Annotated in this window: 96 protein-coding genes, 3 pseudogenes and 2 riboswitches; of the genes and pseudogenes, 54 read left to right on the top strand and 45 right to left on the bottom strand. The window is 56.6% G+C overall.

What is annotated here, in order from left to right; translation table 11 throughout:
- The 3 genes from ACQ4N7_RS16450 to ACQ4N7_RS16440 form a co-directional block, all read left to right on the top strand.
- Nucleotides 1-779, top strand: a 779-nt coding sequence (locus ACQ4N7_RS16450) for a hypothetical protein (protein WP_430712587.1), incomplete at its 5' end; no start/stop codon positions are given.
- A 109-nt stretch (nucleotides 780-888) separates the two neighbouring features.
- Complete coding sequence (gene glgX / locus ACQ4N7_RS16445; RefSeq protein WP_430712586.1) at nucleotides 889-2,958, top strand: glycogen debranching protein GlgX; 2,070 nt, start codon at nucleotides 889-891, stop codon at nucleotides 2,956-2,958.
- 44 nt (nucleotides 2,959-3,002) lie between these two features.
- Nucleotides 3,003-3,257, top strand: coding sequence for a hypothetical protein (locus tag ACQ4N7_RS16440; RefSeq protein ID WP_430712585.1), 255 nt, complete (start codon nucleotides 3,003-3,005; stop codon nucleotides 3,255-3,257).
- Here the strand turns inward: ACQ4N7_RS16440 and ACQ4N7_RS16435 are convergent.
- The 8 genes from ACQ4N7_RS16435 to gltB all read right to left on the bottom strand — a co-directional run bounded on the left by ACQ4N7_RS16435 (nucleotide 3,254) and on the right by gltB (nucleotide 12,614).
- Nucleotides 3,254-3,499, bottom strand: coding sequence for a DUF4926 domain-containing protein (locus ACQ4N7_RS16435; RefSeq protein ID WP_430712591.1), 246 nt, complete (start codon nucleotides 3,497-3,499; stop codon nucleotides 3,254-3,256). The two genes, ACQ4N7_RS16440 and ACQ4N7_RS16435, sit on opposite strands and share 4 nt — an antisense overlap.
- Before the next feature lie 186 nt (nucleotides 3,500-3,685).
- Nucleotides 3,686-4,741: a hypothetical protein gene (locus ACQ4N7_RS16430; RefSeq protein ID WP_430712584.1), complete on the bottom strand. Its 1,056-nt coding sequence runs from the start codon at nucleotides 4,739-4,741 to the stop codon at nucleotides 3,686-3,688.
- Nucleotides 4,742-4,763: 22 nt separating this feature from the next.
- Nucleotides 4,764-5,315, bottom strand: a complete 552-nt coding sequence (locus ACQ4N7_RS16425) for a J domain-containing protein (protein ID WP_430712583.1) — start codon at nucleotides 5,313-5,315, stop codon at nucleotides 4,764-4,766.
- A 240-nt stretch (nucleotides 5,316-5,555) separates the two neighbouring features.
- Complete coding sequence (locus ACQ4N7_RS16420) at nucleotides 5,556-5,768, bottom strand: DUF2283 domain-containing protein (RefSeq protein ID WP_430712582.1); 213 nt, start codon at nucleotides 5,766-5,768, stop codon at nucleotides 5,556-5,558.
- 22 nt (nucleotides 5,769-5,790) lie between these two features.
- A complete protein-coding gene (locus tag ACQ4N7_RS16415; protein WP_430712581.1) occupies nucleotides 5,791-6,084 on the bottom strand; it encodes a BrnA antitoxin family protein in 294 nt (97 codons plus the stop codon).
- On the bottom strand, nucleotides 6,038-6,325 hold the full coding sequence (locus ACQ4N7_RS16410; protein WP_430712580.1) for a BrnT family toxin: 288 nt from the start codon (nucleotides 6,323-6,325) through the stop codon (nucleotides 6,038-6,040). The genes ACQ4N7_RS16415 and ACQ4N7_RS16410 overlap by 47 nt, the downstream gene beginning before the upstream one ends.
- A 3-nt stretch (nucleotides 6,326-6,328) precedes the next feature.
- On the bottom strand, nucleotides 6,329-7,813 hold the full coding sequence (locus tag ACQ4N7_RS16405) for a glutamate synthase subunit beta (protein ID WP_430712579.1): 1,485 nt from the start codon (nucleotides 7,811-7,813) through the stop codon (nucleotides 6,329-6,331).
- Nucleotides 7,814-8,021: 208 nt separating this feature from the next.
- Nucleotides 8,022-12,614, bottom strand: coding sequence for a glutamate synthase large subunit (gltB, locus tag ACQ4N7_RS16400; RefSeq protein WP_430712578.1), 4,593 nt, complete (start codon nucleotides 12,612-12,614; stop codon nucleotides 8,022-8,024).
- Nucleotides 12,615-13,181: 567 nt separating this feature from the next.
- On the opposite strand from gltB, the gene ACQ4N7_RS16395 reads away from it, so the two are divergent.
- Complete coding sequence (locus tag ACQ4N7_RS16395; protein ID WP_430712577.1) at nucleotides 13,182-13,439, top strand: DUF4160 domain-containing protein; 258 nt, start codon at nucleotides 13,182-13,184, stop codon at nucleotides 13,437-13,439.
- Nucleotides 13,390-13,656, top strand: coding sequence for a DUF2442 domain-containing protein (locus ACQ4N7_RS16390; protein ID WP_430712576.1), 267 nt, complete (start codon nucleotides 13,390-13,392; stop codon nucleotides 13,654-13,656). Before ACQ4N7_RS16395 ends, ACQ4N7_RS16390 begins: the two co-directional genes overlap by 50 nt.
- 116 nt (nucleotides 13,657-13,772) lie before the next feature.
- Here the strand turns inward: ACQ4N7_RS16390 and ACQ4N7_RS16385 are convergent, their stop codons facing one another.
- A complete protein-coding gene (locus tag ACQ4N7_RS16385; protein WP_430712575.1) occupies nucleotides 13,773-18,002 on the bottom strand; it encodes a DEAD/DEAH box helicase in 4,230 nt (1,409 codons plus the stop codon).
- 364 nt (nucleotides 18,003-18,366) lie between these two features.
- On the opposite strand from ACQ4N7_RS16385, the gene ACQ4N7_RS16380 reads away from it, so the two are divergent.
- Both ACQ4N7_RS16380 and ACQ4N7_RS16375 read left to right on the top strand, forming a co-directional pair.
- Nucleotides 18,367-18,654 carry an Asr1405/Asl0597 family protein gene (locus tag ACQ4N7_RS16380; RefSeq protein ID WP_430712574.1) on the top strand — a complete coding sequence of 96 codons (288 nt, stop codon included), beginning with the start codon at nucleotides 18,367-18,369 and terminating at the stop codon, nucleotides 18,652-18,654.
- Entirely contained in the window at nucleotides 18,651-19,235 is a 585-nt protein-coding gene (locus ACQ4N7_RS16375; RefSeq protein WP_430712573.1) for a (2Fe-2S) ferredoxin domain-containing protein, read from the top strand. The genes ACQ4N7_RS16380 and ACQ4N7_RS16375 overlap by 4 nt, the downstream gene beginning before the upstream one ends.
- Nucleotides 19,236-19,419: 184 nt before the next feature.
- Here the strand turns inward: ACQ4N7_RS16375 and ACQ4N7_RS16370 are convergent, their stop codons facing one another.
- Nucleotides 19,420-19,956 (bottom strand): Dps family protein, encoded by a 537-nt coding sequence (locus tag ACQ4N7_RS16370; RefSeq protein ID WP_430712572.1) that lies wholly within the window; start codon nucleotides 19,954-19,956, stop codon nucleotides 19,420-19,422.
- Between the two features lie 363 nt (nucleotides 19,957-20,319).
- Here ACQ4N7_RS16370 and ACQ4N7_RS16365 point away from each other — a divergent pair, with 363 nt between their 5' ends.
- Nucleotides 20,320-20,793 carry a Fur family transcriptional regulator gene (locus tag ACQ4N7_RS16365; RefSeq protein ID WP_430712571.1) on the top strand — a complete coding sequence of 158 codons (474 nt, stop codon included), beginning with the start codon at nucleotides 20,320-20,322 and terminating at the stop codon, nucleotides 20,791-20,793.
- Here the strand turns inward: ACQ4N7_RS16365 and ACQ4N7_RS16360 are convergent.
- Complete coding sequence (locus tag ACQ4N7_RS16360; protein WP_430712570.1) at nucleotides 20,779-21,435, bottom strand: DNA-3-methyladenine glycosylase family protein; 657 nt, start codon at nucleotides 21,433-21,435, stop codon at nucleotides 20,779-20,781. The two genes, ACQ4N7_RS16365 and ACQ4N7_RS16360, sit on opposite strands and share 15 nt — an antisense overlap.
- 36 nt (nucleotides 21,436-21,471) lie before the next feature.
- Nucleotides 21,472-22,362, bottom strand: a complete 891-nt coding sequence (locus ACQ4N7_RS16355; protein WP_430712569.1) for an AEC family transporter — start codon at nucleotides 22,360-22,362, stop codon at nucleotides 21,472-21,474.
- 128 nt (nucleotides 22,363-22,490) lie between these two features.
- On the opposite strand from ACQ4N7_RS16355, the gene ACQ4N7_RS16350 reads away from it, so the two are divergent.
- Entirely contained in the window at nucleotides 22,491-23,270 is a 780-nt protein-coding gene (locus ACQ4N7_RS16350; protein WP_430712568.1) for a DUF4058 family protein, read from the top strand.
- Nucleotides 23,271-23,295: 25 nt separating this feature from the next.
- Here ACQ4N7_RS16350 and ACQ4N7_RS16345 read toward each other — a convergent pair whose 3' ends face one another.
- The 4 genes and pseudogenes from ACQ4N7_RS16345 to thiC form a co-directional block, all read right to left on the bottom strand.
- Nucleotides 23,296-24,774 carry a CoA-acylating methylmalonate-semialdehyde dehydrogenase gene (locus ACQ4N7_RS16345; RefSeq protein ID WP_430712567.1) on the bottom strand — a complete coding sequence of 493 codons (1,479 nt, stop codon included), beginning with the start codon at nucleotides 24,772-24,774 and terminating at the stop codon, nucleotides 23,296-23,298.
- A gap of 250 nt (nucleotides 24,775-25,024) precedes the next feature.
- Nucleotides 25,025-25,484: pseudogene (locus tag ACQ4N7_RS16340) on the bottom strand (DUF29 domain-containing protein).
- A 21-nt stretch (nucleotides 25,485-25,505) separates the two neighbouring features.
- Nucleotides 25,506-26,135 carry a Uma2 family endonuclease gene (locus ACQ4N7_RS16335; protein WP_430712566.1) on the bottom strand — a complete coding sequence of 210 codons (630 nt, stop codon included), beginning with the start codon at nucleotides 26,133-26,135 and terminating at the stop codon, nucleotides 25,506-25,508.
- 123 nt (nucleotides 26,136-26,258) lie between these two features.
- Complete coding sequence (thiC, locus tag ACQ4N7_RS16330; protein WP_430712565.1) at nucleotides 26,259-27,629, bottom strand: phosphomethylpyrimidine synthase; 1,371 nt, start codon at nucleotides 27,627-27,629, stop codon at nucleotides 26,259-26,261.
- 176 nt (nucleotides 27,630-27,805) lie between these two features.
- A riboswitch (TPP riboswitch) is annotated at nucleotides 27,806-27,901 on the bottom strand.
- 589 nt (nucleotides 27,902-28,490) lie between these two features.
- Between thiC and ACQ4N7_RS16325 the strand changes: the two genes are divergently transcribed.
- Entirely contained in the window at nucleotides 28,491-28,982 is a 492-nt protein-coding gene (locus ACQ4N7_RS16325) for a DUF4383 domain-containing protein (RefSeq protein ID WP_430712564.1), read from the top strand.
- Between the two features lie 197 nt (nucleotides 28,983-29,179).
- Complete coding sequence (locus ACQ4N7_RS16320; protein WP_430712563.1) at nucleotides 29,180-29,716, top strand: hypothetical protein; 537 nt, start codon at nucleotides 29,180-29,182, stop codon at nucleotides 29,714-29,716.
- 44 nt (nucleotides 29,717-29,760) lie between these two features.
- On the opposite strand, the gene ACQ4N7_RS16315 is transcribed toward ACQ4N7_RS16320, so the two are convergent.
- From ACQ4N7_RS16315 to ACQ4N7_RS16295, 5 genes are all read right to left on the bottom strand, one after another.
- Nucleotides 29,761-30,084 (bottom strand): GNAT family N-acetyltransferase, encoded by a 324-nt coding sequence (locus ACQ4N7_RS16315; RefSeq protein ID WP_430712562.1) that lies wholly within the window; start codon nucleotides 30,082-30,084, stop codon nucleotides 29,761-29,763.
- A 227-nt stretch (nucleotides 30,085-30,311) separates the two neighbouring features.
- Nucleotides 30,312-31,811 carry a sodium:solute symporter family transporter gene (locus ACQ4N7_RS16310; RefSeq protein ID WP_430712561.1) on the bottom strand — a complete coding sequence of 500 codons (1,500 nt, stop codon included), beginning with the start codon at nucleotides 31,809-31,811 and terminating at the stop codon, nucleotides 30,312-30,314.
- A gap of 122 nt (nucleotides 31,812-31,933) precedes the next feature.
- Nucleotides 31,934-32,030: riboswitch (TPP riboswitch) on the bottom strand.
- Between the two features lie 36 nt (nucleotides 32,031-32,066).
- Complete coding sequence (locus ACQ4N7_RS16305; protein WP_430712560.1) at nucleotides 32,067-32,330, bottom strand: type II toxin-antitoxin system RelE family toxin; 264 nt, start codon at nucleotides 32,328-32,330, stop codon at nucleotides 32,067-32,069.
- Nucleotides 32,327-32,563, bottom strand: coding sequence for a hypothetical protein (locus tag ACQ4N7_RS16300; RefSeq protein ID WP_430712559.1), 237 nt, complete (start codon nucleotides 32,561-32,563; stop codon nucleotides 32,327-32,329). Before ACQ4N7_RS16300 ends, ACQ4N7_RS16305 begins: the two co-directional genes overlap by 4 nt.
- Before the next feature lie 61 nt (nucleotides 32,564-32,624).
- The gene (locus tag ACQ4N7_RS16295) at nucleotides 32,625-33,224 is read right to left on the bottom strand and encodes a toll/interleukin-1 receptor domain-containing protein (RefSeq protein WP_430712558.1); all 600 of its coding nucleotides are present in this window, start codon (nucleotides 33,222-33,224) and stop codon (nucleotides 32,625-32,627) included.
- Nucleotides 33,225-33,323: 99 nt separating this feature from the next.
- Between ACQ4N7_RS16295 and ACQ4N7_RS16290 the strand changes: the two genes are divergently transcribed.
- Together ACQ4N7_RS16290 and ACQ4N7_RS16285 are read left to right on the top strand one after the other, a co-directional pair.
- Complete coding sequence (locus ACQ4N7_RS16290; protein ID WP_430712557.1) at nucleotides 33,324-33,620, top strand: hypothetical protein; 297 nt, start codon at nucleotides 33,324-33,326, stop codon at nucleotides 33,618-33,620.
- A gap of 189 nt (nucleotides 33,621-33,809) precedes the next feature.
- A complete protein-coding gene (locus ACQ4N7_RS16285) occupies nucleotides 33,810-34,799 on the top strand; it encodes a glutathione S-transferase family protein (protein ID WP_430712556.1) in 990 nt (329 codons plus the stop codon).
- Nucleotides 34,800-34,932: 133 nt separating this feature from the next.
- Here ACQ4N7_RS16285 and ACQ4N7_RS16280 read toward each other — a convergent pair whose 3' ends face one another.
- The gene (locus ACQ4N7_RS16280) at nucleotides 34,933-36,495 is read right to left on the bottom strand and encodes an endo-1,4-beta-xylanase (RefSeq protein WP_430712555.1); all 1,563 of its coding nucleotides are present in this window, start codon (nucleotides 36,493-36,495) and stop codon (nucleotides 34,933-34,935) included.
- Nucleotides 36,496-36,629: 134 nt separating this feature from the next.
- Here ACQ4N7_RS16280 and ACQ4N7_RS16275 point away from each other — a divergent pair, with 134 nt between their 5' ends.
- A complete protein-coding gene (locus ACQ4N7_RS16275) occupies nucleotides 36,630-37,220 on the top strand; it encodes a hypothetical protein (RefSeq protein WP_430712554.1) in 591 nt (196 codons plus the stop codon).
- 46 nt (nucleotides 37,221-37,266) lie between these two features.
- Here the strand turns inward: ACQ4N7_RS16275 and ACQ4N7_RS16270 are convergent, their stop codons facing one another.
- Complete coding sequence (locus tag ACQ4N7_RS16270; protein WP_430712553.1) at nucleotides 37,267-38,631, bottom strand: GH1 family beta-glucosidase; 1,365 nt, start codon at nucleotides 38,629-38,631, stop codon at nucleotides 37,267-37,269.
- A 470-nt stretch (nucleotides 38,632-39,101) separates the two neighbouring features.
- Between ACQ4N7_RS16270 and ACQ4N7_RS16265 the strand changes: the two genes are divergently transcribed.
- The 5 genes from ACQ4N7_RS16265 (at nucleotide 39,102) to ACQ4N7_RS16245 (ending at nucleotide 44,905) form a co-directional block, all read left to right on the top strand.
- Nucleotides 39,102-40,550, top strand: a complete 1,449-nt coding sequence (locus ACQ4N7_RS16265) for an acyltransferase family protein (RefSeq protein ID WP_430712552.1) — start codon at nucleotides 39,102-39,104, stop codon at nucleotides 40,548-40,550.
- A gap of 19 nt (nucleotides 40,551-40,569) precedes the next feature.
- A complete protein-coding gene (locus ACQ4N7_RS16260; RefSeq protein ID WP_430712551.1) occupies nucleotides 40,570-42,018 on the top strand; it encodes a glycosyltransferase in 1,449 nt (482 codons plus the stop codon).
- Nucleotides 42,019-42,052: 34 nt separating this feature from the next.
- Entirely contained in the window at nucleotides 42,053-42,733 is a 681-nt protein-coding gene (locus ACQ4N7_RS16255; RefSeq protein WP_430712550.1) for a hypothetical protein, read from the top strand.
- Between the two features lie 460 nt (nucleotides 42,734-43,193).
- Nucleotides 43,194-44,048, top strand: a complete 855-nt coding sequence (locus ACQ4N7_RS16250) for an RMD1 family protein (protein ID WP_430712549.1) — start codon at nucleotides 43,194-43,196, stop codon at nucleotides 44,046-44,048.
- A gap of 23 nt (nucleotides 44,049-44,071) precedes the next feature.
- Nucleotides 44,072-44,905 (top strand): PhzF family phenazine biosynthesis protein, encoded by an 834-nt coding sequence (locus ACQ4N7_RS16245; RefSeq protein WP_430712548.1) that lies wholly within the window; start codon nucleotides 44,072-44,074, stop codon nucleotides 44,903-44,905.
- 34 nt (nucleotides 44,906-44,939) lie between these two features.
- On the opposite strand, the gene ACQ4N7_RS16240 is transcribed toward ACQ4N7_RS16245, so the two are convergent.
- Both ACQ4N7_RS16240 and ACQ4N7_RS16235 read right to left on the bottom strand, forming a co-directional pair.
- A complete protein-coding gene (locus ACQ4N7_RS16240) occupies nucleotides 44,940-46,547 on the bottom strand; it encodes an SH3 domain-containing protein (protein ID WP_430712547.1) in 1,608 nt (535 codons plus the stop codon).
- Between the two features lie 61 nt (nucleotides 46,548-46,608).
- A complete protein-coding gene (locus ACQ4N7_RS16235) occupies nucleotides 46,609-46,989 on the bottom strand; it encodes a hypothetical protein (RefSeq protein WP_430712546.1) in 381 nt (126 codons plus the stop codon).
- Between the two features lie 545 nt (nucleotides 46,990-47,534).
- Here ACQ4N7_RS16235 and ACQ4N7_RS16230 point away from each other — a divergent pair.
- Nucleotides 47,535-47,861: a DUF433 domain-containing protein gene (locus ACQ4N7_RS16230; protein ID WP_430712545.1), complete on the top strand. Its 327-nt coding sequence runs from the start codon at nucleotides 47,535-47,537 to the stop codon at nucleotides 47,859-47,861.
- Between the two features lie 45 nt (nucleotides 47,862-47,906).
- Here ACQ4N7_RS16230 and ACQ4N7_RS16225 read toward each other — a convergent pair whose 3' ends face one another.
- The 3 genes and pseudogenes from ACQ4N7_RS16225 to ACQ4N7_RS16215 all read right to left on the bottom strand — a co-directional run bounded on the left by ACQ4N7_RS16225 (nucleotide 47,907) and on the right by ACQ4N7_RS16215 (nucleotide 49,718).
- A complete protein-coding gene (locus tag ACQ4N7_RS16225; protein ID WP_430712544.1) occupies nucleotides 47,907-48,362 on the bottom strand; it encodes a GNAT family N-acetyltransferase in 456 nt (151 codons plus the stop codon).
- 15 nt (nucleotides 48,363-48,377) lie between these two features.
- A pseudogene (locus ACQ4N7_RS16220) lies at nucleotides 48,378-48,958 on the bottom strand (DinB family protein).
- Nucleotides 48,959-49,007: 49 nt separating this feature from the next.
- Nucleotides 49,008-49,718, bottom strand: coding sequence for a TIGR02466 family protein (locus tag ACQ4N7_RS16215; RefSeq protein ID WP_430712543.1), 711 nt, complete (start codon nucleotides 49,716-49,718; stop codon nucleotides 49,008-49,010).
- A gap of 134 nt (nucleotides 49,719-49,852) precedes the next feature.
- On the opposite strand from ACQ4N7_RS16215, the gene ACQ4N7_RS16210 reads away from it, so the two are divergent.
- From ACQ4N7_RS16210 to ACQ4N7_RS16200, 3 genes are all read left to right on the top strand, one after another.
- On the top strand, nucleotides 49,853-50,569 hold the full coding sequence (locus tag ACQ4N7_RS16210; protein ID WP_430712542.1) for a glycerophosphodiester phosphodiesterase family protein: 717 nt from the start codon (nucleotides 49,853-49,855) through the stop codon (nucleotides 50,567-50,569).
- Between the two features lie 195 nt (nucleotides 50,570-50,764).
- Nucleotides 50,765-51,526 carry a TIGR04283 family arsenosugar biosynthesis glycosyltransferase gene (locus tag ACQ4N7_RS16205; RefSeq protein ID WP_430712590.1) on the top strand — a complete coding sequence of 254 codons (762 nt, stop codon included), beginning with the start codon at nucleotides 50,765-50,767 and terminating at the stop codon, nucleotides 51,524-51,526.
- Nucleotides 51,527-51,583: 57 nt separating this feature from the next.
- Nucleotides 51,584-52,765 (top strand): hypothetical protein, encoded by a 1,182-nt coding sequence (locus ACQ4N7_RS16200; protein WP_430712541.1) that lies wholly within the window; start codon nucleotides 51,584-51,586, stop codon nucleotides 52,763-52,765.
- Nucleotides 52,766-52,946: 181 nt separating this feature from the next.
- Here the strand turns inward: ACQ4N7_RS16200 and ACQ4N7_RS16195 are convergent, their stop codons facing one another.
- Nucleotides 52,947-54,065, bottom strand: a complete 1,119-nt coding sequence (locus ACQ4N7_RS16195) for a geranylgeranyl reductase family protein (protein ID WP_430712540.1) — start codon at nucleotides 54,063-54,065, stop codon at nucleotides 52,947-52,949.
- Nucleotides 54,066-54,347: 282 nt separating this feature from the next.
- On the opposite strand from ACQ4N7_RS16195, the gene ACQ4N7_RS16190 reads away from it, so the two are divergent.
- Genes ACQ4N7_RS16190 through ACQ4N7_RS16170 form a run of 5 tightly spaced genes read left to right on the top strand, consistent with a single transcriptional unit; the run spans nucleotide 54,348 to nucleotide 57,958 of the window.
- Complete coding sequence (locus tag ACQ4N7_RS16190) at nucleotides 54,348-55,223, top strand: DUF4382 domain-containing protein (RefSeq protein WP_430712539.1); 876 nt, start codon at nucleotides 54,348-54,350, stop codon at nucleotides 55,221-55,223.
- The gene (locus tag ACQ4N7_RS16185; protein ID WP_430712538.1) at nucleotides 55,220-55,717 is read left to right on the top strand and encodes a carboxypeptidase regulatory-like domain-containing protein; all 498 of its coding nucleotides are present in this window, start codon (nucleotides 55,220-55,222) and stop codon (nucleotides 55,715-55,717) included. Before ACQ4N7_RS16190 ends, ACQ4N7_RS16185 begins: the two co-directional genes overlap by 4 nt.
- Nucleotides 55,717-56,361, top strand: coding sequence for a cobalt transporter CbiM (gene cbiM, locus ACQ4N7_RS16180; protein ID WP_430712537.1), 645 nt, complete (start codon nucleotides 55,717-55,719; stop codon nucleotides 56,359-56,361). The genes ACQ4N7_RS16185 and cbiM overlap by 1 nt, the downstream gene beginning before the upstream one ends.
- Nucleotides 56,362-56,366: 5 nt before the next feature.
- Nucleotides 56,367-57,161, top strand: coding sequence for a cobalt ECF transporter T component CbiQ (gene cbiQ / locus ACQ4N7_RS16175; protein WP_430712536.1), 795 nt, complete (start codon nucleotides 56,367-56,369; stop codon nucleotides 57,159-57,161).
- A gap of 2 nt (nucleotides 57,162-57,163) precedes the next feature.
- The gene (locus ACQ4N7_RS16170) at nucleotides 57,164-57,958 is read left to right on the top strand and encodes an energy-coupling factor ABC transporter ATP-binding protein (protein ID WP_430712535.1); all 795 of its coding nucleotides are present in this window, start codon (nucleotides 57,164-57,166) and stop codon (nucleotides 57,956-57,958) included.
- A gap of 557 nt (nucleotides 57,959-58,515) precedes the next feature.
- Here the strand turns inward: ACQ4N7_RS16170 and ACQ4N7_RS16165 are convergent.
- The 3 genes from ACQ4N7_RS16165 to ACQ4N7_RS16155 form a co-directional block, all read right to left on the bottom strand.
- The gene (locus ACQ4N7_RS16165) at nucleotides 58,516-59,067 is read right to left on the bottom strand and encodes a hypothetical protein (RefSeq protein WP_430712534.1); all 552 of its coding nucleotides are present in this window, start codon (nucleotides 59,065-59,067) and stop codon (nucleotides 58,516-58,518) included.
- A gap of 201 nt (nucleotides 59,068-59,268) precedes the next feature.
- Nucleotides 59,269-61,164 carry a dihydroxy-acid dehydratase gene (ilvD, locus tag ACQ4N7_RS16160; protein WP_430712533.1) on the bottom strand — a complete coding sequence of 632 codons (1,896 nt, stop codon included), beginning with the start codon at nucleotides 61,162-61,164 and terminating at the stop codon, nucleotides 59,269-59,271.
- A gap of 214 nt (nucleotides 61,165-61,378) precedes the next feature.
- Nucleotides 61,379-62,053 (bottom strand): SAM-dependent methyltransferase, encoded by a 675-nt coding sequence (locus tag ACQ4N7_RS16155; protein ID WP_430712532.1) that lies wholly within the window; start codon nucleotides 62,051-62,053, stop codon nucleotides 61,379-61,381.
- A 232-nt stretch (nucleotides 62,054-62,285) separates the two neighbouring features.
- Here ACQ4N7_RS16155 and ACQ4N7_RS16150 point away from each other — a divergent pair, with 232 nt between their 5' ends.
- Nucleotides 62,286-62,732, top strand: a complete 447-nt coding sequence (locus ACQ4N7_RS16150) for a Fur family transcriptional regulator (protein ID WP_430712531.1) — start codon at nucleotides 62,286-62,288, stop codon at nucleotides 62,730-62,732.
- Nucleotides 62,733-62,867: 135 nt separating this feature from the next.
- On the opposite strand, the gene ACQ4N7_RS16145 is transcribed toward ACQ4N7_RS16150, so the two are convergent.
- Together ACQ4N7_RS16145 and ACQ4N7_RS16140 are read right to left on the bottom strand one after the other, a co-directional pair.
- Nucleotides 62,868-63,674 carry an SDR family NAD(P)-dependent oxidoreductase gene (locus ACQ4N7_RS16145; RefSeq protein WP_430712530.1) on the bottom strand — a complete coding sequence of 269 codons (807 nt, stop codon included), beginning with the start codon at nucleotides 63,672-63,674 and terminating at the stop codon, nucleotides 62,868-62,870.
- A gap of 707 nt (nucleotides 63,675-64,381) precedes the next feature.
- Nucleotides 64,382-64,798: a DUF6438 domain-containing protein gene (locus ACQ4N7_RS16140; RefSeq protein ID WP_430712529.1), complete on the bottom strand. Its 417-nt coding sequence runs from the start codon at nucleotides 64,796-64,798 to the stop codon at nucleotides 64,382-64,384.
- A 252-nt stretch (nucleotides 64,799-65,050) separates the two neighbouring features.
- Here ACQ4N7_RS16140 and ACQ4N7_RS16135 point away from each other — a divergent pair, with 252 nt between their 5' ends.
- Nucleotides 65,051-66,343: a lipid-A-disaccharide synthase gene (locus ACQ4N7_RS16135; protein WP_430712528.1), complete on the top strand. Its 1,293-nt coding sequence runs from the start codon at nucleotides 65,051-65,053 to the stop codon at nucleotides 66,341-66,343.
- Nucleotides 66,344-66,379: 36 nt separating this feature from the next.
- On the top strand, nucleotides 66,380-67,591 hold the full coding sequence (locus ACQ4N7_RS16130; protein ID WP_430712527.1) for an MFS transporter: 1,212 nt from the start codon (nucleotides 66,380-66,382) through the stop codon (nucleotides 67,589-67,591).
- Here ACQ4N7_RS16130 and ACQ4N7_RS16125 read toward each other — a convergent pair.
- On the bottom strand, nucleotides 67,564-68,457 hold the full coding sequence (locus ACQ4N7_RS16125; RefSeq protein WP_430712526.1) for an ABC transporter ATP-binding protein: 894 nt from the start codon (nucleotides 68,455-68,457) through the stop codon (nucleotides 67,564-67,566). The two genes, ACQ4N7_RS16130 and ACQ4N7_RS16125, sit on opposite strands and share 28 nt — an antisense overlap.
- Nucleotides 68,458-68,563: 106 nt before the next feature.
- On the opposite strand from ACQ4N7_RS16125, the gene ACQ4N7_RS16120 reads away from it, so the two are divergent.
- Nucleotides 68,564-68,977 carry a nuclear transport factor 2 family protein gene (locus ACQ4N7_RS16120; RefSeq protein ID WP_430712525.1) on the top strand — a complete coding sequence of 138 codons (414 nt, stop codon included), beginning with the start codon at nucleotides 68,564-68,566 and terminating at the stop codon, nucleotides 68,975-68,977.
- A gap of 140 nt (nucleotides 68,978-69,117) precedes the next feature.
- A complete protein-coding gene (locus ACQ4N7_RS16115) occupies nucleotides 69,118-69,786 on the top strand; it encodes a hypothetical protein (RefSeq protein WP_430712524.1) in 669 nt (222 codons plus the stop codon).
- On the opposite strand, the gene ACQ4N7_RS16110 is transcribed toward ACQ4N7_RS16115, so the two are convergent.
- Nucleotides 69,783-69,923 carry a hypothetical protein gene (locus tag ACQ4N7_RS16110; RefSeq protein ID WP_430712523.1) on the bottom strand — a complete coding sequence of 47 codons (141 nt, stop codon included), beginning with the start codon at nucleotides 69,921-69,923 and terminating at the stop codon, nucleotides 69,783-69,785. The genes ACQ4N7_RS16115 and ACQ4N7_RS16110 overlap by 4 nt on opposite strands.
- Before the next feature lie 312 nt (nucleotides 69,924-70,235).
- Between ACQ4N7_RS16110 and ACQ4N7_RS16105 the strand changes: the two genes are divergently transcribed.
- The 6 genes from ACQ4N7_RS16105 (at nucleotide 70,236) to ACQ4N7_RS16080 (ending at nucleotide 75,657) form a co-directional block, all read left to right on the top strand.
- Nucleotides 70,236-72,032 (top strand): glycosyltransferase family 39 protein, encoded by a 1,797-nt coding sequence (locus ACQ4N7_RS16105; RefSeq protein WP_430712522.1) that lies wholly within the window; start codon nucleotides 70,236-70,238, stop codon nucleotides 72,030-72,032.
- 388 nt (nucleotides 72,033-72,420) lie between these two features.
- Nucleotides 72,421-73,545: a SpoIID/LytB domain-containing protein gene (locus ACQ4N7_RS16100; protein ID WP_430712521.1), complete on the top strand. Its 1,125-nt coding sequence runs from the start codon at nucleotides 72,421-72,423 to the stop codon at nucleotides 73,543-73,545.
- Between the two features lie 173 nt (nucleotides 73,546-73,718).
- Nucleotides 73,719-73,940 carry an NfeD family protein gene (locus tag ACQ4N7_RS16095; protein ID WP_430712520.1) on the top strand — a complete coding sequence of 74 codons (222 nt, stop codon included), beginning with the start codon at nucleotides 73,719-73,721 and terminating at the stop codon, nucleotides 73,938-73,940.
- A 132-nt stretch (nucleotides 73,941-74,072) separates the two neighbouring features.
- Nucleotides 74,073-74,381 (top strand): hypothetical protein, encoded by a 309-nt coding sequence (locus tag ACQ4N7_RS16090; protein WP_430712519.1) that lies wholly within the window; start codon nucleotides 74,073-74,075, stop codon nucleotides 74,379-74,381.
- Nucleotides 74,368-75,012, top strand: a complete 645-nt coding sequence (locus ACQ4N7_RS16085) for a sigma-70 family RNA polymerase sigma factor (protein WP_430712518.1) — start codon at nucleotides 74,368-74,370, stop codon at nucleotides 75,010-75,012. Before ACQ4N7_RS16090 ends, ACQ4N7_RS16085 begins: the two co-directional genes overlap by 14 nt.
- Nucleotides 75,013-75,174: 162 nt before the next feature.
- The gene (locus ACQ4N7_RS16080) at nucleotides 75,175-75,657 is read left to right on the top strand and encodes a hypothetical protein (protein ID WP_430712517.1); all 483 of its coding nucleotides are present in this window, start codon (nucleotides 75,175-75,177) and stop codon (nucleotides 75,655-75,657) included.
- A 92-nt stretch (nucleotides 75,658-75,749) separates the two neighbouring features.
- Here ACQ4N7_RS16080 and ACQ4N7_RS16075 read toward each other — a convergent pair whose 3' ends face one another.
- The 3 genes from ACQ4N7_RS16075 to ACQ4N7_RS16065 all read right to left on the bottom strand — a co-directional run bounded on the left by ACQ4N7_RS16075 (nucleotide 75,750) and on the right by ACQ4N7_RS16065 (nucleotide 78,728).
- Nucleotides 75,750-76,445 (bottom strand): cyanoexosortase B system-associated protein, encoded by a 696-nt coding sequence (locus ACQ4N7_RS16075; RefSeq protein ID WP_430712516.1) that lies wholly within the window; start codon nucleotides 76,443-76,445, stop codon nucleotides 75,750-75,752.
- A gap of 39 nt (nucleotides 76,446-76,484) precedes the next feature.
- A complete protein-coding gene (gene crtB / locus ACQ4N7_RS16070) occupies nucleotides 76,485-77,363 on the bottom strand; it encodes a cyanoexosortase B (RefSeq protein WP_430712589.1) in 879 nt (292 codons plus the stop codon).
- Nucleotides 77,364-77,543: 180 nt separating this feature from the next.
- A complete protein-coding gene (locus tag ACQ4N7_RS16065) occupies nucleotides 77,544-78,728 on the bottom strand; it encodes a DegT/DnrJ/EryC1/StrS family aminotransferase (RefSeq protein ID WP_430712515.1) in 1,185 nt (394 codons plus the stop codon).
- Nucleotides 78,729-78,952: 224 nt separating this feature from the next.
- Between ACQ4N7_RS16065 and ACQ4N7_RS16060 the strand changes: the two genes are divergently transcribed.
- The 7 genes from ACQ4N7_RS16060 to ACQ4N7_RS16030 all read left to right on the top strand — a co-directional run bounded on the left by ACQ4N7_RS16060 (nucleotide 78,953) and on the right by ACQ4N7_RS16030 (nucleotide 87,274).
- The gene (locus ACQ4N7_RS16060; protein WP_430712514.1) at nucleotides 78,953-79,297 is read left to right on the top strand and encodes a Dethiobiotin synthetase; all 345 of its coding nucleotides are present in this window, start codon (nucleotides 78,953-78,955) and stop codon (nucleotides 79,295-79,297) included.
- A 135-nt stretch (nucleotides 79,298-79,432) separates the two neighbouring features.
- On the top strand, nucleotides 79,433-79,744 hold the full coding sequence (gene groES, locus ACQ4N7_RS16055; RefSeq protein ID WP_430712513.1) for a co-chaperone GroES: 312 nt from the start codon (nucleotides 79,433-79,435) through the stop codon (nucleotides 79,742-79,744).
- Between the two features lie 286 nt (nucleotides 79,745-80,030).
- Complete coding sequence (gene groL, locus ACQ4N7_RS16050) at nucleotides 80,031-81,665, top strand: chaperonin GroEL (RefSeq protein ID WP_430712512.1); 1,635 nt, start codon at nucleotides 80,031-80,033, stop codon at nucleotides 81,663-81,665.
- 534 nt (nucleotides 81,666-82,199) lie between these two features.
- Nucleotides 82,200-83,330 carry a ParM/StbA family protein gene (locus tag ACQ4N7_RS16045; protein ID WP_430712511.1) on the top strand — a complete coding sequence of 377 codons (1,131 nt, stop codon included), beginning with the start codon at nucleotides 82,200-82,202 and terminating at the stop codon, nucleotides 83,328-83,330.
- A gap of 308 nt (nucleotides 83,331-83,638) precedes the next feature.
- The gene (locus tag ACQ4N7_RS16040) at nucleotides 83,639-84,100 is read left to right on the top strand and encodes a hypothetical protein (RefSeq protein WP_430712510.1); all 462 of its coding nucleotides are present in this window, start codon (nucleotides 83,639-83,641) and stop codon (nucleotides 84,098-84,100) included.
- 170 nt (nucleotides 84,101-84,270) lie between these two features.
- Entirely contained in the window at nucleotides 84,271-86,577 is a 2,307-nt protein-coding gene (locus ACQ4N7_RS16035) for an FdhF/YdeP family oxidoreductase (RefSeq protein ID WP_430712509.1), read from the top strand.
- A gap of 55 nt (nucleotides 86,578-86,632) precedes the next feature.
- Nucleotides 86,633-87,274: a Uma2 family endonuclease gene (locus ACQ4N7_RS16030; RefSeq protein WP_430712508.1), complete on the top strand. Its 642-nt coding sequence runs from the start codon at nucleotides 86,633-86,635 to the stop codon at nucleotides 87,272-87,274.
- A gap of 3 nt (nucleotides 87,275-87,277) precedes the next feature.
- Here ACQ4N7_RS16030 and ACQ4N7_RS16025 read toward each other — a convergent pair whose 3' ends face one another.
- A complete protein-coding gene (locus ACQ4N7_RS16025; protein WP_430712507.1) occupies nucleotides 87,278-88,114 on the bottom strand; it encodes an SWIM zinc finger family protein in 837 nt (278 codons plus the stop codon).
- Nucleotides 88,115-88,197: 83 nt separating this feature from the next.
- Here ACQ4N7_RS16025 and ACQ4N7_RS16020 point away from each other — a divergent pair, with 83 nt between their 5' ends.
- A complete protein-coding gene (locus ACQ4N7_RS16020) occupies nucleotides 88,198-88,614 on the top strand; it encodes a hypothetical protein (protein ID WP_430712506.1) in 417 nt (138 codons plus the stop codon).
- Entirely contained in the window at nucleotides 88,611-89,033 is a 423-nt protein-coding gene (locus ACQ4N7_RS16015) for an HNH endonuclease (protein ID WP_430712505.1), read from the top strand. The genes ACQ4N7_RS16020 and ACQ4N7_RS16015 overlap by 4 nt, the downstream gene beginning before the upstream one ends.
- A 107-nt stretch (nucleotides 89,034-89,140) precedes the next feature.
- Here the strand turns inward: ACQ4N7_RS16015 and ACQ4N7_RS16010 are convergent, their stop codons facing one another.
- Entirely contained in the window at nucleotides 89,141-89,602 is a 462-nt protein-coding gene (locus ACQ4N7_RS16010) for a tellurite resistance TerB family protein (RefSeq protein ID WP_430712504.1), read from the bottom strand.
- A 110-nt stretch (nucleotides 89,603-89,712) separates the two neighbouring features.
- On the opposite strand from ACQ4N7_RS16010, the gene ACQ4N7_RS16005 reads away from it, so the two are divergent.
- Nucleotides 89,713-90,699, top strand: coding sequence for a hypothetical protein (locus ACQ4N7_RS16005; protein WP_430712503.1), 987 nt, complete (start codon nucleotides 89,713-89,715; stop codon nucleotides 90,697-90,699).
- A 135-nt stretch (nucleotides 90,700-90,834) separates the two neighbouring features.
- On the opposite strand, the gene ACQ4N7_RS16000 is transcribed toward ACQ4N7_RS16005, so the two are convergent.
- A complete protein-coding gene (locus ACQ4N7_RS16000) occupies nucleotides 90,835-94,017 on the bottom strand; it encodes a DEAD/DEAH box helicase (RefSeq protein ID WP_430712502.1) in 3,183 nt (1,060 codons plus the stop codon).
- Nucleotides 94,018-94,213: 196 nt separating this feature from the next.
- Between ACQ4N7_RS16000 and ACQ4N7_RS15995 the strand changes: the two genes are divergently transcribed.
- Complete coding sequence (locus ACQ4N7_RS15995; RefSeq protein WP_430712501.1) at nucleotides 94,214-94,753, top strand: superoxide dismutase family protein; 540 nt, start codon at nucleotides 94,214-94,216, stop codon at nucleotides 94,751-94,753.
- A 243-nt stretch (nucleotides 94,754-94,996) separates the two neighbouring features.
- On the opposite strand, the gene katG is transcribed toward ACQ4N7_RS15995, so the two are convergent.
- Together katG and ACQ4N7_RS15985 are read right to left on the bottom strand one after the other, a co-directional pair.
- A complete protein-coding gene (gene katG, locus ACQ4N7_RS15990) occupies nucleotides 94,997-97,255 on the bottom strand; it encodes a catalase/peroxidase HPI (protein ID WP_430712588.1) in 2,259 nt (752 codons plus the stop codon).
- A gap of 283 nt (nucleotides 97,256-97,538) precedes the next feature.
- A complete protein-coding gene (locus tag ACQ4N7_RS15985) occupies nucleotides 97,539-98,099 on the bottom strand; it encodes a peroxiredoxin (RefSeq protein ID WP_430712500.1) in 561 nt (186 codons plus the stop codon).
- A gap of 490 nt (nucleotides 98,100-98,589) precedes the next feature.
- Between ACQ4N7_RS15985 and ACQ4N7_RS15980 the strand changes: the two are divergent.
- From ACQ4N7_RS15980 to ACQ4N7_RS15970, 3 genes and pseudogenes are all read left to right on the top strand, one after another.
- Nucleotides 98,590-98,838: pseudogene (locus ACQ4N7_RS15980) on the top strand (mechanosensitive ion channel domain-containing protein); the annotation flags it as partial.
- A 74-nt stretch (nucleotides 98,839-98,912) separates the two neighbouring features.
- Nucleotides 98,913-99,665, top strand: coding sequence for an IS1 family transposase (locus ACQ4N7_RS15975; RefSeq protein WP_430711796.1), 753 nt, complete (start codon nucleotides 98,913-98,915; stop codon nucleotides 99,663-99,665).
- Between the two features lies 1 nt (nucleotide 99,666).
- On the top strand, nucleotides 99,667-100,083 hold the full coding sequence (locus ACQ4N7_RS15970) for a hypothetical protein (protein WP_430712499.1): 417 nt from the start codon (nucleotides 99,667-99,669) through the stop codon (nucleotides 100,081-100,083).
- 38 nt (nucleotides 100,084-100,121) lie between these two features.
- Here the strand turns inward: ACQ4N7_RS15970 and ACQ4N7_RS15965 are convergent, their stop codons facing one another.
- Nucleotides 100,122-100,730: a Uma2 family endonuclease gene (locus tag ACQ4N7_RS15965; RefSeq protein ID WP_430712498.1), complete on the bottom strand. Its 609-nt coding sequence runs from the start codon at nucleotides 100,728-100,730 to the stop codon at nucleotides 100,122-100,124.
- Between the two features lie 185 nt (nucleotides 100,731-100,915).
- On the opposite strand from ACQ4N7_RS15965, the gene ACQ4N7_RS15960 reads away from it, so the two are divergent.
- Nucleotides 100,916-102,346, top strand: a complete 1,431-nt coding sequence (locus tag ACQ4N7_RS15960) for a pentapeptide repeat-containing protein (protein WP_430712497.1) — start codon at nucleotides 100,916-100,918, stop codon at nucleotides 102,344-102,346.
- Nucleotides 102,347-102,412: the final 66 nt, after the last annotated feature.

The following is a 102,412-nucleotide window of genomic DNA, read 5'->3' as shown; positions in this document are numbered from 1 at the left end:
CCCATCCACCCATCCACCCATCCACCCATCTACCCATCCACCCGCCTACCCCTATGCCCTCCAATCCCTTCCTCGGCGTCTGGCAGCGTCGCTCTATTCAGTTTGACGAAGGCCCTGTCGAAACCAGCCAGTCGGTTCTGTGGATGCAGGCTGAAACCCACTTTGCTGACGTGCGCAGCGCTCCCTTTGCCGGGCGGCTGACGCCGGAGCGATACCGGGCGATGGACTGGCGATCGCGCTTTGGCGCCGACCTGCTGGGCTTTGCCGGTATCTTTAGCTGGACAGGGGATCCACCCACCTGTACCTGGCACCACCACTTTGCCCTGACTCCCCGTCAGTGGCCCGACACCAGCCGTTACCAGTGGCTCGATGCCGACAATTTTTTAGAGCGGGGCACCTGTGAGGATGACGCGGGTAGTCTCCGCTCCTTTGTGGAGCACTGGCATCGCATTCACCCCGGCCCTGTGCAGGTGTGGCGTCTGGAGCGGGCCGAGCAGCGGGGGCAGGCCCTCAGGGTGGGCAACTGGGCCGTCCTGGTGCATCAGTGGGGCGATTCCTCAAGGGCTGATTCCTCAGCGAGAGAGTTAAAAGGGGAGAGCTGGATCGGTTTTTCTGCCACCGCCTGGGGGCATCGGCAGGGCAACTGGCAGGCGCTGTTTGGCACCGAAGCCTGCCTGGGCAACCCGCCCCGCTGGACGCCGCTGGATTTAGACGACCCCCTGGGCCTGTGGCAGCTAGAGCGATCGGCCCCAGCCTACCCCAGCCCAGAGCTTAACTAAGTGTTGAGCCTGGGCATCTGGCAAACTCTCGGTGATAAGGTAAAGCCTTACCTGCTCAAGCTATCTCTGGTGGAGAGGTACTGTCAGCATTCAGCACATAGGTGGCGCTATGAGTCCCAAAGTTCTGCCTGGTCAAAGCTATCCCCTGGGGGCTACCGTTTATGCGGTGGGCGTCAATTTTTGCCTGTACTCTAAACACGCTACCGGCATCGATCTGCTGCTGTTTGATGCCGACGACCTGGCCCAACCCAGCCGAGTTATCACCCTTGATCCGCAGTGGAACCGCACCTTTTACTACTGGCATCTGTTTGTGCCGGGGCTCAAGAGCGGGCAAATCTATGCCTACCGTGTCCACGGCCCCTTTGACCCGGCCCACGGCCACCGCTTCGACGCCACCAAGGTGCTGCTCGACCCCTACGCCCGCGCCATCGTCGGCGATGACACCTACGATCGCAGCCGCGCCATTGGCCCCGGCGACAACTGCGCTACCGCCCTCAAAGGAGTGGTGGTGGATACCCGCAACTACGACTGGCAGGGTGATCGCCCTCTGCACATTCCCTATTCCAGCAGCGTTATCTACGAAATGCACGTGGGCGGCTTTACCCGTCACGCTTCCTCGGGGCTGCCCGACGAGCAGCGGGGCACCTACGCGGGGCTGATCGAAAAAATTCCTCACCTGCAAGAGTTGGGCGTCACCGCCGTGGAGCTGCTGCCCATTCACCAGTTCGACACCCAGGACGCCATGCCCGGCCTGGAAAACTACTGGGGCTACAGTACCCTGGCCTTTTTTGCCCCCCACCGGGGCTACAGCTCGCGCAAGGATCCCCTGGGGCCGGTGAACGAGTTTCGCGATCTGGTCAAAGCCCTTCACAAGGCGGGCATTGAGGTCATTCTCGACGTGGTGTTTAACCACTCGGCGGAGGGTAACCACGAAGGCCCCACCCTGAGCTTCAAGGGCATCGACAACAAAACCTACTACATGCTCGAAGACAACCCGATCTACTACTCTAACTACAGCGGCTGCGGCAACACGCTCTCGCCCAACCACGCTGTTGTGGGGCGCATGATTCTCGACAGTCTTCGCTACTGGGTGTCAGAGATGCACGTGGATGGCTTTCGCTTTGACCTGGCCTCGGTGATGTCGCGCGATGTGATGGGCAACCCGCTGGAAGACCCGCCGATTCTTTGGAACATTGAGTCGGAGCCGATTTTGGCGGGTACCAAGATCATCGCCGAAGCCTGGGATGCGGCGGGACTGTACCAGGTGGGCAGCTTTATCGGCGATCGCTTTGCCGAGTGGAATGGCCCCTACCGCGATCACGTGCGCCAGTTTATCAAGGGCGACACTGGCTGCGTGCCCGACCTGGCCTCGCGCATTTTGGGCAGCCCCGACATCTACCAAAAGCCCAACCGCGAGCCCAACCGCAGCATTCACTTTGTCACCTGCCACGACGGCTTTACCCTCAACGACCTGGTCTCGTACAACCAGAAGTACAACCAGGCCAACGGTGAGCACAACCGCGACGGCACCGATGCCAACTACAGCTGGAACTGTGGCGTAGAGGGCCTTTCCGCTCCGCCCGAGGTCGATCAGCTGCGCCAGCGGCAGATCAAAAACTTTCTCACGCTGCTGTTTATGGCCCAGGGCACCCCCATGCTGCTGATGGGCGACGAGGTGCGCCGCACCCAGCGCGGCAACAACAACGCCTACTGCCAGGACAACGAGATCAGCTGGTTTAACTGGGACGCAGTGGAGAAAGAACAGCCCCTGCTGCGCTTTACCCAGGGGCTGATTCACTTTATTCAAAACCTGAAGGTGTTTCAGCTGGAGCACCTGCTGCGAGTAACCACCACCTGGCACTACGAGCCGCACATTGTCTGGCACGGCCCCACCCTCAACCAGCCCGACTGGTCTGAAAACTCCCACACTTTAGCCTTTACCCTGCGCTACCCGGACGCCAAGGAGCAAATTCACGTCATGCTCAACGCCTACTGGGAACCGCTGATGTTTGAGCTGCCGGGGCTGGGGCCGCATGACCGCTGGCACCGCATTGTCGATACGTCGGTGGCACCACCCAGAGACTTTTGCTACCCCGAAGAAGCGCCGCTGTTTGAGAGCGATCGCTACCCGGTCGGGGCGCGATCGTCCGTAGTGCTCATGAGCCGAGCACAGGGGTAGAGCTAATCGGGCCGTTTGTGTTGTGTCAATCGCAGTGAAGCCCCATGTCTGAATTGCATCAGCACCTTCTACAGATGGTGCAGTACCTACCCAGCGACTTTGAGCCCTATGGTCGTCGCGATCGTGATGATGACTGGGGACCCGATTGTTCTTGTGGCTGCAAGTATTTTCTGCCGTTAGAGGGGCAACTGGGCATGGATTGGGGAGTATGTGCTGACCCTGCCAGCCCTAGAGCAGGTTTGCTGACCTTTGAACATCAGGGATGTAAAGCCTTTGAAGCCGATGAGGCTGAGGACTAAACCGTAGCCATTTCGGCTTTAGGGTCAGGGGGTGCAGGTTCAAAATGTAAAACCATGATTTGGTTTTGCCGCAATCCTAAAGATTCGTAGGTGCGGCCTTCGCGATCGCTGAACTCGACTTCAAAAGCTGACCCACTGGCTAAAGTCTCAACTACTGTGCCAACCTGCCCTCTCCATAGGTTGTATTGAGGGAGGTCAACCGTTAGGGCTACAACGTCTAACAGTTTCGGAGAGCTATTCATAAGGCTGGTTATCTCCATGAGTTAAAGAGGATAGCAGGTTGTTAGTTCGGGAATACCTGAAGCATGCTCAATAACCCAGCTGCTCTGCTGCATCACTCTTCTATTTTGCCACTCACTTGCAGCTCTCAAAGCTGTGAGCCTAGATGAACCTGTCAGTAAAACTGAAAACCAACTCACATCATATAACTACTGAGGCATTTGATAGTGATTTTCATAAAATGACTGAATCCTTTCTAGTTTAATGACTAACGCATCAAGATTTCTAGTGCTTCGCTGTGTTTCAAACCTGCTTCCTTCTGCATGGAATAGATACTCAATAAAATCTTTTGGTGTGCAACTCTCACTGCCATGCCATTTATGAAAACCGCAATGTATCTCAGAATGCATGACAAGCAAATTGTCCAACACATCTGCCAGGTCAGGTCTTGAACTGCGATCAAACAGATGATGAACGTGGAGATCAAAAGGTTTAGAAGCAGTACGCTTTTGCAGAGAAACTTGACAAGTGTTTTCGGCAATTCTTTTGGCCTTTTCCATGGCCTTTTTTATTCGACTTTCAGATGATTCTAAATATTTTCTTTGCTCTTGAATTGCATCTTCAATTTCTTCAAATACGGTGTCTGTCCAAGCCTTGCGGGATGCTCGTGATCTTTTCTCATGATTGCGAGACATATCTTGAGCTAAACTGACAATCCCAATTTGGCTCCAGTATTGGTTTTCGTCTATAAGATTGAAATGTTTTCCAGGTTTTAGCTGCTCCTGCCCTTCCAAACTATCATTATTCTGTATCCGCTTAATTGATGCATTTACCCCTTTGCCATTTGTACGCAAAATACGAATGATCTTAGGCCTTTCTAGAAAAACTAAGTCAGGCGTCAAACTTGCATCATCCAAACTGGCAAATTCGATAGAGACTTGTCTTCTGACCAAGTGACGACGTATTCTTTTTCGGCGGTGGGTAAAGGCTTCTAGTACTTCGTCCACTAAGCTAGCGAGGAATCCTTGCGTTTCAGCTTCCTGAAGATATTTTGCGAGTGCTACAGCTCCTGCTTCGTAAAATTGGCGTTTTTTTACATCTTTCCGCACCCACTCAAAATGCTCTCCCTCAATTAGATCCCATTCATCATCAACTTTGCTGTCGAAGAAATCGCAGATCTTATAGAGTTTCTTTGTGTTAATTCTTAATATGCCTGCCGTTTCTTGGTCTGACAAAAGAATGTGTTTTCGTTGTGCTGCTGGCATTTCAAATACTCACGTAAAACACTTAGCGTAGTAAAAGTAAGGAGTCTCGCATTTTTTGAAGCTCTTCAAAAACTTTGCGATCTCCGCCAGCATCAGGGTGATGTTTTTTTGCTAACTGACGAAAGGCTGTATTTATGTCATCAGTAGTGGCAGTTTTGGGATCGAGTTGGAATACCTGCCAGGGACGAAAGTTTTTGAGTACGTCAATCCCATTGATGGTATTTGGTCCAATTTCATTCCGCTCGTTTTCAGGTACTCGCACCCATTCGCGATAGAGCGTCAGCCATGAATCTTTATAGCTGAAGTTGAAGCCACGTCCGGCGGTAGCTAGCTTAAACGCCTTATTTTTCTTGAGAGATTTGTAATCAGGACAGTTAAATGCTTGGCAAACTGATTCCTTCAATTCGCTCAAACTCGGTTCAATTTCCTTGAACTTTCCACCATGCACAAATTCAGCAAAGCCCAATAAAACCTGCTCATCATAATTGTGCAAGCTTGCTAATTTGCGAATTTGTGCTCGAATTTGGCTGATGTTCGCCGGTTTGCGGCGATTTGACGGCTTCTTCGGACTCATGCAATTTTTAGGGTAGAGACTTGATGCGGTACTGGGTACATATGGGGACACACTATTACTATCTACAATATGCCCAGCAATAGACCGGAACGCCCTACCTGCATAGCTTAATCTTGATGTTTGGTTGAATTATCTTCATATCAGCAGTAAACACAAGGGCATTAGGCTATGCCCATTACGATGAAACTGCCTAGAACGTGAGCAAAGCAAATCGCGCCTATCATATGGTTGTTACCGCAGCTAAGGTGCTTTTGCAAGCTTGGCCCGCAAGCCAACCACCGTTAGTCCAACAACTTCCTGGGTTGCTTCGTCATAGCGAAGCACCACGCCATCGCCAATATCGACTCCAACCGCCTGGCGAGGTTCACCCACCGAAAGGTACAAGACATCCGCTTCGTCGTCATAGTCCCAGTTAGCCTGGTCAGATACTTTCAGGATTTCTAGTCTGTCCATAGATCAATCGTTTCGGCTGTGATTAGGTTTGTCCATGCAGCAGAGCAGCTTGCTTTTGAGATTCGGCATAGATTCTGAGAGCTGCTGCCATATGTTGCTCTGCGCCTTCTCCTTGAGATTGAAACCAGCTTAAGGTTTCGGCATCAACGGACACAGTGACCTTAGAAGCCGTTGATTGAGGCATTCGTAGCTTTGCTTTTGCAAAAAAGGCTTCATCCAGCGGCGGAATGTCTGACGTGTCGATGTCATCATCGGTCATGGCGTCGATCCTAGCCCAGTCGGTCTTGGAGGTATTGTTCATAGCGCTTTCGTTCATGCGAGAGTGCCTTTCTTAGAGAAATGACGCGAATAGTATTTGCCGTTGGCTCTGTGAATACGATCACAATAACGCGACCATCCAGCAACCCAATGCCTATCCACCGGTCTTCACCATAATCATCGCGCTCATCTAGCTCGACTAACAACGGCAAGTCAAAGATTCGATACGCGTCTGCGAAGTCGAACCCATGCTTGCCGATGTTGATTTCATTTTTTCGGTCGTCCCACTCAAACTGCATGGGCTAGGGCAACTCAGTGGTGCCCATCAGGTAGCGATCGCACTCTCTTGCCGCCCCTCTACCCTCATTGATAGCCCACACCACCAGACTCTGGCCCCGCCGACAATCCCCCGCCGCAAACACCCCCGGAATCGACGTGGTGTACTGCTCGTGCTCGGCCTTCACATTGCTGCGACCGTCTTTCTCCAGCCCCAGGGCATCCAGCAGCGGCTGCTCGGGACCTAAAAAGCCCATCGCCAGCAGCACCAGCTGCGCCGGAATCACCTTCTCAGTGCCGGGCACATTCTGCGGCACAAAGCGCCCGTTTTCGTCTTTGCCCCACTGAATCTGCACCGTGTGAACGGCCCTCACGTTGCCCTGCTCGTCGCTCTCGAATTTGGTAGCGGTGGTTAGATAGGCGCGGGGGTCGCTGCCAAACATGGCGGCGGCTTCTTCCTGGCCGTAGTCCATCTTGTAGACCTTGGGCCACTCGGGCCAGGGGTTCGCCGCAGAGCGGGTCTCCGGCGGCTGGGGCATAATCTCCACCTGGGTAACGCTGTTGCAGCCGTGGCGAATGGAGGTGCCCACGCAGTCGGTACCCGTGTCGCCGCCGCCGATGATCACCACGTCTTTGTTTGCTGCCGAGATGTAGTCGTTGCCGGGGTAGCCATCCAGTACCGCCTGGGTGTTGGCGGTGAGAAATTCCATCGCAAAGTGAATGCCCTTCAGCTCGCGCCCCTCAATCGGCAAGTCGCGGGGGCGGGTAGAGCCGGTGCAGAGCACCACCGAATCGAACTCTTTGAGCAGATTTTCCGCCGAAATGTCCTTGCCCACTTCGGTGTTGCACACAAAGGTGACGCCCTCGGCTTCCAGTACATCCAGCCGCCGCTGGACGACTTCTTTCTTGTCCAGCTTCATGTTGGGGATGCCGTACATCAGCAGCCCGCCGGGGCGATCGGCCCGCTCGTACACCGTCACCCAGTGGCCCGCTGAGTTGAGCTGGGCGGCGGCGGCGAGGCCAGCCGGGCCAGAGCCAATTACCGCTACCTTTTTGCCGGTGCGCTGCTGGGGCGGGTTGGGGGTGATCCAGCCCGACTCCCAGCCCTTTTCGGCGATCGAATACTCAATATTCTTAATCGTCACCGGGGGGCTGGTGATGCCCAGTACGCAGGAGCCCTCGCAGGGGGCGGGGCAGACGCGTCCGGTGAACTCAGGGAAGTTGTTGGTCTTGTGCAGGCGATCGAGGGCTTCTTCCCACAGACCCCGATACACCAGATCGTTCCATTCAGGGATCAGGTTGTTGATGGGGCAGCCGCTGGCCATGCCGCTGATAGTCATGCCGGTGTGGCAGAAGGGTGTGCCGCAGTCCATGCAGCGCGCTCCCTGGGTGCGGAGGTTTTCCTCCGGCATATGGAGGTGAAACTCGTCCCAGTTGCGAATGCGATCGGCGGGGGCGACTTCTTGCGCCACTTCCCGCAGGTATTCCATAAAGCCAGTCGGTTTTCCCATGGTGGTTGTCTTGCAGGTGGTTAATTAAAAGGGATCTGTAGGGTGCATAACGCTAAGGCGAGGCTCTGCCAGCGCGAAGCAATGCACCATGATGCAAGGTTTGGTTTCTCATGCGGTGCATTGCGGCTCAAAAGCGCAATCTGGGGTGATTGGTCGGGGTTATGAGCTGCGTAGGCAGAGCCGCGCCCCTGCGCTATGCACCCTACGGTTAACTTCCGCCGATGCGGGCGGTGTCACGGGCGTTTTCCTCGAAGGCGGCGGTGAGGGCATCATCACCAGTCAATCCATCGGCCATGGCTTTTTGGATATGTTGCAGCACCCGCTTGTAGTCGCGGGGCATCACCTTCACAAACTTGGGCACGGTGTTCTCCCAGTCTTCTAGCAGACTCAGCCCCCGCTTGCTCTGGGTGTAGTCGACGTGGCGCTGGATCAGCTCTTGCAGGTCGCGAATTTCTTCGGGTTCCTCCAGCCGCTCCAGGTCCACCATTTCGGTGTTGCAGCGGGTAGCGAAATCGCCTGCCTCATCCAGCACATAGGCGACGCCGCCGCTCATGCCTGCGGCGAAGTTGCGCCCGGTTAACCCCAGCACGATCGCCTTACCGCCGGTCATGTATTCGCAGGCGTGGTCGCCGACGCCTTCGACTACCGCTGTCACCCCAGAGTTGCGCACGCAGAAGCGCTCGCCCGCCAGGCCGCAGATGTAGGCTTCCCCGCTGGTGGCTCCGTAGAAAGCCACATTGCCGGTGATGATGTTTTCGGCAGGCACAAAGGTGGACTGTTTGGGCGGGTAGACGATCAGCTTGCCGCCGCTGAGGCCCTTGCCCAGGTAGTCGTTGGCCTCGCCTTCCAGCTCCAGGGTGACGCCCCTGGGCACAAAGGCTCCAAAACTCTGCCCGGCGCTGCCCTGGAAGTGGAGGTGAACGGTGTCTTCCGGCAGTCCTTCCCAGTGGCGCTTGGTGATCTCGTTGCCGAGGATGGTACCGACGACGCGATTGACGTTCTGGATCGGCAGGGTGGCGCTGACCTTTTCACCGCGTGCGATCGCAGGTTCGCACAGATCCAGCAGGGTAGTCATATCCAGCGACTTCTCCAGACCGTGGTCTTGGGCCATCTGGCAGTAGCGGCCCACCTCGGGGCCAGCTTCCGGCTGGTGGAGGATGGGGGAGAGGTCAAGACCCTTGGCCTTCCAGTGGGCGATCGCGGCTTTCGGCTCTAGCACATCGGTGCGGCCCACCATTTCATCCAGGGTGCGGAAGCCCAGCTCGGCCATGAGTTCGCGCATATCCTGGGCGATGAAGGTCATGAAGTTGACCACGTGGTCGGGGTCGCCCATGAAGTGCTTGCGCAGTTCAGGATCCTGGGTGGCGACGCCAACAGGGCAGGTGTTGAGGTGGCAGACCCGCATCATGATGCAGCCCATGGAGACCAGGGGTGCGGTGGAGAAGCCAAACTCTTCGGCCCCCAGCAGGGCGGCGATCACAACGTCGCGGCCCGTTTTCATTTGGCCGTCGGTTTCGACCACCACCCGGCTGCGCAGGTTGTTCATCACCAGGGTTTGGTGGGTTTCGGCCAGGCCCAGCTCCCAGGGCAGCCCGGCGTGCTTAATGGAAGTTTGGGGAGAAGCCCCGGTGCCGCCGTCGAACCCAGCGATGAGGATGACATCGGCGTGGGCCTTGGCCACCCCGGCGGCGATGGTGCCGACCCCCACTTCAGATACCAGCTTGACGTTGACGCGGGCCTCGCGGTTGGCATTCTTGAGGTCGTGAATTAGCTCGGCCAGGTCTTCGATGGAGTAGATGTCGTGGTGGGGCGGCGGCGAAATCAGGCCCACGCCGGGGGTGGAGTGGCGGGTCTTGGCAATCCAGGGGTAGACTTTGCGGCCCGGTAATTGCCCACCTTCGCCCGGTTTTGCCCCCTGGGCCATTTTGATTTGCAGCTCTTTGGCCTGGGAGAGGTAGAGGCTGGTGACGCCGAAGCGACCCGAGGCCACCTGCTTGATGGCGCTGTTTTTAGAGTCGCCCTTTTCGTTGGTCCAGGTGTAGCGCTCGGGATCTTCGCCGCCTTCGCCCGTGTTGGACTTGCCGCCGAGGCGGTTCATGGCGATCGCCAGCGCTTCGTGGGCTTCTTTTGAAATCGACCCGTAGCTCATCGCCCCGGTCTTGAACCGCCGGGTGATGGCCTCCACGGGTTCTACCTCGTCGAGGGGAATTGGTTCGCGCTGCTTGAATTGCAGCAGGTCGCGCAGGCGGAACAGCTGCTTCTCCTGCTCGTTGACCAGGGCGGCGTAGCGCTTGTAGGCCTCGTAATCGCCCGTTCGTACCGCTTTTTGCAGGGAATGGATGATTTCGGGGCTAAACAGGTGGGCTTCGCCTTCTTTGCGCCACTGGTAGTCGCCGCCGACATCGAGGGTGGGGTGGGCCGTGGGGCGATCGGGGAAGGCGTGGCGGTGGCGCTTGAGGGCTTCCTCGGCCAAGACATCCAGCCCCACGCCCTGAATGCGGGAGGCCGTCCAGGTGAAGTACTGGTCAACCACAGCGTGGTTGAGGCCTAGGGCCTCAAAGATCTGCGCGCCACGATAGCTCTGAATAGTGGAAATGCCGATCTTGGAGGCGATTTTGATCACGCCCTTGGTAACGGCCTTGATGAAGTTCTGGCAGGCTTTCTCCAGCTCCATCGGTGGCAGCAGCTGGTCGGCGATCATGCCCTCGAAGGTGTCGAACACCAGGTAGGGGTTGATCGCGCCGCAGCCGTAGCCGATTAGGGTGGCGAAGTGGTGGACTTCGCGGGGTTCGCCCGACTCTAGCACCAGGCCGACGCGGGTGCGGCTGCCGTTGCGAATCAGGTGGTGGTGCAGGCCCGCTACGGCCAGCAGGGCGGGGATGGGGGCGTGGGTGGCGTCGAGGGTGCGATCGCTCAAAATGATCAGGCTCGTTCCATCAGCAATCGCCTCATCCGCCGCCGCAAAGATTCCCTCCAGGGCCGCTTTCAGCCCCGCTTCTCCCTCGGCAGCTGGGAAGACGATCGGCAGCGTTATCGAGGGGAAGCCGCGATCGCCCGCCTGCTTCAGCTTCGCCAGCTCCGCATTGGTGATGATCGGCGTCTTCAGGTTGATCAGCCGACAGCTCTCTGGCTCAGGCTTGAGCAGGTTGCGCTCGCTGCCGATGGTGGTGTCGGCGGAGGTAATGATCGCCTCGCGAATGGAGTCGATGGGCGGATTGGTGACCTGGGCAAACAGCTGATGAAAGTAGTCGTACAGCAGCCGGGGCTTGTTGGAGAGCACGGGCAGCGGCGTGTCGGTACCCATCGCGCCGATCGCCTCGACCCCGTTTTCGGCCATTGGCTTCAGCAGCAGGCGCAGTTCCTCGAAGGTATAGCCAAAGGCGGTCTGGAGGGTGGGTAGGTGGGTGGATGGGTGGGCGGATGGATGGGTGGATGGGTGGGGCAAATCCGCCAGTTTTACCAGGTGCTGATCGAGCCAATCACGGTAGGGCTGTTCGGCGGCGATCTGGTGCTTGATCTCTTCGTCGGAGACGATGCGGCCCTCCTCCATATTCACCAGGAACATGCGGCCTGGCTCCAGTCGGCCCTTGTAGGCGACGTTTTCGGGGGCAATGGGCAGCACGCCCGCTTCGGAAGCCATGATCACCAGGTCATCCTTGGTCACTGTGTAGCGGGAGGGGCGCAGACCGTTGCGATCGAGCACCGCGCCCATCATGGTGCCATCGGTGAAGGCGATCGCAGCAGGCCCATCCCAGGGTTCCATCAGGCAGGCGTGGTATTCGTAGAAAGCCTTTTTCTCGGCGCTCATCGACTCGTGGGCCGTCCAGGGTTCGGGCACCATCATCATGACGGCGTGGGGCAGCGAGCGGCCCGCCAGGGTCATCAGCTCCAGCGTGTTGTCAAAAATGCCGGAGTCGCTGCCCTCTTTGTTGATCAGCGGCTGGGCGCGATCGAGGTCGCCACCAAATAGCTCCGACTCAAACATCGACTGGCGGGCGTACATCCAGTTGATGTTGCCGCGCAGGGTGTTGATTTCGCCGTTGTGGGCCACGTAGCGGTAGGGGTGGGCCCGCTCCCAGCTGGGGAAGGTGTTGGTGCTAAAGCGCGAGTGCACCAGGGCCAGGGCGCTTTCCATATCGCTGTCGGCCAGATCAGGGAAGTACAGCCCCACCTGATCGGGGGTGAGCATACCCTTGTAGACCACCGTGCGGCAGGAGAAGCTGGTAGCGTACAGATAGGGGTCAATCCCGGTAGAGTTAATGGCGGAGTGAGCCCGCTTGCGAATGATGTAAAGCTTGCGCTCAAAGGCCAGATCGTCGGCCAGATCGCCAGATCGCTGAATGAATACCTGCTGCATGAAGGGTTCGCTGGCCTTGGCCGTTTCCCCTAGCGAGCCGTTGTCGGTGGGCACATCGCGCCAGCCCAGCACCTTTTGGCCTTCCTCAGCGGCGATCTGCTCAAAGACCTGGCGACCCTTGGCGCGATCGCCCGCATTCGGCGACGAGAAGAAGAACCCCACCCCGTACTGCCCCGGTGCCGGTAGAGTAATGCCCTCTGCCGCCGCCACCTTGGCCATAAACTTGTGGGGCATTTGCAGCAAAATGCCCGCTCCGTCGCCGGTATTGGCTTCGGCCCCGACCGCGCCCCGGTGTTCCAGGTTGACCAGAATGGTTAACCCCTGCTGCACAATGCTGTGCGACTGTGCGCCTTTCATATGGACGATGAAGCCAACGCCGCAGGCATCGTGCTCGTACTGCGGGTGGTAGAGACCTTGGGCTTGGGGCGGTTGGGTTAGGGTCATTGATTTATCGAGCAAAGGAAGGAACTCAAACAGGGACAAGCATAGACTGTGCCTAGCCATTCTGCGATGAAGCCCAGGGCAATGACCAGTCTTTTAAGAAAATAATCAGATCAAGACCATAGAAAGTTTGCGAAATATCACAAAGACCAGATATTTTTAATGGCTAAGAATTTCTGCTAAATCAAGCACATTTACAAAAAAAGACACACCAGAGACAAGATGTGGTTCAGCCCTGCTAGCACCCTCAGGCCGCCTGGCAGGAAATGACAGAATTTGAGATTTGAAGTGATTCTTGCCATCTTTTGGCCAAACCGTCTATCTTCTGACCAACGAGCGGTGTGACCCCTACAGTTGTCACCACAATGGTTAGGCCATTCTCTATAGCCTTTTGTTGGCAATGGCTGTCCCCCCAGGTCGCTGCCCCAGTTTTGCGATTGGTCGTTGAACGGACTAGGCGAACTGGCCAAAGCCTTGTTTATCGGTTAATGCGATAATAGAGTCAATGTTCGCACGTCTTTTTCTGAAGCAGTTAAAGCCCATGCTACGCTCATCGGTGCTTTCGAAGCGATGGATAGTAAACCTATGCCTACGGTTCTAAAAATCGGAGCCTATCGTTTCTATTTCTTCTCTAGAGAAGAAAGCCGAGTCCATATCCATGTCGCCTGTGCTGATGGCGAAGCTAAATTTTGGCTAGAGCCAGAGATAGAATTAGCCACAAACTACAAACTTTCACGGGTACAGCTAAAGCAGGTAGAGAAGCTAATCGAGGATTACTATGACGACTTCAGAAATGCATGGAACCGTTACTTCCCCGGCAGAGATTAGCAATATCTCCCCAAACGGTCTGTGGCTGCTTTGCGGCGATCGCGAGTATTTCTTACCCTACGACCAATTCCCCTGGTTCAAAGACGCACCCATTAAGCACATCTTTAACCTAGAAGAGCCCCACCCCGGCCATCTCTACTGGCCCGATCTCGATGTCGATCTCTCCCTTGAAATCATCCAACACCCAGAGCGTTTCCCCCGACTAGCAAGTGCCTAGACCGTCACACATGCGCCTTAGGAAACAAATTGGCGAGGTTAGAAACTGGGTTTCTCTACGAAAAGCCAAAATCTTGGGTTTCAACTACGGCAACCCGGTTTCACGGACTCAGCTTCCTACCCCTCACTAATCAGCTGCAGCAGTTGCTCGGTGGAGATCTTGCCGCTCATGTCGGCCCCTTCTAGCAGGCCGTCGGCCAGGTCGCGCTTTTGCTTGTGCAGGTCCACAATCTTCTCTTCGATCGTGTTTTTGGCCACCAGGCGATAGATAGTAACCGGGCGCAGCTGACCGATGCGGTGGGCGCGATCGCTGGCCTGATCTTCCACCGCCGGGTTCCACCACGGGTCCATGTGAATCACGTAGTCTGCCGCCGTCAAATTCAGCCCGGTGCCCCCCGCCTTCAGGCTGATCAAAAACACATCGCCCTCGCCCGCCTGAAAGGCATCGACTCGCTTCTTGCGCTCCTTGGTAGGGGTGCTGCCGTCGAGGTACTGGTAGCTGACCTTTTGGCCGTCTAGAAACTCCCGCAGAATGCTCAGGTGATCGACAAACTGGCTAAAGACCAGCGCTTTGTGGTTGTTTTCTAGCAGCTCTTCCATAATCTCGCCAAAGGTTTCGAGCTTAGCGCTGGGCAGGGCGGTTTTGCCCTTAACCAGGCGAGTATTGCAGCAGGCGCGGCGCAGCTTCATAATTTCGGCCAGCACCTGCAGGTGTTTGGTGCCCGATTCGATGGTGGGGTCGGCCAGTTTTTCCACGGCCTCTCGCCGCAGCGCTTCGTAGAAGGCCATTTCCTGGGCGCTGAGTTCCACCTGAAGGGTAATTTCCGTGCGGGCGGGCAGTTCGTCGAGCACCTGGGTCTTGGTGCGTCGCAGAATGAAGGGCTGAATCAGCTTTTTGAGCCGGTTGCGGGCGGCTTTGTCCTGGTTGCGCTCGATCGCATTGGCAAACCGCTGGCTAAACTGATCCTGTGACCCCAGCAGGCCGGGGTTGATGAAGCGAAACAGGTTCCACAGTTCGCCCAGGTGGTTTTCGATCGGGGTGCCAGTGGTGAGAATTTTGAAGCCGCCCTGGAGCTTCATCGCCGCCTTCGATCGCTTGGTGGCAGAGTTTTTAATCGCCTGGGCTTCGTCGAGCACGATGGTCTGCCAGGTGACCTGGGCCAGCATTTTGGCGACATCATCCTGCTGCAAGAGGCCGTAGCTACATACCACCAGGTCAAAGGGCTGAAGGTGATCGAGAATTTTTTGGCGATCGCCCGTGCCAAACTGTATCGGGTTGAGCGTCGGCGCAAACTTCTCGGCTTCGCTAATCCAGTTCATGCACACCGAGGTGGGCGCGACAATCAGCGTCGGCCCCTCGGGGGCGCGGGTGAGAATCACCGCCAGGGCCTGCAGGGTTTTGCCCAGGCCCATATCGTCGGCCAGGCAGGCTCCTACACCCCAGTGGGCCAGCCGCGCCAGCCAGTTAAAGCCCTCAATTTGGTAGTCGCGCAGCTCGGCCTGCAACGTGGAGGGCAGCTCGGGCTGCAGATCTTTGGCCTCTTTGAGGCGTTTGAGGTGGTCTTTCCAGTGCTTATCGGTCTTGAGCTGGCCCACCTCGTCGATCCAGTCTTCCATCGCCAGCGAGGCCAGGGGATGAAAGCGCACGCCGTCGCCGCTGGTTTCGGAATAGGCCCGCAGGTCGTCAAGGCGCTTGCGAAACTCCTGGGTGAGGGCAAGAAACTGCCCGTCGGCCAGCTTAATAAACCGACTGGGAGACGCCTCCATCAGCGCCATCAGCTGCTGCATGCCCAGCACCTCGTCATCGCTGATTTGCAGCTCGCCGCTGGCGGCAAACCAGTCGCGCTGGCGCTGAATCTGAATTTTAAAGTTGCTGAGGCTGACCCGGTTGGCGATCCGCATTGTTTCGCCCTCGGGCCATTCCACCACGGCCAGGTCGCCTACCTCCTGAATCTCCATCAGCAGCTCCAGGCAGGCTTCGGGGTCGTTGATTAGCCACTCGCCTGCTTCATCCTCCAGGCGCTGCAGGGTGGGGCAGGCGGTTTCGACGGCGCGGGCCAGTTTTTTCTCTTCTTTTAAGTTGCGGTGGGTTTGCAGGCGGCGACCGTCAATGTCGGCGATCACCATTTCGCCGCCGGTACCGGGGCGGTAGTAGGGGCCGTCGTCGCCAAAGGGCCGGGTCAGCAACGAAACTTTGAGCCCTTCGCCCGCGGGCAGCAGGTGCAGGTGGGGCTGGGGCTGGGCGGCAACTTCTTCAGCATCGGCCACGCCACCACCAATGTCGGAGTGTACGGTGACCAGGCCTGCGACGGCGTTGATGGCGGCGAGCACCTGATCTTTGGCGCTTTCGGGCACCTCCAGAGCATTCTTTGGCCCCAGCACTTCGGCGATGCGGTGGTGCTGAGCGGTAAACTCGACCACCTTGAGCCGGGTGGGAGTTTCTTTGACCAGGGCGATCGCATTTTTGCCCGCCACCTCTGGGGTCAGCGAAATCGCCAGCTTGCCCGATCGGGTTTGGCGCACCAGCAGGGCCGGTTCTCCCTTCACTACATCCACCCGAGTCGTGGGCGAGTCTTCCCAAAACACCAGCGGGTGACCGACGAGGGCCAGCAGCGCCTGGTGCTTAAAGGTGTAGTTGTCGTAGCCGTAGCTGTAGGGGTCGCTGGTGAGGTGGGTGCAGATGTCGCGGTCCTGGGGGGTGAGGTAGCCGAGTTTATCGGCCTCGTACTTGAGGCGCTTGAGGGCGATCGCGCGGCCTTTGCTCCAGCCGCCCTTGACGCTGATCTTTTGCTCCTTGGGCTGCAGCATCCAGGTCTCGGTGGAATAGATGGTCAAAAACCAGGCCAGACGATACTCGCTGGAGGGGGCCGCCGGGGTCGATGAAGATGCCGGGGTGGGGTTGAGGCCCATCAGCGCCGTCAGCGACAGCTCCCAGGGCTGTTTGGGGCTGATAATGTCGATTAGGGGGCGAATGCCGGTTTTTTGGCGCAGTTCGGCGACGGTTTGGGCGTAGGTCTCATCGTCGGTCAGTCGGGACAGCAGCTCGGCAGTTTCGAGGGCAAACCAGTCGTACCCGGCGGCGGTGGCGGCTTGGTAAACCTCTTTGGCAATGTCGGGCAGCCGTTCCCTGGCATTCTCCAGATCGACCCAGTAAAGACACAGCATGTCGATCAGGGTTTCAAAGCTGTTGGCGTGGTCGAGGCTGCTGACGGGGGTGGTGGTCAGGTAGCGCTTCGCCGCTGAGTTGCCCTGCAAGACCTGGGCAACTTTCTCCAGGCAGCTGTAGATCACGCTCATCCAGTGGCGGTAGCCCTGCTCGGCAACCGTGTGGGCATAGCCCTCGGCCTCTTTGAGGGTGGCAATGGAGCCAGCCTGGATCAGGGCCAGCACCAGAAACAGGCCGGGTACGGTGTCGAAGTAGATTTTGCGCTTGCCGGTGCTCTTTTTGAGCAGCTTGAGGGCGACAGCGCCCGCTTGAATGGTGTGGTCGTAGTCGCCCCGCAGGCAGCTCAGCCAGCTCTGGTGCAGCAGTACCTCAATCGGGTCTTCGTCGGCGAAGTCTTGCAGGGCGGTATCGGCCTCCCCCAGCCGCCCCTGGGCGATCAGCTGCTCAATCCAGATGCCTTTTAGGTTGTCAGAGACGGTCGAACCTGCCTGGGTACATTCGTCGTGGAGCAGGGCCACGGGTTCTGCCGCTGGGGTCAGGGCCATCAGCGAGTTGAGGCAGAGGTTGCCCAGGGCGGCTTCGTAGAGGTCGGGGTCTTGCTTGAGGCCCAAAAACCAGTCGCGATCGAAGGGATTGTTGCAGATCAGCTCAAACACCTGCGCCATCGAAATGCGGCCCGAGGCGTAGGGGTTGCTGTAGTAGGCCTCAAACTGCTGCTCGATGTAGTTCCAGTCGCGGCGGTAGAGGCCAATGCGCACCTCGCGCAGAAATTCGTCCTCGGTTTGAAAATAGCGCAGGCTCTGGTTCCAGCCGTGGGTGCGAATTGGCAATTTGGTCTGCACCGCCTTGACCATAGGCTCGAAGCGACCTTGATAAATGGCATCGCGGGTGGCAACTTCGGCCAGCAAAGGGTTGCACTGGGGGCCGTAGGTGCTGTGGGTAACCAGCAGGCGCTTACCGTTGAGGCGGGCAAGGCGCGGATTGAGCAGATGCGGCCCAGCAATGGTGGGTTTTTGAGCGCTCTCTAAATAGAGGTTGAGGCAGTCAAGCAGCTTTACCTTGCCTACCGGGGCATAAATAATGGAGTACAGCTGCACCAGCTCTTGCTCTGGCTCGGTGAGCTTTTGGTAAGACTGCACTAGCGTGGCGCGAAGGTCGGTGGCTTTTGGGGGGGAGGGCATGGTTGGGCGATCGCAGAAGCTGCTCGTTAAGCAAATTCTACCGGTCTGGCCGACTCATGCTGTGTCTGGAGTGCCCAACGGCCCGCCGGGCGGGTTGCAACAGCGTGTTCTTATTGAAAATCTGTTGCATTAATACTAGAGCTTGGGTATGTTAGTAGTAACGAGAGTCAATAGCGATAACAGCCCATGTCCGGCTAGAGCTGAGCGAAAAATTTTATTAAAACGTGCTGAGACGCTTGCTGGTGGGGAACTTTAGCCGCTGACTTGCCTGCCCCCTCGGTACCTGCGATCGCCTAGTTCAGAGTCAATTTCAATAAGTTCAGGCCTCTTGGGGTCGCCACTATGGAGAGTCAGTCGAGTTAATATGCAAGCTTTAAAGTCAGACTACGCCGAGTCCGGGCCAGATCTTCAAGCCATTGCCCAAGCCAAGACCGTAGTTGAGCTAGACCGGGTAAATCGGTGGAACGTCTACCGCCGCCTGCAAGAGCTAGACCTGGTGTGTGAATGCAGCTGCGATCGCCCCCTCGCCGTGGCGATCGAAACCCCCGCTGCGGCTCTGCAGGTTTGGGCTGTGGTGCAGGCCATCACCCGTTCAAAGCTATCTCTCACTGACCACCTGGAGCGCTGCTGGCAGCAAAGGACCCCGCAATGAAAACTCTGTACGAACCGGCTGTAGCCCATCAGCCTGCGCCACCCACCGGACAGGTGCTCAAGGGCCAGTATGCCGGGGCCTACCGCTCCGACAAGGGCAAGATCAAAGGGCTGCTGCTGCGGGCTGGTGAAACCGAGTACACCATTAAGCTGCCCAAGTATCTGCGACCCATGCTGGTACGCGAGCTAGCTCCCGGTGAGTTTGTTCAGGTCTGGGCCTATGCCGAAGCCGATCGCTGGCGAGCTATCAATGTTCTGCCCCTGCCTGAGTGCGAAGCCGAGACCCTGCGCCAGCAGTGGGGCGATCTGACGCCTGTGGCCGAGTCGCCGCAGCCTAAGCAAAAGCGCCTGTGCATTGAGGTATGCAGCAAGGGTAAGTGCTTTAAGCAGGGCGGCAGACAAATCTACAACGAGCTGCAAGAAGCGGTAGACGGCAACCCCGAGCTGAGCCATGTTTCCGTCAAAGCCGTCGGCTGCATGAAGGCCTGCAAGCACGGCCCCAATCTGCGCCTGCCCAGTGGCCAAATGCTGCACCGGGCCAGCCCCGCCGAAGCGCTGGCGCGGCTGGATGCTAAGCGATGAACGCCCAGGAGTTTGACCCCCAGCGGTGGGATCACTGGCTGGTGATTATCACGTTCGTAGCGCTGTCAAGCTGGATTATCTGGAAGGTCTATCTCGATTCGTAGGGAGTGGGCGTGAGTAACTGGCAAGCTGCAGGAAGTGTAGGATCCCCCCTGCCCCCCTTGAAAAGGGGGGTGGGACGTTGCTACCAGCCCAGTTTGAGGCTGTCGGGAGTGAGGAAGTGCTCCAGATGGTAGGCCCGCTCCTCGGTTTTCAGCAAAATTTGCTCGTACAGGTAGCGAGTAGCGCGATCGCCCAGACTTTCGGCCTGAGCCGCCAGTCGCCGAAGCAGCTCGATCAGCGCCTGCTCAGCCTTGAGGTCGTGCTCGATCATGATGCGGCAGCGGTAGGTGTCGTCGTTTTCCATGTCAAAGCAGCACAGCTCGCTCAGCTTGCCAAAGCTCAAAGGAGGAATGCCCCCCAGCCCGTGCAGGCGCTCACCCACATCGTGGGCGTGGCCCTGGGCTGCTTCGTAGCTCTCTTCAAAATAGTTGTGGAGCATGTAGTACTCCGAGCCCTCCACCACAAAGTGGTGCTTCTGGTACTGCAACGACAGGGCCGTAAAGCTGGCATAGAGCGTTGCCAGCCCATCGACGACGGGCTCTGTAATCGACTTCTCCAGCAGAACTGGATTGTTTGCAACCTCGCCGTAGGTTTGCAGCAGAGTTTCAGTAATAGGCATAAGCATCCCCCTTTGTCAGCAGTTAAAGCAGCCCTAAGTTTCTCAGGGTTGCTCATTGAGCCTAACGTATTTTTTGGGATTTAACTAATAAATTTGTTTGCTTAAAACGTATAGAGAAATGCAGAATTCAGTTGTCAATATAAATAGCGAAAATGGTTTTCAATAGCCTCAAAAAGATATATCGAAACTGGTTTTCGATAGGCCGAAAGACAATAGTGAAAGCTAGTTTCAATAGCGGCAGCTGATTTGATAATGCCTGAGCGATCGCCTAAACCTCATTCTCTAGTATGCCCTTAGCCAGATGGCAAAGCCCTGATTAATATGGCCTATCCAACAGATTTTTTTAACCGTAGCGAAACGATGATGGAACACGATCCAGCTTCGCCAGATCTAAATCAGGAGCCTGAACTGCTCAAAACCGTTCTCAATAAAGAGGGGTTTCGGTTCACCAGCCAGCGGCAAAAAATTCTGGATTTGTTTCAGTCTGCGGCGTTGGGGCATCACCTTAATGCTGAAGAAATTCATCAGCAGTTGTTAGACCAGGGCGAAAAAATCAGCTTTTCTACCATCTACCGGGCGCTGCACGTAATGGTGCGACTGGGTCTGCTGCAAGAGCTAGAGCTGGCCGAGGGACGCAAGTACTACGAACTGAATACCCCTTTTATGGATCAGCACCATCACCTGGTGTGTGTCCACTGCGGCGATGTGGAAGAGTTTGAGGACGCCACCATGACCCAGGTGGGCAGCAGCGAGAGCGCCTCGCGCGGGTTTTCGCTGCTCAACTGTCAGTTTACGGTATACGGCATTTGCCCCAGCTGTCAGTCACTGCTGGGCTAGGTGGCGGTAGTAGTGCCAGAGCAGGTGAGCGACGGCACCCCGGTACGGGGTGAGGGGCGCTGTAGCGGCCAGCAGATCCTTGCGGGTAGGGCGGTGCTCCAGGTTTTGCAGCCGCTGATAGCCCACCTGAATGGCTAAATCTGAGGCCGGAAAGCTGCTCAACCGCTGCAGGCAAAACAGCAGGTAGACTTCCGCCGTCCACACCCCGATGCCCTTGAGCTGGGTCAGCTGGGCGATCGCTTCAGCATCCGAGAGCGCAGCGATAGTGGTGAGATCGAGCTGGTTTGACAGAATGGCCGTCGCCAGCCGCTGGCAGGTGGCAATCTTGGCGCGGCTCAGCCCCACCTGTTTGAGGGTGAGGTCTGGAGCGGCAGCGATCGCCTGTGGGGTTAGCTCCAGCTCGGCCTGCAAGCGCTGAAAAATCGCCTGAGCCGCCCGAGACGACAGCTGCTGCCCCATGATAATGCGCACCAGCGATGGAAACCCCGCCGCCCAACTGCGCACGGTGAGGGGGCCAGCCTCGACCTCAATGCGTTGAAAGGTGGGGTCGAGGTCGCACACCACCGCCACCGCCTGCCGCAGCTCAGCGCTGGGCGGCAACAGCTCGCGATCCAGCGTGTTGACTCTACTACTCTGCGACATCGCCCCAAAATCCCAAATCTAAAATCCAAAATCGCCTCACTGACTGCTCAGCCACAGCACCACCGGCAGCGTAAACAGACTGAGAAAGGTGGAAAGCACAATGGTGCGGGCCACGCGAGTGCGATCGCCCCCCAGCTCCGTCACCCAGATTAGCGAATTGACCGCCACGGGCATGGCCGCCTGGAGCACGACCACCTGGCGATCGAGCCCCTGCAGCCCCAGCCCGGTGCCCAGACTGTAGGCCAAAATCGGCGATATCAATAGCCGAATTCCAGCCCCCAACAGCTCGTAGCGGCCAAACACCAGCTTGGTGCGGGCCAGCTGAATGCCCAGGGTTAATAGCGCCAGCGGAATTGCGCCCTGCCCCAAAATGGTAATGCCGCGCTCAACTGGGAGAGGGAAGGCTGCCCCCGCCGCCTGCAGGCCGATGCCCGTTATCGCCGCCCAAAAGACCGGCAGCTGCAGGGTAAACGCAATCCCCGCTCGCACCCCCGCCCCCTTGAGCACAATCGGAAAAACGCTGGCAATCATGACGCTAGAGCCGACCAGGTACACCACCGCGCGCTCCAGCCCCGCCTCCCCCAGCGCAAACAAAATGAAGGGCAGCCCCATGTTGCCCACGTTGGAGAACAGGGTGGTGGCAATCAGGCTCTTTTGCTCATCGACAGAAAACTCCAAACGGCGACCTACCCCCACCGCCAGCAGGTACAGCAGGGCGGTATTCAGCAAAAAGGTGGCGACGATCGCGATCGCACTGCCCAGCGCCAGCGTCGTCTCGGCCAGACTGGTCAGCACCAGCGCGGGCAGCAGGGCGTAGATATTCACCCGCGCCAGGGTCTGCATATCGAGCTCAAAATTGCGCCCCACCCCAAACCCCACCGCGGCCACCAGGGCAATGGGCAGCATGGCCGAAATCAAAATCTCCATAGGCTCGCAGGAATTTTCACGTCACCACCTATGACATGGTGACGGTTTCGAGGGCACTGTGCGGCAACGGCTCGTCTGCCCGGCGCGATCGCCTAAAATTTAAGCTAATCCCAGCGCAACCTCTGCCAATGCCATCCCCTTTTCCCGGTATGGACCCTTACCTTGAGCAGCCAGGGCTGTGGCCAGAGTTCCACAATCGGCTGCTGGTGGCTATTGCCGACCATTTAGGGCCACAGCTGCGGCCTAAATATCGAGTGGCGATCGAAAAGCGGGTGTATCAAGATGCAGCAGAAGACCTGCAAATTGGTCGCCCTGACGCGGCTGTATTTCGGACTGCCTCAGAGGCTAATCTAGCCCCTCAACGCCGAGGGCAGGTCTTGGTCGAGCCAGTGATGGTTGAACTGCCCATGCCTGAGGAGGTCACCGAACGGTTTTTAGAGATTCGTGAAGTCGGGACTGAAGCCGTTGTGACTACCCTGGAACTGCTTTCCCCCAGCAACAAGCGAGCTGGAAAAGGTCGGCAGCTGTACGAAGTAAAGCGTCTGAAAGTATTGGGTAGCCAAACTCATCTGGTCGAAATTGATCTTATTCGCGCCTTTGGGCCACTACCTCTGCGCGGTGCGACAGCGGCAAGCCTCTATCGCATTGTAGTGAGCCGGGTAGAGCAACGTCCCCTGGCGGCCCTGTATGGGTTTAACTTGAGCGACCTGATTCCGTCCTTTCCTGTCCCCCTTCAGGCCAACGATCCGCTAATTTGGGTTGATCTGCAAGAGTTAGTTAATGGTGTTTATGACCGCGCCAGCTATGATTTAGCGATCGACTACAGTCAAGACCCAGTGCCACCGCTCAGTACAGCCGATACCGCTTGGGCACGAAAGTGGTTGATATCGAAGGGAGTCATAGGGTAACCCCTAGCTTTGGCAAGCAATCACCCTAAAACTGGCGGCTCCACTCTTTGGGCCAGCGCTCGACGACTACCTTGGTCTGGGTGAAAAATTCCACCGCGTGGGCTCCCTGTCCGTGGAGATCGCCAAAAAAGCTGTCTTTCCAGCCGCTGAAGGGGAAGAAGGCCATCGGGGCCGCCACGCCGATATTGATGCCGATGTTGCCCGCCCTGGCCTCGTAGCGAAACTGGCGGGCGGCGGCACCGCTGTTGGTAAACAGGCAGGCCATGTTGCCCCAGGGGCTCTGGTTGACCAGGGCGATCGCATCCTCCACCGTCTCCACCGACATCAGCCCCAGCACCGGGCCAAAGATTTCGGTATGGGCAATTTCTCCGGTGGGAGGAACGTTTTGCAGCACGGTTGGCCTAACGAAATTGCCCGCCTCTAAATCAGGAATGCGGGCGTTGCGACCGTCCACTAGCACCGTCGCCCCCTCGTCCGCGCCAGCTTGAATCAGGCTTTCGATCCGCTGCCGACTCTGGGTAGTGATTACTGGCCCCATCTGCACCTCGGGGTCGAGGCCGTTGCCGACGTTGCGGGTGGCGGCGGTATGGGCGATCGCATCGGTAAACCACTCGGTCGCCTCCCCCACCGTCACCGCTAGAGACGCCGCCAGGCAGCGCTGACCGGCACAGCCAAAGGCGCTGTCAGCCACAATGCGGGTGGTCATGTCGCGATCGGCATCGGGCAGCACAATCACCGGGTTTTTGGCCCCGCCCTGGCACTGCACCCGCTTGCCGTGGGCCGCCGCCTGAGCGTAAATATATTTGGCAACTGGCGAGGAGCCGACAAAGCTGATCGCCCGAATGGTGGGATGTTCCAGAATCGCATCCACGGTCTCCTTCGCGCCATTCACCAGGTTGACCACGCCGGGGGGAAACCCCGCCGCATCCAGCAGCTCGAAGATGCGCTGCATAGTCAGAGGCACTTTTTCGGAGGGTTTGACGATGTAGGTGTTGCCGCAGGCCAGGGCGTAGGGCATAAACCAGAAGGGAATCATGGCGGGAAAGTTGAAGGGGGCGATCGCCGCCGCCACCCCTAAAGGCTGACGAATCATAAACTCGTCAATGCCGCTGGCAATATCCTCCAGCACCGTGCCCTGCATCATCATCGGAATGCCGCAGGCCACCTCCACGTTTTCGATCGCCCGCCGCAGCTCGCCCTTGGATTCGGCCAAAGTTTTGCCGCACTCCTGGGTGACAATTTGGGCTAGCTCGTCCAGATGGCTCTCCATCAGGTCTTTGAGCTTAAACAGGTACTGCACCCGCTGGGGTGGGGGCACCCGTCGCCAGTCTTCAAAGGCTATGGCGGCAGCCTGAGCTGCCTGAGCCACCTCATCTTTGGGCGAAACGGGCACCTGGCCCAGCACTTCCCCCGTAGCCGGGTTATCTACCAGAAGCACATCCCCTGCCGTAGACGTTACCCACTGGCCGTTGATGTAGTTCTTTAGAATCCCCGATTGCGTCATATTGGTACCTGATTACTGCTCCTAAGCATCATAGGCGCTGCTCTGGTCCATAAATTCTTAGAGAGCAGATGTAGGGTGGGTTAGGCGACCCTTCCATCGTGCCACCAGCAATTTACCTGTTGCTTCGCCGTAACCCACCAACCACCCACAGCTAAAGGCTCGATTTAGGTGAGCGGTGGGCCGGGCGGTTGGGCTACGGTATAGAGCCAGGGCCAATTGCGATGGACCCACCCTACGAGTAATTCTGTGGTCAGGAAGGCGAGGCCGATGACAGCGGCCAGCTGATAGGTTGCTCAAAAATATCGGCTTCTGAGAAGGGGCAAACCTGCGGTAGCTGATTGGGGTCGAGTGGTGTCTCTCGGTTGACTAAATCCAGGCCATCTTCGTAGCCGATCGCGATCGCGTCCGCCAGATAGGGCTTTAAGCTGGGGTTTTCCTTGAGATGGCGCTGAATTCTGCGGCGCTGCTCTTGAATGGTGGCCGCCCAGCTTTTTGTCCAGGCTTCAGGTTGGTAGTGCCACTTGAGCAAGAACCCTAGTAAGACTCCCAGGCGATTGCGAAGCTCCTGGCGTTCTTGCCTACCCAATGATTCAATTTCCTCAGCCAAGTTTTCAATATCCAAGTTCCTCCCATCGACCAGTGCGCAGTAGATCGACCTGGCGCTGAGTCCAGCCATAAAAGTCTTGGTTGTAGAGCGTGGTTGTCTGCATGGGCAACACTGGATTGTGGGGTTATAAACGTCCCGCTTTCAAAACCTGTTCTGCAGTCAGGTTTAGATCCGGGAATGTGGGAGAAATTACCCTCTGATTTCCCCGCAGTTGTTGAATGGCGTACTCTCCATCCATCAGGGTGCAGATTGAGAGGGTAGGGCGTTTGGGTCTGCCGATGTGTCGGGTTCCCCCCAATCCGGCGTAGTCGGCGATCCAGTACTCGGGAATGCCCAGAACGGCGTAGTCTTCAGCCTTGCGGGCATAATCGTTTTGCCAGTTGCTACTTACCACCTCGGCGACAAACTTAATCGAGCTACCCAGTGTCAAAATCGACTGATCGGCCCACAGGGGCTCCTGGGTGAGTTCGTCGCGATCGACCACGGCAACATCGGGGCGAAAGGCCGTCATTGCTGTACCAGCAGGACGCAGCAGCCCTCGCTGAAGGACAAACCAGGGTGAGCTGGCCTGGTCAATTTGAACACAAAGCTTAGCGGTAATAAACGCCGCGACCTCCTCATGGGGACCAGTGGGCTCCAAATCAAACACCTCCCCGTCGATCAGTTCGTAGCGGTTGTCATCCCCATAACGGGCAAGAAATTCGTCAACGCTGAGGGGCTTTTGCTGGATGGGTGGGTTAACGGCGAAGGTCATAGGTCAACTTAGCCCAATCAATGCCTACAGCCTATCAAATCGAATATTCATCCGTAGGGGCGCATGCATGCTACGCCCCTACGAGGTTCCCGATTATGAGTCTGGGTTTTCCAAAACGCAGATCTAAACCGTAGCCTTCTCCTTTGCCAAGAACTTCTCTAGCTCGGTCAGGGCGTCGGCATCGACCTTAGTCTGCATGGGGCAGAATTTGGGGCCACACATCGAGCAAAACTCGGCGGTTTTGTAGATGTCGGCGGGCAGGGTTTCGTCGTGGTACTCCTTGGCCCGCTCAGGATCTAGCGACAGCTCGAACTGCTTGTTCCAGTCGAAGTTGTAGCGGGCGTGAGACATGGCATCGTCGCGATCGCGTGCCCCAGGCCGGTGCCGAGCAATATCTGCCGCGTGGGCCGCGATTTTGTAGGCGATCAGGCCCGATCGCACGTCCTCAGCATTGGGCAAACCCAGGTGCTCCTTCGGCGTTACGTAACAGAGCATCGCTGCCCCGCTCCAGCCCGCCAGGGCCGCGCCAATGGCAGAGCTGATGTGGTCGTAGCCCGCCGCGATATCCGTCACCAGCGGCCCTAGCACGTAGAAGGGCGCTTCGGCGCATTCTTCCATCTGCTTTTTGACGTTGTAGTCGATCTGATCCATCGGCACGTGGCCGGGGCCTTCGACCATCACCTGCACGTCGTGCTCCCAGGCCTGGCGGGTGAGCTGGCCCAGGGTTTTGAGTTCCGCCAGTTGCGCGGCGTCGGTGGCGTCGTGCAGGCAGCCGGGGCGGAGCGAATCGCCCAGGCTAAACGACACATCGTAGCGCTTGAAGATTTCGATGATGTCGTTGAAGTGGGTGTAGAGCGGGTTTTGCCTGTGGTGGTGCAGCATCCAGCGGGCCAGAATGCCGCCGCCGCGCGAAACGATGCCGGTAATGCGATCGCGCACCAGGGGCAAATGCTCAATCAAAATGCCGGCGTGGATGGTCTGGTAATCGACCCCCTGCTGGGCGTGCTTTTCGATAATGTGCAGAAAGTCATCGGCGGTCAGGTTTTCGATGTTGCCGTGAACGCTTTCCAGCGCCTGATACACCGGCACGGTGCCGATGGGGATGGGCGACGCCTGAATGATGGCGGTGCGAATGGCATCCAGGTCGCCGCCGCCCGTGGACAAGTCCATCAGGGTGTCGGCTCCGTACTTCACCGCCAGGTGCAGCTTGGCCACTTCTTCGTTGATATCTGACGAGTTGGGCGACGCGCCGATGTTGGCGTTGACTTTGCACTTAGCCGCAATGCCGATCGCCATCGGCTCCAGGTTCGGGTGGTTGATGTTGGCGGGGATGATCATGCGGCCCCGCGCCACCTCGTCGCAAATTAGATCCTCGGGCAGGTTTTCCCGCTTTGCCACGTGGGCCATTTCTTCGGTGATAACGCCCTGGCGAGCGTAGTGCATCTGCGACACGTTGGCATGGCCCTTACGCTTAGCGATCCATTCAGTTCTCATGGGTTTACCTCTGGTGTGGCGCTAGAGGGCTGGCCTGTGGATTACGTCGATTCAGTGAGGATGGGTAAGGCCAAAAAGGGTAGAGCGATCGCAGGCAAAGCTCAGCCATCTGCTGAATCTTCGCTCAATTCTCTGGCTCAGTGCCAGAACGTCAATTTACCCGTCGTTTCGGCTGGTAACCTCAAGCAACGCTTTCCTCCGCTGGTATTAACCAGGTCAGGTTCTGAGGGTATGATCTCAGTCCGATGAGTCGGACACCCCTAGCTTGCTGGCATCGTACCACTGATAGTCAGGGGCAGCGCAAATTAGTTACGGTTCCTCACAGAGCACGCCGATGCCCTGCAGTTAGAACGACGAGAGCAGACAGAAGGCGAACAAGGCTCTTTTCGGTGAATTTTCGGCAACTTAAACGATCCAGAACATTCATTTACTGGTTGTAGCCAGTTTTTGATGTTATGCGGAGCAATTTTTCACTGAATGAACTGTTGTTTGTAGCGATCAGCTCAGTTCATGAGCCTCAAATATTCCTACAGACGGGTAAAGCGCTAACCAACTTAGTTCTTCCGTGAGAGGAAGGTGGCATAGCGTGATTTCTATGATGCACTTAGTGCTGCCGCAGATTAGTTCTGCAAGAGTATCGACGATATCAGCTGCGGCTACGTAGCCTCTCCGAGCAGCTAGAAAAGCTAGCTGCCACAAGCAGTAAAAAATTGAGTTTTGGAGCTTAGATCGTTAAGAGCCGTCATGGCCTAGGAAATACAGCTGCCGCTTTTATTTGCTAGCAACAGGCAGCACTGGTCTTACGAAATCGTTTTCAAAAAAACTTGTCGCATGGAGTATCTTGACATGAATAGCCCTAGTATGAATGGCGAACAAAAATGTGCATTAGCGCTCGGAATCATCTTTACCTTGATCGGAATTGCTGGTTTCATTCCTGCTCTTGTCAACCTGCCTACCGAAGGAATGGGATCTAGCGTGCCCCTAGACGCAAGCTCAATTCCAATTAGTGGCGGGCCTGATTACATGGCGGCTTACCTGAGGGGCTTTGGCTATTTATTTGGGCTGTTCCCAACCAACCTGCTGCACAATATGGTTCACCTGGCCATTGGTGGCTTTGGTCTATTTTCGGCTACGGGTAAAGAAGGGGCGTTCAGATACAATCGATTTTTTGCTATTAGCTATTTGCTACTGGCCGTTATGGGGCTGATACCGCTCTCAAATACCCTCTTTGGCATTATGCCTATCTTTGGCAACAACGTTTGGTTCAATGCTGTAACCGGGGCGATCGCGGCTTACTTTGCCTTCGTCTGGCACCCCAGCCATCCCGAATCGACGGCTCCTTCTACCCAGTAGTCGTCTAGCTCTGCCATCAATTGGCGCTACAAATTGACTCCATAAGCTCATAAGCGTCAGAGCTTATCCTAAGCGCACGGTAATTTTTGACCGTGCGCTTATTCTGTGGGAGTGCCGTGCTAGTTGGGGGTGCGGCTACCGTTAGCATAAGCCGCAGGTGCATAATGGAGCTTAAGCAAACCCGCAGAGCGAAACCTATGGCAGACCCAGTCACCATTGCAGATATTTACGCCCTTTTTCAGGCGTCTCAGGCTGAAGCAGACCGCCGGTTGGAGCGATTAGAGCGGGTTGCTACCAACACTAGCCGTGAGGTGGCAGGGCTGACTACCCGCTGGGGCCAGTTTGTCGAGAACCTAGTGGCCCCAGCGGTGATTCGCCTGTTTCAAGACCGGGGCATTGAGGTACAAGAAATTTCCCGTCGCATGCAGTCGCAGCGGCCTGGGGCAGAAATGGAAATCGATATTTTTGCCGTGGATGGCGATGTCGCCGTAGCCGTTGAGGTCAAATCACGCCTCTCGCGGCAAGACGTAGACGATTTTTTAGCCCGTTTAGGACGATTTCGACAGGCGTTTCCCCACTATACGGGCTACCAAATCCACGGTGCGGTGGCGGGTATTGAAATTGATCAGGGTGTAGATCGCTATGCCTATCAGCAGGGGCTATTTGTGATTAAACAAACGGGTGATACGGTGGCCATTGCCAACGATACGGCCTTCCAACCGGCGGCGTGGTAACGACTAACCAAGGCTAGGTTAGGCTCAGCATTCTAACGCCCAAATCAGCTGACTCTTTCAGCGGTCGGCTGCATTTGTTTGTTAGCAGCCCACTCTCTGCGAAGAAGCGCATAGCAGTGCATGTCATATAGCTTCCCCTTGGAATACGCCGCCTCTCGATGTGTGCCTTCGAGATTGAAGCCGCATTTTTGTGCTACTTTCTCAGACCCATCATTTCCAGCGGCGACCCTAACCTCGAGGCGGTTGACTTGAAAGGCCTCGAATAGGTATTTACAAAGCAACTTGAGAGCCTCAGAAGCATAGCCCTTACCTGTATTTTCCTGGTTGAATATAAAGGATTCTAGCCTTGGCCTTCTGCTCGTCTTCATTTTGAATCGGTATAACTATAAGTTAAGTGTCAGATCGGCTTGATAAGCCCCTACTTTCCAGTATTATCCAACGGATCCACAGGAAATACCTAGACATTAAGGAATTAAACATCATTGTTGATGGCTAAGTTTGGGGTTTCAGGGTGTTATCCAGCAGAATTGAGGGCTAAGTCTGGTAATGTGGGTGTTATCCGTCAAAATGCTGGATAACACCCAAGAATCAGAGATTATCCAGCACCTTGCTGAGGTACTTTCTCCCCCTCGCCGTAGGCGCGGATGTCACGGCTGAGAATGCCAAAGTCAAACGCCTCGGTCTTGCCGCCCTGGGCATTGAACTGAATCCAGACCAAGCAGACCAGCGTCGATACCACGATCGGGGCGGCAAAGCTGACCAGCAGATCGCCCGCAAAGGGCAGACCATTCCAGGGGCTAAAGTCGGGCCGGGGGAAGAACAGGGCACCCGTTGCGATCGCCGCCACCGCACTCCAAAATGCCATCGTCCCCGTCAGCCGCCTGGAATAGAGGCCAAACAGCACCGGAAACAGCGCCCCGGCGCAGACTAGATCCGCCAGCAAAAACAGGTACAGCACGTTGTAGCCCTTCGCCGCGATCGCGATCGCTGGAATCCCTACCACCACGGTCAGCAGTCGGGTAATTCGCAGAATACCGCGGGAGGATCGGTTGGGGAAAATTCGCAGCAGGTCGGTGGTAAACACGCTGGCGATACCGTTCAGCAGGGAATCCAGGCTGCTCATCACCAGGGCCAGCACCAGCACCAGCACCGCCATACTCACCCAGCCCGGCAGCGCCAGCGCCTGAATCAACGAGAAAAAGGCGCGATCGTCGTTGAAGCCAAAGTTCATCGCCAAAATGCCCAGCAGCCCGGCAATCAGCAGCATGGGCAAAATCACCAGAAAGGATCCCAAAAACGATCGCCGCACTACCGTATCTGTCTTGCAGGCGTAGATGCGCTGCCAGTTGGTCTGGTTAAACATTTCGGCGGCAATCACCGCAATTACCAGCGTCGCCCCAAACTTGATGCCGGGGCCATTGGACAGGGTGAGCAGCTCCGGTGCAGATTGGGTGACGGGCGCGATCGCATTTCCCCAGCCGCCCAGCGCAAACACTGCAATGCCAAAGCTCAGCAGCAGCAGCGGCACAATCACCGCAAACTGAATCGCATCGGTAAAGATTGTTGCCGCCAGCCCGCCCACCAGCGTGTAGGCAAACACCGCCGCCATCACCAGCAGAGCGGTAAGCCAGAGCGGCACGCCCGCCATCAGCTCGACTGCCTTGGCGATCGCCGTCAGCTCCGCCGCCAGGTATACAAACATGTAAAACACCACAATGCCCAGGGTTAGCCGGTACATGGCATTGCCAAAGCGGTGCAGCACATATTCATTCAGCGAGTGGCCTCTGGGCATCAGAAACCGCATGCGGGTGCCCATGAAGGCAAATAGGGCGGCTGGTGTCGCCTGCCCGATGCAGTAGCCGACAATTCCGGCGATACCGCTAGTAGCTCCTACCTCAGGTGGGCTAAACAGAATCCACGCGCCCATGGCCGAGGCCACAATCGTCGCCAGGGCCATCGGAGTGCCCACACTGTTGCGGCTCACCATATAGTCTTCCAGGGAAATGGCGTGGCGGCTGGCCTGAAGCAGCCCAATCAGCGTAAAGCTGGCTACAGTAATGAGAGTGACGGCGACAGCCGTTGCACTTAGCGTCATAGAACAACTCACCTCGTCAGGGTTGGGTGGTTGCTAGAGGCGGCTGCCCTAGAAAACAGGAAACCGCAGAACAGACGACTCGTAGAACACGTTACCAGTGAGGCCGAGCCCGCACCGGCTCGTCAACTCAATCAACGCTTTCCTCCGCTGGCATTAACCAGGTCAGGTTCCGAGGGTATGATCTCAGCCCGATGCGATCGGACACCCCTAGCTTGTAAGCATCCTACCACTGGAGTTCGCCGCGATCGCAGTTCGTTATGGCTCTTCGTAAATATCGCGCCGATGCCCGACCTTGATGATTCTGACCACCAAAGCTATCTCCTCAATGCTGTAGATCACCCGGTAATCGCCTAAACGTACTCGGTATTGGCTTTGCCGTCCCTTGAGTTTCTTGCAGCCCGGTGGTCTGGGGTCTTGGGATAACCGCTCGATGAGTGCAATCAATTCGTGTTGTACAGCCCTTGGCAGCTTCTTCAATTGCCGTTGGGCGGCAGGCTTGAGCAGAATTTCGTAGCTCACTGTAAGCCAAGCTCTTGCTTGAGGCTATTTAAGGAAATTTCGCCCGATTCTTGCAAGGCTACGTCGGCATCAAAGCCGTCGATTTCGTCCTCGATCGCCTCCAGGGTAGGCTCTAAATCGGTACCGTACTTAAATTGCAAATACTGCAAAAAGTGGTACAGCTCATCCAGCGCCGGACGCGGCAGCGGCGGAATATCTAAGCTGACAGATTCGGTGAGCGGCAAAGTAGTCATGGCTTGCCTAGAAAGTCGTTCAGTTAAGTCCCTCCCATCGTAGCGAATTAGCCATCGGCACCTACAGCCTGCGATCGCCCCGCAGCGACTCGACCACCCGCTTAATGCCTGTCTCCACATTCAGCCAGGCCGCATCGCGGTTTTCCCACTGCACCACCGGCTCCCCGTTCTGCGGTAGCCAGCTGAGCTTGTTAAAGGGCGTCCCCCGCCAGTCTACCGGGCGCAGAATGATTGGAATGACGCGGGCCTCGCCGCTCTCGTGGCGCTCCATGGCGCGGGTCATCTCGATGTCGTAGCAGTAGTCGGAGGCGATAAAGTCGGCACTTACCAGCAGCAAAATGATGTCGGCCCGGTTGAGGTTGTCGTCAATGTCGCCCGCCCAATCGTCGCCGGGCAGAATTCTGCGATCGTGCCAGGGTTGAATCAGCCCCTGCCGTTGCAGCAACTTCAGGTGAGTTTCAAGCTGCTCGCGCAGCAGGTCATCTTTGTGAGAATAGCTGAAGAAGAGGCGCAGGGCCTGGCTGTGGCGTTCCATGTCGCGGGTGGGCTGGCGAGTGCCCTCCAAATCTACCCCATTGAGCAAATCGTGCACGGCAAGAGTGAGCCATCTATTGTCAACAAAAACGACATAGGCTTTGGCAACAAAGAGAGCTTTGTTCAAGGGTATCCGGCGATTTTAGATTTTAGGCAGGATGCGATAGGAGCGCTCTGCGATCGCCGTTATGATTGAGACACAGTCTATCCGGCAGAGCTATTTGCCATGACCGCAGCGCCAGAACCCAGAGATTTTCAAAGCGAAGTGCTTGAGCGCCTGGAGCGGCTGGAGCAACGGTTAGATGCCAGCGTCGATCGCCTAGAGCAAAAGCTCGATAGCGATATTCAGCGATTAGTTGAGCGTACCGACAAATGGGAAGAGCGTTTCTTACAGCTGTCGAAAGACAACCTGGCCATTTCACGTACCGTGATTATTGCGGCAGCGACAGTGGTTATTTTTGGGAGTCTGCTGGACAAAGCCGAGATTTTAGTCGAAGGTGCAACCAGGCTGTTTGGTAAATAGCGATCGCGGGCTAATTGCAATTTAGGCTCCACTCTCTTCATTATCCCGCTGTTATGCAACGCCGGTCTTTGACCTGCAACCCCAGCTTTTGGCCCTCCCTACCGGATTCTTTCGCCAGCCAGAGGACGGTTTGGGCGTGAAACGGTAGGCTAAGGATAGCAAAATGTGAAGAAAAATAAAGGAGACCCCATGGGACTGGGCTTACTCGTCAACGGCCAGTGGCAGCAAAAGCGCGACCAGGAAGATGAACAGGGGCGCTTTGTGCGGCCCGAAACCGACTTTCACCACTGGACCAAGGCCGACGGCAGCAGCGATTTTAAGCCAGAGGCGGGTCGCTATCACCTGTATGTGTCTTTAGCCTGTCCCTGGGCCAACCGCACGCTAATCATGCGCGAGCTGAAGGGCCTCACCGAGGCAATTTCTCTATCAATTGTAGACCCTTATATGGGTGACGATGGCTGGTTTTTTAGCGACTACCCCGGCTCCATCCCTGACACAGTGAACGGGGCGAAGTATCTGCGCGAAATCTATACCAAGGCCAAGCCCGATATTTCAGGTCGGGTGACGGTGCCCATTCTGTGGGATAAGCAGACCGAAACCATCGTCAACAACGAGTCGAGCGAAATTATTCGCATGCTCGACACCGAGTGGAACGACATTGCTACCACCGACGTTGACTTATATCCCGACCAGCTTCAGAACAAAATCGACGACGCTATCAAGGCCATCTATCAGCCGATTAACAATGGCGTGTACCGGGCCGGGTTTGCCACCAAGCAGGGCGCTTATGAAGAAGCGGTGACCGAGCTATTCGACGCCCTCGACCACTGGGAAGAGGTGCTGGGCAAGCAGCGCTACCTGTGCGGCGATCGCCTCACCGAGGCCGACATCTGCATGTTCACCACCCTCTTTCGGTTTGATGCGGTCTACTACGTGCACTTCAAGTGCAACCTGCGCCGCATTGTTGACTACCCGAACCTGTGGGGTTATCTGCGCGATCTGTATCAGCAGCCCGCCTTCAAAAACACCTGCAATATGGATCACATCAAGCGCCACTACTACATGAGCCACCCCGACGTGAACCCGCACCAGATCGTACCCAAAGGGCCGATTATTGACTTTGACGAGCCGAGCGATCGCGCCAAGCGCTTTAGCCTCACCGCTGGCAGCGCCCGGTAGTATTGCGATGGCCATTGCGCTTAGGGCGTCAACCCTGGTCAGGGCTAAGAACTGGGACGGCGCAACGGCTTATAGCCATCACGTTAAGGGTATTGGTCATGTCCTCACCGTTCTAGCAATGGCTATACCTAACCTAAATTCCCCAAGCTTGTTTAAGCCCTTGAAGGCGGTAGTAGGCGGCCTTAGGCTGGTTTTGGTGATTCAGCAGACCGCCAAAGGGCCAAAACACGGCCTGGTCTGACAGATCCCACCAGCTCACGGTCTCGATCGCGGGTTTGCTGTAGGCGAGGGTGTAGATTTGCTCTACCCAGTCGGCCTGCACGGCCTCGCTCCAGGGGCCGTGCCACTGGCCCAGGGCCTCGCCCAGCTGCGAGTTTTCGTCGGTGCCAGTGTCCGAGGAGCAGCCCATTTCGGTGATGTGGATGGGCTTACCCAGGGCGACGAAGCGATCGAGCATGCGATCGATCTCAAACATATCCTGATCGGGGTAGTAGAGCTGAAGGCCAATTACCTCAAAGTCGATGTCGGCGGCGAGGCAGGCTTGCAGGTAGCTGTAGGGGCTGCGCTGGGGCGGGCCGTAGAGGGCGACGTTGCGCGCCCACAGACAGCAGCTATTGACCACCCGCTGAACGTTGGGGTTGCCGACTCTGGCCGTTTCGCAGGCCATTCGAGTCAGGTCGAGAAACTGGGCCTGGTCGTAGCCCAGGGCGTTGGCCCAGGGGGCACCGTGGGCTTCGTTAATCACATCGTAGGTGGGAATGCGGTCGCCGTATCGCTGCGTGATCGCCAAAATGCGCTGCTGTAGCTCGGCTTTGACTACTTCATAGGGCAGGGGTTTCACCCAGTCGGGCACGATGCCGTCGTAAAACCACACCAGGGGGTGGCCCTTGGGTGCAATGCCGAACTGCGCCAGCCAGGCGACCTGGGTATCGACTTCGCTGTAGCTGGGCTGACCGCGCTCTGGCTCCATCGGCTGCCAGTAAAAGGGAACGGTGGCGGTGGTGAATAGGGCCTCAAAGTGGCGATCGTAGTCGGTTCCCAGGGCAGGGTGGGCAAAAGCGTTGCAGCCCAGCTTAAAGCCCTGGCGCGGTGGAGTGCGGGCAATGCGTTGACCGGCGCGGCTGAGGGCAGCTTCTTCCCCAGCCCAGAGACTTTCAACCAGTGAGTTGTTCCACAGGGGAATTTGGGTAGAAAGATCCGCCGATCGCTCGGCCTGGGTGAGGTAGGCCTGGGCGCGACTGAGGCGATCGCGCACCCGCTGAGGCATTCTATAGCCCTGGCGCTGCCAGTGATCGCAGGCGGCAGACACACGGTAAATGCGATCGCGCGCAAAGGCCCCATTCAGCACCAGCGGAAAGTCGCTCGGTGTGAACCCGCGCCCCTGGTTGTCGGCGTAAAGGGTGACATCGCCAAAGCCCTCAACGGGCAGCTGTATGGCGATTGCAAAGGGGAAAGGCGGCGGCTGTGAGGTGAGAAGGCCGTCTGCTACGGTGCGATCGGGGTGGGGGATAGGCTCGTCGTTGAGGTCGAGAAAGTAGAGGCGGTTGAGTTCAAACTCGGGTAAGGGGTCGCCGTTGGGCAAGTAGGCACGCAGGGTGAGCGGTGGTGGGCTGGCGAGAAGCTGGCTGGTATAACCCAGGCCTGAGGCGGTGAGGGCCGTAGTTGCGGTGTAGCGCAGAAAAGGGCGACGCTTCATAGGGTGTTTCCTAAGTGAACCTAGAGCAATTGGGGACTGGTAATGCCTTCAGGTTGCCCTAGTGCGATCGCGAGGCCTTCGGCAGGGTGCGATAGTCTGGGTGGCAACGATATCGCAATCGGCACAGCCTTTTCATGACGATAACTGCTGTCAAACGCTACTTATGGGGCTGGCTAGTGCGCTTTGGCGCTAACTATGTGCGCTTGGCGGTGCTAACTACCATTGCTGGGTATGTGGTGTTTGCCCTCATCTTGCTGCGGCAGATTGTAGCGGGTGGCGAACCACCTATCTCTCTGGGTGCTCGTGCGGTAGTGGCGGTGGCGAGAGGGTTTAACGTCATGCTGGTAGGAGTAACCGGCGGCGGCGATTTTGAGGGTGGTTTTACAGAACTGGGCGGCATTGTGATGACGTTTGTGGCTCCCTACCTGTTTTGGCTGAGCAGCGGGTTGGCCGTGGTCGAAACCTTAACGGGATGGCGATCGCTGGGCTGGCTGAGTTGGCCACTGCGGCGGCAGTTGCAGGGGGTTGTGGGGCTGTGGGCCGTGTTTACTGGGCTGGCTATTTTTCAAAGTGTGGAGCCGCCGCAGGTGTTTCCGTACTGGCTGCGGGGCCTGTTGTTTGCGGGGCTGTTTGGGGTGGTGGCCTTTCATGTGGTGGTACTGTGGGCGCTAAATCGAGCCTGCGAACGGCTAGTTCAAACGGTTGCGCGATCGGGCGAAGTCTGAAGCCGCCACCAATATTGGGACGGGCTAGCGCGATCGCTGACTGTAGCTAAACCACCCGATTCTCTTGCACACAGCGGGCATACCAGTGGTAGCTGGCCTTGGGAATGCGCTGCTGGGTGGCAAAGTCCACATAGGTGATGCCAAAGCGGCGATCGCGCCCATAAGCCCACTCAAAGTTATCTAAAAAGCTCCAGAGGAAGTAACCCATCAGCGGGTAGCCCTCCTGCACGGCGCGGTGGGCCGATCGCAAATACTGTTGCAGGTACTGAATGCGATCGAGATCGAGCACTTCCCCAGCGGGTGTGAGTTTATCTTGCGCCGCGCAGCCGTTTTCGCTGATAAACACACGCAGGTCGGGACGTTGCAGCGTATCGCTGATGTGGCGCACCCCCCAGTAGAGGCTGTCGGGCACCACATGCAGCCAGGGCATGTGCAGGCGTGGGTAGCCCTGGGGAAAGGGCAGCAGCTCAAAACCCCGGTCATTGTCGGCAGCGCGCACGTAGACCCCGGTATAGACATTGAAGCCCAGCGAATCGAGCGGCTGGTGAATTACCTCCAGGTCGCCGGGTTGAATATCAGGGGCATTCTCACCCAGATCTTCCAACAGTTCTGGGCTGTACTCGCCCGTTAGCGCCGGGTAGAGAATGCCGCCGTTGGTGCCCGACAGCGGTAAGGCGGCCTGGGCGGCAGCAATATCCTCGGGCGTGTCGGTGAGGGGTACGGTGGCGAGGTAGTTATCGACCAGTGCCACCTGGCAGGGCTGGGGCGAGGCGGCGCGAATGACCTGACAGCCGAGCCCGTGGGCCAGCAACGCGTGGTGAGAGGTTTGCCAGATTTCTTTAGCGGTTTTGACCACGGTGCCGGGGGCCATTTCGGGCACGTGGCCAACGCCGTAGCCCAGGTGGGTAAAGCAGAAAATTTCGTTCAGGGTCATCCAGTGGGTGACGCGATCGCCCAGCTTTTTTACCACTACCCCCGCATAGTCGGCAAAATCCTGCGCCATCTGCCGACTGCGCCACGAGCCGTACTCGGCTTCGAGCGCCTGGGGGCTGTCCCAGTGAAACAGGGTGGCGTGGGGGGTAATGCCAAACTCCAGCAGGGTATCAACCAGCTCGCTGTAGAAGGCTAGCCCAGCCTGGTTCACCGCGCCGCGCCCCTCCGGCAAAATGCGAGGCCAGGAGATGCTAAAGCGGTAGTGGCGCACGCCCAGATCGGCCATCAGGGCAATGTCGTCGCGGTAGCGGTGAAGGTGGTCGCAGGCAACGGCCCCCGTATCGCCATTCAGAACGCGGCCTGGGGTTTGGCTAAAGGTATCCCACACGCTGACTCCGCGCGAGTCAGCCGCACCTTCGATCTGGTACGACGAGGTGGCAACCCCCCACTGAAACCCCGGCGGAAATGCGTAGACCATGACCTTGTCCTACATGTCTTCGTCTGCCACGGTACTCAACAGAGGACTATTTTGAAAAGCCTGAGTCAGCGCTATTTGTAATGGGGAGGGGGCAGAAGTCGGGCCTATTTCTGGTTTATTTTCTGGCTTTGGGCGATCGCTCGGGAACTCAATAGAAGCAAAAACCGTCTCGTTGGCGACTGTCGAATTGGTAACGCCGGGTTAAAAAGATATGACTTAAGGTTGATTTTTTTCAATTTTTATTACATGTATTCTGAGCTGAATATTCCATTTACAGCGGCTTGCTTGAGGAATAGGTTTTTCTCAATTCATCTCAATTCAACTGATGTCTGCATGCCCGGCACATCGTTTACCAAGTTGTGCTTCAGGCTGTGGCGGTGGTTGCCTAGGCTACCAAATCTAGCCAGCAACCCTAGCTTAAGCAGAATTTTGGAGTGCTTCGAGACCACATTCATTGAGAACGCCAGCCTATGTCTCAACCAATTTCTATGCATTCTCACCCGTCAAAACAGCGGCTTAGCTGGTTAGAAGGGATTCGAATATTGGCGGCAGTGGGTATTTTGCTGTACCACGCTCAGCTGCTATTTACTGAGTATGCCTATACCCCTCTGCCCACCGGAATTCGCAATAACCTAGCAGTCATTGCCGAAGCCAGTCCTGCTCTCGGCGCGAATGCGCTGGCGGCGGCGGTCTCTTGGCCAATTTGGTTTGGCTTTCAGGCGGTCGATGTCTTTATTTTGCTGGCGGGCTTTGTGCTGGTGCTATCGCTGCGCAGCAGGGCCTACCCGGTCAGCGCAGGTGAGTTTATTCAAAGTCGTTTGCTGCGCATTCTCTGGCCGTTTTGGACGGTGGCCTGGCTGGCCTATCCGGTGCTGTGGCTCATCGGGATCGCTACCAATAGCTATCGGCCATCGCCGTGGGATGTCTTTGCGGGGGCGACGTTTCCGCTGCTGTTTGGCTTTGACGGCGAGCGGCTGTTGGCCACCAGCGGCCCCTGGTGGTTCATTCCCCTGGTGATTAGTTTTGCGCTAATCTCTCCGTTGCTCTGGCACCTGTTAAACCGCTGGGGCACGCGCAATTTACTGGTTGTTAGCCTGGGCATTACGCTGCTCTATCGCTATGGTGCGGTCTACCACTTCGGCGGGCACGTCACCTACTCCATGCTGGAGACGCCGAACAACTGGCTGCCCTTTGTCTCGTTTTTGGCCAAGCTGAGTACCTTTGTCGTCGGTATGGCGATCGCATCAGCCTACTGCAATCATCGCGGCCCTTTGTGTTGGCGGCCCCAGCGGCTGGTTTGGGTGGGCCTGCTGGTGTATGCCCTGGGCTTTGGGGCGCAGTTTTATCGGGCGGGCTGGGTGGTCTGCGACCTGCTGCTGCCCGTTGGCCTGGTCATGGTGGCGGTGGTGGGGCTGCGATCGCTCTGCAACATCCCCAGACTGGCGATCGCGATGGGGCGGCTGGGTACCCACAGCTACAGCTATTTCTTAATCCACGGCTTTGTGATCGATCGCACGATCAATCTATGGGTGCAAGACAGCCTGTGGCGCTACTGGGTGTCGCTGCCGCTGATGGTGGTTGGCACCCTAGTGTTGGCCATGATTGCCGATGCGGCGCGCCCGTTTGTGCAGCGCAGCGCCCTACAGCTGTGGCGCGACCTCGATTATTTGCTGACGCAGTCTCCAACCGCTGAAACAACGAGCTGGAAGCCGCTGGTGGGCGATCGCGTCAGCTACCAGGGCAGCCGCGACTGGATTGTGCACAAGATCGAAACCCTGCTGGATGAGGGCGACACCTATCTCTGCCAAATTTCAGAGGGTCGCCGCACGCTTTGGGTCAGTGCCAACAGCCTGAGCCTGGTTGAGGCTCAGGCGATCGCTCGCCCCAGTTCCTATACCCCAGTTAAAACCGTTGTTTGAAGCCAGGAGTTGCCCTGTAGTGGTTAAGAAAGTGGCGAAGTCGTGGTCTAGCGAAATTCAAAAGGTCATCTTTACCCACGTGCTGCTGATTGGCCTGCCCGCTGTTTTTTATGGGTATTTGCTGCTCAGCGGCTGGGCGTTAGTCGGTCCACGCGCCTTTGTACTGACGCTGTTTTTGCTCAACGCGGTGATGATCATGCTCGAATCGAGCAACGCGCTGTTTCGCCGGTTTGCCACCCATCGCCGTCACTTTAGCCACGCAACCGAGCAAACCCTCAATCAGCTCAAAGGCTGGATTGGGGTGCGAGGCGCTGAGTGCCCCTACCCGATCGATCCGGTGCCGCGCTGCTCGTTTTTGGTGGCCGCCTACCTGCCCAACGAGCAAAGCATTATTGTCGAAACGCTGCGCCATTTGCTGTCGCACATTGAGCGACCGGCGGGTGGGTTAGAGATCATTTTGGCCTACAACACACCTGTCGATCTCCCCATTGAGGCCGAGCTACATCAGCTGGCCAAACGCCACCCTGAGCTAACCATTCTGCGAGTCGAGGGCAGTCGGTCTAAGGCTGAAAATATCAATGCCGCCCTCGACATAGCCACCGGAGAAATAGCCTGCGTGCTCGATGCCGACCACCACCCCAGCGCTGACTGCTTCAGGCGAGCGTGGCACTGGATTGCCCAGGGGTACGACGTGGTGCAGGGGCGCAACGTAATTCGCAACTATGACGAAAATTTTTTGGCCCAAAACGTGGCGATCGAGTTTGAGCAGCTCTACGGCATCAGCCACGCCGCCAAGTCATTTCTAACCGACTCCAGCATCTTTGGTGGCTCAAACGGCTACTGGCGCATGGACGTGCTCAAGCGCATTCGCTTTAACCCCAGCCGCCTGACCGAGGATATCGACGCGTCGTTGCGAACGCTGCTCAACGGCTACCGCATTCTGCACGATCGCAGCATCGTCACCAGCGAGCTAGCGCCAGCCTCGCTTAAGACCTTCTGGTTTCAGCGCAAACGCTGGTCTCACGGGTGGCTAGAGGTTTCTCTGCTCTACCAGCGGCGGCTGTGGCGATCGCCCCACTTCAACCCCTGGCAAAAACTCTACTGGACCTATTTGCTCTACTACTGCGAATCTTTCGCCCTCATTTCTCTCCAGCTCTTGCCGGTGCTGCTGGCGTCTGTGCTGGTGCCCGGTGTGGTGTCAGACCACATGCGCCTCTACTTTCTCATGGCCGGGGGGCTATCGCTCTTTAGCGGGGTTTACCAAATTTTGGCCACGGCCAAAGTTGCCTCCAGACGCTACCCCCTGACCTACTACATCAGGCATGTGCTGTTTTTGCCCTTCTACATCACCCTCAAAAACTCGATCGCTATCGTTGCCGTCTACGATTACCTCAACGGAGAAAATACCTGGGTGGTCACCCCTCGCGATACTCAGCCGCAAACGCGATACCGGCTCAAGCAGGGTTAACATACACTTGCCTCCTCTGTTTGTTGCTGCGCCTGTGAAACGAGTTTTTCGACTATTTCCGCCCCGCCGTCGAACGGTGAGAGAAAAGCAGCTGGCCGACAGCTACACGCGATCGCCCGACGGTCACATCATTGTGCGCCTGCAGCTCAGCTCACCGACAGCGCTGCTCATGCCCTTTGAGGGGTTTCCGAAAAATTTTGGCGACGAACCCGATGACCAAAACGCGCCCGTGCTCAATCTCAACAAAGATTTTATTGACTATCTGTTTGCCCGTCTGTCCGAGCTGGGCGACGAATCTCTGCTGCTAAACATCAACCTGATGGCCGACTTTGACGACCAGCTCAATGCTCGCGGCTCTGCTGACATCATGCAGACGGCAATTCAGCGCTACTTTTCCTATTTGGCAGAGGTGCGCCGTCAGGATCTGCAAAAGCTGATCGGCGATGCCGTTTTGCTGGGGCTGCTGGGGGCCGGGGCGCTGGGGCTGTCGGTTTTTTTAGACGCTCGTCAGGCTACGACTGGCACAGGCATTGGCTTGCTGCTGCTCGGCCAGGGCGTGACCGTGTTTGGCTGGCTCACCCTCTGGGAAGCGCTGGCCAACGTGCTCTGGCACTGGCGACCCCTGTATCAGCAGCTGCGCATGAGCCAGCGATTGCAGAGCGCACCGCTAGAGCTCACCACCCATCAAACCCTCACTAGTACGCTGCCGGGGTGATGGTGGGTGGGTCAAAAGACGCTGAGTCGCTGATCAGGCACAATTTAAGTGTCAGCGAGTTTCACGGGGCTATAGTCTATCGCGATCGTCCCTCCTGCCCCTGAGCCAGGTGAAGACAGCGTGAAACTGAATCAGTCAAAACGTGGAGGAATCTAGCTCTCAGCAACGGTGTATAGCCAAAGGCACCTGGATTAGAACATTAATCAAGCCTAAAAACGTTCAAATGTTTGAATGCTCGTCTGACAAACGTCTTAACCCGTTTGGCTACGGCTATATCTTCTACCAAATTTGCTTTGAGAAACCCCAATTCAAAACAGATCTCGTAGGGGCAACGCACTGCAGTGTCTCTACAGACCGAGGATATACAGGCAGAATTCGGCATTGCTAACCGATAACCCTATAGCCACTCGCTCTGACTCTTTCAATGCCGCTAAATTGATCCATAGAAACCAGCATGTTTATGACTTCTACTGACAATCGTTTGACCAAGCCTGCCAACTCCAAAACCCTGATTTCGGCCAATCGCCTGGACTGGACTGGCAAAGAGACTATCCTGGCCCGAGCCAGAATTGTAGGCGAGCGCCTGTCGCTTAAAACCCTAGACCGGGCACAGCTACTGGCGACAAATCCACTGATTATTCGAGCGGGTGCTGCGGGCTGTGCGGTACTGCTGCGCTACGGCGTCATTATTACCTTTGATCTCAGTGCCGAAGAGGAAAATGCTCTGCTAGACATGCTGCGGCCTTACATTGTTGAACCCATTGAGTCCGACATCTCAGAAGAGCTATCGATCGCCTTTCGACCCCAGGCCAAAGAGCGCTTAGAGGGCGATGTGCTCTGGCTAGAAAATTACAGCGCCGAGCGCTTGCAGGTGGTGGCCGAAGCGCTGGGCAAGAGTGTCGTTTTGAACTATTACGAAATCGAGATCGCAGATATCTTTCAGTCGCTCAAGCCGTTTACTATCGGCATTCAGGGTAAGACTAGGCGATCGCCCAAAGAAGAAGACTTGCTCAACTACATTGGCGGTACCCTGCTCATTCAGCAAAAGATGTTTGGCATTGTTGAGGTGGGCGAAAAACCAGACCCAGTTTGGGATGACCCAACCCTAGATCGCCTCTACCTCCGGCTTGAAGATGAGTACGAGCTAAGGGAGCGCCTGGTCATTTTGGAGCAGAAGCTAGAGCTGATTTCGAAGACGGTAGAAACCTCGCTAAATCTCCTGCAGCGCAACAGCAGTCACCGGGTAGAGTGGTACATTACGATTTTGATTGTGATTGAGATTGGGCTCGCCATCTACGAAATTTTGACGCGATAGCAGGGCATCAACGGAGCAAACTAATGGACATCCTCAAAATCGCGGCGTTTTCCGATGGCGATCGCGGCGGCAACCCGGCGGGCGTGCTAATTGCCGAAGCCCACCCCAGCGAAGCCGAGATGCGGCGCATGGCGGCAGAGGTCGGCTTTTCAGAAACAGCGTTTGCGGCCCCGGCGGGCTCTGGCTGGCGGGTGCGCTACTTTTCGCCCGAGTCTGAGGTGCCCTTCTGCGGCCACGCCACGATCGCCCTGGGGGCGGCTCTGGCGCTGCGTCAGGGCGATGGCGTGTTTCCCTTGCGCCTCAACGAAGCCGACATCACTGTAGAAGGCCGCCGCGATGGCAGTAGCCTATCTGCCGCGCTACAGTCGCCGCCCACCCGCAGTGCCGCCGCCCACCCGCCGCTGGTGGCCGAGGTGCTCGACCTGTTTGGCTATAGCGAGGCCGACCTTGACCCCAAACTGCCGCCCGCTCTGGCCCACGGCGGTGCCGACCACCTGGTACTGGGGCTCAAAACCCGCGCGGCCCTCAGCGCCATGCGCTACGACCTGGCTGCCGGACGCGACCTGATGAACCGCGAGGGTTTAGTCACTATCTGCTGGGTCTATGCCGAGACACCGCAGCGGTTTCACACCCGCAACCCGTTCGCCTCGGGCGGCGTGTACGAAGACCCGGCAACGGGGGCGGCAACGGCAGCGCTGGCCGGATACCTGCGCGATCTGGGCTGGCCCCACGGCGGCGCAATCGCGATTACTCAGGGTGAAGATATGGGCATGCGATCGCGCCTGCGGGCCGAAATTTCGCCCACCCCCGGCAGCTCAATTCGGGTGTCGGGCACCGCTCGCCTGATGGAGGGCTAGGACTGGTGGGGCGATCGTTGCTCAGACCTAGCTCTTAAGGTGTTTGGTACAAATCTACAAGATAGCCAGCAACCCATCCTGTTTGATAATTCGGATGGTGCTGCGTCATATCAATTTCGATCCAACCAGACGCTTCATCAATAGATTTTACTGATGTCTCAAATCCTGGTGGTACTGTCAAGATAGTTGGGTAGTTATCTGATGGTCCTGTACGTACATTAGCGTTTAAGTTATCTTTAACTACAATGATCAACCCTGCACTCGGACTCTCAACAGATTTTTGGGGGCCATAATCAGGTGTGTTAGAGGCTGGTTGGCTACACATGGCAAGTAGCAACAGGAAAAAACCTCCAATCCCAAATGCAGCTATTTGACCAGAATTAAAACCCCCAGAGCTATAAGAGTTATCAGTGTAAGTAAATCTTTCCCTCTCTTCTTGGACGATCCTAAGCCTGCTTATTTCTTCTTGGATTTGATTCTGCACCTCCTCCAAGTTATGTCGAAAATAATCAGCCCATGGTCTTATAAAACATGGAAATTCAGGACTTAGCAAGTATGTGAACAGTTGAGGGCTATGGAAAGGATTTAATTGAAAACAATATAAATCGCAAAAGCACAATGCCACCACTAAATGAGCAGCTGAAACCATGTCGATAATGGCTTGATCAACCTCTTCAGGGGTTTTCCCTTCAACTTTTAGGCTCTTTTGGTAGTCTCTCCAATTCAGCTCTGGAAGAGGATTTTGATAATTTTTAGAAATAAATTTACTTGAAAATTCTTCTTGTAAATTGTCTACTTGTGGATCAATTTCTAGATCATCTGCTTGCAGATTAATCAGTGAATCGGATGGCTCAAAATCGCCTCTCAACTCTGGACAAGTTATAGTCACTGTCATCAGTATTTTTGCATGAGTAACCTTAGTATGAAAAATTAGTGTTGGAATCGGAGCTATAAATTTTCCAACACTTAAGGCGACCATATCACCAATCGGATCGCGAAAGATATCCGCACAACTAATACCGGCATATGCTGCCCCTTCACGTATTCCATCTATGTATTTACTTATGGTGTGAATTGTTTCATCGGTGAAAGATTTAGAAACTGACAGATCATCACATGATATTTTTAGGGGTGACGGAATTACAATAAATTTTCCACTCCTTTGAGAAAGAATTTCAAGAACAGAATCTCGACTTACTTGAAGGTTAGAGTATCGATAATCATTTTCATCTTGAAGTTCCTTCTTTTTGAAATCTATATCTTCCGAATAATAACTCCTTGTTAATTCTAGCTTTTCTCTGACAACTGATTGTTCGTACTCTAGTTTTTCTGTTAAAAGATGAATCTCACGCTGCCTAAGCTGAAGAAGTTGTGTTTTATAGTAATCCTCGTCCTCAATGTATCTCTTCTTCAACTCTAGCTTCTTAGATTCGATCTCAATAATTCTTTGTTGGTAGTCGCTAAGTTCTAGAGCGCTAGAATAATCAGATGTCGCCTTGGGAACTATTCCATGAAAAAGATTTGAAACATTTACGACTAATTCCTTGATTACTGCAAAGCTGCTATTGACATAGTTATTGATGTTTTTTCCAGCATTTTGTTGCCTATCTACTTTTTGATCATTTTGATTAAAATCACTCATAAATCTTTAATGACTGCTTAAAGCAGAGCGAGATAGGCTAAAGCTCCAATCCTATTGCTTTTCACAATAGGTTCATGACTAGTAGAGAAATTTGATCTATTGCTTTAACTATTGCGCCCACAGAAGTTACACCTTCCAAGAATGATTTGGCGTTTTTCAAGTGGTTCATCACACCTTTCTTGTCAGGGCTTTCCTTTTCAATCTGCTGGATTGCTTTAGTTACCTGGTAGTCAGAATCAACAAAAATTTCGGCATCCAGAACCTCAGTCTCGACTGCTTTTGCAAGTTCGGTCTTTAGCGTTCTTAATTCTTCGATTAGCTGAGCTTTATCTTGAATTCCATAAATGTCATGCGAATTAATTTGGCTACCACTCTGGTTAATATCTCCTCCAGCATTTTGCTGAAAACCCACATTTTGATTTTGTTGGTAAAAATTTGTCATGCCTTAACTTTCCTGTTGTATTAAAATGGTGACTGAGGAACGTGTTGCTTAATAAGAGAAGTGGACGCCCTATAACCCTCGATTCTATGACGGTTTTATGAGTAAGGTCAGAGCAGAGCCTTTCCAGTCCAACACTATTAAAGGAGGAAAAACTTTTGTTCTGTACGAGGAGTGCGAGGCACTTTTATGACCCGTACATTAGTATTTCTAGAGTTCTAGTTATTCATATTATACCTGTAAAGCATAGCAGATACTCTTGTCAGGATGTGCTGTTAATCACTGCGGGACGTGCTTTTAATCACTGCATCAGCTGCTTCATTATGTGTTTGCTGACAAGATAGGGTGCTTAGATTTGTACTCTCTTATAGGTCTGTATTGGGAGGCCACCGCAACTACTGGTGTTTGTTATGCAAAATGAAGCAAGTTCAAATCCCTATCCATCGCTGAAGCTATTGCTTTGTTGGATGCAGCACCAGCGTTATCCACCTACGCTTACTGTCCTTAGCTAGTATCTTTTACAATTTGATGGTGTGGAGCCAACAACCATGACCTTCGATCAACTCCAAACCGAACTGCTGGCGCTTTCGCCCCAAGAGAAAGCCCAAATTATTCAACTGCTGGTCTCTAGCCTCAGCGGCACCTGGGTTGGCATTGAGAAAACCCCCGGCGTTATGGGCGGCGATGCCTGCGTTCGCCAAACCCGCATCCCTGTGTGGCTGCTAGTCAGCCTTCGTCAGCAGGGCGCAACCGAAGCTTTTTTGCTAGAAGACTATCCCGAACTCACTGCAACAGACTTAACCAACGCCTGGCTCTACGCCAGCGCCCACCAAGCCGAAATTGAAGCTGCCCTGCAACGGCCAGCGGCAGCCTGAGCATGGCTCGACTCTACGCCGATGAGGGATTTCCTTGAGCTGTCCCTAAAGGCTTTTCTCCATAAAGGAGCTGTTGGGGTCGTCGGTGTAGTCGCCAAAGGGGCCGCGATACCCAAAGCCGTAGCGCTCGTACAGGGCACGGGCCGGGGCAAAAGCGGGGAACGCACCCGTTTCTAAGTACAGGCAAGTGTAGCCTCGCTGCCGCCCAACTTCGATAATGCGCTCCAAAATTCTGGAGGCAACGCCCTTGCGGCGGTGGGCGGCAGGGGTACGCATCGACTTAATTTCGCCGCTGGTGGGGGCAAGTTCTTTCAGGGCACCGCAGCCCAGCAGATCGTCACCCTCCCAGGCCGTCCAGAAGGTGATGTTGGGTGCCCGCAGCCGCTCCAAATCCAGCGCGTGCACGCTGCCGGGAGGCGTAATTTCGTGCATGTTCTCCAGGTGTTCGCGCAGCAGGGCAATAATTGGCTCACCCGTCAGGTCATCTTCACGGATATCCATAGCGATCGCCTCTGATTAATGGCCCCATATCTCTTGTTCCGAAAATCCCAGCTCTTGAAAATCGCGTTCTCTCAATGCTGCCTCGTCGGCACAAAAAACTCATCCAGCTGGGGCGGTTCAACCGCTGTGCCCGCCAGCATGGCGTGGGCCTGACCGCGATGGTGAATCTGGTGCTGAAACAGATGCGCCAGCAGCCGCGACAGTTGCTCGGCATGTAGGCCAAGCGGCCGCTGCACCTGGACGGGCTGCTCAACGAGGTCGTCGGTAAGGGAGCGACAAAGGGCAATTAGTCGGCGATCGCTCTGGTGCTGCTCCCGCTGTAGGTCTGCACAGGTGTCAAAGGGCTCCTCAATTGCAAAAAAGTCGTCAGCCTGGGAATTGGGCGGCTGATGGTTGATGCTGCGCTCTAGCGCATCAATATAAAACCAGTCAACAATGAGCAAATGGTTTAGGGTCGCTTTGATCGAGGGAAAAAAGCTGGTTCTGGTGGCCACAAACTCGGCCTGGCTCAGCTGGCAGCAGGCGTTTAGCAGACGGTGGTTGGCCCAGGCGTTGTTGTAGGCCATAGTCAACAGGTGATGCGTGAGCGAAGCCATACCATTACAGCCCTCGGTGGCGAAACCTGCACTCAATTGTGACCTGCGGCTAGGGCGTTTGGCCAAACCGCTGCCACTGAGTGGGGGGCGGCATCAGAAATTCGTAGGCTCCGGCGGCCTGCCCCGGCGCAGCGGTGAGCACAATATCAAACGAGAGCGACAGACGCAGGTCGTCGGTGTGGTTGGGCGTCACTCCGTGGCGCTGCTTGGCCGGGAAGACAATCAGCCGACCCTCGGTAGGCAGATACAGAGCCTGATCCTGGTTGAGGTAGTTCCAGTCGGCGATGATGTCGGTGTTTTCGCTGCCCAGACCGGGGCTGACCTCGTTGGGGCGGGCATCGTCAAAAAAGGTGAGGCAGCCCGCCGCATCGGTGCCCGACTCGGGCACGGCAACATAGTACACCGCGCTGACGTGGGCGGTGTTGTGGCAGTGGGCACCGACCTCCTGCTGGGGGCGCGACACCACCGGCCAGGCCCTTTGAATATAGAGATCGACCTGGCTGAGATCGAGCCCCAGTTCTTTGAGATAGATCACCACGTGGGTTTCGACCTGGCTCACGACCCAGCTAAAGCGCGGGTCGGTGTGTACTTTTTCGACACCGTGCAGGTCGCCGGTCCAGGCCATCTCAGGAAAGTTGCGGGGTTCGCTGCCGCTGGCCTCTAACTCTAGAATGGCCTCGGCCAGGGCGGCTTTGTGCTTTTCTGCTGCGGGCAAATCGTCGTAGTAAACGGCGAGGGGAAACCAGGTATCGAGGGGCATAGCGGAAACATCGACCGGGGCTAAACCAGGCGGGGTTGGCGAGGGGAGGTGCTAGGCCGTACTGTGAAGTACTGATGCGACTTGACGATCGGCCCAGGACTGAACTCAGCTTAGCAGGGTAGATGAGGCCAGTGATGGAGTGGATTACGACTCGACCCATTGCCCACCGGGGCCTGCACCAGGGTACGGCGGTGCCCGAAAATTCGCTGGCGGCCTTTGAGAGGGCGATCGCGGCCCGTCACCCCATCGAGCTAGACGTGCAGCTGCTCGCCGACGGCCACCTGGCGGTCTTCCACGATCGCGACCTGAAGCGGTTAACGGGCCACAAAGGCCGCATCACCGATCAACCCCTGGCTACGCTATCCCAGTTTCGCCTCTATGACACCGACCAGCGCATTCCCTCCCTAGCCGAAACCCTGGCCTGCATTGATGGTCGAGTGCCGCTGCTGATTGAAATCAAAAACGAGAAGAAAGTTGGCCCCCCCGAGCAGGCGCTGGTCAAAACTCTGGCAGGCTACCGGGGCGAGTTTGCGGTGCAGTCGTTCAACCCGCGATCGCTGCAGTGGTTCAGGCGCTACGCTCCCGCCATTGTGCGCGGTCAGCTGGCCAGCAAGCCGCAGAAGTTTTTGCGCAGCAGCCTGCTGCTGGCCTGGGCCAGTGCGCCGCACTTCATTGCCTACAATGTCAAAGCGCTGCCCACGCTGCCGACCACCCTGGCTCGCCACCACTTCAACCGCCCCCTGCTGGCCTGGACGGTGCGCAGCCAGGCCGATTTAGAGCGGGCCATCCAGCACGCCGACAACTATATTTTTGACCCATTTGAGTATCCCCCTGGCCCTCATGCTCAATAAACATTAAGGCATCCCTCATTCACCTAGGGAGATGGTTGGGTAAATTATCGAAACGCTCGCTGGTGTTGCGGTATGCCCCTCTCGATTGAAGGTCTATGGGCTGTAGCCAAGTTACAGGCGCAGCTGACGCGCTGGTTAAAACCCCGTTCTAGCTGTGCTGTGGCTACCTTACCTAGCCTTTTGCCGCTGGCAGAGGTGAAGACCAGCGCTACTGGCACTCTCAAGACTGACCAAACCTTGCCGCAGCCAACCATCTCTATCGTGATCCCTGCGCTCAACGAGGCGAGCAGCTTGCCCCTGGTGCTAGAGGCCCTCCAGGCGGCCGCCAACGTAGAGGTCATCGTTGTCGATGGCGGCAGCGCCGATGGTACGGCTGAGGTAGCCAGAGCGATGGGGGCCAAAGTCGTGAAATCGGCGCGGGGGCGATCGCGCCAGCAAAACCAGGGAGCCAAAATCGCCAAAGGCCCCATTTTGCTCTTTCTCCACGCCGACACCTGCTTGCCCCAGGGGTTTGACCAGGCGATTCGCCAGACTCTGGCTGAACCTGGCGTTGTCGCTGGGGCCTTTCAGCTTGCGATCGATAGCCCCAGGCTTGGGCTGCGCTGGGTGGAATGGGGCGTGAATCTGCGATCGCGCTACCTGCACATGCCCTACGGCGACCAGGCTATTTTTCTCACGGCAGAAACCTTTCACCAGCTCGGCGGCTTCCCCGACCTGCCGATGATGGAGGACTTTGAGCTGGTGCGGCGGCTGGGGCAGCTGGGGAAAGTGGCGATCGCCCCCAGTGCTGTGGTGACGAGCGATCGCCGCTGGCGTAGCCTCGGCATTCTGCGTACTACCCTGGCAAATCAGGCGATGATCGTGGGCTACCTGCTCGGCGTTGATCCTTACAAGCTGGCTCGGTGGTATCGTCGTCTCGGCAAAGGATATGCAAGTCCCATAGATAGTTGCTCGTAGCAACGGGAACCATAGCTCTAGCTAAAACTTTTGCACAGTGGGTAGGGCATAAAGATCATGGGTGAAGCTATCTACATTGAACATGGTCAAAATTTGACTCGATTAGAGCTAACCGACCATAGTTGTGAAGACAACTTTCAACAACTTCTCGAAGATCATCCCGATCTACTGGCAGGAGATCAAGTCGATCCAGCATCTCCCCGCCGCTGGTTGCTTCTAAAGCGTGAAGCAGGCGTTCCATCAGAGCAGGGAGGAAACGATCGCTGGTCCCTTGACCATCTTTTTATTGACCAAGATGCGATCCCGACGCTGGTTGAAGTCAAGCGTAAGAACAATAGAGAGCTGCGGAGGCAGGTCGTTGGGCAAATGATGGATTATGCGGCGAACGCGGCTGCATACTGGCCTGAGAGCACTTTGAAAAATTATTTTTACCAAACTGTAGAGTCTCACAATCAAGAGCCACAGGCTGTTTTGCGCAATTTTCTCCAACATAACGACACAGACCTCACTGAGGAGGAAACCTTTTGGCAAGCCGCTAATGAGAACCTGCGCAGCGGAAACGTACGCCTGATCTTTGTCGCTGAACGCATTCCTCCAGAACTTCAGCGCATTGTTGAGTTTATGAATGAGCGCATGAGTCCTACTGAAGTGCTTGCCCTGGAACTACGCCGCTACAGCGGAGGGCAATTTAGCACTCACATTCCCAGAATCCTAGGCCAGACTGTGGCAGCTCAAATCGCCAAACAAAGCGGTATTGCACCTAAGCTACAAAGAGGAAGATGGAATGAAGAATCATTCCTAGGACATGCTAGTAGCCAGCTAGAGCCAGCTTACGTAGATAGCCTACGACAAATAATTGCACGATGTAATGCCGCAGGTTTTGATAGGATCGAGTGGGGCACAGGCACTGTTGAGGGCTCTTTCAGCCCTAAATATTCGCGCATTAGCAGAAAAGCACCTATTACGATCTGGTCTAGCGGAGCGCTCAACATAAAACTTGGATGGTTGTACGGCAGTGACACGGAAAACGAATTCCGCTTAAAGCTTCAAAATAGGCTCCAAGAAGCTGGCTTACCCCATGAGTGTGAATACAACGACATCATCAGAGTCCCTATTGAAACTTGGAGCCAATGGCTTGATCCTTTAATTCAAGCAATACAATCATCTGCTGATGAAGTCTTAAATCCGCAGCTATCGGCGCACACAAATCACCTGGTGTTAAGCTCTGTAGCTCCTTGAATTCTCAGGTCTGGAATCTGAGAATATAAGTTGATTAGAATTCATGTTGTCTTCATCGTGCCCAACCGAAGCTCGGGCACGATAACTTAAACATCCCACAATTTTTGAGGGTAGGTCGCTAGAGTGCCATTGAGGGAATTCCTAAGCAGAGCGTCGGAACGATAAATCACTCAATCAATTCTTACCCCGACAGCAGCCCGCCGCTCATGCGCTTCATCACCCGGCCCGCAATGTCGGCGTAGCGCAGTTCTCCGGCCAAAATCTGCCCCAGCCGCTGGGTCGCGGTGGGGCGCTTAATGCCCACCCGATAGCCGATCCCCGGCACCCGAAAGAACAGCCCGGCAATGCGCTTGGCCCAGGGCATGTCTTCGCCCCAGGTGCTGTGCATGGTGGCGGTGTAGTTGGCCAGCGCCTCTGAGTCCCCCGCCAGCGCTGCGTGGATGGCCTCAGCCGCCCGCACTCCGCTAATCATGCCGGGGCGGATGCCTTCGGCGCTGAGCGGATCGACAATGGCGGCGGCTTCACCCACCAGCACGGCCCGGTGGGTGTGCAGGGGGTGGTTGCCGTCCCACAGCTTTAGTGGGTGGCTGTAGACGGTGCCCGCCTCGGGGCTGACCCCAAACGACTGGCTGTATTTTTCCAGCGGCTTGCGGTAGTCGGCTGGGGCCTGGCCCAAAAATGTCGCCACCCCGATCGAGTAGCCGTCAGCCTTCGGGAAATTCCAGGCGCAGCCCTGCTTAACCAGGCCAAACTCGAAGTTGATGGCGCAGTCATCCCCCACCGGGGTATTCACCTCCAGAATGCTGGCGGTACGCAGCGTCAGCTCTGGAAAACCCAGCCACTTCGCCATCGGCCCGGTCGCCCCATCGGCGGCCACCAGGTAGGCTGCATCCAGCGTTCCATCAGCGGTAGAAACCTGCCAGTAGTCGCCTTTGTTGGCGATCGCCGTCACCGCTGTGCCATCCTTCAGCTGTGCCCCCAGCTGCTGCGCCTGCTGCACGAGAAACTGATCGAAGACTTCGCGCTTCACCATCCAGATCGGGTCGGTGGTAGCGAGTTCGGCCTCAACCGGGTCGCCAAGCTTGTAGGTGTAGCGCACGCGGCGTAGGGAACGCGCGATCGCCGGGGCAAAGTCAAAATCAAAGTACTCGGCCACACTGGGCGAAACCGCACCGCTACAGGGCTTGTAGCGAGGAAAAGACTCTTTTTCTACTATTAGTACCGAGTGCCCCTGCTTGGCCAGGTGGTAAGCGGCAGATGCTCCGGCGGGGCCAGCCCCCACCACAATTGCGTCGTACATCGTCGATTACAGTGTTTTGGTGCCCCCATCGTATCGCTTCAATGGTTAGCAGGCGGGCAAATCTATCTTTAGTTGCCCCCCCTGGGCATTGAAGTTTGAAGGCACTCGGGGTTAAGTAAACAGATTGGGTTACGGCCTCTTCTGAGAACCAGAGAAGGCCACCATACCAAGCTCAGCTCAGGATGTGGAGTTTTTTTACCGGCAAACCTCCACATCTGGCCTTGGCTTTGGTCTCAACCGTAACTCAGTTTTGCTCGAGACGATTTTATTTGCTCAGGTACTATGCAACGCAAAACTTCAAAGGTAGCTATAGGCTTGCTAGGGGCTCTAGCCCTCGGCGTGCTGACCGGCTGCGGTAGCGAAAGCCCCACCGCCACCGCCCCCGAAACCGCCCCCGCAACTGCCGAAACCGCCAGCGCTGAGGGCGAAACCGGCACCCTGCTAATTCGAGCTAACGGCGAAGACTTTGTGCGCCAGGGGTTTACCACCAAAGACGGATGGGAGATTGAGTTTGATAATCTCTACGTGTCGCTAGCCGAGATCACCGCTGCTCAAACCGACCCTCCCTTTGACCCCGAGGCCGGTACCGAACTCCAAGCCAAGGCCGAGGTCAAGGTCGAAGAAGCCCAGGTGGTTGACCTGGCCGAGGGCGATGATGCGGCAGAGCCGATCATGGTGAGCGAGGTCGAGGCTCCAGCCGGGCGCTTTAACGCGCTGGCCTGGCGCATGGTGCCCGCCCCATCAGGGCCGTCCGAAGGCTACTCGATTTGGATGCAGGGCACCGCCACCAAAGCGGGCGAAACTGTGCCCTTCACCGTCAAGGTCGATGAAGAGCTGGCCTTCACCTGCGGCGACTTTGTCGGCGACGAGCGCAAGGGCATTTTGGCCGCTGGCGACCAGGCCGATATGGAGGCTACTTTCCACTTTGACCACCTGTTTGGCGATGGCGAGGCTGCCGCTGACGACGGCATCAATACCGGTGCCCTGGGCTTTGAGCCCCTGGCCGCCCTGGCCGAGAACGGCGTGGTCGATGTCGACAGCGCGGCGCTGCAGGCGGGGCTGTCGGATGCCGACTACCAGACCTTTCTCTCGATCTTGCCGAGCCTGGGCCACGTGGGTGAAGGCCACTGCGAAGAAGTGACGCTGACCGCCTCATGAGACTGAGACTTACGTTTGCCTGGTTACTATCGCTGGCGCTGGCCAGCGGCGCTGCACCTGTTCTGGCCCACGGGGTGACGGTAGAGCACCGCCAGGTCAGCAGCGTTGAGCTAGAGGCCCGATTTGAGACCGGCGAGCCAATGGCCAATGCCCAAGTGCTGATCTACGCCCCCGGCAACCCCACCGAGGTCTGGCAGGATGGCACCACCGATGACCAGGGGCGCTTTAGCTTTGCGCCCGATACCTCTCAGCCCGGCACCTGGGAGGTGATGGTGCGCCAGGCGGGCCACGGTGTGCTAACCACCATTCCGGTGGCGGCTTCTACCTCTGGGGGTGAACCTGCTGCTACCCCAGCGACGGAGGCGGAGGCCGGAGCCAATTCTTTAATCTCTCCTAGTACTACTCTGTCTCCAGTGCAGCGGGGCATTACTATTGGCTCTGTAATCTGGGGCTTTATTGGCACCGCTTTATTTTTTGCTAGAGGCAAGCGCTAGTGCACATCCCCGACGGAATTTTACCGGCCCAAGTCTGCGCGGCAGGATATGCCATCACCGGGGTAGTCACCTGGTATTCGCTGCGGCAGATTAACCGCAGGCCCGACCCGACGGCTGAGGTGCCCAAGGCCTCGCTGCTGACGGCGGCGTTCTTTGTGGCCTCGTCAATTTATATTCCGGTGCCACCCGCCAGCGTGCACCTGATTTTGAATGGGCTGCTGGGGGTGGTGCTGGGTTACTTTGCCTTTCCGGCGATTTTGATTGGCCTATTTTTTCAGGCGCTGGTGATTGGCCACGGCGGCCTGACAACCCTGGGGGTGAACGCCACTATGATGGGCGTTCCGGCGCTGCTGGCCTATCACATCTTTCAGGCTCGCCTAACCCTCGGCCAGCGGCTCAAGGAGCCCGCTCGCACGGGGGTATTTGCTTTTTTGGGCGGTGCCCTGGGGCTGGGGATCGCGGCGCTGATTTTTTTGGCGCTGATTATCTTCAATATTCCTGCAGAACTCAACGCTGGGGCCGAGCAGGCGGCGGTGCTGACGCTGTCGGTGGGGCACATTCCGCTGGCGATTGTAGAAGGTATTTTTACGGCCATGCTGGTACTGTTTCTGCGTCGGGCCAAGCCTGAGCTGCTGGAGGGGTAAAGCCCATGGGAGCCGCTAGTCACAATACCTATATTCATCGCGAGTCGATAATTCACCACTGGGCACCCCAGCTCAAACTGGTCAGTCTGGGGCTGCTGATGTTTGCCTTTGCCACAGTGCAGCAGCTGACCCTGGTGCCGTGGATGCTGGGGCTGGCGGCGCTGCTCTACGGGCTGTCGGGGCTGCCGCTGTCGTTTTTGCGGCAGCGGTTGAGCTATCCGGGCCTGTTTATTTTGGCGGTGGTGGTGCTGCTGCCCCTGACGGTGGGGGAAACGGTGCTGGCTCAGTGGGGCTGGCTGGCCCTGCGCGAAGAAGGGCTGCGGGCCACGGGGCTAATTGTGGGACGGTTTTTGTCGATTTTGACCCTGGGCTTTATTTTGCTGGGCACGACGCCGTTTTTGACCCTGCTGGGGGCCATGCGATCGCTCGGTCTGCCCACCCTGCTCGCCGATATGACCCTGCTGTCGTATCGCTACCTGTTTGAGATTGCCGTCATGCTGGCCACCATGCAGCAGGCCATGCGGCTGCGGGGCTTTGGCCACAGTCGCCAGCGCTGGCTGCGGATCAATCGCCACACCATGCAGCAGCTGGCCCTGCTGACCGGCAACTTGCTGATTCGCAGCTACGAGCAGTCGGAGCGGGTGTACAAAGCGATGCGGCTGCGGGGCTACGGGCAGAGCCGCCAGGCCCCCCCGGCTGCCCCGACTTCCAGCCCTTTATCATTCCACAACTGGGCCTTAACCGGGGCCGTACTGGTGGCAGCGGTGGGGTTAGTCCTTGCAGAGATGAGATTGGCATGATGATGAAATCTGTTTCGACCGGCCTGAACTCAGTAGCCGTCGCCCAGGGGCAGCGGCGAGTCGCGATCGCCGCCAGCGCCCTCTCCTTTGGCTACCCCGACCAGCCCGAAGTGCTGCGCGAGGTCACTCTGACCGTCCAGGAGGGCGATCGCGTCGGCATTATCGGCCACAACGGCTGCGGCAAAACCACCCTGTTTATGCTGCTCTGCGGCGTGCTCACCCCTGTTGCAGGCGACATTCACCTGTTTGGTGAACTCCTCACCCCCGGCCAGTTTCGCCCCGAAGTCGCGCTCCTCTTTCAGGATCCCGACGACCAGCTCTTCTCCGCCTCCGTGCGCGACGACATCGCCTTTGGCCCCCAAAACATGGGCTTCGACCCCGCCGAAGTCGATGCCCGCGTCGCCCAGGCGGCCGATATGGCCGGCATCGCCCACCTGCTCGATCGCCTGCCCCACCACCTCTCCGGCGGCGAAAAGCAAATGGTTGCGATCGCAGGCCTCCTCGCCATGACCCCCCAGATCATTCTCTACGACGAACCCACCGCCAGCCTCGACCTCCGCACCCGCCGCCGCCTGATCCGCTTTCTGCAAAACTCCACCGAAACCATCCTGATCTCCTCCCACGACCTCGAGTTTGTGCTGGAAGTCTGCGATCGCGTCATCCTCATCGACGAAGGCCGCATCATCGCCGACGGCTGCCCCCGCCAGATCATGGGCGACCAGGCCCTCATGGAAGCCCACGGTCTAGAGAAGCCCCATTCGCTGATTCCTCATGTGGAGCCGCATCATGGGGAGTAGGAGGGGAGTGGATGGGTAGATGGGTGGGTGAGTGGATGGGTGGATGAGGAAGGTGAGGGGATGAGGAAGAGGGCGATTGCGATCGGGGGTAGAAACCTCGGGGTTGAGTGTTGCTTACAAATTCATTTGCAGAATAAGGGTTTAAACCGATGATCGGCCAGTCCTTTCCGCGAGGTGAAGGACGACCGATGTTTGTCTGCGCCCCTGGGGGGGCGACGTCCTTCTCGTAGGCCGGAGGACGCGCGAAGCCGGTGGTCTGGGGCTGGCGAAATGGCCCCAGCAGTAGATCTGGCTTTTGCCCCAAATTGTGCGCCGCCCTCAGGGGTTTAGGCTCCCAAAAGATTTGCTTAATTCATGCCGAGAAAGTGGTCGGCACTGCCCACCAACCCTAATTCATTGAGAGGCCACCCTAAATTCGTGGCTTGCGATCGCCCACTCAAATCATACGTCTTGCAACCCAGGCTCCACGGACGACAGCGCAACCAAAAGGGCAGGGGCACTCTTCTGGCTACCCCTACCCTATAAAACTCTAAGCGTGATTAAAGTTTGCCGCTGATCTATCTGAAAGCGCCATCGGTACTGGGCGTACCGTGCTCTAGTCGGTACCAGGCATCCTGGCTGGCGTGCTTAGCCTTATCCCAGCCCAGGTGCCTAGAGCGATGGGTTTGCTCATAGCGCTGACGCAGGTGAGGCTCAGCCTGCTGGTAGGTCATGCCCTGGGGATAGTAAGTGGAATAGCCTTCGTAACCAGTGCGATAGGCCGGGCTGTAGTCGTCGTAGGTGTAGGCCGAGTCTACGTAGGGGCGAGTTTTGTAGTTGTTGCGCCAGTAGTCATCTTCGACTGTGGGGTCAAAGTTTTCTGCTACGCTTTTGCCGAGCAAACCGCCAGCGGCAGAGCCCACTACGGCACCAATGGCACCGCCAACCGGGCCGCCCACCGCAACCCCAACGGCTGTGCCAATCACGCCTGCACCAGCGGCCCCAACCCCCGTACCGACAGGGTGAGATCCATGTTCACCCGTAATCGGGTCAGGATTGGTGTCATGGTCGTGCTCAGGATGATGGTGCTGAGGATCGTGCTTGGGATGAAGGTCTTCGTTAACGCTCATTTTGAGTAATTCCTTGCTAAGAATCTGGTTTTTAACGGTGGCCAAATCAGCGCAGCTGAGCGCAATTCGGCACTGGTAGATTACTTAGCAAGGTAATTATTTCTTGGCCAGACAAAAACGGCTACCTGATAGAGATCTGTTCTCTAAAAGGGTAGATTTTGTCCGGTCTCAAGCGCTGCGCGTCAGTGAGCGGCCCTGGCTCTACTCCAGCATCTCCAGGTTGCGTACCGCGCCCTGATCGGCACTGGTGGCCAGCAGCGCGTAGGCCTTGAGCGCCGCTGACACCCGCCGGGGCCGGGGCTGGGCAGGCTTCCAGGCGTCTTTGCCCTTGGCTTCCATCGCTGCTCGCCGATGGGCCAACTCCTCTGCCGACAGGTCAACATTGATGGTGCGGTTGGGGATATCAATCACGATGCGATCGCCCTCCTCCACCAGGGCAATGTTGCCGCCCGCTGCCGCCTCTGGCGAGACGTGGCCAATCGAAAGCCCCGAGGTACCGCCCGAAAAGCGCCCGTCGGTGATCAGGGCGCAGGTCTTGCCCAGCCCCTTCGATTTCAGGTAGCTAGTCGGGTAGAGCATTTCCTGCATGCCGGGGCCACCGCGCGGCCCCTCGTAGCGAATGATCACCACGTCACCGGGCTGAATCCGGTCGTTCAGAATGGCATTGACGGCGGCATCCTGGCTTTCAAACACGCGGGCAGGCCCTTCAAACACCCGCAGGGTCGAGGTTGGCACACTGGTGGTATAACGCAACTGCTCCGCCTCAAACATGCTGACGTCAATGCCTGCGGTCTTGACAACGCAGCCATTGGCGGCCAGGTTGCCGTAGAGCACCGCCAGGCCACCCTCGCGCGAATAGGCATGCTCCGCACCGCGAATGCAGCCGGTTTCGCGATCGAGATCCAGCGAGGGCCAGCGTGTGTCCTGGCTGAAGGCCACCTGGGTGGGGATGCCCGCTGGGCCAGCCCGGAAAAAGGTGTGCACAGCCTCGTTATCTGTGCGGGTCACATCCCATCGCTCCAGGGCTTCCTGTAGGGTGGCGCTGTGTACCGTGGGCACGTCGGAGTGCAGCAGCCCCGCCCGATCCAGCTCGCCGAGAATGGCGGGAATGCCCCCCGCCCGGTGCACATCTTCTACGTGATACTGCTGGGTATTGGGGGCCACTTTGCACAGCTGGGGCACCTGGCGGGAGAGGCGATCGATATCAGCCATAGTAAAGTTGACCTCGGCCTCGCGGGCGGCGGCCAGCAGGTGCAGAATGGTGTTGGTGGAGCCGCCCATGGCGATGTCCAGCATCATGGCGTTTTCAAAGGCGTTGAAACTGGCGATCGCGCGGGGCAGCACCGACTCGTCACCCTGCTCGTAGTAGCGGCGGGTGATCTCGACGATGGTGCGGGCGGCGGTCAGAAAGAGATCTTTGCGATCGAAGTGGGTGGCGAGCGTGGTGCCGTTGCCCGGCAGCGACAGGCCGATCGCCTCGGTGAGGCAGTTCATGGAGTTGGCGGTAAACATGCCCGAGCACGACCCGCAGGTGGGGCAGGCGGAGCGCTCGTACTCTTCCACCAGCTCATCGCTGGCGCTGTCGTTAGCGGCCACCACCATGGCATCGACCAGGTCGAGCTTGTGGTCAGCCAGCTTGGTTTTGCCCGCTTCCATCGGGCCGCCGGAGACAAACACCGCTGGAATGTTCAGCCGCAGCGCCGCCATCAGCATGCCGGGAGTGATCTTGTCGCAGTTAGAAATACAGACCAGGGCATCGGCACAGTGGGCGTTGGCCATGTACTCCACCGAGTCGGCAATGATCTCCCGCGAGGGCAGGCTGTAGAGCATGCCGTCGTGGCCCATAGCAATGCCGTCGTCTACGGCAATGGTGTTGAATTCTTTGGCAACGCCGCCAGCGGCCTCGATCTCGCGGCACACCAGCTGACCCAGATCTTTGAGGTGAACGTGGCCGGGCACAAACTGGGTAAAGGAGTTGGCGACCGCAATGATGGGCTTTTCAAAGTCTTCGGTTTGCATGCCGGTGGCGCGCCAGAGGGCACGGGCACCGGCCATATTGCGGCCATGGGTGGAGGTTTTCGATCGATAGGTCGGCATGGCTCATCCTAGCTGTCTAAGGGGTGTGGTTACAGTCTGGCGCTCAAACCTAGCGGTGCCAACGAGACCATAAACCGCAATAACTACAATAACTGACTCTGTAGTTCAATTTGCGGCCGAGAAAACCAACGTCAAATTGCGCTTCACGAGCGTATGGCCCGCAGCATCCCAAAACCGGGAACCGACTCGAAACGAGTATCCGTTCCGGAATCGCTCAGCGGCTAATTTTCAACATCTGGTTGCCGCCCTTTTGAAATTCGTAGGCAACGGCTTCAATTTGAATACTAAGCCCCTGGCTTGGCAGTGAATTGATCACCGACTCAACATAGGGCGATGGCTGACCATTGAGTTTAATCAAGGGAAAGATTCTCACGTCTGCGGCAACCCGCAGCAGCTCATGGATGGAGGCGATGTGAAACTCCAGCGATCGCTGCTCTGAGTAAAGAAAAAGCAAATGCGAACAGAGGCACAGCTCAAACTGGTTATCAGCAAAGGCTAGGCTAGGCAAAGCCTGATCCAAATATCGCCCCGCAGCTTTACCGGCATCATAATCCAGCAAAAACGTTTCCATTGCCCTCAGGCGAGCACAACCGAGTTGATCGGCATTCTCAAAGTTCTGCCAAACGTAGCGATCAGAATTTTGCCTAACCTGCGAAACAACAGTTTCATAGGTAGCGCGAACCCGCTGCTCAATTTGCTCAGCAGAAAATTGATAAATCGGATCAACAGACGTAACAAAATGGCCTAACCGAGTCATTTCAGCATTGAAGCTAGCTGGCCCGTCGCCACACCCAAGGATTTTGGCGTTTAAGTCTGTTTCAGACAGGTTAAACATGGCTCGATATTCGTCCAGCGTTCTGCCCCAGGGGACAACATCATCCAGCTTCACGTCGAGACCACCTCATCTCAGCCATTGCCTTTAGCCTAGCTTGCCTGCTGGCGCTGAAGCGGTTCCGACAGGGCTTGACGGTGCAGTCACCCAACATGACGAGGGCGGCGGTGCTGCCCTCAAACTGTCTATCGCCGGGGGGCGGCAGCACGATACCCTTTAATTTGTAGTTCTAGACACGATTCTTTCAAACAAGTTAAAGTGGTACTGAGTATGAATAACCGCCAATTTTATGGAAGAGCAGGCCGCAGTTAAACCTCCAATCACCTCCCTGGAAGATGCTATTGAGCGCTGCCAGGTGCTGGGTATGCGGCTGAGTCGGCAGCGACGCTACATTTTGGAGCTGCTCTGGCAGCACCAGGGCCACCTCTCCGCCCGCGAAATTTACGATCGCCTCAACCAGCAGGGCCGCGAAATTGGCCATACCTCTGTCTACCAAAACCTCGATGCGCTCTCAGAGCAGGGCATTATCGAGTGCGTTGAGCGCGCCGACGGTCGGCTCTACGGTCATCTGAGCGACTCCCACAGCCACGTCAACTGCCTCGACACCAACGAGATTATCGACATTCAGGTCACCCTGCCCGCCGACCTGATTGAGCAGATTGAGGCCCGCACCGGGGTCAGCATCACCGACTACCGCATCGACTTTTTTGGCACCACCGCCAGAGCTACAGAATAAGGGTTTTATCTAGCTAACCCCCGTTTGTAGGGGCATGCCATGCCCCTACAGGTTGACCGTTTCGATCTTTGTAGCTGTAGGGTGGGCACCGCCCACCACGCGAATAGCGCTAAGCAGATCTGAAAGCAGATTTGACTAGGTCGAACGCACAGGTCGCCGCTGGGGCTGCCCCGCCCGAGCCGGGGCCAGCAGCTGAATCATTGGCTCGACCAGCCAGGGCGCTAGCCGCTGGGCCAACATAGCCGCATGGCTCTGCCAGCCTACCAAAATCTCGGTCTGACCCCGCCGCAGCCCCCGCACCATGGCCTCGGCCACCTGGTCTGGCGTCGCAGGCTGCACCCCGCGAAACCAGTCAAAGCCTTTCACCATATCGGTATCGGTCAGCGAGGGCAGCAGCGCCACGACCTTTACCCGGTGGGGGGCCAGTTCGCTGCGCAGGGCCTGGGTAAAGCCGACGATCGCAAATTTAGTGGCCGAATAAGTCGCCATCGTTGGGGCCGCCACCTTGCCCATCAGGCTAGAGACATTGACAATGCAGCCCTCGCGGCGGGCGGCCATACGGCGGGCCACCAGGCGAGTGACGGTGTAGAGGCCAATCAGGTTGGTCGAAATTTCGGCCTGCACCTGGGGCAGCTTGGCCTGCAAAAACGGCGTTTGGTAGGCCACCCCGGCGCAGTTGACCAGCAGGTGTACCGGGCCGTGGTGCTGCCAGGCGCGGGCAATTACCACATTGGCCTGAATCGGGTCAGTCAAATCGACGGGCAGCACGATCGCCTCGGCCCCCAGCTGCCGCACTTCATCGGCAACGGCTTCCAGGCGCTGGGCATGGCGGGCCACCAGCAAAATGCGCTGCATACCCTGGCGAGCCAGGGCGTGGGCGATCGCACGGCCAATGCCGCGCGATGCTCCGGTAATCAGAGCTGTTTTTCCGTGAAAAAGCATAGGAACCTCCTGCTGAGTCTGGCGTAGTGCCGTCAGCGTGATTAGAGCTGTGGTGCGATGGTGCGCCTTATCAAAAAGGCCGGGACCGATAGCACCTGTGAATCAATCGGTGCAGAATTTGCCTGAGAAAAGCTAAATAGGTTTGGGAACAGCGATCGCTGATTAGTCGCGGTGTGCTTGGTTTACCTGGCTGGGAGCCAGACTACCTTGGAGCTTTGGGGTCGCGTTGCTGTGCGCAGCCCTACAGGTGGGGCCTTTATCTAACGCGTTGGAGACGGGTGCTGTGCGCTTGGAGCATGGGGTTTGCTCTCCTGAATGAAAGACCATCCGAACCATGACTCAGACGTTAGCACCGGGATCAGAGAGCGACAATGATCCTGAACGAAGTCGTCGAATTGTAACAGTGCTTATCAAAAATCTCAGAAATGACGACGACGGGAACCCTGCCTGCCCCAGACACAGTTTTTACGCCACACAAAGAATTCTGTTCGGACAACGGTTTCAGACGTTATTTCTGTTTCATGAGAACCTGCCCGGACGGGAACCAAAAACTGAGAAAGCAGCCCTGTAACCTAAGTTGCGTATCACTGTGTAAAAAGTTGTGTAGAAAACAGTGAGTCTATAGATTTTTCAGGGCCTTCTTCATGCAGGGCGGAAACGATCGCTTGGGGCTATTGCCCTGTATCTGGGCGTGGCTGAGCATGGCGCTAGTCAGTGCAGTCGGTGCTACCAACATAGGGGGCTGTCCCCATCAAATCATCTAGGCAGTCCTCCAAAAGGGTTAAGGCTTCTGGGGCAGAAAAATCGCCGTGGTCATGGCTGACGGTTTTGGTTGCCCCATCCAGGTAAACGACCGAAATTTGACTGGAGGGTTGACAGGTTATATCGCTGTCGTCGTAGGCAGCAGCAAAACGCTGAAAGCGAACATGGTGAAGGGTTTGCTCAATTTCGGCTACCTGAGCCAGCGGAACAGACCAATTGGCTCTCCCCAGGACGTTGACATAGTATTCGCCGAACCACAATACCTGGCCATCGGAGGAAAGTTCGACGGTGTAAACCGGGCAAGAACCGAAACACATTCCCCGGCTGAAGGTCAATTTATGGATTTTGGGCGGTATGTTCACGATCGCACTGTTCCTCAGCATTTTTAATGACAGCTCTTGACAAAATTAACCTCTATATAGCTGTCGCCAGCCTATCGGTTATCAAGGAGGGTAAGGGCGTTTGTTCAACCCTCTACATAAGCCATACCCAACTACGCCGGTTTTTATCGACCACTGTTTGTGAACAGACGAGCGATATTGAAGGCGCGGGACCTAAGCTAGAGAGCAGGCCAGGGGCATACCCCTAGCCGGTGTAGTGAGGGACGAAGGCCAATGGCACCCAGCGATATTTTGATTTTGTCCAATGGGCCAGGGGAAATTTCGACCTGGGTGCGCCCGGTGGTCAGAGCGTTGCGAGAACCCGGTGGTCCATTGGGGGACGAATCGGCCCAGACCCGCATTTCCGTAGTGCTGTCGCCCTGCGCCAATGCCTCCGGGCGCGAGGCCGAGATGGCTCTTCGGCTACCGGGGGTCGATCGCGTGCAGGGGCCAGAGCATTTCTTCTCATTTTTGCTGACGGGCAAAACTGCCGAGCGCTGGGACTGGCACCCGCGCGGGGTGGTGCTGTTTTTGGGCGGCGACCAGATTTACCCGGTGGTGGTGGGCCGCCGCCTGGGCTACCGCACCGTGATCTACGCCGAGTGGGATGCCCGCTGGCATCGCTGGATCGATCGCTTTGGCTGCATGACGGCCAATATTGTCGAGGCGGCCCCGCCCGAGTTTCGCGACAAGTGCGAGGTGATCGGCGACCTGATGGCCGATGTGCGGGGTGATGCGGTCAGCCAGGAGGCGGTGAGCGACCGGCTCTCCCTAAAACCTGATCAAGAGCTGATCGGTTTCATGCCTGGATCCAAAAAAAATAAGCTCAGCATGGGGTTGCCCTTTGCCTTGGGCACCGCCGAGGCCATCCACCGGCAGCGGCCCAATACCCAGTTTGTGATTCCGGTCGCGCCGATGCTGTCGCTAGAGGCGCTGGCCCAGTTTGCCGATCCGGCCCAAAACCCAGATATTCGCCTGATTGAAGGGGCGGCTACAGCAGAGCTAGTGGAGCCAAATTCGCCCCTGCCCCGGCTGCGTACCCCTAGCGGGCTGGAGGTACTGCTGTGGCAGACCAGCCCCGCCTACGACCTGATGAGCCAGATGCGGTTTTGCCTCACCACCGTGGGGGCCAACACCGCCGAGTTAGGCTCCCTGGGGGTGCCGATGATGGTGCTGCTGCCCACCCAAAAGCTTGAGGCCATGAAAGCCTGGGACGGCATTCCGGGGCTGCTGGCCAACCTGCCCCTGGTGGGAGATAACCTGACTAGAATCATCAACCGGCTGGTGCTGCGCCAAATTTATAAAGAAGGAAAACTGTTTGCCTGGCCCAACATTTGGGCTAAGCGCGAAATTGTCCCTGAGCGGATTGGCCCGCTCAAGCCCGCAGAGGTGGCGGCCCAGGTGGTGAGCTACTTAGAAAATCCCCCGACCCTGGAGGCCATTCGGCAAGCGCTGCGATCGGTGCGGGGGGAAGCAGGGGCGGCGAGCAAACTGGCGGTGATGGTGGTCGAAGAGCTAAGGTCGTGATGCCCGATGTAAGACTTTAGCAGGCGCGATCGCTCTATGGCTCAGATACCCACCGCTAAACCCTCTGTTCTGTGGGGGCCAGTATGGGGCCTCGCCCTGATGCAGGGGGCAATTACCCTGCTGTGGGTGATTTACAACCTCTATCTAGTGCAGCTGCTGACCCAGCTGGGGTTTCCCCAGGGGCTGGCCGTGGGGCTGCTGGTGGTCGAAAACCTGCTGGCCATGGTCATAGAACCCGTGGTAGGCACCTTTTCCGATCGCATGCAGCACCAGATTGGCACTCGCCTGCCGATCATCAGCCTGGGTGTCGTGCTGACGGCGGGCCTGTTTGTGGTGATTCCGACGGCGCTGGTGTGGGGGCAGGGGGCGCTGCGCTGGGGGCTGCCGCTGCTGCTGGTGGCCTGGGCCATGGCGATGGCGGTCTTTCGCAGCCCGGCCCTGTCGCTGCTGGGGCGCTACGCGATGGGCACCCAGCTGCCTCAAGCGGCCAGCCTTTTGACGCTGGTAGGCGGTGTGTCGGGGGCGATGGGGCCGCTGGCGGGCCAGTTTATTTTGGGGCTGGGGCCGCTAGTGGCGTTTAGCCTGGGGTCGGTGGTGCTGCTGGTGGCCGCCCTGGCGCTGCGGTGGGCGGGGCCGTCGGGGGTGACGGATGCGGCGGCGATCGCGCCGCCAGCCGCCAGCCCGCTGCCCTGGGCCAGCCTGGGTCTGATCTTTGGTACAGGCGTGGGGGTGGGCCTGGGCTTTCGATTGGTGATGAGCGCCCTGCCCGCCACCCTGGCCCAGCGAGTACCCGACGCCAATATACCCCTGGTGCTGGGGGCGCTGTTTATTGCCCTGGCCCTGACCGCCATTCCAGCCGGGCAGTTGGCCCGCCGCCTGGGCAACCGCCGGGCCATGGTGCTGGGGCTGAGCGCTATGGCCAGTCTGGCCATTCTGTTGGGGGTGATTTCTAGTACGGCGGTAGGAATGCTGCTGGCCGCCCTGTTTGGGGCGGCGCTCAGCCTGGTTTCTAACGGCACGCTGCCCTTTGCCCTGGCCATGGTGCCCCCTGCCCGCGCTGGGCTGGGCACGGGCACCTACTTTAGCGGCGGTGCCCTGGCCGCCAGCGTGGGCGGGGGGCTCTTTGTCAACAGCGGGCTCGGCCCGACGGTGATTGCCCTGGTGGCCGCCCTGGCATTTTTGGCGGCAGGACTGTGCGTAGGGGCCAGCGGATCCCCCCCTCACGCCGCCCGCGTCACTTCCAGATAAACATGCTCTAGCTTGACCGGGCTGCGGGCGATCGAGTCGAGGGGAATGCCCTCAAAGCGATCGATTAACTCCTTCAGTTCGAGCTGCTCGGGCACCCAAAAGGCCAGGTCGCCGCCGTAGGTGCGGTGGGGGTAGCCCAGCTGGCGGGCGCGGGCGATCGCCCCTTTCGGATCCTTCGTTTCGACGGTGACTATCTCGCGGGCTGGAATGCGCGATCGCAGCTGCTCTAGCGTGCCCTCGGCCAGCAGCCGCCCCTGGCTCAAAATGCCAATTCGCTGGCACAGCCGCTCTACCTCGTCGAGCAGGTGGGAGGTCAGCAACACCGTCACCCCCATCGCCTTAAACTGGCGAATCAGCTGCCAGAGCTCCTGCCGCGCTTCGATATCGAGCCCGGTGGTGGGTTCGTCGAGAATGACCAGCTTGGGGCGGTGCAGCATCGCCGCCGCCATGCTCAGCCGCCGCTGCATGCCGCCGCTGAGCCGCTCTACCGGGGTGTGCTTTTGCGCCAGCAGGTTGACTGCCTCCAGGCACACCTCGACCCGCCGCAGGCAGTCCTGGCGAGAGAGCCCGTAGAGCCGGCCAAAAAAGAACAAATTGTCGCTACAGGTGAGGCTGCCGTAGAGCAGGTTGCTCTGGGGCGTCACCCCCACCAGCGCTTTGGTGGCCTCGCCTGCCGGGCGATCGCCAATGGTGACTGAGCCGCTGTCGGCTCTGAGCAACCCGCAGATAATGTTGATGGTGGTTGTCTTACCGGCTCCATTGGGGCCGAGCAGGCCGTAGATTTCGCCGGGTTGCAGATCCAGGCTGAGGTTTTGCAACACCGCCTTAGAACCGTAGCGCTTACAAAGATTTTCAAGCTTTAGCATGCAGGGGTGCGACTTTGGGGCCGAGGGTGGCTGCCTTCCCCTGCCGTTAGTTATGCTCAAGACAGGAGGCAGGGAAACGCCCCTGTATCTTATCAGTGAGGACTCTATGGCTGGCGATCGCGAACTGGTCTTGGCCACAAACAGCGCCTTCTACCGCTCCTTCGAGAAGAAGGACATAGAAGCCATGGAAGCCGTCTGGTCCAAGGGCATGGGCTGCCTCTGCATTCACCCAGGGCGCGATGCCCTCAAGGGCTGGCCCGACATCCGCGACGCCTGGGAGCGGATTTTCAAAAACACTAGCTACCTCGAAATCGACACCGACATTCTCACCGTTGAGGTCAGCGGCGACCTGGCCTTCGTGGTGCTAATTGAGAACGTGCTGCAGATCAGCGGCGAGTCTGGCCTCGATCGCTTCACCAGCCGCCGTCTAGAGGCGCGATCGATGGCCACCAACGGGTTTGAGCGCCTGGCCGGCAAGTGGTATATGACCCACCACCACGGCAGCCCGGTGGTCGATTAAGCCCCTTAATTCGCCATTTTTGGCTGATAGATCTGTCTTCTGCTAGATGCTCTCAGGTTAATTTTTGCCGCGACTTTAGCTTCAGCTAACGTGAAGCCGATATTCTGGATTTAATCGTTTGGGGATTTTGGAGAACGGCGATGAGTAGTTTTAGCGCTAACTTTACCAATCGCGACTATGACGTCAAAATTGGCGAATACTTTAGCCGCGGCTGGGAGATTTTCAAGCAAAAAGCCCCGCTGTTTGTTCTATTTACCCTGATGCTGTTTCTGATTCAGGTTGTCATCGCCATCCTCCCCTATCCGCTAGGGTCAAGAAGCGATGAGCCCGTGCCTGGGGGCATTCTCAATTTTGCGTTTAATGTCGTTACCCCAGCCCTAACCGCAGGCTATTACTTTGTGGCGTTTCAGCTCGCCCGCGGTCGCAATGCGGTCTTTAGTGACTTTTTTCAGGGATTTAACAAGTTTTTACCGATCTTTCTCACCGCGCTGGTAGCCGGTATTTTGACCGCCCTGGGGTTTGTGCTGCTTGTGATTCCAGGCATTTATTTGGCCGTAGCGTACCTGTTCGCCCAGCCCTTTGTGATTGACAAGAGCGCTGATTTTTGGCAAGCGATGGAAACCAGCCGCCAGCTAATTACCAAAAAGTGGTTCTCATTTTTTGGCCTGCTGCTCCTGCTTGGCTTGCTCAATGTGGCTGGGGCCATTGTGTTAGGAATTGGCCTGCTGGTAACTGTGCCCCTTTCGGTCTGCATTGTGGCAGCGGCCTACGAAGACATTGTGGGCCTCAACTCGGTAGCCGAAATTTAGTCAGGGGTGCGATGGTCAAAGACTGGCCCTTGAGGGCCATCGCTGCCGGTATTGGGCTGAGGCGATCGCCCCTGCTGCCACCAACAGAAATGTTCAGAATTTAGCTCCAGTTTCTGTATGCCCTGTGCAGTGGTCATTCTGCTTCAGGCTGACAGCTGAGACGGCTATTTCACCAGACAGTAAACCCTCCTGACCAAAGGCCTCAACCTGGCGTAGGTTGAGGCCTTTTTAATCTACAGCGATGGCCCTGGCGCTCAGGACACCAGCCCTGGCCATGGTTGAAAACTGGGTAGCGCAACGGCCGTAGCCATCACTTCAAGGACTTTGGTCACGTCCTCACCGTTCTGGCGGTGGCATAGTCTTAGCCATAGAACTCAGTAGACTGTTTCGAAGACAGGTGCAGTTGAGTCCGTCATTTTTGAGTCCGCTACTGAGGAGTATCACCGGCCTTGGCAGTTTCTAGCAATTTAACGCAGCTGATCAAAGCGTGGCGTCTGTCGCCTGCGGCGGTCTGGATGGCGGTGTGGTTCTTGATCGCCCTGGCCATTCGTCTGGCATTTCTAACCAGCAAGCCCCTCTGGATGGATGAGGTGGCCACAACCATCTTCTCGCTGGGCAACAGCAGTCGCTCTGTTCCGCTCGATCAGGTGATCTCGCTAGAGCAGCTGCTGACGCCTCTGCGCCCCCGTCCCGAGGCGACCGTGGGCTCCACCATCCACTACCTGATGCAGGAAGATAACCATCCACCGGCCTACTTCGCCCTGGCCCACCTCTGGATGAATCTCTTTCCGACGGTGCAGGGAGTAGCCTCTCCGTGGGCGGCGCGAGCCCTGCCCGCCCTGCTCGGTGCCCTGAGCGTACCGGCGGTCTATCTGGCCGGGTGGTTGGGGTTTCGCTCGGTGTTGGCGGGGCAGATCAGCGCCGCCCTGATGGCTGTATCTCCGTTTGGGGTGGCGATGGCCCAGGAGGCCCGGCACTACGGCATGGCCACCCTGATGGTCTCGCTGGGGCTGGCCTGCTTTGCCGTGGGGGTCTGGAGCCTGTACGGTGCCGAAACCAAAGCACCCCTGAACCCGCCCATTTCACCGGCCTTTGGGCTGCTGTGGGTGGGGGTCAACGCTCTGGCCTTTGCCACCCACTACTTTACGGCGCTGGCGCTGATGGCTCAGGCCCTGGTGCTGATGGCGCTGGCCTGGCACCAGGGGCGATCGCGGCCCCAGGTGCTCTGGCAACGCCCCTGGCGACGGCTGTACTGGGTGATGCTGGGCACCTTGGCCGCTTGCCTGGTGTGGCTGCCGGTGCTGCTCAACTTCTACGGCAGCAGCCAGTCTTCAAATTTGGCCATTGACCTCAGCCAGCCCATGCGGTGGCTGGATCCAATCGCGCAGATGCTGGTCGGGCTGATCTTTATGGTAATTACCCCCATCACCCACGCCCATGGCGCGATCGGCATTGCGGCCGTGGTGCTGTCGGTGCTGCTGCTGCTGCCCGTGCTGCTGTGGCTGGTGGGGCGACTCATTCAGGCCAGACCGCTGGTGCGCCAGTCGGCCTCCGGTCGGTTTGGGCTATTTGTCATGGGCGGGTTTGTGCTGGCGGCGATCGCAATCTTTTTTGCGGTCACCTACGGCGTGGCGATGGATATCACCCGCGGGCACCGCTACAACTTCGTCTTTCACCCTGGTGTCATGGTGCTGCTGGGGGGGCTGTTGGCCGTTTACTGGCCAGAAACTCCCGAGACATCGGCCCGCATTCCCTGGACGCCGTGGCGCATTTCGGGACGGCGCAGCGTGCAAGTAATCTGGGTTGCGGGTCTGGTCAGCGCCCTGTTCGTCGTCAGCAACCTGGCCTTCGCTAAGTACTACGCACCGGCCCAGTTTGTTCGCACGGTGCAAACCGAATCGGCCCACCCGGTACTGATCGGCTTTGCCAACCCGATCGAAACAAAACCGACGGTCATCGGCATTGAGTTCCTCAGCATTGGCTGGGAGATTCAGCGCCACTTTGACCCAGCCACCCCAGAGAGCCAGTGGTCGGTGCCGCCCCAGTTTTTTATCTGGGCCTTACCCAGCAATCCCACCGTTCCGCCTGAAGCAGCGCTAGCCAACATTCTCTCAGCGCCGCCTCGACCATTCGATCTGTGGTTTCTGCATAGTCACTCAGACCTGAGCGCCTATGGATGTACCCAGGTGAACCAGGCCAGCAGCGGCAGCCATCACTACAGCCACTACCTGTGCACATCACCCTAAACAGCCCCGGAATTGGCCCCTGGCCATCTGGTCACACCTCTATGCCGATATAAACTCTGCCACAGCAGGGGCAGACAGGCCTGAATTGCTAATTCAAAATCGGCAGTTGACATCGGCCACTTTGCTGACTGCGATCTCTACCTTTAGGTATAGGTTACGACTGTATCCTGACCGTTGTATTTATTAACGATTATCCTTAAATAGATCAGGGCGTTGGACTCGGTTTCGTTAGCGTAAAGAGTGGAGACTAGGTTAAACCACCATGAGAGAACTCTGGACGGCTCGGCTGCCAAAGCTGAGGCCAGTGCGCCTCAAATCGGTCAGACTGCAGCCGCTTAATCTCAAGACGTTGCGACGGTCAAAGGATGGTTCCCAAGAGCCTGCGCCTGTGAGCAATCCTTCTACTCGCATCAAGGTCTTTAGCGGTCTAGCCTTTGCCAGCCTCCTGCTGGTGCAGGTTTCGGCATCTCCGCTGGGCAACCGGGACAACGGCAAATCTGGCACCCTGAAACCCGCCCTGTGGCAAACAACGGGCATGGTGCGCCAGTCGATTGTCGATTTGTACCGGGCGCGGCGGGTGCTGGTGCAGGCGGCTCTCCCCCCCGACACTGCCACCGATGCCGCCGCGCCCCCGGCCCCAGCGGCTAAGGCCGCGGCGACAGCCTCGCCCTCGGCTCAGCCCGCCGCCAGCAGTAGCGCTGCCTCCCAGGCGAGTTCGCGGTCTGTGCCCCAGCCCTCTGCGCCGCCGACCCCCGCTGTGGCCAGCAATTTTGACCCCGGCAAAACCATTGATACCAACCTCGAAATGCGGGTTGCGATCGCCAAAAATTCCTCAAACCTGGAAGTCGCTACCTCCGTTGACGGCTACCTGATGGATCTCAGTGGTGAAAACTACTGCAATCTACCCGCCCAGAGCAGCCTAGTGCTGCAGCCCCAGGGCTCGGGGATGGCCGCCGGTAGCTGCACCCTCTCCAATACGGTATGGCTAGAGCCAGGTGAAGGCGGCTACGTGTACGTGGGCGACAACTGGTACAAGGGTCGAGTTTTGCTGCTGAGCGATGGCTCCGGCCTGATGGCCGTCAACTTTGTGCTCATGCACGACTACCTGAGCAGCGTTGTGGGCAGCGAAATGTATGTCAACTGGCCCCTCGAAGCGCTCAAGGCCCAGGCGGTGGCGGCCCGTTCCTACGCTCTGGTGCACCACGTGCGCCACGCCCAGCGCCCCTACGACCTCGACAATACCCAGCGCTACCAGGCCTACCTGGGCATTGCTAAAGAGACCAACACCACCCAGGCTGCCGTCGCCGCCACAACTGGCGAGTTTATTAGCTACAACGGCGGCATTGTGGAGTCGCTCTATGCGGCCTCGGATGCGATCGTGCAGGCGGCCCACGGCGGCAACGGCATGAGCCAGACCGGGGCCATGGAACTGGCCAGCAAGGGCTACAACTACAACCAAATTTTAGGCAACTACTACCCCGGCACCAGCCTCTCTCGCCTGGTGGTCGAGTAGGGGCCAGCGGCCGTTGGCCCTGATCAAACCGAGGGCCTCTAGTTGGTACTAATCTCTGTAAAGCTCGCGCCCTCAAGGACGCGAGCTTTTTTGTGCTGCGCATACTACAACATGTCACACATTTGGTTCTCCTGCCACTAGTAAGCAAGGCAAGACACGGAGGCCCAATCGCTATGAGCAGCTTAACAACACCCATCAGTGCTGTACTGGAGAGCAAATTGTACCCAGGCGTAGGCGTGATTCATTCTGTGGCGCAGCCCGGTTTGGAGTGGGTCGTGCGCGTCAACGGCGTGTACTGGACGGCCCGAGCCGCTGCAAGCTACAGCTTTCAAGCGGGCGACGCCATTCGGCCCATCGATCGCCAGGGTAACACCCTGCTGATTGAACCGGCCTAGCCTGCCGCTAACTACAGCCGGGGGGCGGCGCGAAAATGTTTTCTTCTACTTGAGTCACGTTTGCGCGCCTGCGCCTACTACCCCTACAGATGGTTCGAATTTTTCTGCATCGTTTGTTGAGGACATAGACCTATGGTTATCAACTTTGTTATCGCAGAGGCTGCGGACATACCCGATCGCCTGCGATTTAGAGGCTGGTTCGCCAGCGCAATTCGCTTTACCCGGCAGGTGTTAGATAGCGTGCGATCGCTGATTAAAACAAGGCTTCAGCCCCGTTCTGATAGCCCAGATCCAGAAACAGACCTGAGCGTTTTAATCAAAAAACCTGACTTTTCGCTGGATCACACCACCGATCTCAAACTTTTGCATCCCGACTGGTACTTGTTTTTCTCCATCAGCCCGCCGCGCTCTCTACAAGGCATTTGTCATGACCAAAACTAACAAAACCCCCAAGCATCGCTTAGAGCAGCAAACGAGTCATGAACCTGTCGAAGAACTGGTCTATACTTTCATCGCTGCGGTCAGCCACCTGCTCATGCCCGACGAGTTTAAAGGGACTGCTTTTTACAAGTTTTTGCTTCGATTTGTCAGGCAGTGGCACATTACAAATGTCGATCTAGACGACGTCATTGTTGAAGGTGTCAAGCGGGGCATTGAGTATATTCGCAGGCACAATAAACCGATCCACAAACCCGAGTCCTGGCTCCGTCAGGTGTGCCTAAATATTCTCAGAAGTAAGGTCGACGCGACAATTAAGGACGAGCGCAAGGTAAAACAGTTGACGACCCTGGCGCAGCAGCCTAAGCACCCTTTGCTAGAGGCAGAACTGATTGAACAGCTGAGGTTTCTTGAAGTCGCCCTCAACCAGCTCACAACCGACGAGCAAAGGCTGATTCGCATGAAGTTTTTGCAGCGCAAAACCTACGAGCAGATTCGGCAGCACTACAAGTACATGGCCGCTGGTGAAGAGTGCCACGTGCCTTCGATACAGGCGCTGAGAAAGCGCGAGTCTCGCGCCCTAAAAAGGCTCAAGGCTCATTTCTTTCAGCTTTATAATGGAGGTATCGATTAACTATCTAAAGCTAGCCCTAAGCAGACCCAAGCTGTTTTAAGTTCATCCAAAATTGATATTTTTGGGTTCTTCTATAGCCTGCGGAAAGGATTGTGAAATGGTTTGGGTTGAAAGGTTTAAGACAAATTACTATCGAGGCTATGGAGCATTCAGTCAAACATTATGAAAACTCCCACGTTAGATCAGCAATTTCTTTCTCACCTCAGTCTGAAGCAAAAAAGGCAGGTGTGGAAGTACTATCTGTTGATCACCCATCCCGATATGGACCCTGATCGACAGATTCAACAAATCTCTCAAATTTGGAGCCTTGCCGAAGCCGATGATCGATTGATGGAGTGGTTAGAGTTTATCGACTATTTCTATGCCGACATGGATGATGATGAGGACGAACGAGCCGTAGATGCCAGGCGAGCCTACCTGAGTGAGTATTTAGCTGAGCGAGTTGAGCTATCGACGGTGCCGACCAGTTCTTACCTGCCCAGGTTCTTTCAATGTCCTCAAGGTAAAGGGTATGTAGCCGTTCCTAGAAATAGTCGAGAGCCCTATGACTTTGCCACGTTTCAGCAGCGGCGATGCAAAAATTGCGGTTGCGAGTTTGCTCAGCACGTCGAGATTCAACCCGATGCGTCACTGCCTGAGGCCTGAATCCCGAGATGGTTGGAAAACTTTAGTCGCCTTTGAGTGGAAACGGTAGCCGCCTGCCCTGGTCTTGGGGCAGGCGTTTTTGCGCTTGGGGGCTAGCGCAGGGCGGTGGCTTCGAGCTGTTGCTGAATTAACGCCGTGAGGTCTGTTGCCAGGGGCTGGTAGTCGGCGATCGCCCCCAGTGGCTCCATTGGCAGCAGCACCGTCACCGCTACCCACGGCGTCAGGGTGCGGCGGGTGAGCTGCGACCATTGGTTGGCCCAAAACCAGTGGCTGGGCGAGGGATGCCCGCCCTGGGGCATGGCGTACCACTGCACCACCGCAAAGCTCTGGCCATCGCCCCAGGCCCGAAAAAATCTCGCGGTGACCGACCCAGCCCGCAGCCGCCGCCGTCCCTCAATCCGCCAGTTTTGAGCCCCGGCCAGGTCGATCCACTCCAGCTGGGGCTGGTTGCTGTGCCAGGGCTGGGGGTGCAGCAGTAGCGCAAACTGCACTGGGGCGGTTTGCGCCCCGGTAGACGAGGCGCGATATTCTGCCAGCGTCCAGGTTTGGCGGTTGATGGCGATGGGTTCCGCGATGGTGAGCTGCCAACCGGGCAGCGGCAGACCGTCGGTTTGCAGCGATCGCAGCTGGTCGATTTGGGTCACCTGGGGCGTAGTTTGCCAGGGCCACTGACCGCTGAGGTAGGCGGGCAAAATCGCCATCCCGGCCAGGGCGCTCAGCACAACCACCAGAGCCAGGCTGACCCAGCGGTTGGAGAAAGGGCGAGAAGACAAGGGCTGGGTGGTCATAGGGTGCGATCGCGCTAAACAACAGAACCAACAACAGGCCTACACCGACGACGAGGGCGACTGCACCACCAGATTGAGGCTGGCTGGCACCCGGTCTTGAATCAGCCGCAGCAGCAAAATAATCGTCAGCAGCATCAGCGCTGAGTAGAGGTCGCCGCCCCAGCTTTCGTGCAGCCATGCAAAGGCCCCGTCCTGGCCCATACCGTGGAAATAGCTGAGCAGAGCATTGCGCAGAATATTACCCACCACGCTAACCGCTACCGTACTGCCCACAAACAAACCCGTTCTGAGCCGTGACCTGTAGGCCCCCGTCCAGTACAGCAGCATGAGGGCGACGTAGAGGCTGGTAAAGAGCATTTTCAGCCCGGCACAGTGGGGCGCAACCTCGACCGTTTGACCGTTGACAAACAGGTAAATGCTCTCAACCGTGACCGGAAGACCCAGCTGCACCAGCAAAAACCCCGCCACCGAGGCAATCAACTGCTGCAGCGGCAAAATATACGGCTCAATCAGGTAGGGCAGCTGGTTTGGCGTCGCCAGCGCCACCAAAATGAGAGAAATCGCCTGGAGTCGCATGCCTGCGATCGCTTTCAGGCTCAGGCACAGCCCCACCAGCATCACCGGCAGCGACAAATTCATCCAGTCGGGCAGGCGGGTGAGGTACATCAAACTGGCCAGCCCCACCAGCCCCAGCCCCAGGGGATAGCAGCGATCGGGCAGCCCGTTCCAGGCGCTGCGCTTACCCCAGGCGATGTAGGCCGCAAAGGGCAGCCCCAGCAGCCCGTGGCTGAAGTACTCGTGCTGAATGCTGATCGACTTGTGCAGCCAGCCATCGACCCAGTGCAGCAGCAGCGGCCCGTAGAGGATCGCCAGCAGGGCGGCTATGGCCAGGGTTGGGGTGAGGTAGCGGCGGCGCATGGGGAGTGGGTGGGTGGATGGGTAGGTGGGTGGGCGGGTGAGGAAGGTGAGGGGGTGGGGAAGGTGAGGGGGTGGGGAAGGTGAGGGTTCAAAGTGCAAAATCCAAAGTGCAAAGTGCAAAATTTTGAATTCTCAATTTTGAATTTTGAATTTGTTTTCACTCCTCATCCCCTCATTCCCTCATCCCCTCACTTCCTGCAAAAGGCTGGGCGATCGCACGGCGGCGACTGCTTCCACCATAGCGTCTACCACATAATCGACTTGCTCGATGGTCATGCCGGGGTACATGGGCAGCGAGAGAATTTCCTGGCTGAGGGCTTCGGCGGCGGGGAAGTGGCCGGGGCCATAGCCCAGGGAGCGAAAGGCGGGTTGCAGGTGGCAGGGAATGGGGTAATGGATGCCGGTCTGAACGCCAGCGGCGGTGAGCTGGGCCTGGAGTTCGGTTCGGCCCAGGGGGCAGGGCGGGGTGACGCGCACGACGTAGAGGTGATAGATGTGGCCGGGGCCAGCGTCGTTGCGCATGGGCACGATGCCGCACTCGGCCAGGGGAGCGAGCCTGCGATCGTAGTGCTGGGCGATCGCGTAGCGGGCCTGGTTCCAGCCCTGTAGGTAGGGCAGTTTGACGTTGAGTACGGCGGCTTGCAGGGTGTCGAGGCGGCTGTTGGTGCCCTGGGGTTCGGTGTGGTAGTACTTGCTGGTGGCCCCGTAGTTGCGCAGCGATCGCGCCGTTTTTGCCACCTGTTCATCTGGTGTCACCAGCATGCCGCCATCGCCCAGGGCACCGAGGTTTTTGCTGGGGTAAAAGCTAAAGGCGGCCCCCAGCCCCAGCGAACCAGCAGTGTAGCCGTCGCGCTGGGCCAGGTGGGCCTGGGCGGCGTCTTCAAACACAATCAGGCGGTGGCGACTGGCTAGGTTGAGCAGCGCCTGGGGCGACACCATTTGGCCGTAGAGGTGCACGGGCACGATGGCGCGGGTGCGGGGGGTAATGGCCTGCTCGGCGGCGGCGAGATCGACTAGGGCGGTGGCGCGATCGCAGTCGACCAGCACAGGCGTTGCCCCCGCCCGCAGCACCCCAATCAGCGTGGCGACAAAGGTGTTGGCCGGCAAAATCACCTCATCCCCGGCGGTAAGGCCGCAGGCCATCAACCCGAGGGCGATCGCATCGGTACCGCAGCCGACCCCCACCCCAAAGCGAGTGCCACAGGCCGCCGCAAAATTAACTTCAAAATCGCTCAGAGCCTGACCCAGCACAAAGTCGCCCTGAGTCATGACGGCATTCATCACCCCTTGCATAGCCTCCTGCAGGGGCGCATGCTGCCAGGTCAAATCCACAAAGGGAATAGTCGGTGGAGAAGCGATGGTCATACTCACCTATCGAGGTCGGGGTTAACAACTGACGCCCGCCAGTCACGCTCAGCTTGCCCCAAACCCAAGACGCCTTATCAGCCCGCCAGGAGTCGCAACTTTAAGTTCAATACCGCTGAAATAGGGCTCAGGCAGTAAACTGGGGCAGATATCGCTTTGGCTCGATCGCAGCCGACCAGCACGCGCGGGGATCAATACATCCCAATTCAGCTACCGTTACCCCTATGGATTTTGAAACCGCTCACACCTTTGTGGTGCGCCAAACCCTCGGCACCAGCGACGACTTGCCCGATACCTTTATCGCCTGCTTGCGCCAGGGCAAACCGCCTATTCCTGGCCAGGTAACCTCCCTGCTGCTCGCCCTCAAGGTGCTGTTTGAAGGGCTCAAATCGGAACCAACCCTCGATCGCACTCTCATCAAAGCCCTGTTTATTCTCTCCTACGAGAGCCGCCAGCTCTACGCCCAGGGGCAAAAGGCGGGCGTCGTCTGGCCACCCCTGCTCGACGAAGACCTGGGGCGCATTGGCAAGGTGGCAACGTCGATTGTGTTCGGCGAATGGGTGAGTTGAGTTCGGCAAACCACACCTTTCAGAGAATTGCTGAAGGAACGTTCTGGCGGCTAAATTAGCACTCAGGAAGCGAGAGTGCTAAATCGCTTCCAACCATTCTTAATCCTTTTATTGCCAACTATTTGGAGGTACAACATGGCAGCTGTCACCCTGAGTGTGTCAACTGTTAAACCTTTGGGCGATCGCATTTTGGTCAAGGTCAGCGCCGCTGAAGAAAAAACCGCCGGCGGTATTTTGCTGCCCGACACCGCTAAAGAAAAGCCCCAGGTGGGCGAAGTGGTGCAGGTTGGCCCCGGCAAGCGCAACGACGATGGCTCGTTCCAGACGATGGAAGTCAAGGTCGGCGACAAGGTGCTCTACTCCAAATATGCCGGTACCGATATCAAGCTTGGCACCGACGACTACGTGCTGCTGCGCGAGTCCGACGTTCTTGCCGCCCTAGCGTAACCCCATTTTGGCTAGGTAGGGTGGGCACCGCCCACCGTTAACCTGAGCGATCGCAGCTCAACCTGTAGGGTGCATCCGCGCTAGCGATGCACCGCTCAAAAAACTCCTTAGCGGGCTGTCTCATCCATTCGAAACATCCCTCTGAGTAAGCTCGGTGCGTTACGGCTGCGCCTAACACACCCTACAAAATCATTACCTGGTGCGTCAGGCATTGCCGTGACACACCCTACAACCTCAAACCCACCGCAGTTAGTCAACCATTCTTGCTGGGAGGATTTTTTCACCTATGGCTAAGTCGATTACCTACAACGAAGATGCCCGTCGCGCCCTGGAGCGCGGTTTCGACATGCTGGCCGAAGCCGTCGCCGTCACCCTCGGCCCCAAAGGCCGCAACGTGGTGCTGGAGAAAAAGTACGGCGCGCCCCAAATCATCAACGACGGCATCACCATCGCTAAAGAAATTGAGCTAGAAGACCATATTGAAAATACCGCCGTCTCCCTGCTGCGCCAGGCGGCGAGCAAAACCAACGATGCTGCGGGCGACGGTACCACCACCGCTACGGTGCTGGGCCATGCGATCGTCAAAGAAGGGCTGCGCAACGTCGCCGCTGGTGCCAACGCCATCTCGCTGAAGCGCGGCATCGACAAAGCCACCGCCTTCCTGGTCGAAAAAATTGCCGAGCACGCCCGCCCCGTTGGCGACTCCAAATCGATCGCCCAGGTGGGTGCCATCTCCGCCGGTAACGACGACGAAGTGGGCCAGATGATCGCCGACGCCATGGATAAAGTCGGTCGCGAAGGCGTCATTTCCCTCGAAGAAGGCAAATCCATGACCACCGAACTGGAGGTCACCGAGGGCATGCGCTTCGACAAGGGCTACCTGTCGCCCTACTTCGTCACCGACACCGAGCGCATGGAAGCGGTGCTGGATGAGCCCTACATCCTGATTACTGACAAGAAAATTGCCCTGGTGCAGGATCTGGTGCCCGTGCTGGAGCAAGTCGCCCGCTCCGGCAAGCCCCTGATGATCATCGCTGAGGACATTGAGAAAGAGGCCCTGGCCACCCTGGTGGTCAACCGCATGCGCGGCGTGCTGAATGTGGCCGCTGTGAAAGCGCCTGGGTTCGGCGATCGCCGCAAGGCCATGCTCGAAGACATCGCCGTGCTCACTGGTGGCCAGGTGATCTCTGAAGACACCGGCCTCAAGCTCGACAACGTGAAGGTCGACATGCTGGGCAGCGCTCGCCGCATCACCATCACCAAAGACACCACCACCGTGGTGGCTGAGGGCAACGAGCAACAGGTCAAAGCCCGCTGCGAGCAAATCCGTCGCCAGATCGAGGAAACCGACTCGACCTACGATAAAGAGAAGCTGCAGGAGCGCCTGGCCAAGCTCTCTGGCGGTGTGGCCGTAGTCAAAGTCGGGGCCGCCACCGAAACCGAGATGAAGGACCGCAAGCTGCGCCTCGAAGACGCCATCAACGCCACCAAAGCGGCGGTTGAAGAGGGCATCGTCCCCGGCGGCGGCACCACCCTGGCCCACCTGGCTCCCCAGCTCGAAGCCTGGGCCAGCGACAACCTCAGCGGCGAAGAGCTGCTGGGTGCCCAGATCGTCACCCGCGCCCTCACCGCCCCCCTCAGCCGCATCGCTGAGAATGCGGGCTTCAACGGGGCCGTTATCGTTGAGCAGGTGAAGGAGAAGGACTTCAACATCGGCTACAACGCGGCCAACAACCAGTTCGTCGATATGTTTGAGGCTGGCATTGTCGACCCCGCCAAGGTCACTCGCTCTGCCCTGCAAAACGCCGCCTCGATCGCCTCAATGGTGCTGACCACTGAGTGCATCGTGGTCGACAAACCCGAGCCCAAGGCCCCTGCCGCTGGCGCGGGTGCTGGCATGGGCGGCGACTTCGACTACTAAACCGGCTAAGGCAGACCGAATTCGGTCTGCTTTGAGGTAAGCAAAAAGGGCTCGGCTGATCAAATCAGCCGAGCCCTTTTTGTAGTGAGAAACTAGGCTGACTGAGTTTAGCTCAAACCCAAATTCCCTCAAACCCTGAACTCGTCCAGGCGTATAGACAAAGGACAAAATCATCAGCTTTGCTTATTCTGCCACCCGATAGATGACGACAGAAATTGAGCAAACGGGTCTAGAATATAGAGCTGGCAAGCCTTTATGGATAATCCTTGTGATTTTTTTGACCTGCTCAAGATAGATAACACTGATAGATAGGTCAACTGTAAAGCAATCTAAATATTTGACATTTTTATGCCAAGGTGCAGTCTTTGAAATATTTTTCTCTGGAACACTTTATCGCTTTAAGAGTCTTGGACAGTTAACCATCAAGTCTAAAACCCGATCTCCGTCAAATTCTGGAAAGATTTTTGGCTTAGCTTTGCCATGGGGATATGAGGTTGGTGGTTTTTGTGAAGCTCGATAAAGGGTTCAGAATCAATGACCATGTCACAAGCTGCTTCGATACCAATGAACCAGACACCGCTGGTGAAAACGTCAGGCGATACCGCAGTGGTTAAAGAAACCAGTGTTTTGTCCAAATCTATTCTCAGCGTTGATTTGGGGCGAACCTCAACCAAAACCACCATCAGCCGCGATCCCAATAGCGTCGTTTTTATTCCGGCTAACGTCAAGCATTTGTCAATGGAGCAGGTGCAGGGAGGCGCGTTTGAAGCTCGAGCAACGGATCCTCTATCTGACATATGGATGGTTTACCAGGGCAGTGGCTACGCCATGGGGCAGCTTGCAGAAGATTTTGGCGCTAATTTAGGGGTCGGCCAATCTAAAGTTAACGATGCTTTGGTCAAGGTTTTGGCCTGTGTTGGCTACTTTCAAATGCGGGATGAGATTTCGGTGGTGCTGGGGCTGCCCTATCACTCCCAAGATCAGTTTGAGCGCGAGAAAGAGCAGCTGATGAGCCTGCTGCTGGGGCCGCATGTCATGAGCTATCGCGGTGAGCCGATTACCATCACCATCAACAAGGTTTGGGTCATGCCCGAAGGGTACGGCAGCATTCTCTGGAATGAGGTGCAAGAGAAGAAAGATATTAATGTTGACTTTACCAAGCTGCCTGTTGCGATCGTAGATATTGGGCATCAAACCACCGATTGCATCATGGTCGACAACTTTAGATTTGCCCGTGGCGTTTCGAGAAGTGAAGCGTTTGCCATGAGCCAGTTTTACGAGCAGGTGGCCGCCCAAATTGAGGGGGCCGATAGCCAGTCTTTAGCGTTAATCGCGGCTGTCAATCAGCCTCAGGGAGAGCGATTCTATCGGCCTCGGGGAGCGAATAGACCAACTAATTTAGACGACATTTTGCCGAACCTCAAAGAAAATTTCTCGCGAGAGATGTGCAATCGTCTGCTGGCCTGGCTGCCAGAGCGAGTGACCGATGTCATTCTCACAGGGGGCGGGGGTGAGTTTTTCTGGGATGATTTTCAGCGCCTGCTGAGAGAGGCCAAAATTAATGCTCACCTCGCTACACCCTGTCGACAGGCTAACGCGCTGGGACAGTATCTCTATGGAGAGGCCCAGATGGCGTCGGCCCGTGCCGCTCGTACGGCCACCTAGTCGTTAGCTTTGAGCGTAGCCATGCCTCATCTCTTCCTGATCGAAGGTTGATTTGCCTAACAAAAACGGTTCTATGGGGGCAGTCAATTTAGTTAAGGCACTTTAACGGGCGAAACCCTCTAGTAACCGGATTGGAGATGTAGCGATCCGAATGGATTCGGGCTGGTAGGATGGGCATCTTGCCCGTGCAGGCGAGACGCTTACCCTACCAGTTTTTGCAATTTGTAGAGGATTGCTGCACGACGCATGTCTTGGGTTGGGAAGAGGTATTGACTCGTGGGTGGCACTATGGTTTCGGGACGAGAATGATGGTATTGAAGTGGTTGCGCCAGACGAAAAAGCTGGTTTTGTTTCGTCAAAGTGAGCTTGATCAGCATCTATTGGCAGCTGTCAAAGCTGAGCTGGATCAACAGCCAGGTTTGAGTTTTAGCAGCCTTTGCAAAGAAGCGCTCCACCAGCTTTTGCTGGGCAATCATGCTTACCCTGGTCAACCCCCGTCTACAGATGCAAGTAAGCGCATTGAGAGCCTTGAGGCCCAGTTGCTCAGTATAGAACAGCGTTTTTTTGCCCAAGAAAAAAATCGACTAGAGCGGTTAGAGGCTCAGGTACAGCAGTTGACTTTTCAGGTCACTCAACTGGGGGGCAATGTTCCTTCTGTCCCGGTTTCTCCCCTACCTGCTGCGGCAGCAGTGCCCGACGCAGACGAGGTTGAAGACGTGCCTGAAGACCCTGTACTGTCTCGCCTGAGCGGTTTAATTGATGATTTTTAGCGATCGCCCATCCACACGCAGGGCCGAAGGTTTGCTGTAGCCTGCCCGCTAAGGTGTACTGGGTCGCCCTATGGCTGCTCAGTACACAACTCCCTATCTTTAGGCTTACATACCTGCCTCTGCCCCTCTCGCTATAGTTGTTGCATAGCGGCTGTAGAGAAACCTTCAACATGACCGATCGCACTCGACCTGACAGTGACGCCACCTCGCCCGCCGAACCTCACCTAGCCACGGCCAATCTCGGCGTCGAAGACGAGTCTATCCCTGTGCCCGAGGTTGGCGGCGGTCTGCCAATCATTCAATATTGGGCCGAAAAGACCTTGTCACCCCAGGGGCCGCAGATTTGGAAAAAGCTATTCCATAAAAGCGCCTGCCTGTCGTGCGCCTGGGGCACCGGGGGGCAAAACGGCGGCTTTGTCAACGAGCTAGAAGAACCGCTTCAGCGCTGCATGAAAAGCGTGCAGGCCATTTCGTCAGAGCTGCAACCGGGCCTGGGCGATCACTTCTTCGATCGCCACACCATTTCAGAACTGCAAACCCTCACCTCTCGCCAAGCCGATCGCCTCGGTCGGCTCAGCTTTCCGGTGATTCGCCGGGCCGGGTCTGACCACTACGAACGGGTGAGCTGGGAAGAAATCTACCAGCTCACCACCGCTGGCTTTTCGCTGCCGCCGGAGCGAGTGGCTTCCTACAGCTCGGGGCGATCGTCCAATGAGGCGGCTTTTCTGCTTCAGCTGATGGTGCGGGCGCTGGGCTCCAACAACCTGGCCGACTGTTCTGACCTGTGCCACGCCCCCTCTACCGTCAGCCTGAACAAAGTCTTTGGCACCGGCACCTCGTTGGTGAGTCTGGAAAGCCTGCGTCAGGCCGACTGCGTGGTGCTGGTGGGCTCCAACGCCCCCGCCAATCATCCCCGGCTGATGAACGAGCTGATCGAGCTGCGCGATCGCGGCGGCCAAGTCCTCGTCATTAACCCGGTCAAAGAGGTGGGCCTGGCCAAGTTTGGCTCCCCCGCCCACCCCCTGCGGCTGGTGCAGGGCCAAGAGATTGCCTCGCTGTTTTTGCAGCCCATCCCCGGCAGCGACCTGGCCCTGTTTGTGGGCATTCAAAAGGTGCTGCTGGAGCGGGGCTGGGTGCAGTTTGACTACCTCAAGGCCCACACCGAGCACTGGCAGGAGGTCATCGACCAGGTGAACGCTACCGGGTGGGAGGCGATCGTCGCCACCTGCGGCCTATCGCTGACGGAGATTGTCGCCGCCGCCGAGATGATCCACAGCAGCCAGAACGTGGTGTTTGCCTGGGCCATGGGCATTACCCACCAGGCCAACAGCGTCGACACCATCTTCAGCATCGCCAATACCGCCCTGATGACCGGCAACGTGGGCAAGCCTGGCGCGGGTCTGATGCCGATTCGCGGCCATTCTAACGTGCAGGGTTTTGGCTCGATGGGGGTGACGGCCCACCTCAAAGACAGCATTCGCGAGGCGCTAGAGAAACTGCTGGGCAAATCGCTCCAGCGCGAGCCGGGCTACGACGCTCGCGCCCTGATCGAGGCCGCCGACCGGGGCGAAGTCGATACCCTGCTGTGTCTGGGGGGCAATCTCTACGCCGCTAACCCCGATCTCACCCAGGCCAAGCGCGCCCTCGGCAACATCGACACGATTGTCTATCTCGCCACCAAGCCCAACCAGGGCCACTTCCACGGGCTGGCACGGCAAAACACGATTATCGTGCCGGTCTATGCCCGCTTCGAGAACCCCCACAAAACCACCGTCGAGTCGGGCAACAACTTTGTGCGGCTCAACAGCCCCGGCAAAACCCACCTCAAGGATGCCGACCTGGTGACGGAGATCGATTTCTTGGCGGAACTGGCCCACCGCATTCATGGAGAGGATCCAATTCAGTGGCGGCGACTGCACGATACCCGCTACGTGCGTCAGCTGATCGCCCAGGCTATCCCCGGCTACGAAAGAATTGGCGAGATTGATGATACCAACGCCGAGTTCACCATTGGCGGGCGCATCTTTCTAGAGCCCAAATTTCCCACGCCCTCGGGGAAAGCCGAAATGCAGACCACGCCGCTGCCCAACCTGACGCTGCCCACCCTGTCAGAGTTTGGCCTATCTGATACCCCTCATCCCGCGTTGGTGCTGGCGCTGATTACCGGGCGCAGCTACGGCCAGCACAATACCGTGGTCTACAAAGAAGCCGATGAGTATCGGGGGATGCCCCACCGCCACTGCGTTCTGATCAACCCCGACGATGCTCACAAGGCAGGCTTTAGCCAGCACCAGCGGGTCAGCGTGCGGGGCGATGCGGGGCAGCTTGACGATATTGAGATCATTTTTGGAGAGGTGCGATCGGGCGCGGCACTGATGTTTTACCCCGAAGCCAATGTGCTGATGAAGGCGCGGATTGAGCCACGGGCAGGTACTCCGGCCTATAAGCGGGTGCCCGTGGCGGTTTTTGCTCTGTAGCAGCGGCGGTGATATCTCCCACTAGAATTGGAGAGTTAGGTACAGGAGACTACCCGTGACGTCCCTATTGACCGCACCACGTAACCAGGTTGTCTTGCAGGGAGTAAGCTGGGCTACCTACCAAGGACTGATTCGTGACCTAGAGTCAGCACCAGGTAAACGCCTCACCTACGACCAGGGAACCTTAGAAATTATGGTGCCGTTGCCTCCCCATGAAAGCTACAAAAAGCTGATGGGCCGTATGGTGGAAGTCACCACCGAAGAAACCGAGACTGAAATTCGCAGCTTAGGCTCTACCACCTGGAACCGAGAAGACCTGAGCAAAGGGCTAGAACCTGACCAGTGCTACTACATTCAGCACGAGCAGGCCGTTCGCGGCAAGGATGAGATCGATTTGGCCATTGACCCGCCGCCCGACCTGGCCATTGAGATCGACAACACCAGCAGCTCGCTAGATCGCATGGCGATTTACGCGGCCCTGGGCGTGCCAGAAGTCTGGCGATTTGACGGCACAGCGCTAACGATCTTCGCCCTGGTCAACGGTGAGTACTGCCCTCAAGCCGTATCTACCGTCCTCCCACTTCTTCGGCAAGACGCACTGCTGCGGTTTTTGCAGACTAGCCAAACCATGGGGGAAACTAGCTGGGTTAGAACCTTTCGCCAGTGGATTCGAGCACAGCTCTGCAATCCCAATTGATCGCTACAGGCGATCTTTGTTTTTGCTGCGGACGCGATCGTAGAGACTCTCCATCGCTTCTATAAACGAGTTGTCGCGGCTCCAAAAGGCGGGAAAGTCACCCTGCTTTTTGACCAGAATCGCTGGCACGGCTGACGGCGAAGCCACCTCAATGGTCTGGGGTAGGCGCTTCTCTCCCTGCCAAAATTCTTTTAGGCTGGGGGCTGATGCTTCTACGGTTTGGGGCTGGGTATAGTAGTACTCGACGGGGTCGGGCGATCGCTGCTGAGCCGAAAGCTCTGCCGAGAGTGCCTGCCCCAGGGGCGACTTAGCCAGCTCGGCTTTCAGCGCTTCCCTGGGCAAACCTCGCAGCTCAAACAGCAGGAAGGGATCGCGATCGAGTTCGGCGGCGATCAGGTAGTAGACTCCGGCGATGTGTTTGCAGGGGTTGCTGTAGTCGGGGCAGGAGCATTGGGTCTTAAAGTCTTTGGCGCTGGCGGGCAGCAGATTGAGCCCCAGGGTTTTGAAGCTGTCTTCGATGTTGTCAGGAATTTCGTTGAGCAGCAGCCGGGAGATCAGGCTGGCTTTGGAGGCGATGAGGGCGATCGCGGCGGCCCACTTGGCTTTGCTAATCGGCGTAAAGTCGATGGTGGTGGTATATAGCGGTTCTTTCGTCACCCCAAAGTAGGGGTTTACCGACCCGCGTACCTTAGCTGTAACTAGCCCGCCATCGATCTCAAAGCTTTTAACCTTGCCGCCGCTGGCGTAGGAGCGCCCCCGCTGCAACCGACCCGAGTCGGTCAGGCTCTCGATCGCATCAATAAACCTCTTTCCCCACCAGGTGCGGCTAAAGTTTGCCATCGCTAGCCTCCAGTGCTGGTTTTATTGTAAGTGGCTAGGGGAGTAGAATAGGCTAATATGACCCACTATTTGCCGCTATGTCGATGCAAATTACCATCGAACTGCCTGAACCTGTAATTCGTCAACTGAGGCAAATTGCGGCAGCGACCCAACAATCGATTGAAGCGTTGGTTGCTCAAAGTGTGCTCAGCAACCTTCCACCTTCTGCAGAAAATGCTCCGCCAGAACTACAGGCTGAATTGCTGGCGATGCAAACCCTCAGCACACATGAGTTGTTAGCTATTGCCCAAGCTCAAGCCGAACCGGCTCAATGGCATCGGCATTCTGAACTCTTAGAACAAAATCAAGAGGGTCAGCTTTCTCTGAATGAACGACAGGAGTTGACCGATTTAAGACAGACTGCCGATCAGCTCATGTTGCGTAAAGCATATGCCTGGGCACTGCTGCGCTGGCGAGGCCAAAAGCTGCCCAAGTTAGAAGATTTGCCAACACCAGCATGACCATTTCTGAGGGCCTGCGGCGACAGGTCATCGAAGAAGCCAACCATCGCTGCGAATATTGCCAGACATCCTCACGCTTGACAGGGATTCCTTTAGTGATGGAACACATTCTCCCACGTTCGTTGGGTGGCACCGATGACAGGATTAACCTGGCAGCGGCTTGTCACCGCTGTAATGAATTCAAGGGCGCAAAAACCGAGGCGGTTGATCCTGAATCTCAGCAACTGGTGCAGCTATTCAACCCTCGAATAGAAGATTGGGCGGCTCACTTTTTTTGGGGTAATGGTGGGACTCATATCATTGGAAACACTCCTACTGGCCGTGCGACTGTCGTTGCCTTGCAGCTCAACAATGACAATATCGTCGCTGCCCGACTCCTTTGGATTGAGTTTGCCTGGCATCCACCTCAGGGTTTGTAGAACGGTGTGGATGGGGATGGTTTAGAGGAGGGGGCGATCGCGGAGTGATAGCGGAAAAGAATTGATGGTATGGTGGGCAGTGCCTACCATACGCTAACTGTTGCTGTTTAACCTTTATTTTTTATGGCTATAACTTGAATTATCTGTTGAGCATTTTCTTCAGGCACCTCTAGTAAATGATGCATCATTGTAAGGACAGTTGCTTCTTCTTGACTCAGTATTCCATCCGACAAAACTAAATCAGTTGCGATTGCAAACACAGTATCCCGAAGTTCATATGGGATTGCCTCTTTAGCAGCAAAAATTACTTCCTTAAATCCATAGCGATCAAAATCTTGGCCAATCTTTATAAAGATCTTTCCTACTACATCTCTGGCATAGCTTCTAAACAGCTGCATTCGTGAGACAGCATTCCATACGACCTCTTTTTCAGTCTCGGAAATGACATCGTCTGCCATCATAGCTGCAAAAAGGAATACAATAATGCCTTCAACTGGACTGAGTCCAGTCATCTGCGACGAACTATTAAGATTCAATTCTCTGAGTAGAGTTTCGTTAAATAATGCCATAAGGCCCTTCCAAGTAATTGCATCTAGTTACACCTACGTTGTTTTTTATGCTGATCAGCAACTTGAACATGAAAATTGGATGAAGAATACATTTACATACTAAAAAAGCCATGGTGTTTGACAATAAGCGCTGGATAGATGAAATTTCGAGGGCAGGAAGGATTTTTGAGAGCTCTATGAAATTCTTGCAAAGCGAGGAAAGTATTCTTGGTCTAATTAATTCCCAAATTCATAACACTCATATTCCCTATTACGCTCCGAATAGTTCTGTGCTTCTAGATTGGGAAGTCGCTGGGGAATGGACTGTAGCAGATTATCTAGGGAAATACTCTCTCGAAGAAATACGAAAGATGGCAAAAGATGATGAAGCACAAGAACTATTTCACTATTTAGAAACACAATGCGGAATGGATGATTATATAGATTTGGAGGCTTCTGACGAAGGGAGAAAAAAGCTTTCATTAATGAGAGCTTGGAAACTAATTTCAGACCTAGACGACAGCATAGAAACCTATAGAAAGCAAAATTTTATACTTATAGGAACTTATTTTGAACTAATTACAGAAAACTTCATTACTGTTCTATTTGTTGAATCCCCTGAAAAAATGAGCGGCTGCCTTGGTCTATTCAAAAAAGATTCAGGCAGAAGAAGAGGCTTTGATAGGGATGGAAGAATTCCGCTCAAGAAGATACTAGAAAATGAATCCAAAGAAAGTCTAATAAATTCTCTGGCGATAGAGGCGTCAGCAGAGATCATGCGTAGAAAAAACGAAAATATTATAGATGCAATCAACAACCTTACCCGGCAATCAGGTAAGAGAATAAATGAAGAGGTGGTGAAAAAGATTATTGAGGTTTTAAATATTCGCAATCAAATTGTTCATGAAAATAAGTTTTCAACTTTTTCAGGATATGAAGGAGCTCTACCTTATTATCAGCGTTCTTGGAGAACCGAAAAAGAATACCTGGAGCTGCAAGCATTGAAAGTTCTAGAGGATTTTGTGGTGGAACTCGGAGACATTTGTCTCAGAATTAACATGCCCCAAAATTTTTATCCGGTTGGTTTTGGCTCCCCTAGCTTGTATTACGAAACTTGATTGAATGAAGCTTCATGAATTCGAGGCTTGATAAGCTATTTTTGCTGAACATCAATTTATTTATTATGATTTTAGTTTTCTTGCAAGGACAGAGCTGAGCAACTATCTCTATTTAAATGAAAGATTGCCAAAAACTCAATCCATGATCGCGCTTTTGTTGAGGGCGATCAGTTGCTTAAAGGCATCGTTGTCTAGCTGCGTCAGCCACGATTCGTCAGCGCCAACGATCGCCCCCGCCAGCTTTTTCTTATCCTCAATCATCTGGTCGATGCGTTCTTCCAGCGTGCCCATAGCGACAAACTTGTGGACGAAGACATTTTTCTTTTGGCCAATGCGAAAGGCGCGATCGGTGGCCTGGTCTTCGACGGCGGGGTTCCACCAGCGATCGAAGTGAAAGACGTGGTTGGCCTGGGTGAGGGTGATGCCCACCCCGGCGGCTTTTAGGGACAATACAAAGATCGCCGGTTCGCTGTCGGGGTCTTGGAAGGCGGCGATCATCTGCTCGCGCTTTTGGCGACTGGTGCCGCCGTGGATGTAGTAGGTGTTGTAGTGGCAGGTGTGGCGCAGGTGGTGCTCCAGGGCGTCGCCGATTTCGCGAAACTGGCTGAAGATCAGGGCGCTTTCGCCTTCGGCCACCACTTCGTCGAGCATTTCGAGCAGGCGGCTGAGCTTGTGCGATCGCTCGGGCGTAAACTCACTCTCATCCTGCAAAAACTGGCGGGGGTGGTTGCAAATTTGCTTCAGCTTGGTCAGGGTGGCCAGAATCAGCCCCTGGCGCTGGATGCCCTCGCTGGTTTCGATCTGCTCGGTGACATCTTTGAGCACCGCTTCGTACAGAGAGGCCTGCTCGGGGGTGAGGTTGCAGAACAGCTTTTGCTCGACCTTGTCGGGCAGGTCTTTGATGATTGACTGGTCGGTTTTGAGCCGCCGCAGAATGAAGGGTTCTACCAGTTTTTTGAGGGTGGCGGAGCGGGCGGGGCTGTTTTCTTTTTGGATCGGCAGCTCGAACTGCTTGCGAAACTGGCTCTGGGTACCCAGGTAGCCAGGGTTGAGAAAGTTGAAGATCGACCACAGATCCATCAGGCGGTTTTCGACCGGGGTGCCGGTGAGGGCGAGGCGGTGGTTGGCGCTGAGCTTGAGAATGGCCTTGGTCTGGGCGGTTTTGGGATTTTTGATATTCTGGGCTTCGTCGAGCACGATACGATGCCAGGTAACGCCCTCCAGTAGCTTGGCGTCTTTACGGGCCAGGGTAAAGGAGGTGATCACCACGTCGTGGTCGCGGCAGATTGCTTTGAAGGCTTTGGCATCCTGGTTCCGTTCTCCGCCGTGGTGCACTACCGCCCGCAGGTGCGGCGCAAACTTTTCGATCTCGTGATGCCAGTTACCCACTACAGACGTTGGCGCAATCAGCAGCGTGGGAGGAATCGGCTGCTCCACTTCTTCTCGCTCTTGAATCAGGCGGGCGATCACCTGCACGGTTTTGCCCAGGCCCATGTCGTCGGCCAGACACCCGTTCAGGCCCAGATTCTCTAAGTAATGCAGCCAGGAGAGGCCGCGCTTTTGGTAGTCGCGCAGGGTTCCTTGCAACTGGGCGGGGTCGGGGGTGAGTTCGAGGCGGGTTTTGTCGCTGAGCTGGGTGAGCATGGTGGCCAGGGCGTCGTCGCGATCGAACTCCACCTCCAGATCATCGTCGGTTTCGCCGCTGGTCAGGCGCATAAAGTCGAGCAGGCTCATTTCTGGGTTTTTGGCCTGCTGCTGCTGCCAAAACTCCAGCATTTGCTGCATTTTGTCCTGGTCTAGCTCCATCCACTGGCCGCGAAACTTGACCAGGGGCGACTTGGCGTTGACGAGCTGCTGCCACTCGGCCTCGGTGACGGGCTGGTCGCCAATGGAGAGGTCGTACTGGTACTGCACCAGGGTGTCGTAGGAAAAGTAGCCCTTCGATTTGTCGCTGCTGCCAAGGGATTTGCCCTTGGCTCGCAGCCGCACCTTGGCCCGCTGGCGACCCTTGGGGGTCCACCAGGCGGGGATGATCACTTTGTACCCGGCGTCTTCGAGCACCCAGGCGGATTCTTTGAGGAAGGTGAAGGCGGTGTCGAGATCAACGGGGATGCCGACCGGCTGATCGGTTTCCAGACCATCCCAAAATTTAGGATAGATGCGGGCGGCGTAGCCCAGATTCATCAATAGATGCTGTTCAAAGCTTTCTCCTAGATGCTGGCGCAGCTGGGTCTGTTTCTTGCCGCGCAGCTGCCAGAACTCCTCCAGGGAAATTTGCAATGAGGGATCATCCTTAGGGGCGACGAGGAACTGGATCTGCCAGGGAGAGTCTGGGGTAGCAGGTTCTTCCAGGCGAAAGCCAATGTGGAAGGGAGCGGCGGTTTCGGATCGGCTGATGCGATCGCGCCATCCCTGCCACTGCTGATAGCGTTCCAGTCCGGCTGCCGATTTACCCGGAATCTTGGCCAGCAAACAGTCTTGAATCAATGTATTTTCAATGGTTTTGAGATAGTTTTGGGGTATGGTCGTGCCCCGCACCAGGTCATCGACAAAGCATTCTGAAAAGTGGCAGAGTAGGGTGGTGCGATCGTAGAAGGTGGGTGTTTGGGGCGGTTCCTCAAACCCGGCAACGCAGAGCAGGGGCATGTAGTCGATATAGGTTTGGATGTGCTCAAGGTAGCGATCGCCCACAATTTCCCACCCCGAATAAATCTCGAACCCTGGCTCTGATTTTTGGGGCTGCTTTTTAGTCGTCTTCGCCGCCGTCTTGCGTCCGGTGGTGGCTTTGGAAACTTGAATTTGCCGATACTTCAACGCTGGAATGTACTGATCGCGCAGAATCACCTGCTTAAATGCCTGGGTGTAGTGGTACCAAAACAGCAGGTCGGCCCCCAGCTGCACCTCCGCCAGATTGTAGACAGCCAGAAAGTGCAGATTATTCAGCAGCGCGATCGCGTCGGCTAGTACCGGGAGGGCATAGCAATCGACCTGCCAGTACTGCCAGTCAAAGCGCTCCGGGGGTTCTACCTCCAGGTATCGCGATAGCTCCAGGGAGGGGAGCGGCTGACCCTCCACCGTGGGCAGCAGAAAAGTGCGGGGGGTGATGAAGGTGGTCAGGGGACGGCGATCGGGCGACTTCAGCCCTAGCTCATCGGTGAGTACCGCCGCCAAATCGGGTTCTGGCAGATGGCAGGGGTGGACGTGGGGCAATTGCTTGCGGCGGCTCTTTTGCTCGGTTTCAACCCACAGGCAAAAGCCGCCTGTTTGCACGAAGTCGGAAGCGGGCTGAGGTATCCAAGTGCCGTGGAGAATTTGCATTATTCCGTCCCGACAGTAGTGCTATCGGCCCTGTCCCAACCCGTTCAATCGTAGGGAGGAAGACGACTAGCCGCCTCGTTCTAATCAACATAACAATGCTTACGTTTTACCACGGAAGCCTTAAAAGCGTAGGAGTCTGCCGTTACCCAGCCGTTCAATCCATTAAGATCTAACCGCAGATGCTACGGATAGACCTATGCTCGTCCTTCTTAATCGATTCAAGCGGCTTTGTTTGACCCTGTGTCTGGCTGCTGTTGCTATGCTGGCTCGCCCCGCCTACGCTGATGCTCTCATCACCCAAGCCGACCTGATCGACAACAGCGGCAACACCATTGGCACAGTCCAAGTCGAGCAGGGACACAAAGGCGTGCTGATCGACATTAAAGCCAAAGACTTGCCCCCCGGCTACCACGGCATGCACTTTCACGCTGTGGGAGACTGTTCAGACCTAGCGGCATTCAAATCCGCGGGCGGGCATGTGAACCCATTTGATACGCCCCACGGGTTTCGCAACCCCGATGGCCCCCACGAAGGCAACCTGCCCAATCTGGTGGTCGCCGCCGATGGCACCGTGGAAGTCGAGCTGTACAGCGATCTGGTAGAGCTGGATGCCGGGGCCGCCAAGCTGCTCGACGACGACGGCACGGCGCTGATCATCCACACCGACAAAGACGATCACTACTCGCAGCCCATCGGTGGCTCGGGCGGGCGCATCGCCTGCGCCGTGATCCAGTAGGGTGCATTCGCGGCCTGTAGACCTTGGCCAACTATCCCAAAATTCGCTTTGTGGCCGCAATGAACCGCGTACAGAGCGGTGCATTGCTTCGCGAATGTACCCTACGATTGGCTGCAAACCGCTTTGGTATTGGATCAAAACCCAAGAGCGGCGTTCCAAGACAAGTTGAAACGCCGCTCTCTGTTTTATCTTTAGCTTCTACCTAAGCCCAAGATTGCCGCAGGTAGCGAGCTGACGTTGTACCTAGAAGCTCCTGGCGGCGCTTTCTGCCTGCACGGCTTTCAGGTCATAGCGATCGAGGTTCATCACCTTATCCCAGGCGGCCACAAAGTCGTGCACGAACTTCGGCTGCGAGTCAGAAGCGCCGTAGACTTCTGCCAGGGCGCGGAGCTGCGAGTTGGAGCCAAAGATCAGGTCAACGCGAGTAGCGGTCCACTTGTGGTTGCCGGTTTTGCGATCGCTGCCCTCAAACTCAATCTCATCGTCAGAGGTCGCCTTCCAGGTGGTGCCCAGATCGAGCAGGTTGACGAAGAAATCGTTGGTCAAGGTCTCGGGGCGATCGGTGAAGACACCGTGCTTGGAGCCGCCGTGGTTCGCGCCCAGCACGCGCAGGCCGCCCACCAGCGCCGTCATCTCTGGGGCCGACAGGTTCAGCAGCTGCGCCCGGTCAATCAGCAGTTCCTCCAGCGATTCGGTGTGTCTGCCGCTGGTGTAGTTGCGGAACCCGTCGGCGGTCGGCTCCAGCGGTTCAAAGGATTCCACATCGGTTTTCTCCTGGGTGGCATCGGTGCGCCCCGGCGTAAAGGGCACCGTCACGTCGTGACCCGCATTCTTCGCCGCCTGCTCGATGCCCGCGCAGCCGCCCAGCACGATCAGGTCTGCGATCGACACCCGCTTGCCCCCCGACTGCGAGTTGTTGAACTCCTGCTGAATGCCCTCCAGGGTTTGCAGCACCGTGGCCAGCTGCTCGGGCTGGTTGACTTCCCAACTTTTCTGCGGCTCCAGGCGAATGCGCCCTCCGTTGGCCCCGCCGCGCATGTCGGAGCAGCGGAAGGTGGAGGCCGAGGCCCAGGCGGTTGACACCAGTTGGGCAACCGACAACCCTGATTCAAGGATCTTGGCCTTGAGGGCAGCAATATCCTGCTCGTCGATCAGCTCATGATCAACGGGCGGAATGGGATCCTGCCACAGAAACTCTTCTTGCGGAACTTCGGGGCCAAGGTAGCGCGATCGCGGCCCCATGTCACGGTGCGTCAGCTTAAACCAGGCCTTGGCAAACTGCTCAGCAAACTCGTCGGGGTTGTCGCGGTAGCGCTGGGCGATCTGGTTGTAGACGGGGTCCATTTTCATCGACATGTCCGCCGTGGTCATCATCGGGGCGTGCCGCTTCGACGGGTCGTGGGCGTCGGGCACTGTCCCCGCCCCCGCGTCGCCCTTCGGCTTCCACTGCCACGCACCAGCGGGGCTCTTGGTCAGCTCCCAGTCATACTTGAACAGGGTTTCGAGGTAGCTGTTGTCCCATTGGGTGGGCGTGGGCGTCCATGCGCCTTCAATGCCGCTGGTGGTCGCATCGACGCCAACCCCCGTGTTGAAGGTGCTCTTCCAGCCCAGGCCCTGGTCGACGATGGTGGCCCCCCCAGGTTCAGGCCCCACGTGGGTAGTTGGGCCAGCCCCGTGGCACTTGCCAAAGGTGTGCCCCCCAGCGGTGAGGGCGACGGTTTCCTCGTCGTTCATCGCCATTCGCTTAAAGGTCTCGCGAATGTCGCGCCCTGAGCCGAGCGGGTCGGGCTCGCCGTCTGGCCCTTCTGGGTTGACATAGATCAAGCCCATCTGCACGGCGGCGAGGGGGTTTAGCAGCACGCGATCGCCCTCGTAGCGCTCATTGCCGAGCCATTCTTTTTCATTACCCCAGTAGATATCTAGCTCGGGCTCCCAGACATCCACGCGCCCGCCCGCAAAGCCCAGCGTCTTGAAGCCCATCGACTCCAGGGCGCAGTTGCCCGCAAAGATCATCAGGTCGGCCCAGGAGATTTTGTTGCCGTATTTTTGCTTAATGGGCCAGAGCAGCATGCGGGCTTTGTCGAGATTGGCGTTGTCGGGCCAGCTGTTGAGCGGCTCAAACCGCTGACTGCCCGAGCCCGCCCCGCCGCGCCCGTCGCCAATGCGATAGGTACCGGCGCTGTGCCAGGCCATACGAATAAACAGCGGCCCGTAGTGGCCGTAGTCGGCGGGCCACCAGTCCTGCGAGGTGGTCATCAGCTCATAGATATCGGCCCGCAGCGCCGCCAAATCGAGACTTTTGAACGCCTCAGCGTAGTTAAATGACTCGTCCATCGGGTTAGCCTTAGCCGAGTGCTGATGGAGAATATTGAGATTCAAAGCACTGGGCCACCAGTCTCGGTTAGACGTGCCAAGTCGAGTTTGAGGTCCGGCCAGAACGGGGCACCGGCTGGCGCTGCTGGCCCCGTTGGGGGGCTCAGACTGCGCTGTACCAGCCTCCATTTTTTCGGCGCTACTCGATGCCAGGACAGAGGTCACAGCTCGCCAGATTTCCATGAGCTTCCCGCTCATGGGGAACGGACATCTCATTGGGCTACTTGTCATAGTTCTTTCCCTGTTGTGGTTTCACGAGTACTAAGTCGTACTCGTTACGACTTTATAAAGCAAGCCTACATCAATCACCCTTGCTTTGCAGCGTTCAAAATGATTAGCATTTACAACTTGTAATGTCTTGGTGAGGCGCATTTGTGAATATCGTTATGCTGTTTTACCTGAGCACATTTGCTTAAGCAGAAAGCATCGTCCGCCACACCTGCATCAGCACAGCCGTCTGCTCTAGCTGTTTGGCCTCTGGATTGAGGTAGTCCAACATGGTTTCGGCATTAGAAACCACTGGCATTGCCTCAAAGCCATCTTTCTCGACAAACATTTTTTCAATGAGTCCGTCTTTCACCAGCATGGAATAGCGCCAGGAGCGGTGCCCCATGCCTAAATCAGAGAGATCTACCATCATCCCCAAGGCGCGGGTAAAGTCGCCATTGACATCGGGAATAAAGCGCACCTGATCGGCTCCTTCTTCCTGAGCCCAGGCAGCCAGCGAGAATGGATCATTCACCGAAACGCAGAGAATATCATCAACGCCGTTGTCTCGAAATGCCTGAGCATACTCGTTATAGCCCAACAATTGAATGGGGGAATATGGGCAGGTAAACGCTCCCAACACCGAAAACACCACCACGGTTTTGTGATCAAAAAGATCCGCCGTCGAAAGCTCGCATTCACTCGCCTCGGTGAACAGTCGAAACGTCACCTGAGGGACTTTGTGGCCTTCATGACTGAGAAACATTGGCTCAGCTCCTTACTCGCATTCACTTCAGCTAAACCCGTCTTAACTGCGAGATTAATGAGTAGGAATACTACTCAAAATTAGTGGCCCGCCCTCACACCTGCCAGAGGAATGTTTGCAGGTCACTACGTTCAAACAACCGTTGCTTAAACAATTACTCGTAGCGACTAACTTGGCCCTAGTCTTACAACTACGGCCAAACCCGATCAAGTTGTTCTGTGCAAAGTTGGGGAGTTTTCCTAAAAGACAGGCGCTCAAGCCTATATCAAGTCATACTCACTACGAGTTTGTATGCTGTCAGCTTAAATCAATCCAACCGTGCTTGGGCGTAAAAAATAAAAGTGTTTTGCAACCTGTAATATCTCTACAAAGTGAAATTTATCTGCCGCTGGGTATAGACCTAAAATCTGAAGTCAGGGCATGGTACGTAGGTCAGTTAAAGCAGACTGGCTATCCTGCCTGCCGTCAATCGCCCTCTGTTTTAGCCTAGGGGGTTCCAGTGGCCCTGGGGGTGCTGGGCCTCAACTTTGCCACCCTGCTCGGCACCCTGGGGCTGACCAGCGTAGCGATCGGTTTTAGCCTGCGCGACGTGCTCAGCAACTATATTTCTGGGGTGATTTTGCTGGCGGCCCGCCCCTTTCGCATTAGCGATCAGGTGGTGATTGGTAACTACGAGGGCACCGTGGTGCAGATTCAGCTGCGGGCCACCACCATGCGCACCTACGGTAGTGGATTAATGTAAAGGATAGAGAGAAATAAGGTAACGCCGTTGCACTTCTAGATTCTGGGGGAGTAGGCTCCATGACAATCGAGATGACCTGTCCAACCTGTGGGTCTCACGACATCTCCAAGAACGGCACTACCCGGCGTGGTAAACAAAACTACAAGTGCCGAGACTGCAACCGCCAGTTCGTCGAAGATCCCCAGTGGAAGCCGAAAGACAAGGATACTCGGGCCTTCGTTAATCTACTGCTGTTGGAGAAAATTCCATTAGCCGGTATCGCCAGGGTCACCGATGTCTCGGATAGCTGGCTCCAGACCTATGTCAACGCATGTTATGACGCCGTGTCCAAAGCGGCAGCGGTCGTCCCCAAGGCCAAAGGCAAGCTCAAGGTGCAGATGGATGAGCTCTGGTCTTTTGTCGACAATAAAGGCAACAAGCAGTGGGTCTGGGTGGCGATCGATGCTGATACCCGAGAGATCATCGGCTGTCATATCGGAGATCGCTCTCGGGAATCAGCGATTGCCCTATGGCAGTCCATCCCGGCGGTATATCGACAGTGTGCCAAGGTCTACACCGATTACTGGGAGGCCTACGTCACCGTGATTCCGAGCAAACGGCATGTTGCCGTCGGCAAAGACAGTGGCTTGACGAGCTACATCGAACGCCTGAACAACACCTTGAGGCAGCGGATTTCCCGGCTAGTGAGAAAGACGCTGTCCTTTTCCAAAAAGCTAGAGAATCACATTGGTGCGATTTGGACGTTCATCCACGACTACAATCGCCAAGTTAGAGAGAAGCTGGCAGAACGGGAATCGCCTACGTTTTCCTCTGTCCTTTACTAAAATGCACTACCCCAATCAGCAAGTGTTTCAAAAGAGCGTGGTCAACAACACCGACTCGCCCGTGCGCCGCAGCGATGTCGTGGTCGGTATCGATTACGATGCCGATATCAACGCCGCTCGCCAGGTGATTGTTGAGGCGGTGACGCCGATCAAGGGCGTCGAACCCGAGCCGCCGCCGCTGATTTTGGTGCAAGAGTTGGCCCCCAGCACTGTCCAGCTAGAGGTGCGGTTTTGGGTCAATTCTCGCCGTCAGTCGTTTTTGCAGGTGACTTCAGAAGCCTCTCAGGCCATTAAAGAGGCGCTGCAAGCGGCGGGTATCGAAATGCCCACCGAGATCTACACGCTCAGCTTTCGCCAGGGGGCGATCGATACGATCAGCGCGATCGTCACCGAGGGGGGAGACAAGGAAGAGTCTTAAGTTGCCCTGCCAAAAGAGGTTCTGGCGCTGGATTTTAATCAAGGATTCAGCAATTGAGTTGCGGTCAGCCTTTTCGCTGAGGCCAACTCGGTCAGGAGAGCCGAGGTGATATCTGCCTCTCCTTCAAAAATGGCAGCCTCATAGAGACCTTCTACCAGCGTCAGCACCGTCACTTTTTGCAGGATGGGGTCGACAATCCAATACTCGGCAATGCCACGGGCTTCGTACTGCGATCGCTTGTAGCGGTAGTCGCGATCACTATTTTTCTTGCCGGGTGATACGACCTCCACCACCAGCTGGGGCGGCGGCATATCAATGGTGACGGTGGAGCGAGGGGCGTTTTCTAGGGCGATTCGCGAAGCGATCCGTCCCGGAATCGCCAATTCGTCTGATAACACCATCAGGTCAGGCAGGCGCACCGTTGACCGTGCCCCCAATACCGTCACCTCGGTTTTCATCCGTAAGCACTCTGGCCCAATACCAGCCTGCAAGAAGTAAGCAGAGAGAATCACCGCAATCCGCCGGTTCCGATCGCTCTCTGACGAAGTAGCGATCAGTTCCCCATTTTCTAGCTCGTAAAGGGTGTCGGTGCCATCGTCGTAGGCAAAAAAGTCGTCAAGGCTCATGAGAGTAGCGGCAACGGTCATGGTGTTTTAGTCTCCAGCAGAACGCGCCTAAGCAATTCCATTATCGCGGCATTAGCTTTGCCCGTTAGCGTGAGATTGTTGTGATTATCAATATGGCTACAGGCTACAGGCCAAAAAAACGATACGGAACGGATGAGCGATCGCGCGTAGTCTAATGGTGAGGTGACGATGCAGGCCCAACAGCGATGGCAAATGAAAAACAGGTCGCTTTGCTCAGGCAAGGGAGTGAAGTCTGGAATGCATGGAGAAAGGAGAATCCCGGAATTGAGATAGATCTCAGTAGTGTCAATCTTAATTTTGCCGATCTCAGCTCCGTTGACCTCAGTTTCGCCGATTGTCATTACGTTGATTTTCACTCTGCCGATCTTAAATCCGCCGATCTTAGATCTTCTGACTTCAGCTCTGCTGATCTCAGCTCTGCTAACATCGAGGCTGCTGATCTTAGATTTGCCAACCTCTTTGCCGCTAATCTCCGCTCCGCTGATCTCAGCTCTGCCAACCTCAAAGCTAGTAATCTCGATAACTCTGACCTCAGCAACACTAACCTCAAGTTTTCTAATTTCAGATCCGCTGATCTCAGTTCTGCCAATCTCCAATTTGCCAATCTCAGCGATGCCAATCTCAGCGATGCCAATCTCAGCGATGCCAACCTTAACTATGCCAACCTGACCGATGCAGATCTAACCGATGCCAACCTCAATGAATCCCAAGTTCTTTACACCAATTTCACTAGGGCAACACTGACGGGAGCCTGCATAGCTAACTGGCAAATCGGCACCTCAACAATCCTTGAGCACGTCAAATGCGACCGTATTTTTTGCACTTATGACGATGAAAAACAGCAGTTTTCAGGCTGTCTTCCTGTAGACGCTGGTAGAACATTTGTCCAAGGTGAGTTTACTCAACTATTTCAAGTCATTGCTAGTGCATTAGAAACTATTCCCATCACCTTCACCGAGGGCATCGACTGGCAAGCGTTTTTCCAGTCCTTCCAAGACCTGAGAGCCAGTCACCGCGACGAAAACATCTCGATTCAAGGTATGGAGCGCAAGGGCGATGCCTTTATCGTGCGGTTAGAGGTAGAGGCCGAAGCCGATAAAGCCGCCATTGAGACAGAGGTAAAGCAGCGCTACGCCCACCAGCTCGCCGCCCTCGAAGCGCAATATGAGGAAAGGCTACGATTACAGGGGGCGCATCTAGAAGACGCACGACGCACAATTGAATTGGAACGCCAGAGAAATACAGAACTTACAGGAGTAATTGGCATTGTGGCTCAAAACCAAGGCTCAAAGTACGATATGCGCGGTTCTAGCTTTGGTCAGTTTGTCGATACGGCCCAATCAGGTAGCCGCATACAATCTGTCCAGCATATCTATGCTCCAGAACAGCAGGATTTAGGCGAGGCCGCGAAAGAAATTCAGAACCTCCTCAATACCCTGGCAGAGACCTACAATACTACGACCGATGCCGGAAAAGAGCAGTTGATGAAAGAACTCTGCAAGGAGGTTGAAAAGCATCCCAAGTGGCGGCGGGCACTAAAAGCAGGTGGCATTGAGGTAATTAGTCACCGCAACAAAGCTGACCTACTGGGAATGGGGCAAAAGTTTGTAGCATAAGGGGCATGACGATACAGCCACGTCCAGAGCCAAACCTGCCGGAGATCGACCCTGAAGAGCAAGGGG

This window comes from Nodosilinea sp. AN01ver1 (assembly GCF_050565655.1).
In the GTDB taxonomy this organism is placed as follows: Bacteria; Cyanobacteriota; Cyanobacteriia; order Phormidesmidales; family Phormidesmidaceae; genus Nodosilinea.
The sequence above is the reverse complement of the archived record's forward strand: the minus strand, read 5'-3'. Positions and strand labels throughout refer to the sequence as shown.

Excerpts from the sequence above, each read along its gene's own strand:
- ACQ4N7_RS16130 (WP_430712527.1), top strand. The coding sequence starts at position 66,380 with ATGGCTCAGATACCCACCGCTAAACCCTCTGTTCTGTGGGGGCCAGTA.
- ACQ4N7_RS16085 (WP_430712518.1), top strand. The coding sequence starts at position 74,368 with ATGACCAAAACTAACAAAACCCCCAAGCATCGCTTAGAGCAGCAAACG.
- ACQ4N7_RS15995 (WP_430712501.1), top strand. The coding sequence starts at position 94,214 with ATGCTCGTCCTTCTTAATCGATTCAAGCGGCTTTGTTTGACCCTGTGT.
- ACQ4N7_RS16365 (WP_430712571.1), top strand. The coding sequence starts at position 20,320 with ATGGAACACGATCCAGCTTCGCCAGATCTAAATCAGGAGCCTGAACTG.
- ACQ4N7_RS16415 (WP_430712581.1), bottom strand. The coding sequence starts at position 6,084 with ATGAACGAAAGCGCTATGAACAATACCTCCAAGACCGACTGGGCTAGG.
- ACQ4N7_RS16270 (WP_430712553.1), bottom strand. The coding sequence starts at position 38,631 with ATGGTCTACGCATTTCCGCCGGGGTTTCAGTGGGGGGTTGCCACCTCG.
- ACQ4N7_RS16075 (WP_430712516.1), bottom strand. The coding sequence starts at position 76,445 with ATGACCACCCAGCCCTTGTCTTCTCGCCCTTTCTCCAACCGCTGGGTC.
- ACQ4N7_RS15965 (WP_430712498.1), bottom strand. The coding sequence starts at position 100,730 with ATGACCGTTGCCGCTACTCTCATGAGCCTTGACGACTTTTTTGCCTAC.
- ACQ4N7_RS16320 (WP_430712563.1), top strand. The coding sequence starts at position 29,180 with ATGGCAGACCCAGTCACCATTGCAGATATTTACGCCCTTTTTCAGGCG.
- ACQ4N7_RS16275 (WP_430712554.1), top strand. The coding sequence starts at position 36,630 with ATGACGATAACTGCTGTCAAACGCTACTTATGGGGCTGGCTAGTGCGC.
- ACQ4N7_RS16215 (WP_430712543.1), bottom strand. The coding sequence starts at position 49,718 with ATGCCCCTCGATACCTGGTTTCCCCTCGCCGTTTACTACGACGATTTG.
- ACQ4N7_RS16195 (WP_430712540.1), bottom strand. The coding sequence starts at position 54,065 with ATGTACGACGCAATTGTGGTGGGGGCTGGCCCCGCCGGAGCATCTGCC.
- ACQ4N7_RS16430 (WP_430712584.1), bottom strand. The coding sequence starts at position 4,741 with ATGCCAGCAGCACAACGAAAACACATTCTTTTGTCAGACCAAGAAACG.
- ACQ4N7_RS16210 (WP_430712542.1), top strand. The coding sequence starts at position 49,853 with ATGGAGTGGATTACGACTCGACCCATTGCCCACCGGGGCCTGCACCAG.
- ACQ4N7_RS16025 (WP_430712507.1), bottom strand. The coding sequence starts at position 88,114 with ATGGCAAACTTTAGCCGCACCTGGTGGGGAAAGAGGTTTATTGATGCG.
- ACQ4N7_RS16115 (WP_430712524.1), top strand. The coding sequence starts at position 69,118 with ATGAGTAGTTTTAGCGCTAACTTTACCAATCGCGACTATGACGTCAAA.
- ACQ4N7_RS16015 (WP_430712505.1), top strand. The coding sequence starts at position 88,611 with ATGACCATTTCTGAGGGCCTGCGGCGACAGGTCATCGAAGAAGCCAAC.
- ACQ4N7_RS16395 (WP_430712577.1), top strand. The coding sequence starts at position 13,182 with ATGGATAGTAAACCTATGCCTACGGTTCTAAAAATCGGAGCCTATCGT.
- ACQ4N7_RS16345 (WP_430712567.1), bottom strand. The coding sequence starts at position 24,774 with ATGACGCAATCGGGGATTCTAAAGAACTACATCAACGGCCAGTGGGTA.
- ACQ4N7_RS16280 (WP_430712555.1), bottom strand. The coding sequence starts at position 36,495 with ATGAAGCGTCGCCCTTTTCTGCGCTACACCGCAACTACGGCCCTCACC.
- ACQ4N7_RS15975 (WP_430711796.1), top strand. The coding sequence starts at position 98,913 with ATGACCTGTCCAACCTGTGGGTCTCACGACATCTCCAAGAACGGCACT.
- ACQ4N7_RS16380 (WP_430712574.1), top strand. The coding sequence starts at position 18,367 with ATGCAAGCTTTAAAGTCAGACTACGCCGAGTCCGGGCCAGATCTTCAA.
- ilvD (WP_430712533.1), bottom strand. The coding sequence starts at position 61,164 with ATGCCGACCTATCGATCGAAAACCTCCACCCATGGCCGCAATATGGCC.
- crtB (WP_430712589.1), bottom strand. The coding sequence starts at position 77,363 with ATGCGCCGCCGCTACCTCACCCCAACCCTGGCCATAGCCGCCCTGCTG.
- ACQ4N7_RS16135 (WP_430712528.1), top strand. The coding sequence starts at position 65,051 with ATGGCACCCAGCGATATTTTGATTTTGTCCAATGGGCCAGGGGAAATT.
- ACQ4N7_RS16110 (WP_430712523.1), bottom strand. The coding sequence starts at position 69,923 with ATGACCACTGCACAGGGCATACAGAAACTGGAGCTAAATTCTGAACAT.
- ACQ4N7_RS15985 (WP_430712500.1), bottom strand. The coding sequence starts at position 98,099 with ATGTTTCTCAGTCATGAAGGCCACAAAGTCCCTCAGGTGACGTTTCGA.
- ACQ4N7_RS16020 (WP_430712506.1), top strand. The coding sequence starts at position 88,198 with ATGCAAATTACCATCGAACTGCCTGAACCTGTAATTCGTCAACTGAGG.
- ACQ4N7_RS16440 (WP_430712585.1), top strand. The coding sequence starts at position 3,003 with ATGTCTGAATTGCATCAGCACCTTCTACAGATGGTGCAGTACCTACCC.
- ACQ4N7_RS16350 (WP_430712568.1), top strand. The coding sequence starts at position 22,491 with ATGCCATCCCCTTTTCCCGGTATGGACCCTTACCTTGAGCAGCCAGGG.
- groL (WP_430712512.1), top strand. The coding sequence starts at position 80,031 with ATGGCTAAGTCGATTACCTACAACGAAGATGCCCGTCGCGCCCTGGAG.
- ACQ4N7_RS16080 (WP_430712517.1), top strand. The coding sequence starts at position 75,175 with ATGAAAACTCCCACGTTAGATCAGCAATTTCTTTCTCACCTCAGTCTG.
- ACQ4N7_RS16035 (WP_430712509.1), top strand. The coding sequence starts at position 84,271 with ATGACCGATCGCACTCGACCTGACAGTGACGCCACCTCGCCCGCCGAA.
- ACQ4N7_RS16065 (WP_430712515.1), bottom strand. The coding sequence starts at position 78,728 with ATGACCATCGCTTCTCCACCGACTATTCCCTTTGTGGATTTGACCTGG.
- ACQ4N7_RS16290 (WP_430712557.1), top strand. The coding sequence starts at position 33,324 with ATGACCGCAGCGCCAGAACCCAGAGATTTTCAAAGCGAAGTGCTTGAG.
- ACQ4N7_RS16240 (WP_430712547.1), bottom strand. The coding sequence starts at position 46,547 with ATGAGTGATTTTAATCAAAATGATCAAAAAGTAGATAGGCAACAAAAT.
- ACQ4N7_RS16120 (WP_430712525.1), top strand. The coding sequence starts at position 68,564 with ATGGCTGGCGATCGCGAACTGGTCTTGGCCACAAACAGCGCCTTCTAC.
- ACQ4N7_RS15960 (WP_430712497.1), top strand. The coding sequence starts at position 100,916 with ATGGCAAATGAAAAACAGGTCGCTTTGCTCAGGCAAGGGAGTGAAGTC.
- ACQ4N7_RS16145 (WP_430712530.1), bottom strand. The coding sequence starts at position 63,674 with ATGCTTTTTCACGGAAAAACAGCTCTGATTACCGGAGCATCGCGCGGC.
- ACQ4N7_RS16285 (WP_430712556.1), top strand. The coding sequence starts at position 33,810 with ATGGGACTGGGCTTACTCGTCAACGGCCAGTGGCAGCAAAAGCGCGAC.
- ACQ4N7_RS16335 (WP_430712566.1), bottom strand. The coding sequence starts at position 26,135 with ATGACCTTCGCCGTTAACCCACCCATCCAGCAAAAGCCCCTCAGCGTT.
- ACQ4N7_RS16000 (WP_430712502.1), bottom strand. The coding sequence starts at position 94,017 with ATGCAAATTCTCCACGGCACTTGGATACCTCAGCCCGCTTCCGACTTC.
- ACQ4N7_RS16385 (WP_430712575.1), bottom strand. The coding sequence starts at position 18,002 with ATGCCCTCCCCCCCAAAAGCCACCGACCTTCGCGCCACGCTAGTGCAG.
- cbiQ (WP_430712536.1), top strand. The coding sequence starts at position 56,367 with ATGGGAGCCGCTAGTCACAATACCTATATTCATCGCGAGTCGATAATT.
- ACQ4N7_RS16370 (WP_430712572.1), bottom strand. The coding sequence starts at position 19,956 with ATGCCTATTACTGAAACTCTGCTGCAAACCTACGGCGAGGTTGCAAAC.
- ACQ4N7_RS16225 (WP_430712544.1), bottom strand. The coding sequence starts at position 48,362 with ATGGATATCCGTGAAGATGACCTGACGGGTGAGCCAATTATTGCCCTG.
- ACQ4N7_RS16360 (WP_430712570.1), bottom strand. The coding sequence starts at position 21,435 with ATGTCGCAGAGTAGTAGAGTCAACACGCTGGATCGCGAGCTGTTGCCG.
- ACQ4N7_RS16060 (WP_430712514.1), top strand. The coding sequence starts at position 78,953 with ATGGATTTTGAAACCGCTCACACCTTTGTGGTGCGCCAAACCCTCGGC.
- ACQ4N7_RS16435 (WP_430712591.1), bottom strand. The coding sequence starts at position 3,499 with ATGAATAGCTCTCCGAAACTGTTAGACGTTGTAGCCCTAACGGTTGAC.
- ACQ4N7_RS16005 (WP_430712503.1), top strand. The coding sequence starts at position 89,713 with ATGGTGTTTGACAATAAGCGCTGGATAGATGAAATTTCGAGGGCAGGA.
- ACQ4N7_RS16325 (WP_430712564.1), top strand. The coding sequence starts at position 28,491 with ATGAATGGCGAACAAAAATGTGCATTAGCGCTCGGAATCATCTTTACC.
- ACQ4N7_RS16125 (WP_430712526.1), bottom strand. The coding sequence starts at position 68,457 with ATGCTAAAGCTTGAAAATCTTTGTAAGCGCTACGGTTCTAAGGCGGTG.
- ACQ4N7_RS16310 (WP_430712561.1), bottom strand. The coding sequence starts at position 31,811 with ATGACGCTAAGTGCAACGGCTGTCGCCGTCACTCTCATTACTGTAGCC.
- ACQ4N7_RS16185 (WP_430712538.1), top strand. The coding sequence starts at position 55,220 with ATGAGACTGAGACTTACGTTTGCCTGGTTACTATCGCTGGCGCTGGCC.
- glgX (WP_430712586.1), top strand. The coding sequence starts at position 889 with ATGAGTCCCAAAGTTCTGCCTGGTCAAAGCTATCCCCTGGGGGCTACC.
- ACQ4N7_RS16405 (WP_430712579.1), bottom strand. The coding sequence starts at position 7,813 with ATGGGAAAACCGACTGGCTTTATGGAATACCTGCGGGAAGTGGCGCAA.
- ACQ4N7_RS16425 (WP_430712583.1), bottom strand. The coding sequence starts at position 5,315 with ATGAGTCCGAAGAAGCCGTCAAATCGCCGCAAACCGGCGAACATCAGC.
- ACQ4N7_RS16410 (WP_430712580.1), bottom strand. The coding sequence starts at position 6,325 with ATGCAGTTTGAGTGGGACGACCGAAAAAATGAAATCAACATCGGCAAG.
- groES (WP_430712513.1), top strand. The coding sequence starts at position 79,433 with ATGGCAGCTGTCACCCTGAGTGTGTCAACTGTTAAACCTTTGGGCGAT.
- ACQ4N7_RS16315 (WP_430712562.1), bottom strand. The coding sequence starts at position 30,084 with ATGAAGACGAGCAGAAGGCCAAGGCTAGAATCCTTTATATTCAACCAG.
- ACQ4N7_RS16245 (WP_430712548.1), top strand. The coding sequence starts at position 44,072 with ATGGACATCCTCAAAATCGCGGCGTTTTCCGATGGCGATCGCGGCGGC.
- ACQ4N7_RS16230 (WP_430712545.1), top strand. The coding sequence starts at position 47,535 with ATGACCTTCGATCAACTCCAAACCGAACTGCTGGCGCTTTCGCCCCAA.
- ACQ4N7_RS16250 (WP_430712549.1), top strand. The coding sequence starts at position 43,194 with ATGACTTCTACTGACAATCGTTTGACCAAGCCTGCCAACTCCAAAACC.
- ACQ4N7_RS16170 (WP_430712535.1), top strand. The coding sequence starts at position 57,164 with ATGAAATCTGTTTCGACCGGCCTGAACTCAGTAGCCGTCGCCCAGGGG.
- ACQ4N7_RS16235 (WP_430712546.1), bottom strand. The coding sequence starts at position 46,989 with ATGACAAATTTTTACCAACAAAATCAAAATGTGGGTTTTCAGCAAAAT.
- thiC (WP_430712565.1), bottom strand. The coding sequence starts at position 27,629 with ATGAGAACTGAATGGATCGCTAAGCGTAAGGGCCATGCCAACGTGTCG.
- ACQ4N7_RS16165 (WP_430712534.1), bottom strand. The coding sequence starts at position 59,067 with ATGAGCGTTAACGAAGACCTTCATCCCAAGCACGATCCTCAGCACCAT.
- ACQ4N7_RS16190 (WP_430712539.1), top strand. The coding sequence starts at position 54,348 with ATGCAACGCAAAACTTCAAAGGTAGCTATAGGCTTGCTAGGGGCTCTA.
- ACQ4N7_RS16355 (WP_430712569.1), bottom strand. The coding sequence starts at position 22,362 with ATGGAGATTTTGATTTCGGCCATGCTGCCCATTGCCCTGGTGGCCGCG.
- ACQ4N7_RS16095 (WP_430712520.1), top strand. The coding sequence starts at position 73,719 with ATGAGCAGCTTAACAACACCCATCAGTGCTGTACTGGAGAGCAAATTG.
- ACQ4N7_RS16375 (WP_430712573.1), top strand. The coding sequence starts at position 18,651 with ATGAAAACTCTGTACGAACCGGCTGTAGCCCATCAGCCTGCGCCACCC.
- katG (WP_430712588.1), bottom strand. The coding sequence starts at position 97,255 with ATGGAGGCTGGTACAGCGCAGTCTGAGCCCCCCAACGGGGCCAGCAGC.
- ACQ4N7_RS16300 (WP_430712559.1), bottom strand. The coding sequence starts at position 32,563 with ATGACTACTTTGCCGCTCACCGAATCTGTCAGCTTAGATATTCCGCCG.
- ACQ4N7_RS16150 (WP_430712531.1), top strand. The coding sequence starts at position 62,286 with ATGGAAGAGCAGGCCGCAGTTAAACCTCCAATCACCTCCCTGGAAGAT.
- ACQ4N7_RS16420 (WP_430712582.1), bottom strand. The coding sequence starts at position 5,768 with ATGGACAGACTAGAAATCCTGAAAGTATCTGACCAGGCTAACTGGGAC.
- ACQ4N7_RS16010 (WP_430712504.1), bottom strand. The coding sequence starts at position 89,602 with ATGGCATTATTTAACGAAACTCTACTCAGAGAATTGAATCTTAATAGT.
- ACQ4N7_RS16040 (WP_430712510.1), top strand. The coding sequence starts at position 83,639 with ATGGTATTGAAGTGGTTGCGCCAGACGAAAAAGCTGGTTTTGTTTCGT.
- ACQ4N7_RS16390 (WP_430712576.1), top strand. The coding sequence starts at position 13,390 with ATGACGACTTCAGAAATGCATGGAACCGTTACTTCCCCGGCAGAGATT.
- ACQ4N7_RS16045 (WP_430712511.1), top strand. The coding sequence starts at position 82,200 with ATGACCATGTCACAAGCTGCTTCGATACCAATGAACCAGACACCGCTG.
- ACQ4N7_RS15970 (WP_430712499.1), top strand. The coding sequence starts at position 99,667 with ATGCACTACCCCAATCAGCAAGTGTTTCAAAAGAGCGTGGTCAACAAC.
- ACQ4N7_RS16090 (WP_430712519.1), top strand. The coding sequence starts at position 74,073 with ATGGTTATCAACTTTGTTATCGCAGAGGCTGCGGACATACCCGATCGC.
- ACQ4N7_RS16265 (WP_430712552.1), top strand. The coding sequence starts at position 39,102 with ATGTCTCAACCAATTTCTATGCATTCTCACCCGTCAAAACAGCGGCTT.
- ACQ4N7_RS16200 (WP_430712541.1), top strand. The coding sequence starts at position 51,584 with ATGGGTGAAGCTATCTACATTGAACATGGTCAAAATTTGACTCGATTA.
- gltB (WP_430712578.1), bottom strand. The coding sequence starts at position 12,614 with ATGACCCTAACCCAACCGCCCCAAGCCCAAGGTCTCTACCACCCGCAG.